Annotated in this window: 115 protein-coding genes (2 of these 115 only partly in view); 46 read left to right on the forward strand and 69 right to left on the reverse strand. The window is 58.1% G+C overall.

What is annotated here, in order from left to right; translation table 11 throughout:
- The 5 genes in view from NWV16_RS18590 to NWV16_RS18610 are tightly spaced (at most 59 nt apart) and all read left to right on the forward strand, a layout consistent with a single transcriptional unit that may run on beyond the window.
- Positions 1-390 carry the 3' end of a copper resistance system multicopper oxidase gene (locus tag NWV16_RS18590; RefSeq protein WP_260520248.1) on the forward strand. Its footprint begins 1,323 nt before the window's first position, so the window shows 390 of its 1,713 coding nt (coding positions 1,324-1,713); the start codon falls outside the window, past its left edge; the stop codon is at positions 388-390.
- A gap of 11 nt (positions 391-401) precedes the next feature.
- Positions 402-1,259 (forward strand): copper resistance protein B, encoded by an 858-nt coding sequence (locus tag NWV16_RS18595; protein WP_260520249.1) that lies wholly within the window; start codon positions 402-404, stop codon positions 1,257-1,259.
- A gap of 31 nt (positions 1,260-1,290) precedes the next feature.
- Entirely contained in the window at positions 1,291-1,665 is a 375-nt protein-coding gene (copC, locus tag NWV16_RS18600; RefSeq protein ID WP_260520250.1) for a copper homeostasis periplasmic binding protein CopC, read from the forward strand.
- Between the two features lie 3 nt (positions 1,666-1,668).
- Complete coding sequence (gene copD / locus NWV16_RS18605; protein ID WP_260520251.1) at positions 1,669-2,532, forward strand: copper homeostasis membrane protein CopD; 864 nt, start codon at positions 1,669-1,671, stop codon at positions 2,530-2,532.
- 59 nt (positions 2,533-2,591) lie between these two features.
- Complete coding sequence (locus NWV16_RS18610) at positions 2,592-3,377, forward strand: transporter substrate-binding domain-containing protein (RefSeq protein ID WP_260520252.1); 786 nt, start codon at positions 2,592-2,594, stop codon at positions 3,375-3,377.
- Between the two features lie 144 nt (positions 3,378-3,521).
- On the opposite strand, the gene NWV16_RS18615 is transcribed toward NWV16_RS18610, so the two are convergent.
- From NWV16_RS18615 to NWV16_RS18625, 3 genes are all read right to left on the reverse strand, one after another.
- Entirely contained in the window at positions 3,522-3,737 is a 216-nt protein-coding gene (locus tag NWV16_RS18615) for a hypothetical protein (protein WP_260520253.1), read from the reverse strand.
- A gap of 111 nt (positions 3,738-3,848) precedes the next feature.
- Positions 3,849-4,547, reverse strand: a complete 699-nt coding sequence (locus NWV16_RS18620) for a hypothetical protein (protein WP_260520254.1) — start codon at positions 4,545-4,547, stop codon at positions 3,849-3,851.
- A gap of 109 nt (positions 4,548-4,656) precedes the next feature.
- A complete protein-coding gene (locus NWV16_RS18625) occupies positions 4,657-5,019 on the reverse strand; it encodes a DUF6124 family protein (RefSeq protein ID WP_260520255.1) in 363 nt (120 codons plus the stop codon).
- A gap of 454 nt (positions 5,020-5,473) precedes the next feature.
- Here NWV16_RS18625 and NWV16_RS18630 point away from each other — a divergent pair, with 454 nt between their 5' ends.
- From NWV16_RS18630 to NWV16_RS18645, 4 genes are all read left to right on the forward strand, one after another.
- Positions 5,474-6,019, forward strand: a complete 546-nt coding sequence (locus NWV16_RS18630; RefSeq protein ID WP_260520256.1) for a PAAR domain-containing protein — start codon at positions 5,474-5,476, stop codon at positions 6,017-6,019.
- Positions 6,020-6,028: 9 nt separating this feature from the next.
- On the forward strand, positions 6,029-6,811 hold the full coding sequence (locus tag NWV16_RS18635) for a hypothetical protein (RefSeq protein WP_260520257.1): 783 nt from the start codon (positions 6,029-6,031) through the stop codon (positions 6,809-6,811).
- Positions 6,808-7,170 (forward strand): hypothetical protein, encoded by a 363-nt coding sequence (locus NWV16_RS18640; RefSeq protein ID WP_260520258.1) that lies wholly within the window; start codon positions 6,808-6,810, stop codon positions 7,168-7,170. Before NWV16_RS18635 ends, NWV16_RS18640 begins: the two co-directional genes overlap by 4 nt.
- A 160-nt stretch (positions 7,171-7,330) precedes the next feature.
- Positions 7,331-8,905 carry a hypothetical protein gene (locus tag NWV16_RS18645; RefSeq protein ID WP_260520259.1) on the forward strand — a complete coding sequence of 525 codons (1,575 nt, stop codon included), beginning with the start codon at positions 7,331-7,333 and terminating at the stop codon, positions 8,903-8,905.
- A 266-nt stretch (positions 8,906-9,171) separates the two neighbouring features.
- Here NWV16_RS18645 and NWV16_RS18650 read toward each other — a convergent pair whose 3' ends face one another.
- Both NWV16_RS18650 and NWV16_RS18655 read right to left on the reverse strand, forming a co-directional pair.
- Positions 9,172-10,107 carry a DUF1848 domain-containing protein gene (locus NWV16_RS18650; protein ID WP_260520260.1) on the reverse strand — a complete coding sequence of 312 codons (936 nt, stop codon included), beginning with the start codon at positions 10,105-10,107 and terminating at the stop codon, positions 9,172-9,174.
- The gene (locus NWV16_RS18655; RefSeq protein ID WP_260520261.1) at positions 10,104-10,967 is read right to left on the reverse strand and encodes a hypothetical protein; all 864 of its coding nucleotides are present in this window, start codon (positions 10,965-10,967) and stop codon (positions 10,104-10,106) included. Before NWV16_RS18655 ends, NWV16_RS18650 begins: the two co-directional genes overlap by 4 nt.
- A 1,014-nt stretch (positions 10,968-11,981) precedes the next feature.
- On the opposite strand from NWV16_RS18655, the gene NWV16_RS18660 reads away from it, so the two are divergent.
- The 4 genes from NWV16_RS18660 to NWV16_RS18680 all read left to right on the forward strand — a co-directional run bounded on the left by NWV16_RS18660 (position 11,982) and on the right by NWV16_RS18680 (position 17,373).
- Positions 11,982-12,197 (forward strand): hypothetical protein, encoded by a 216-nt coding sequence (locus NWV16_RS18660; RefSeq protein WP_260520262.1) that lies wholly within the window; start codon positions 11,982-11,984, stop codon positions 12,195-12,197.
- 129 nt (positions 12,198-12,326) lie between these two features.
- Positions 12,327-14,549, forward strand: a complete 2,223-nt coding sequence (locus NWV16_RS18665; RefSeq protein ID WP_260520263.1) for a hypothetical protein — start codon at positions 12,327-12,329, stop codon at positions 14,547-14,549.
- A 724-nt stretch (positions 14,550-15,273) separates the two neighbouring features.
- Positions 15,274-15,525, forward strand: a complete 252-nt coding sequence (locus tag NWV16_RS18670) for a hypothetical protein (protein ID WP_260520264.1) — start codon at positions 15,274-15,276, stop codon at positions 15,523-15,525.
- Positions 15,526-15,936: 411 nt separating this feature from the next.
- Entirely contained in the window at positions 15,937-17,373 is a 1,437-nt protein-coding gene (locus NWV16_RS18680; RefSeq protein WP_260520266.1) for a hypothetical protein, read from the forward strand.
- Positions 17,374-17,380: 7 nt separating this feature from the next.
- Here NWV16_RS18680 and NWV16_RS18685 read toward each other — a convergent pair whose 3' ends face one another.
- From NWV16_RS18685 to NWV16_RS18800, 24 genes are all read right to left on the reverse strand, one after another.
- Positions 17,381-18,358, reverse strand: coding sequence for a hemagglutinin repeat-containing protein (locus NWV16_RS18685; RefSeq protein WP_260520267.1), 978 nt, complete (start codon positions 18,356-18,358; stop codon positions 17,381-17,383).
- Entirely contained in the window at positions 18,331-19,035 is a 705-nt protein-coding gene (locus NWV16_RS18690; RefSeq protein WP_065257731.1) for a hypothetical protein, read from the reverse strand. The genes NWV16_RS18685 and NWV16_RS18690 overlap by 28 nt, the downstream gene beginning before the upstream one ends.
- A complete protein-coding gene (locus NWV16_RS18695) occupies positions 19,032-19,577 on the reverse strand; it encodes a DNA-binding protein (RefSeq protein WP_260520268.1) in 546 nt (181 codons plus the stop codon). The genes NWV16_RS18690 and NWV16_RS18695 overlap by 4 nt, the downstream gene beginning before the upstream one ends.
- Complete coding sequence (locus tag NWV16_RS18700) at positions 19,574-20,497, reverse strand: hypothetical protein (RefSeq protein WP_260523552.1); 924 nt, start codon at positions 20,495-20,497, stop codon at positions 19,574-19,576. The genes NWV16_RS18695 and NWV16_RS18700 overlap by 4 nt, the downstream gene beginning before the upstream one ends.
- Positions 20,494-21,201 (reverse strand): hypothetical protein, encoded by a 708-nt coding sequence (locus tag NWV16_RS18705; protein ID WP_260520269.1) that lies wholly within the window; start codon positions 21,199-21,201, stop codon positions 20,494-20,496. The genes NWV16_RS18700 and NWV16_RS18705 overlap by 4 nt, the downstream gene beginning before the upstream one ends.
- Positions 21,202-21,209: 8 nt before the next feature.
- Complete coding sequence (locus tag NWV16_RS18710; protein WP_260520270.1) at positions 21,210-22,889, reverse strand: phage tail protein; 1,680 nt, start codon at positions 22,887-22,889, stop codon at positions 21,210-21,212.
- A 9-nt stretch (positions 22,890-22,898) separates the two neighbouring features.
- On the reverse strand, positions 22,899-23,423 hold the full coding sequence (locus NWV16_RS18715) for a phage tail protein (protein ID WP_260520271.1): 525 nt from the start codon (positions 23,421-23,423) through the stop codon (positions 22,899-22,901).
- Positions 23,420-24,592, reverse strand: a complete 1,173-nt coding sequence (locus tag NWV16_RS18720) for a baseplate J/gp47 family protein (protein ID WP_260520272.1) — start codon at positions 24,590-24,592, stop codon at positions 23,420-23,422. The genes NWV16_RS18715 and NWV16_RS18720 overlap by 4 nt, the downstream gene beginning before the upstream one ends.
- Positions 24,589-24,906, reverse strand: a complete 318-nt coding sequence (locus NWV16_RS18725) for a DUF2590 family protein (protein WP_065257737.1) — start codon at positions 24,904-24,906, stop codon at positions 24,589-24,591. The genes NWV16_RS18720 and NWV16_RS18725 overlap by 4 nt, the downstream gene beginning before the upstream one ends.
- Positions 24,903-26,888 (reverse strand): phage tail tape measure protein, encoded by a 1,986-nt coding sequence (locus NWV16_RS18730; protein ID WP_260520273.1) that lies wholly within the window; start codon positions 26,886-26,888, stop codon positions 24,903-24,905. The genes NWV16_RS18725 and NWV16_RS18730 overlap by 4 nt, the downstream gene beginning before the upstream one ends.
- A gap of 5 nt (positions 26,889-26,893) precedes the next feature.
- Positions 26,894-27,034, reverse strand: a complete 141-nt coding sequence (locus tag NWV16_RS18735; protein ID WP_039013052.1) for a DUF6890 family protein — start codon at positions 27,032-27,034, stop codon at positions 26,894-26,896.
- A 23-nt stretch (positions 27,035-27,057) separates the two neighbouring features.
- Positions 27,058-27,348 carry a putative phage tail assembly chaperone gene (locus tag NWV16_RS18740; RefSeq protein WP_260520274.1) on the reverse strand — a complete coding sequence of 97 codons (291 nt, stop codon included), beginning with the start codon at positions 27,346-27,348 and terminating at the stop codon, positions 27,058-27,060.
- The gene (locus NWV16_RS18745) at positions 27,345-27,860 is read right to left on the reverse strand and encodes a lysis protein (RefSeq protein ID WP_260520275.1); all 516 of its coding nucleotides are present in this window, start codon (positions 27,858-27,860) and stop codon (positions 27,345-27,347) included. Before NWV16_RS18745 ends, NWV16_RS18740 begins: the two co-directional genes overlap by 4 nt.
- A complete protein-coding gene (locus NWV16_RS18750; protein ID WP_260520276.1) occupies positions 27,860-28,393 on the reverse strand; it encodes a lysozyme in 534 nt (177 codons plus the stop codon). Before NWV16_RS18750 ends, NWV16_RS18745 begins: the two co-directional genes overlap by 1 nt.
- Positions 28,390-28,686: a hypothetical protein gene (locus NWV16_RS18755; RefSeq protein ID WP_260520277.1), complete on the reverse strand. Its 297-nt coding sequence runs from the start codon at positions 28,684-28,686 to the stop codon at positions 28,390-28,392. Before NWV16_RS18755 ends, NWV16_RS18750 begins: the two co-directional genes overlap by 4 nt.
- Positions 28,683-28,895 (reverse strand): TraR/DksA C4-type zinc finger protein, encoded by a 213-nt coding sequence (locus tag NWV16_RS18760; RefSeq protein WP_102685930.1) that lies wholly within the window; start codon positions 28,893-28,895, stop codon positions 28,683-28,685. The genes NWV16_RS18755 and NWV16_RS18760 overlap by 4 nt, the downstream gene beginning before the upstream one ends.
- The gene (locus NWV16_RS18765) at positions 28,895-29,347 is read right to left on the reverse strand and encodes a phage protein (protein WP_065257744.1); all 453 of its coding nucleotides are present in this window, start codon (positions 29,345-29,347) and stop codon (positions 28,895-28,897) included. Before NWV16_RS18765 ends, NWV16_RS18760 begins: the two co-directional genes overlap by 1 nt.
- A gap of 6 nt (positions 29,348-29,353) precedes the next feature.
- On the reverse strand, positions 29,354-30,469 hold the full coding sequence (locus tag NWV16_RS18770; RefSeq protein ID WP_260520278.1) for a DUF2586 domain-containing protein: 1,116 nt from the start codon (positions 30,467-30,469) through the stop codon (positions 29,354-29,356).
- A gap of 11 nt (positions 30,470-30,480) precedes the next feature.
- Positions 30,481-31,164: a phage virion morphogenesis protein gene (locus NWV16_RS18775; protein ID WP_260520279.1), complete on the reverse strand. Its 684-nt coding sequence runs from the start codon at positions 31,162-31,164 to the stop codon at positions 30,481-30,483.
- Positions 31,151-31,603 carry a phage tail protein gene (locus NWV16_RS18780; protein ID WP_260520280.1) on the reverse strand — a complete coding sequence of 151 codons (453 nt, stop codon included), beginning with the start codon at positions 31,601-31,603 and terminating at the stop codon, positions 31,151-31,153. The genes NWV16_RS18775 and NWV16_RS18780 overlap by 14 nt, the downstream gene beginning before the upstream one ends.
- Positions 31,600-32,061, reverse strand: a complete 462-nt coding sequence (locus NWV16_RS18785; RefSeq protein WP_260520281.1) for a head completion/stabilization protein — start codon at positions 32,059-32,061, stop codon at positions 31,600-31,602. The genes NWV16_RS18780 and NWV16_RS18785 overlap by 4 nt, the downstream gene beginning before the upstream one ends.
- Before the next feature lie 98 nt (positions 32,062-32,159).
- On the reverse strand, positions 32,160-32,879 hold the full coding sequence (gpM, locus tag NWV16_RS18790) for a phage terminase small subunit (protein ID WP_260520282.1): 720 nt from the start codon (positions 32,877-32,879) through the stop codon (positions 32,160-32,162).
- Positions 32,876-33,895, reverse strand: a complete 1,020-nt coding sequence (locus NWV16_RS18795) for a phage major capsid protein, P2 family (RefSeq protein WP_260520283.1) — start codon at positions 33,893-33,895, stop codon at positions 32,876-32,878. Before NWV16_RS18795 ends, gpM begins: the two co-directional genes overlap by 4 nt.
- Positions 33,896-33,897: 2 nt before the next feature.
- On the reverse strand, positions 33,898-34,821 hold the full coding sequence (locus NWV16_RS18800) for a GPO family capsid scaffolding protein (RefSeq protein WP_260520284.1): 924 nt from the start codon (positions 34,819-34,821) through the stop codon (positions 33,898-33,900).
- 162 nt (positions 34,822-34,983) lie between these two features.
- On the opposite strand from NWV16_RS18800, the gene NWV16_RS18805 reads away from it, so the two are divergent.
- From NWV16_RS18805 to NWV16_RS18815, 3 genes are all read left to right on the forward strand, one after another.
- The gene (locus NWV16_RS18805) at positions 34,984-37,026 is read left to right on the forward strand and encodes a terminase large subunit domain-containing protein (protein WP_260520285.1); all 2,043 of its coding nucleotides are present in this window, start codon (positions 34,984-34,986) and stop codon (positions 37,024-37,026) included.
- Entirely contained in the window at positions 36,965-37,807 is an 843-nt protein-coding gene (locus tag NWV16_RS18810; protein ID WP_260520286.1) for a phage portal protein, read from the forward strand. The genes NWV16_RS18805 and NWV16_RS18810 overlap by 62 nt, the downstream gene beginning before the upstream one ends.
- Positions 37,808-37,882: 75 nt before the next feature.
- Positions 37,883-38,140: an ogr/Delta-like zinc finger family protein gene (locus NWV16_RS18815; RefSeq protein WP_041074615.1), complete on the forward strand. Its 258-nt coding sequence runs from the start codon at positions 37,883-37,885 to the stop codon at positions 38,138-38,140.
- Between the two features lie 55 nt (positions 38,141-38,195).
- Here NWV16_RS18815 and NWV16_RS18820 read toward each other — a convergent pair whose 3' ends face one another.
- On the reverse strand, positions 38,196-38,381 hold the full coding sequence (locus NWV16_RS18820; RefSeq protein ID WP_260520287.1) for a hypothetical protein: 186 nt from the start codon (positions 38,379-38,381) through the stop codon (positions 38,196-38,198).
- 101 nt (positions 38,382-38,482) lie between these two features.
- The gene (locus NWV16_RS18825) at positions 38,483-38,830 is read right to left on the reverse strand and encodes a helix-turn-helix domain-containing protein (RefSeq protein WP_173892726.1); all 348 of its coding nucleotides are present in this window, start codon (positions 38,828-38,830) and stop codon (positions 38,483-38,485) included.
- A gap of 92 nt (positions 38,831-38,922) precedes the next feature.
- Here NWV16_RS18825 and NWV16_RS18830 point away from each other — a divergent pair, with 92 nt between their 5' ends.
- The 8 genes from NWV16_RS18830 to NWV16_RS18865 all read left to right on the forward strand — a co-directional run bounded on the left by NWV16_RS18830 (position 38,923) and on the right by NWV16_RS18865 (position 44,037).
- Positions 38,923-39,123 carry a DNA-binding protein gene (locus tag NWV16_RS18830; protein WP_260520288.1) on the forward strand — a complete coding sequence of 67 codons (201 nt, stop codon included), beginning with the start codon at positions 38,923-38,925 and terminating at the stop codon, positions 39,121-39,123.
- 29 nt (positions 39,124-39,152) lie between these two features.
- Complete coding sequence (locus tag NWV16_RS18835; protein ID WP_260520289.1) at positions 39,153-39,626, forward strand: YmfL family putative regulatory protein; 474 nt, start codon at positions 39,153-39,155, stop codon at positions 39,624-39,626.
- Complete coding sequence (locus NWV16_RS18840; protein WP_260520290.1) at positions 39,623-39,988, forward strand: hypothetical protein; 366 nt, start codon at positions 39,623-39,625, stop codon at positions 39,986-39,988. The genes NWV16_RS18835 and NWV16_RS18840 overlap by 4 nt, the downstream gene beginning before the upstream one ends.
- A gap of 74 nt (positions 39,989-40,062) precedes the next feature.
- Positions 40,063-40,296 carry a hypothetical protein gene (locus tag NWV16_RS18845; protein WP_260520291.1) on the forward strand — a complete coding sequence of 78 codons (234 nt, stop codon included), beginning with the start codon at positions 40,063-40,065 and terminating at the stop codon, positions 40,294-40,296.
- Between the two features lie 2 nt (positions 40,297-40,298).
- Positions 40,299-43,094 carry a toprim domain-containing protein gene (locus NWV16_RS18850; RefSeq protein ID WP_260520292.1) on the forward strand — a complete coding sequence of 932 codons (2,796 nt, stop codon included), beginning with the start codon at positions 40,299-40,301 and terminating at the stop codon, positions 43,092-43,094.
- 16 nt (positions 43,095-43,110) lie between these two features.
- Positions 43,111-43,404, forward strand: coding sequence for a hypothetical protein (locus NWV16_RS18855; protein ID WP_260520293.1), 294 nt, complete (start codon positions 43,111-43,113; stop codon positions 43,402-43,404).
- Positions 43,405-43,468: 64 nt separating this feature from the next.
- Positions 43,469-43,765, forward strand: coding sequence for a hypothetical protein (locus tag NWV16_RS18860; protein WP_260520294.1), 297 nt, complete (start codon positions 43,469-43,471; stop codon positions 43,763-43,765).
- Entirely contained in the window at positions 43,762-44,037 is a 276-nt protein-coding gene (locus NWV16_RS18865; protein ID WP_260520295.1) for a pyocin activator PrtN family protein, read from the forward strand. The genes NWV16_RS18860 and NWV16_RS18865 overlap by 4 nt, the downstream gene beginning before the upstream one ends.
- Position 44,038: 1 nt before the next feature.
- On the opposite strand, the gene NWV16_RS18870 is transcribed toward NWV16_RS18865, so the two are convergent.
- Entirely contained in the window at positions 44,039-45,163 is a 1,125-nt protein-coding gene (locus NWV16_RS18870) for a site-specific integrase (protein WP_260520296.1), read from the reverse strand.
- 102 nt (positions 45,164-45,265) lie between these two features.
- Here NWV16_RS18870 and dusA point away from each other — a divergent pair, with 102 nt between their 5' ends.
- Complete coding sequence (dusA, locus tag NWV16_RS18875) at positions 45,266-46,276, forward strand: tRNA dihydrouridine(20/20a) synthase DusA (protein ID WP_260520297.1); 1,011 nt, start codon at positions 45,266-45,268, stop codon at positions 46,274-46,276.
- A 24-nt stretch (positions 46,277-46,300) separates the two neighbouring features.
- Here dusA and NWV16_RS18880 read toward each other — a convergent pair whose 3' ends face one another.
- Positions 46,301-47,131, reverse strand: a complete 831-nt coding sequence (locus tag NWV16_RS18880; RefSeq protein ID WP_260520298.1) for an undecaprenyl-diphosphate phosphatase — start codon at positions 47,129-47,131, stop codon at positions 46,301-46,303.
- Positions 47,132-47,635: 504 nt separating this feature from the next.
- Between NWV16_RS18880 and NWV16_RS18885 the strand changes: the two genes are divergently transcribed.
- The 3 genes from NWV16_RS18885 to NWV16_RS18895 all read left to right on the forward strand — a co-directional run bounded on the left by NWV16_RS18885 (position 47,636) and on the right by NWV16_RS18895 (position 51,086).
- Positions 47,636-48,376 carry a winged helix-turn-helix domain-containing protein gene (locus NWV16_RS18885; protein ID WP_260520299.1) on the forward strand — a complete coding sequence of 247 codons (741 nt, stop codon included), beginning with the start codon at positions 47,636-47,638 and terminating at the stop codon, positions 48,374-48,376.
- A 292-nt stretch (positions 48,377-48,668) separates the two neighbouring features.
- A complete protein-coding gene (locus NWV16_RS18890; protein ID WP_260520300.1) occupies positions 48,669-49,310 on the forward strand; it encodes a helix-turn-helix domain-containing protein in 642 nt (213 codons plus the stop codon).
- A gap of 381 nt (positions 49,311-49,691) precedes the next feature.
- Positions 49,692-51,086, forward strand: a complete 1,395-nt coding sequence (locus NWV16_RS18895) for an undecaprenyl-phosphate glucose phosphotransferase (RefSeq protein WP_260520301.1) — start codon at positions 49,692-49,694, stop codon at positions 51,084-51,086.
- A gap of 270 nt (positions 51,087-51,356) precedes the next feature.
- Here the strand turns inward: NWV16_RS18895 and NWV16_RS18900 are convergent, their stop codons facing one another.
- The 6 genes from NWV16_RS18900 to galE form a co-directional block, all read right to left on the reverse strand.
- Complete coding sequence (locus NWV16_RS18900; RefSeq protein WP_260520302.1) at positions 51,357-53,435, reverse strand: YjbH domain-containing protein; 2,079 nt, start codon at positions 53,433-53,435, stop codon at positions 51,357-51,359.
- Positions 53,432-54,196, reverse strand: a complete 765-nt coding sequence (locus NWV16_RS18905; protein WP_260520303.1) for a capsule biosynthesis GfcC family protein — start codon at positions 54,194-54,196, stop codon at positions 53,432-53,434. The genes NWV16_RS18900 and NWV16_RS18905 overlap by 4 nt, the downstream gene beginning before the upstream one ends.
- Entirely contained in the window at positions 54,193-54,858 is a 666-nt protein-coding gene (locus tag NWV16_RS18910; protein WP_065260741.1) for a YjbF family lipoprotein, read from the reverse strand. The genes NWV16_RS18905 and NWV16_RS18910 overlap by 4 nt, the downstream gene beginning before the upstream one ends.
- A gap of 9 nt (positions 54,859-54,867) precedes the next feature.
- Complete coding sequence (locus NWV16_RS18915; RefSeq protein WP_260520304.1) at positions 54,868-55,983, reverse strand: polysaccharide export protein; 1,116 nt, start codon at positions 55,981-55,983, stop codon at positions 54,868-54,870.
- A gap of 90 nt (positions 55,984-56,073) precedes the next feature.
- Positions 56,074-56,310, reverse strand: a complete 237-nt coding sequence (locus NWV16_RS18920; protein WP_003226528.1) for a hypothetical protein — start codon at positions 56,308-56,310, stop codon at positions 56,074-56,076.
- A gap of 228 nt (positions 56,311-56,538) precedes the next feature.
- Positions 56,539-57,555, reverse strand: coding sequence for a UDP-glucose 4-epimerase GalE (galE, locus tag NWV16_RS18925; protein WP_260520305.1), 1,017 nt, complete (start codon positions 57,553-57,555; stop codon positions 56,539-56,541).
- A 380-nt stretch (positions 57,556-57,935) separates the two neighbouring features.
- On the opposite strand from galE, the gene galU reads away from it, so the two are divergent.
- Together galU and NWV16_RS18935 are read left to right on the forward strand one after the other, a co-directional pair.
- Entirely contained in the window at positions 57,936-58,769 is an 834-nt protein-coding gene (galU, locus tag NWV16_RS18930) for a UTP--glucose-1-phosphate uridylyltransferase GalU (protein ID WP_260520306.1), read from the forward strand.
- Between the two features lie 31 nt (positions 58,770-58,800).
- Positions 58,801-59,211: a mannose-1-phosphate guanylyltransferase gene (locus tag NWV16_RS18935; RefSeq protein ID WP_260520307.1), complete on the forward strand. Its 411-nt coding sequence runs from the start codon at positions 58,801-58,803 to the stop codon at positions 59,209-59,211.
- Positions 59,212-59,215: 4 nt separating this feature from the next.
- Here NWV16_RS18935 and NWV16_RS18940 read toward each other — a convergent pair whose 3' ends face one another.
- The 8 genes from NWV16_RS18940 to NWV16_RS18975 are packed head-to-tail and all read right to left on the reverse strand — an operon-like array spanning position 59,216 to position 68,699.
- Positions 59,216-60,352 carry an SGNH/GDSL hydrolase family protein gene (locus tag NWV16_RS18940; protein ID WP_260520308.1) on the reverse strand — a complete coding sequence of 379 codons (1,137 nt, stop codon included), beginning with the start codon at positions 60,350-60,352 and terminating at the stop codon, positions 59,216-59,218.
- The gene (locus tag NWV16_RS18945) at positions 60,352-61,404 is read right to left on the reverse strand and encodes an acyltransferase family protein (protein ID WP_260520309.1); all 1,053 of its coding nucleotides are present in this window, start codon (positions 61,402-61,404) and stop codon (positions 60,352-60,354) included. The genes NWV16_RS18940 and NWV16_RS18945 overlap by 1 nt, the downstream gene beginning before the upstream one ends.
- 13 nt (positions 61,405-61,417) lie before the next feature.
- Entirely contained in the window at positions 61,418-62,521 is a 1,104-nt protein-coding gene (locus NWV16_RS18950; protein WP_065260734.1) for a hypothetical protein, read from the reverse strand.
- A complete protein-coding gene (locus tag NWV16_RS18955) occupies positions 62,512-63,744 on the reverse strand; it encodes a phosphoribosylaminoimidazole carboxylase (protein WP_260520310.1) in 1,233 nt (410 codons plus the stop codon). Before NWV16_RS18955 ends, NWV16_RS18950 begins: the two co-directional genes overlap by 10 nt.
- Positions 63,741-64,853 carry a polysaccharide pyruvyl transferase family protein gene (locus NWV16_RS18960; protein ID WP_260520311.1) on the reverse strand — a complete coding sequence of 371 codons (1,113 nt, stop codon included), beginning with the start codon at positions 64,851-64,853 and terminating at the stop codon, positions 63,741-63,743. Before NWV16_RS18960 ends, NWV16_RS18955 begins: the two co-directional genes overlap by 4 nt.
- 14 nt (positions 64,854-64,867) lie before the next feature.
- Positions 64,868-65,950: a glycosyltransferase gene (locus NWV16_RS18965; RefSeq protein ID WP_260520312.1), complete on the reverse strand. Its 1,083-nt coding sequence runs from the start codon at positions 65,948-65,950 to the stop codon at positions 64,868-64,870.
- Between the two features lie 41 nt (positions 65,951-65,991).
- Positions 65,992-68,220 (reverse strand): polysaccharide biosynthesis tyrosine autokinase, encoded by a 2,229-nt coding sequence (locus NWV16_RS18970; RefSeq protein WP_260520313.1) that lies wholly within the window; start codon positions 68,218-68,220, stop codon positions 65,992-65,994.
- 38 nt (positions 68,221-68,258) lie between these two features.
- Entirely contained in the window at positions 68,259-68,699 is a 441-nt protein-coding gene (locus NWV16_RS18975; protein ID WP_260520314.1) for a low molecular weight protein-tyrosine-phosphatase, read from the reverse strand.
- A 304-nt stretch (positions 68,700-69,003) separates the two neighbouring features.
- Between NWV16_RS18975 and NWV16_RS18980 the strand changes: the two genes are divergently transcribed.
- Positions 69,004-69,948, forward strand: a complete 945-nt coding sequence (locus NWV16_RS18980) for a glycosyl hydrolase family 5 (RefSeq protein WP_260520315.1) — start codon at positions 69,004-69,006, stop codon at positions 69,946-69,948.
- A 192-nt stretch (positions 69,949-70,140) separates the two neighbouring features.
- Positions 70,141-71,067 (forward strand): transaldolase, encoded by a 927-nt coding sequence (gene tal / locus NWV16_RS18985; protein WP_260520316.1) that lies wholly within the window; start codon positions 70,141-70,143, stop codon positions 71,065-71,067.
- Between the two features lie 72 nt (positions 71,068-71,139).
- On the opposite strand, the gene rssC is transcribed toward tal, so the two are convergent.
- The 3 genes from rssC to NWV16_RS19000 all read right to left on the reverse strand — a co-directional run bounded on the left by rssC (position 71,140) and on the right by NWV16_RS19000 (position 73,766).
- Positions 71,140-71,622: an anti-sigma factor antagonist RssC gene (gene rssC, locus NWV16_RS18990; protein ID WP_065260726.1), complete on the reverse strand. Its 483-nt coding sequence runs from the start codon at positions 71,620-71,622 to the stop codon at positions 71,140-71,142.
- Positions 71,622-72,803, reverse strand: coding sequence for a two-component system response regulator RssB (rssB, locus tag NWV16_RS18995; RefSeq protein WP_065260725.1), 1,182 nt, complete (start codon positions 72,801-72,803; stop codon positions 71,622-71,624). The genes rssC and rssB overlap by 1 nt, the downstream gene beginning before the upstream one ends.
- Positions 72,804-73,124: 321 nt before the next feature.
- On the reverse strand, positions 73,125-73,766 hold the full coding sequence (locus NWV16_RS19000; RefSeq protein WP_404820964.1) for a VacJ family lipoprotein: 642 nt from the start codon (positions 73,764-73,766) through the stop codon (positions 73,125-73,127).
- A gap of 234 nt (positions 73,767-74,000) precedes the next feature.
- Here NWV16_RS19000 and NWV16_RS19005 point away from each other — a divergent pair, with 234 nt between their 5' ends.
- Together NWV16_RS19005 and NWV16_RS19010 are read left to right on the forward strand one after the other, a co-directional pair.
- Complete coding sequence (locus NWV16_RS19005; RefSeq protein ID WP_260520317.1) at positions 74,001-74,621, forward strand: HAD family phosphatase; 621 nt, start codon at positions 74,001-74,003, stop codon at positions 74,619-74,621.
- 108 nt (positions 74,622-74,729) lie between these two features.
- The gene (locus NWV16_RS19010) at positions 74,730-74,993 is read left to right on the forward strand and encodes a DUF4404 family protein (RefSeq protein ID WP_065260722.1); all 264 of its coding nucleotides are present in this window, start codon (positions 74,730-74,732) and stop codon (positions 74,991-74,993) included.
- A gap of 63 nt (positions 74,994-75,056) precedes the next feature.
- Here NWV16_RS19010 and queF read toward each other — a convergent pair whose 3' ends face one another.
- Together queF and NWV16_RS19020 are read right to left on the reverse strand one after the other, a co-directional pair.
- Positions 75,057-75,887, reverse strand: a complete 831-nt coding sequence (queF, locus tag NWV16_RS19015) for an NADPH-dependent 7-cyano-7-deazaguanine reductase QueF (protein ID WP_260520318.1) — start codon at positions 75,885-75,887, stop codon at positions 75,057-75,059.
- Between the two features lie 61 nt (positions 75,888-75,948).
- Positions 75,949-76,482, reverse strand: coding sequence for a cupredoxin family protein (locus tag NWV16_RS19020; RefSeq protein ID WP_260520319.1), 534 nt, complete (start codon positions 76,480-76,482; stop codon positions 75,949-75,951).
- A gap of 155 nt (positions 76,483-76,637) precedes the next feature.
- On the opposite strand from NWV16_RS19020, the gene NWV16_RS19025 reads away from it, so the two are divergent.
- Positions 76,638-77,318, forward strand: coding sequence for a heavy metal response regulator transcription factor (locus NWV16_RS19025; RefSeq protein ID WP_260520320.1), 681 nt, complete (start codon positions 76,638-76,640; stop codon positions 77,316-77,318).
- A complete protein-coding gene (locus NWV16_RS19030) occupies positions 77,318-78,658 on the forward strand; it encodes a heavy metal sensor histidine kinase (protein WP_260520321.1) in 1,341 nt (446 codons plus the stop codon). Before NWV16_RS19025 ends, NWV16_RS19030 begins: the two co-directional genes overlap by 1 nt.
- Positions 78,659-78,688: 30 nt before the next feature.
- On the opposite strand, the gene NWV16_RS19035 is transcribed toward NWV16_RS19030, so the two are convergent.
- The 3 genes from NWV16_RS19035 to NWV16_RS19045 form a co-directional block, all read right to left on the reverse strand.
- Entirely contained in the window at positions 78,689-79,933 is a 1,245-nt protein-coding gene (locus NWV16_RS19035) for a lipoprotein-releasing ABC transporter permease subunit (protein WP_065260718.1), read from the reverse strand.
- Between the two features lie 64 nt (positions 79,934-79,997).
- Positions 79,998-80,681: a lipoprotein-releasing ABC transporter ATP-binding protein LolD gene (gene lolD / locus NWV16_RS19040; protein ID WP_176704481.1), complete on the reverse strand. Its 684-nt coding sequence runs from the start codon at positions 80,679-80,681 to the stop codon at positions 79,998-80,000.
- Between the two features lie 7 nt (positions 80,682-80,688).
- A complete protein-coding gene (locus tag NWV16_RS19045; protein ID WP_065260716.1) occupies positions 80,689-81,939 on the reverse strand; it encodes a lipoprotein-releasing ABC transporter permease subunit in 1,251 nt (416 codons plus the stop codon).
- Positions 81,940-82,033: 94 nt separating this feature from the next.
- Between NWV16_RS19045 and NWV16_RS19050 the strand changes: the two genes are divergently transcribed.
- Both NWV16_RS19050 and NWV16_RS19055 read left to right on the forward strand, forming a co-directional pair.
- Positions 82,034-82,615: a PilZ domain-containing protein gene (locus NWV16_RS19050; RefSeq protein WP_065260715.1), complete on the forward strand. Its 582-nt coding sequence runs from the start codon at positions 82,034-82,036 to the stop codon at positions 82,613-82,615.
- A 13-nt stretch (positions 82,616-82,628) separates the two neighbouring features.
- Entirely contained in the window at positions 82,629-83,351 is a 723-nt protein-coding gene (locus NWV16_RS19055) for a glycerophosphodiester phosphodiesterase family protein (RefSeq protein ID WP_260520322.1), read from the forward strand.
- A gap of 42 nt (positions 83,352-83,393) precedes the next feature.
- Here NWV16_RS19055 and sthA read toward each other — a convergent pair whose 3' ends face one another.
- Together sthA and NWV16_RS19065 are read right to left on the reverse strand one after the other, a co-directional pair.
- Positions 83,394-84,788, reverse strand: coding sequence for a Si-specific NAD(P)(+) transhydrogenase (gene sthA, locus NWV16_RS19060; RefSeq protein WP_065260713.1), 1,395 nt, complete (start codon positions 84,786-84,788; stop codon positions 83,394-83,396).
- A 201-nt stretch (positions 84,789-84,989) separates the two neighbouring features.
- Positions 84,990-86,036 carry an FAD:protein FMN transferase gene (locus NWV16_RS19065; RefSeq protein ID WP_260523553.1) on the reverse strand — a complete coding sequence of 349 codons (1,047 nt, stop codon included), beginning with the start codon at positions 86,034-86,036 and terminating at the stop codon, positions 84,990-84,992.
- Positions 86,037-86,110: 74 nt separating this feature from the next.
- Here NWV16_RS19065 and NWV16_RS19070 point away from each other — a divergent pair, with 74 nt between their 5' ends.
- Positions 86,111-87,403: an MFS transporter gene (locus tag NWV16_RS19070; RefSeq protein ID WP_260520323.1), complete on the forward strand. Its 1,293-nt coding sequence runs from the start codon at positions 86,111-86,113 to the stop codon at positions 87,401-87,403.
- Positions 87,404-87,467: 64 nt separating this feature from the next.
- Here NWV16_RS19070 and NWV16_RS19075 read toward each other — a convergent pair whose 3' ends face one another.
- Positions 87,468-88,931, reverse strand: coding sequence for a glyceraldehyde-3-phosphate dehydrogenase (locus NWV16_RS19075; RefSeq protein ID WP_260520324.1), 1,464 nt, complete (start codon positions 88,929-88,931; stop codon positions 87,468-87,470).
- Between the two features lie 354 nt (positions 88,932-89,285).
- On the opposite strand from NWV16_RS19075, the gene mfd reads away from it, so the two are divergent.
- From mfd to NWV16_RS19090, 3 genes are read left to right on the forward strand one after another with little or no spacing between them, the layout of a single operon-like run.
- Entirely contained in the window at positions 89,286-92,735 is a 3,450-nt protein-coding gene (gene mfd / locus NWV16_RS19080; protein ID WP_260520325.1) for a transcription-repair coupling factor, read from the forward strand.
- A gap of 10 nt (positions 92,736-92,745) precedes the next feature.
- Positions 92,746-93,327 carry a peptidoglycan binding protein CsiV gene (locus NWV16_RS19085; RefSeq protein WP_260520326.1) on the forward strand — a complete coding sequence of 194 codons (582 nt, stop codon included), beginning with the start codon at positions 92,746-92,748 and terminating at the stop codon, positions 93,325-93,327.
- An 11-nt stretch (positions 93,328-93,338) separates the two neighbouring features.
- Positions 93,339-96,029 carry a DEAD/DEAH box helicase gene (locus NWV16_RS19090; RefSeq protein ID WP_260520327.1) on the forward strand — a complete coding sequence of 897 codons (2,691 nt, stop codon included), beginning with the start codon at positions 93,339-93,341 and terminating at the stop codon, positions 96,027-96,029.
- Between the two features lie 114 nt (positions 96,030-96,143).
- Here NWV16_RS19090 and NWV16_RS19095 read toward each other — a convergent pair whose 3' ends face one another.
- The 3 genes from NWV16_RS19095 to NWV16_RS19105 all read right to left on the reverse strand — a co-directional run bounded on the left by NWV16_RS19095 (position 96,144) and on the right by NWV16_RS19105 (position 98,770).
- Positions 96,144-96,881: an S-methyl-5'-thioinosine phosphorylase gene (locus NWV16_RS19095; RefSeq protein ID WP_260520328.1), complete on the reverse strand. Its 738-nt coding sequence runs from the start codon at positions 96,879-96,881 to the stop codon at positions 96,144-96,146.
- Between the two features lie 12 nt (positions 96,882-96,893).
- Positions 96,894-97,904, reverse strand: a complete 1,011-nt coding sequence (nagZ, locus tag NWV16_RS19100) for a beta-N-acetylhexosaminidase (RefSeq protein ID WP_260520329.1) — start codon at positions 97,902-97,904, stop codon at positions 96,894-96,896.
- A gap of 158 nt (positions 97,905-98,062) precedes the next feature.
- Positions 98,063-98,770: a TetR/AcrR family transcriptional regulator gene (locus tag NWV16_RS19105; RefSeq protein WP_065260705.1), complete on the reverse strand. Its 708-nt coding sequence runs from the start codon at positions 98,768-98,770 to the stop codon at positions 98,063-98,065.
- Between the two features lie 230 nt (positions 98,771-99,000).
- Between NWV16_RS19105 and lexA the strand changes: the two genes are divergently transcribed.
- Together lexA and sulA are read left to right on the forward strand one after the other, a co-directional pair.
- A complete protein-coding gene (lexA, locus tag NWV16_RS19110; protein WP_065260704.1) occupies positions 99,001-99,609 on the forward strand; it encodes a transcriptional repressor LexA in 609 nt (202 codons plus the stop codon).
- 10 nt (positions 99,610-99,619) lie between these two features.
- A complete protein-coding gene (gene sulA / locus NWV16_RS19115) occupies positions 99,620-100,093 on the forward strand; it encodes an SOS-induced cell division inhibitor SulA (RefSeq protein WP_260520330.1) in 474 nt (157 codons plus the stop codon).
- 79 nt (positions 100,094-100,172) lie between these two features.
- Here sulA and NWV16_RS19120 read toward each other — a convergent pair whose 3' ends face one another.
- The 7 genes from NWV16_RS19120 to NWV16_RS19150 all read right to left on the reverse strand — a co-directional run bounded on the left by NWV16_RS19120 (position 100,173) and on the right by NWV16_RS19150 (position 108,617).
- Complete coding sequence (locus NWV16_RS19120; RefSeq protein WP_003226592.1) at positions 100,173-100,406, reverse strand: hypothetical protein; 234 nt, start codon at positions 100,404-100,406, stop codon at positions 100,173-100,175.
- Positions 100,407-100,512: 106 nt separating this feature from the next.
- The gene (locus tag NWV16_RS19125; RefSeq protein WP_260520331.1) at positions 100,513-101,037 is read right to left on the reverse strand and encodes a DUF6586 family protein; all 525 of its coding nucleotides are present in this window, start codon (positions 101,035-101,037) and stop codon (positions 100,513-100,515) included.
- Between the two features lie 169 nt (positions 101,038-101,206).
- Positions 101,207-103,837 carry a type I DNA topoisomerase gene (gene topA / locus NWV16_RS19130; RefSeq protein WP_260520332.1) on the reverse strand — a complete coding sequence of 877 codons (2,631 nt, stop codon included), beginning with the start codon at positions 103,835-103,837 and terminating at the stop codon, positions 101,207-101,209.
- A gap of 114 nt (positions 103,838-103,951) precedes the next feature.
- Entirely contained in the window at positions 103,952-104,188 is a 237-nt protein-coding gene (locus NWV16_RS19135; RefSeq protein ID WP_007953059.1) for a DUF1653 domain-containing protein, read from the reverse strand.
- A gap of 99 nt (positions 104,189-104,287) precedes the next feature.
- A complete protein-coding gene (fadA, locus tag NWV16_RS19140) occupies positions 104,288-105,463 on the reverse strand; it encodes an acetyl-CoA C-acyltransferase FadA (protein WP_065260699.1) in 1,176 nt (391 codons plus the stop codon).
- Positions 105,464-105,492: 29 nt separating this feature from the next.
- Positions 105,493-107,640 carry a fatty acid oxidation complex subunit alpha FadB gene (gene fadB, locus NWV16_RS19145; RefSeq protein ID WP_260520333.1) on the reverse strand — a complete coding sequence of 716 codons (2,148 nt, stop codon included), beginning with the start codon at positions 107,638-107,640 and terminating at the stop codon, positions 105,493-105,495.
- A gap of 539 nt (positions 107,641-108,179) precedes the next feature.
- Positions 108,180-108,617 (reverse strand): hypothetical protein, encoded by a 438-nt coding sequence (locus NWV16_RS19150; protein WP_260520334.1) that lies wholly within the window; start codon positions 108,615-108,617, stop codon positions 108,180-108,182.
- Positions 108,618-108,720: 103 nt separating this feature from the next.
- Between NWV16_RS19150 and NWV16_RS19155 the strand changes: the two genes are divergently transcribed.
- Positions 108,721-109,158, forward strand: a complete 438-nt coding sequence (locus NWV16_RS19155) for a universal stress protein (RefSeq protein ID WP_260520335.1) — start codon at positions 108,721-108,723, stop codon at positions 109,156-109,158.
- 68 nt (positions 109,159-109,226) lie between these two features.
- Here the strand turns inward: NWV16_RS19155 and NWV16_RS19160 are convergent, their stop codons facing one another.
- Complete coding sequence (locus NWV16_RS19160) at positions 109,227-111,149, reverse strand: ATP-binding cassette domain-containing protein (RefSeq protein ID WP_260520336.1); 1,923 nt, start codon at positions 111,147-111,149, stop codon at positions 109,227-109,229.
- A gap of 213 nt (positions 111,150-111,362) precedes the next feature.
- On the opposite strand from NWV16_RS19160, the gene NWV16_RS19165 reads away from it, so the two are divergent.
- Positions 111,363-112,992 carry the 5' portion of a transglycosylase SLT domain-containing protein gene (locus tag NWV16_RS19165; protein ID WP_260520337.1) on the forward strand. Its footprint extends 299 nt past the window's final position, so only the first 1,630 of its 1,929 coding nucleotides appear in the window; the start codon lies at positions 111,363-111,365; the stop codon falls past the right edge of the window.

Raw genomic sequence — 112,992 nt, forward strand, 5'->3', positions numbered from 1 at the left:
CGCAGCACCTTCGAAGACCCCGACGGCCGCGACCCGGACCGCACGATCGAACTGCACCTGACCGGCCACATGGAGAAATTCGCCTGGTCGTTCAACGGCATCAAGTTCTCCGACGCCGAGCCCCTGCGCCTGAAATACGGCGAGCGCATCCGCCTGATTCTGGTCAACGACACCATGATGACCCACCCCATCCACCTGCACGGCATGTGGAGCGATCTGGAAGACGAAAACGGTAATTTCCAGGTGCGCAAACACACCATCGACATGCCGCCCGGCACCCGCCGCACTTACCGCGTCACCGCCGATGCGCTCGGCCGTTGGGCCTATCACTGTCACCTGCTTTACCACATGGAGATGGGCATGTTCCGTGAAGTGCGGGTGGAAGAATGAGGACGCCGACCATGACTCGATTTGCCGCGTTTTCGTTGTCGCTCCTGTCGATGTCCCAGGCCTTCGCCGCCGGTGACATGCAGGGCATGGATCACAGCCAGATGGGCGATCTGCAAAGCATGGACGACGGCATGATGCAGCCCGCCGCGCCAACCGAAAGCCGCACGCCGATCCCGGCGCTGACCGACGCTGACCGTGCCGCCGTGTTCACCAGCCACGCCGGACATCAGATCCACGACAGCGCCCTTAACTCTTACTTTCTCGCCGACAAACTCGAATGGCAGAACGGCGACGACGCCAGCACCCTGGCCTGGGATGTGTCCGGCTGGATCGGTGGCGACATCGATCGCCTGTGGCTGCGCTCCGAGGGCGAACGCAGCAACGGCAAGACCGAAGAGGCGGAAATCCAGGCGCTGTGGGGCCATGCGATTTCGCCGTGGTGGGACGTGGTCAGCGGCGTGCGCCAGGACTTCAAACCCGGCGCCCCGCAAACCTGGGCCGCATTCGGTGTGCAGGGCATGGCGCTGTACAACTTCGAAGCCGAAGCCACGGCGTTCCTCGGCGAAAACGGCCAGAGCGCGGTACGGCTGGAGGGCGACTACGACATCCTGCTGACCAATCGCCTGATCCTGCAGCCGACCGCCGAACTCAATGTCTACGGAAAAAACGATCCGCAACGAGGCCTGGGTTCCGGCCTGTCGAACACCGAGGCCGGCTTGCGTCTGCGCTATGAAATCCGCCGTGAATTCGCGCCGTACATCGGCGTGACCTGGAATCGCACCTACGGCAACACCGCCGATTACGCACGGGAAGAAGGCGAGGATCGCAGCGAAGCGCGACTCGTTCTTGGCGTGCGGCTGTGGTTCTGAATCCCTTCAAAAAACAACATAGAGGTCTTGCATGCGCACACTGAAAATCTCCCTCGTTCTCGCCAGCGGTTTGTTCCTGAGTACCCTGGCACAGGCCCACCCGAAACTGCTGTCGTCGACCCCGGCCGAAGGCGCGGACGGCGCACCACCGGAGAAGATCGAACTGCACTTTTCCGAGAACCTGATGACCCAGTTCTCCGGCGCCAGACTGGTGATGACCGAAATGCCCGGCATGGCCCACTCGCCCATGCCCATGAAGGCCAAGGTCAGCGCCGGCAGCGATCCGAAAACCATGCTCGTCACCCCGCTCTCACCCCTGCCCGCCGGCACCTACCAAGTCGAATGGCGCGCGGTGTCGTCGGACACGCACCCGATCACCGGCAACGTCACGTTCAAAGTGAAATGATCGATGGCCGACCTGATCAACATCCTCCTGCGGATGGCGTTGTATGTGGATTTGCTGCTGTTGTTCGGGGTGGCGTTGTTCGGGTTGTACAACGTTGGCGCGATGCTGCGGTTTCGGCCGATGCTGCGCGGGATGGCGTTGATCGGGGCGGTGCTGTCCGTGACGGGACTGGTACTGATGACCCGTACCATGAGTGGCGAAACCGAACTCGCTGCGCTGTGGCCGCATCTGCAAATGATGCTGTTCGAGACCGATGTCGGGCTGGCGTGGGCGGTGCGGATGGTTGCGCTGGTGGTCGTGGTGACCTGGCCGGGGTTGTGGCTGGCGTCGATGGCCGGCGCACTCGCCCTCGCCTCTCTGGCCTGGAGCGGGCACGGTGCGATGGATGGCGCCTGGCACCTGCTCAGCGACATCCTGCACCTGCTCGCGGCGGGGGCGTGGATGGGCACCATGCTGGCGCTGGTGTTGATGTCGCGGCTCGACGCTCTGCTCAGTGAAGCGCGCATTCGTTCGCTGGCCGATACCGTCAAAGGTTTCGAAGGCGTGGGCGCGGCGATTGTGCTCATCCTCTCAGTGACCGGCGTGCTCAATTACCTGTTCATCGTCGGCCCGAAGCTGGGCGAAATCCTGCTCGGCACCTACGGGATACTGCTGGCCATCAAGGTCTTGCTGTTTGCAGGCATGCTGGTGCTGGCGGCACTGAACCGCTTTCACCTTGGCCCGTCGCTGGAACAATCGTTGCGCGACGGCCAGCATCAAGTCGCCGCCAACGCGCTGCGCCGAAGCGTGTCAGTGGAACTCGGGATGGCGCTGTTGATCGTGGCACTGGTGGCGTGGCTGGGAACGCTCGGGCCGGACGCGGGATGACACCCGGCAAACCCTTTCACTACACTGGCCCGCACTCCCACTGCACAAGCCCGATCACAATGACCATTCGAAAAAACACGATGATCTTCTGCGGTCTGCTGGCGCTGGCCGGCACCGCCCATGCGCAAGAACCCGCCTCACATTTGGACACCATCCAACAACAAGGCCAATTGCGCGTCTGCACCACCGGCGACTACAAGCCCTACACCTTCAAACGCGAAGACGGCGGTTTCGAAGGCATCGACATCGCCATGGCGCAATCGCTGGCCGACAGCCTCGGCGTCAAGGTCCAGTGGGTGCAGACCACCTGGAAAACCCTGATGCCCGACATGCAGGCCGGCAAATGCGACATCGGTATGGGCGGGATTTCGGTGACCCTGGAACGGCAGAAAAAGGCCTACTTCAGCAACACCCTCGACGTCGACGGCAAGATCCCGCTGGTGCGTTGCGCCGACCAGTCCAAGTACCAGACCGTCGAGCAGATCAACCAGCCGAACGTGCGCCTGGTCGAACCCGCCGGCGGCACCAACGAAGCCTTCGTCCACGCCTTCCTGCCCAAGGCGCAACTGGCCCTGCACGACAACGTGACGATCTTCCAGCAACTGCTCGACAACAAGGCCGACGTGATGATCACCGACGCTTCCGAGGCGCGGTATCAGCAGAAACAGAAACCCGGTTTATGCGCGGTCAACCCGGAGCAGTTCATGCAATACGGGGAAAAGGCCTACCTGCTGCCGCGTGATGACATGAGCTGGAAGCTGTATGTCGATCAGTGGCTGCACCTGAGCAAGGTCACCGGGAAGTATCAGAAGGTGATTGGCGAGTGGCTGGCGGGGCCGCAGTAAAAACGAGGCCTGCCAATAACACTGTGGTGAGGGAGCTTGCTCCCGCTGGACTGCGCAGCAGGCCCCCTGCTTACAAGGTAAAACAAGGGTCGCTGCGCGCCCGGCGGGAGCAAGCTCCCTCACCACAAGTTCAGTCTTGAACCATCAATCATCATGCAACATGCCGGAGCTGTACTGGTTGAGACTAGCACCGATACCGGTGCCGCCGAACTTCAGCGTATTGGCGCTGGCGCGGCCTTCCGGCGACTGGCAATCCGAGGAGAAACAACTGGTGGTGGTCAAGCCACCGGAGCCGGAACAGGCGCTTAGAACCGAGACAGTGGTGGCGATCAACAGCACTTTGACGACATTGGCACTCATGGCACGGCTCCCCTGGGATGAAACGATCTTATCGCTGCATCCTAGGCGCCCGCGCGCGCCGACAACATGAAACTTTCGCCATCGACAGCGCGGGTTCAGCGAAACCCGTGATTACTCGTTCAGATCCTTGACCAGGTAAGTGCCGGCAATCTGCGAGATACCGGTCAACGCCTCACGGACCAGCTCCGGCTCGGTTCGATAGCGCAGCGGCTCGTAACCATAGGTGTTGGCGCCGTTGAACGGAGTGATCGGCTCCTTGCGCTGCCAGATCAACTCATCGCCCCGCTTCAGGGCACCGTTCACGGCAATCGTCGGATACACCACACTGCTGAAACCTTGCGTCAGCGCAAAGCCCCAGGTAACCACCGTCAACTCGATCTGCGCATCGGCGGGCTCGTCATCGGCGACGATCTTGAAACGACCGCTGGCCGCCAGTTGATCCTCGAAGCCCTTCTTGACCAGTTTGCCGAGGTCGATATCGGCACTCGTCATGTTGTACTGAATCGCCTCGACCGTGGACATCGACGCCAGGTCCCCGGCCTTCAACCCCGCCGCAAACCCGGCCCCGCTGAGCGCCGCCGTACCCAGCTTCCCGGCATGGGACGCCATCCCGACACCCGCACCGACACCGGCCCCGATTGCAGCGCCCCAGGCCTGCTCGCGGCCCATGTAGGTCATTTCCTTGAAGCTCCAGGTCACCGGAAGGACTTTCACCGTGTGGATCTGGGTGCGGTATTCGGGTTTGAACTTCTGATTGGCACAGCCTGCGAGAAACAGGACGGCGAACATCACGACAACTAGTTTTTTCATGAACAACTCAAAGACGCGGAGTGGAATGGGCAAGTTGTCGTCAGCATTGAAGAATTCTGAAGAAACACGGCCCTCCCGTGGCGGCATTCGCCACGGAAGGTGCCCGCACTTACGACTTCGGCTCGACGTGATCCAGCGCCTGATTCACCGCCAGCCCCGCGACCATTACCACCTGCGCGATGCCCAGCGCCGTTCTGCGATGACCGGGTTCCAGGATCGCGGCGAAGTTGCTGAGCATTTCACTGGCGGAATCGAGGGACTCGCAGGCATTGGCCAACAGGGATTCGCTGGTGTAGGCCGGGTTGGCCAGGAACATGGGGTCGTGTTCGGTGTGACTGCCCATGACGCGTTGTTGCGGGGTGAGGTAATGGTCGAGGGCGCGTTCGGCGGCTTCGTTGAGTTTTTTGGAATCTGGGAATTGATAAGGTGAAACCGGATCGGTTTCGGGTGGGTTTGGGGTTGGTTTGATCATGGATGAAACTCCTAACACTCTTAGTGAAGGCTTCACCCTTTCGCTACCAAACGAAGGGTGGCGGCCATGAACAGGTTGGTAGGCCGGGTGTTAGGAGCCGGCGCGCCCGAAGACGCCCTGTACATGACCACCATGGACACCAATCGAAAGCACGACCGGAGACGGTGACGCTGTACATCTAACACTCGGGCTACCAAACCCGATCACTGGTTTTCAGTGACCCAGGAACGATAAAACCCGCGACCTAGACGCACAAGCCGGCGGATTCTGTCTTAGGTGTAGGGGGTGGCGCAAGGATGTGTAGGGCCAAAGTCGTGTCAGAGAGCGTCATTTAAACACTCTTGGATTTCTCTGTTTAGATTGGCGACATACGCCGAGCAAGTCGCCGTCAGACACCCGCCAAAGCAAGTCTGATACAGTCCGTCTCGGCTAATTCATTGACAGGGAGTCAATCATGGCAAAGCCCGCCGCACGCCTCACCGATCCCACCAGTTGCCCCATGCCCGGACACGGCCCCAAAGCCATCGCCTCCGGATCCCCCGACGTGTTCTTCGACGGACTTGCCGCCGCCCGAATGGGCGACACCTGCACCTGCGGCAGCGCACTGGCCTCGGCCGTATCCGGCACGGTATTCATCAACGGCAAAAATGCCGCGTTGGTCGGCACAGTAGGTTCACATGGAGACGTTGTGATCGGTGGATCGGGAACGGTGATTATCGGCGACTCACATACGCCTGCGCCGTTTACGCCACCGACGCCGATGATCATTCATCCTAGATGGATCAGCTTCACCATTCCCGGTTCTGAGTCTTATCTGGGCATGAACTGCATTGCACATTTCGAAGATGGTTCTACCCAATCCGGAAATTTTGATATCACCAACACTGTGAAATTTCTCAACATCCGTGGAAAAGTCTGCCAAAAGCTAGAGTTCGGCTCCCAAGAAGAATCAACGGCCGGCTCAATCTTCGATACGTTATTCAATGCATCATTGAAATAAGGATTTTTCATGACTGAGCCATTGCTCGTAACGGGAAGCTACGTTGTTCAGAAAGCACACGAACTCGAAAACTCGCCTTTGGATATAGCGATTGCAGGTATGGAAGGGGCCGCCACAAGATTTTCTTTAGATGCCATATCGGATGCAAAAGTACGCAGCAACTACATGAGCAACATTAAGCGCATGTCATTGGAAACAAAAGCCGAAGTCGCCGCAGGAAAGCTCAGCGCCCAAGAAGGCGCAGCGTTTTGCCAGGAAATGCGAAACAGAATCCTAGTGGAGCATCGAAAATTCACCTCGGCACAAGGTGTGGCCTTCGCCGAACGGAAGAAACGATTACCTCCGACGTTACAGGACACACTGGACAAGTACGCACTCAAAACGGCAAACGTCGAATACAACAAATTGACTCCAGAACAAAAGAGCAAAGTCTATTACGAAATTCTTGATTCAGCAGGCCGTGATAACGCCCCGGTAAGCAAGGGAACTCAAAAATTAAGAATAATGGGAAAGGTCGGTTTATTGGTAACTGCGACTTTCGCCGTATATGAAATCATGAACGCAGACAACAAAGTAAAGGAAACGGCCCGACAAGGCATTATCATCGGCGGCGGCGCCGCTGGCGGTGGACTGGCAGGCTTGGGCGTCTCCGCATTTTGCGGCCCTGGTGCCCTTGCTTGCGCTGTCGCAATTGTACTGGCAGGAAGTATTGTGGGAGGAATTGCTGGTAGCGCAGTAGCCGACACCTTTGATGAAGAACTGGAGGAATTTTCCAAATGGGAAGTTCTATGACAAAGCAACAAAGAGCGGATGTGCGCTGGGCGTTGTCCGATGCTTTTGTTGATAACGAGGTCGACTATGCTGCGATTGCACGAAGGACAAGAGAATTCGATCGAGATGAAGTAAAACGCATCCTATTCGAAGAGATTGCTCCTGTTTGCCACTCAAACCTTGAAAGTACGCTTCCCACTATCTGGCTCTGCTTTAACAGGGAAGAACTGGAAGGTGACATTGAAAAAATGTTAGAGACAAAAAAGAATAGCTGGCTCAAAGGGAAAAGCAATGCTTTTCTGGTGAAGTGGCTGAAGAGTAGATACGCATACATCTGGACAAACATAGAAAGCCAGTATCAAAACACCAATCGAGAATAAAATAGCGAACAATAGATGACTGATCAATTTATCACCTATATAGCATATAAATCCGCCCCCTTTAGCGGATACAATTAAACTGCAGCACCGTACAAATAAGCACAAATTCAATACAAAGACACTCGACATTATTTATGTGTTACATCGGAGACAGATGTCAATGCCGAAACTCTCCATAGCAGACAGCCTTAAGAAAGCTAAGGGCGCCGTGACTTTATTAAAACTTAAAGAGTGGAGCATTCAGAAAACTCGACTAGTGCTATGGCGCGCTCACTGGTTATTTCCCAATATCATTCCGCGTTTTTCAAAAACTGATACGGACTATTATCAAACTAGAGATATCCAAACCAACCTTGATTGTTCGCTCCCTGAGGGGGAGGAGCTGCGCATTCAGGTTGTGTGGGGTGCAGAAGTTTATGGACCATCCGAAACGGGCCACCTCTGCGAAATTCTATCGCGATGGGGATGGAGCGCTGGTGCTGGGGGAATTAAACGTGACAACGCGGCTGAATGGATCCATCGGCAGCGCTTATATGGATTAGGCGGGTGGTATAACGTAGGGATAGTTACAAACCGTAAAGACAGAGGCAAATACCTCCTGCCAACAAACGAGCTCGAAATTCCGGAGGACGTAAAATACTTGATGGTAGAAATCTTCCAGATTACACCAGCCTTAACTTGTGTAGTTATTGGTTTTGCACTTAAAGAGAAAGCATCCAGAGCTTACGAGACTGAATTAAACAAAAAGAGAGTGGGGCGTTATGAGCGAGCGTCTAGATGGAGTGTGATGAGAATATCGCCTCCAGAACTTAAAGGACGTGCTATCGACAGAGCCAGAGTTGAGGTTCGCAATTTCGCACAGTCTTGGTTTCGCTCGCAGCTACCCGGATATTTTTGCAAAACTGATATTCAACGCTTACCCACGGCAGAACTAATTACAACGCTAACCGAACCGCTATTTCCTAATGATAAAACAAGATTTAGCGCAGGTGAAAGCTGGAGAGAAACTATATCGCGCGCCTCAAAATATGATGTATGGGATGGCCCTGACGGCACCAGTTTCACAAGTGGCCCCGACGGACGCCAAGGCGATAAGTTTCATCTGATAGTATCAATGTGCAAATCTAAGATCACTGATGAAGCCATAGAACATAGGGGAGCACGATCTGATTCAGTATACATCTCCTACTGTGGAGAGCTAGTGACAGGAATAATTAGTAATTTTGCGAGCGTTGGCTTTTTAACGGAAGCTCTGAAGGATTTGAGGTTAAGTCGAGCGTCCTTGGAGATTCAAAAGGTAGGCAGGGGAAAAGGGCTAAAAGCACTGGAGAACATTCAGGCATTTTTTGATCGATCATTAGGTACACCTGCGATTGCAGCGGAACTTAAAAGCCGCTCGGATTTTTTGGGAAATTTCCAACACGACTGCACTAAATTTACTGCCCCAAATTGGCGGAAAGGTGGTACTGACCGCACAATAGCAGAAGAACTTTGTGGCCACACCAAAACTCTTTCAAATCAAGTCATCAGTGAAGAGCACTCTTTGCGAGAGCATTTCGAACAGCTCTCAAGCATTATCAGCGTTCGAGAAAGCATTAAGGCTCAACAAAGAATGGAAATTCTAACAATCAGCGCCTTAGTGGTCGCAATTATTTCCTTGGCGGCTGCTGCAATCCAAAATCAAGACAGCCTTAAATTTATCAAAGAACTATCAAATAGGGCATTCGGAATTTAATTTATATTTCTACACTTTGGATTATTTTTTAAGAATTAACACTATTCAGGACAGCCCTCCACCATCGAGCGTCCGTACTGACCGGCTCAGTCAATAAACAATGGTAAACAATGGGGACAGATTTATTTACCACCTAGAAATCCAAAAAAAATAAATCCTTCCACTTTTTCTAAAACAAGTAAATTCGCCTTTTTTGACTCTAGAAAAATGGAAACTTTACACACTCATCATAAGCCTGCCAGTTAAAACACTAATAAATTACATCATTAAAACAGTGATTGCTGAACCTCAAAAAGTAGCTTTTCATCAACCCCCTCAACACCTCCAATCAAGAATGGACTGTAAGGATCATGCTTTCTTTTATTAGCTACTACAAGATCTTTGCTGAATGTCGCGTAGCAATATGAACACTCATGAAGACACGTATTATACATACCTATATCGATGCTTTTGATACAGCCACAAGCCTCACGCTGTCCAGCATCTTTTTTTGCGCTCATGACAATGCCAAAAAGTTCCTCTATAAGCTTGTCGTCTATACATTTCCCATGAGGAACTCCAACTAAACTAGTATCCACATGCTCAGCACAACTCTGAATCGCCATACCATGTTGCAATGCAGCATCAGCCATATATTTTGCCAGATCCAACAAAAGCTCACCCTGCTGTACAATATCACTATAAATCAAACCATTTACTTGAGAAAGGTTCTTCTCCGTTTTTTTATAAAAATCTGAAAAACTTATAACTACCCGCTTGGTCTTTCCTTCGAGCAACTGGGCCAGTTTAAGAAAGAGCCTTTTATGTTCATCTATCGGAACCATATTGGATAGCAATATAGGATCATATCTCCAAACCACCTTATTGGCGCCTACCATATCGCTTAATTGAACAAACTGCCTTACTGCATCATAAGGCTTAGGCACCGCCTTTTCGAGATTTCGCGGATATCCAGTAATTGTGTACTGAAAATAATATTTCAATCCTCTATTATCAAAATCACTTAAGTACCTCATCAAGCGAGAAGCATTACGAGTCCAAAACACAATAACATCAACATCTTTCTCAAGAAGCGAGACTCTTGAAATTTGTTTTGCATTGAAAGGATTTCTCGCCAGAAGAAACCCTTCCCGTATTCTGTTCGCAAACCAATCAGCATAAAATGCTGGAATATCAGTTCGCCTACTCGCACTAATTATCATCCCCTTACATACTCCAAGAGCTGGTAGTCCATAAACTCATTGCTAAATATCGGACTTTTAATAACATTACACACACCACACTCATCCATCTCGCCAACATTAGGACACACTATACGCCCTTCATTTGGATAAACAAAATTTCGATTTATCGTGTTCAATGCTGCGTACGGAGCCTTTGTATAAGGATGCTCCTTAAAATACGTTTGCTCATGATCATTTAGACATTCAAAACCAACACCAACAAGCGCCTCGTGAATAACGTTAAAAAAATCCACATCTAGAGAACGCTGACCTTTAGTACAAACAAATGAATTCATAAAGTAGATTCGTTTTTTCGAAGTCCCAGCCAAGGACTGCGCCAAGCGCTCTAAAGCACCATCGCTACTTTCTGCAATATCCCTTATAGACTTTGGAAAAACAAAAACATCAAAGCTACTTATCTCCTCACTTTCTAAGGCATGAGCAAACCTCACATCAAAAGTGAAATTTTCTCCTGTATCAGGCATTAATCTTCGTGTAGACCAATGCACCCTATCAAAACCAACATAATCAAACTCAACACCTTTCATATTGTCATTGAGTGCATAATAGTCTGGACACAACCCACACCCCAATGACGCAACTGTAACGGACTTAACTTTCAGTTCATTTAGACGAGTGCACAACTCATCAGCTAAAGCGCAATATTCAAAATAGTACGCAGGAATAAACCTAAGCGCATAAAGCTTTTGATACGACAAGTACTTATAAGATTCGTTTACTGGGGCAAGCGTGGCAATTTTGCACCAGTTTTTTCCTTTCACAAATGATTCGTGGTACGACATCACCATTTCATCGATAAAATCGCGACTGACCTTCATAGATATCCTTTTCTAGGGCTTGTTGATATCACAAAGCTACTATCCGAGAGAAAAATAGTCCAGCCGTGCCGACAAGCAAAAATGCACCAATAAGGTTCGGTTGCCCGTCTATCACCACCAAACTAAATCAGCAAACACTCGCCCCTCCATGCCATTCAATCCAAGCAGTGAAGGAGCGGAGGGAATTATTTTTGATACTGATCGTTCAACTCCCTCAAGCGAGACCTCTCCTAGACGCCGTTCAGATACCCCCAAACCCGTCCCTCCCATTCCTGATAAACTCCCCCACCTCCCAGCCACACCGATTCCGTACCCCCAATGCCCCCAATCACCGCCACACCCGCTCCACTCTCCCGCCGTTTCTCCGTCGCGCCGATGATGGATCGGACTGACTCCGTTTTTACATCCCGCAAATAAAGGCCCAAACGCTTCACCACCATCCCGCGTACCACTTGCGTACCAGCTCTGTTCTTCTCCCTCCTTGTCCCATCCCCTCTGCCGACTGCGTTAGCAAATTTTAAGCAGCGGTTCTCGGCTCCAATCCTGGCACTGTCTATCGTCGGCTCAGGCGGGCTTCGTGAGAATTAAACCGCGTGCAAGGAAAGCCGGCCGATCCCCCCTTTCACGCCTTCCCCCGTTTTCAGGTTGACCCCTGGGAAAAAGGTAATTTTGGTAATTTTCTTTTTTATAGCCACGAATATCCAATAAAATCAGTAGGTTAGGTAGATATAGCAAAGGTAATAATAGGGTAATAGGGAGGTTAGAAAATTACCCTTAGTCGTAGTAATTTCACCCACCTACGAACCCCTTTAAAATCAGTCACTTGGTGAAATATTACCTCCAGCCTTACCAAATATTACCTTCAAAGGTAATATCTCAAAGCCACGGTCTATAAGGGCTGCAGCCAGTTTTTCGCACCGTCTTACCAAAATTACCTTTCTCCCAGCCTCGAACTGAAATTGGCCAGCACAGGTGCCCTGCTATGCTTCATGCTTTCCGAATGGAGTCGAATACATGGCCAGCGAATATTCCCTTTCCGTCGTCCTCGAAAAAATGTACGAAAACCAGCTTGGGCTTGAAGCCGCGTTGATGGAGTTGGTGCTATTGGTCGAGCAACAGGGATACAAGACCGTGGGGGAGAATGCCCGCGTGGCACTCGAGCGAATTGGGGAAAATGCGGGGTTTATCAATCAAGGCCTAGCACGATTGAGAAACCTTGAAAAGGACTAACTTGTGAACCGCCCGAGGTGAAGCCCTCATTCTGCATGTAGACGAACAGAGAAAAAATTTGAGCACAGCTCTATCTAGCTCTATAGAAACAAAAATGCACTTAGAGGCACTATGACGGCGTCGAGTAAAATGAGTAGGTTAAAACTGGCATATGCCCGGACTTCGCTACGGCTGGTTCATGCCAAAGGCACTCTGGTGAAATGGTCAGGACAGCATGGATTCAAATTACTTACTACAATTGCAGCTATAGCTTTTGGCACCACGCTAATTATGGTTCCAGCATTGCAACGCGCTTCTAACGGATTCTTCATAATTCCAGAAAACCTAGCTGCGCTCAAATCACTACTGGCGGGAACCAGCAGTGCGTTGATAGGTGCAACAGCTATCGCGTTTTCGTTGATTTTATTTGCAATGCAGGTAAACGTGGAGCGTATGCCCCACGGTCTCTTTAAACGTCTAAGCTCAGATTGGATATTACTCGGCAACTTCCTAACCTCGTTTCTGAGCGCACTCACAGTTGGATCACTTTCCCTAATCCCATCATCAGAACTAGCCACCTTAGCGATTACAATTACCATTTGGGCGATAGTGTTAATTCTCAGTCTTTTCATTCTCTCCTATCGCCGTGCCCTTTTGTTGATCAGTCCGATAGCTCAACTTTCCATCATGACAAAGCAAATAACAAAGGAGCTTACGCGTTGGGAAGGCAGAGCTGAAAAAGCACGTCTGCTTATACAGAATCTTCAGGTACATCCCGACGCCGCTGCGGACATTAATGAAATTCAATTCGACTCCGCGAAGGCTAGATTTTTTCAGATAAACGCTGGCTGGGATCGTAACGCGCGACAAGCTGTACAATATTCAATATCGTATGCTCAACGCTTTTCTGAAGTTGGTGATCATGAGGTCGCTGACAGCGCAATCAACGGTGTAATGCTGATAAACGCTACTTATTGTGGTGTGAAAAACAGGACTTTCATTGGAGACAATTTACTCATACAAACACCTGGATCGACCGATGGTTTTATAAACTCCACACTGGAGTGTTTTCGACAAATGATGCGTATGGCCCTCTCAAGGGGGGATGAGCAATTGGCTGAGAATACTCTTCGAGGTATTGCTTCTGTGCTCGGTGTTTACTTGGGCATTGACTACCCAGGAAGAAACACTTCAAAGAAGCATGCCGGGTTGGCCTCTGGCTATCTTGAGTCTGCTGTCGAATCCGTCATACCACACAACATGCCCGATGTGCTGATGGAAGGGCTAAGGCTCATGGGTAAATCCGCACAAGCAATGTTAACCTCTACGAGTTCGCCCGAAATTATTTCACTGGCAAATAAGATAGCTTTGATTTCTTATACCGGGATGGTCAAAGCTGATTTCAGACCTGTAACATTGACGGCTTTTGAGCAGCTTTCAACAATTACTTTTGAACTGCTTGTTAACGCCAAGGATGACATACGCTATCCTGTAGCCGAAATTCGATCTGCAATAAAAAGCGCAGCTTTAAATTTTCTTGAAGTCCCAAGCAATTCTTTGACATCAATTCATAGCAGTAACCTAGCACCCTATTATTCTAGCGCCAGCACAAACTCGCTCCGACACAAACTTGCTCATCTCATCAATGAACTTTTAAACTCTCCAGCTGATAACGAAAACGCCATCAGAATCATTGGAAATATTGAAATCTGGGCAGATCAAATCTACCTTTCGCACAAAGAACTTCTTTTGAAAGCCGTAAACAAAAGATCAGGACTCACATTTGACCTCCTGCACTGGGCTTCAGGAATATCTGAAATGTTGTTGGCCACTGCAAACTCGCCTGCTTGTGACGAGCACGAAAAAGAAAATCTTTGCAACCATGCGATTCGCCTTATATCGACTATTTCATGGTTACCTGACGACGTTGAATCTGTGCGATTTGCAGAAAACTCTTCTGTAACTGAGATAATCTTTGATGCAGCCTTAACGGGACTGAAGTGGAATAGTGAAGATTACTACACTTCAGCAGAGGACCTTCTTTTACAGTGGGCAATGAAAGGAGGACAGCACCAAAATGGTTGGGGAATTCTTACGCGCTCAATTCTCGGGCTATGCGGACTATCTTTAGATCAAAAACAAGGCAATGTAGATAGCCTTAAGCAAAAAATAAAAACGGCCTTGGCCAAGCCAAGTTCACCGCCATTAGATCTTCGTCAATCTTCGGCGCGAGAGTTACGACGAGAGGCTGGAGCATACCGTCACCGTGGAATGATATTCTCAAAAATAGATAATGTTTTAGCTCAGCGTGACCAAGCAGCTCTTTCAACGCTTCTATTAGAAATAGCAGCCTTATTGGATGGGAATGATTAACAATGAATACCATCTTGCGACCGCAACATTCCAAGCGAAGAGTTCACCTCAAAGCTCCTGATTTTCTAGACGTACCCGTATGTCTTTACAGTCAGCTTGTGCCAGAACCTCCATTAGGTCTATATGAGCTTTGAGTCGGTTGCAGCCATTTGAATCACCTCTAACCATTGAACACTTCTGTAATTTTACAAAACGCTCCGTAAGCCAGCTGAGCCGGGCTTTTGAGTAAACTCAATACGTGTCCTGAAAGGCGTTCAAAACTGTTTGGATGCGAGCCATTGAGAAAAGAAAAACTCAATGAAACTCACTTTTTCAGACGACGCCCCCTTGCAAATAAGGATTCTAGAGATCAGCTCCTAACTTAACCTGACCAGCCCGCTGCGCAACGCCGCTTCACTTTTTTGCAAATCATTTCAATCTGTGAAATTGCAAAGTGCCTCAGGCCTACCGTAGCGGGCTTGGGCAAGGCCTTGACTTGTATTACTGCAGCCTTTGCAAAAAAAATGGATGCGAAGCCCGCCGGCGGGAGGGGGATAAGTGATTTCTCGTCAGATTTTTTCTTCGTGCCAGAAGTTTTGCCGGGGCTGAACCGGCACCAAAGAAAACCACCATCCTAGGGCCGTGGGACTGCATCGTTTACCGCCAGTCGCGATCCGCTGCAGCAGGGAATCTCGACCGATATACTGTCTGTACATACAGTATTTATAGAAGCGCAGGTGATGCAATGGATCGAGATTTTGCGAGCAACATTGCCGATCAGGCATCGCTCATGGGCAACTGGCGAGGGCTGTTGCTGGATAAAGAAGCACTGCTGAGTAGGCCGGGCACGCATCACAAGGCACTGCTCAGGCAGGCCCACCAATTGCACCAGGAACATGTCATAGACGATGGCGAGTTATGCGACTTCCTGGAGCTGGCCGACGCCGCGCTGGCCTTCGCCATCGAATCGTTGCACGACATCAAGACAGACGAATAGAGGTCATCACATGCATATGCTGGTCACGCCGTTGCGCTTGCGCGGTGTTCCGCTCACACCGAAAGAGCGCCGTCAGTACACTGCGATCAGGTGCAACGTCATGGTCAATTCAACGATGTGTGACGTAATGGGTAGAGCGTCTAACCATGCACGCGCCGAGGTGGGCATGCCGCTAGACCCCGACCCGCTCCCCCCATTGGTTGACGCTTCGCTGGCAGGAATGTCGGTTACGGGTTTCGTTATCTCTGGCATCGAGATAATCGACGGGTGCGCTTATGCACAGTCATGGTGGTGTCGTTTGGGATGAAATATTACTGAACTGCATGGCCTTGGCTGTTACCTCTTCTGCTATATTTTTGAGCTAACCAATCAATACACGTAGAACGATAACGCGCCAAGGATAGTATTTTAATGTCAGAGTTTATATATAGATTCAGACCGGTAAACAGACTGCTCGGCGATGGCATAACTGCAGGAGAACTAGAGGATCAATATATATTTTTTGCATCCCCAGAACAGTTAAATGATCCACTTGAAGGTTATAGAGATGTGTTTTTTCAAGGCGATAAGATCGTTTGGAAAAATTTAATTAAGCACTATGCCAGATGTTTAACGTGGAGCACCCTAAGCTACGACAACAATGGCAACGACAAGCTTTCAGAAAATCCAATTGATGTTTTTTGTAATGCACGATCCGCAACTGACGAATTCAACAAGCTAGTCGAAGAAATCTGCGATCAATTGTTTTCTGAACCCGTAATCGCAGATTACGTTTCAAGTCTTTCAACCAGCAGGAAAGCTCGACGACCAGAGCTGCTTTCTTACATTCAGATTCTCCACTTTTATTTTCTCGATGTTGTCTTAGAATTTCTTCACAAATTAGAGTTAATTTCTTTTAGACCGATCATCCTAAACGGAAACCGTCCAGGAACACTAATCCTCATAAAGAAAACAACAGATTCAATCATCGCAAACAAAGACTCCACCGAAGAATTGGGATCACACTTTCAAAAGTCTCAGCGGAATTTAAGTGAAAAGCTTCTATTAGCTAGATATCTAAAAAGCGAACAAGTCCCAAAAAACTGGTTCTTCCTAATCTTTGAGTATCCAGAAGTTTTTTGTAGAGAAATTGAAAAACTTATGTATCCGCGCTGGTATACGGCCTGCTTTATGTCCTCGTGTTCAGATTCTTCTATCTGGGGAAGCTATGGAGGAAACCATCAGGACGTTTGCTTAAAGTTTAGAAAAGAATGGATTGAGGACAGACCCGCACTTTCGTTGACTTCGCCTTGCGGGGAAGATCATAACGGTATTATCTGGAGCCCCGTAAAACGCCCCTTCCACGAAGTATCCTACGATAAATCATTTGTTGAAATGGACTTCTTTAGATCGCTAGGCCACCTCCCTCACCCCGTACTAATGGAAACATGGTTTGTAGGTGATGGAAAAACACTAAGTGATTGCGCTAAGGAAATGTTTGAAAACGAAGAGAAATGGAGAGAGTCTTACTGGGAAAATTTTTATCACTCAGTGACAGTAAAACTGAAGGCGTGGGATAGGGAAAAGGAATCTCGACTAATTCTCATGTCATTCCTGCATGACTTAGATAACAGCGAAAGGAGAAAGTTACGCTACGACTTTAACTCACTCGAGGGAGTTATCTTCGGGATAAACACCCCCATGGAAAGCAAACTAAAAATCATTAGAAACTTACAGAAACTATGCGAAAAACATAAACGCAAAGAATTTAGCCTCTACCAGGCCCGTTACAACGAACATTCAAGAGACATTGTCTACGACAAACTTGAAACAATCAACATTGGTTATAGCGAGCCATCGATTGATTAAATAATAATTAAATAGTAATAGGTTTTAGCTTTGCCGAAAGCGCTAATGCTTGTGCAGCTTTCGAGGTGAACGCGGCTGCGTCCACTGGGCTTGGAGTTGGCCCCGGCACGTGAGTGTGTGTAGCCAGTTGTAGGTTCATCTGCTGTATTAGGTCGAGCATGTCGCAAACCACCTGAAACAAGTTGACACCTTGCGAACCGATCCAGTTTTTTGGCGCCTGCATCCGCTGACTGATGCTCACGACACTCTCGCGTAAGCCCTCGATCCGCTCCTGCAGATCCCCACCTACCGTGGCGTTGTACTTCTGACCCACGACCAAGTTGAGATCCCGTCCGGTCGCCAGATGCAGATCGCCCACCGCCGCTATGCTGGCCGATCCGCCCGACAGCAGCTTGAGCGCACCCAGCGCTTCGATCTTTTTCACACCACCCACCGTCTCGGTCGAGTGGTCGTCTACTTCCCGCGTGTGGCTCTGGAACTGCTCGCGGTTGTCCAAGGCTTCAACCTCGCGCTCGATTGCTTGATCCCGGATCTTGCCATCGGTCTGGCGTAACCAGTTGCCGTCCGCGTCGACGCGCTGCTGGGCGGTGCCGCTGTACTGCCACACCTGGTCACCCTTCGGCACCTTGGGCATGCTCAGGCCGTGCGGCAGGATCGACTGAATGTAGGGCTTGTTCGGCAGGCCGTAGGCAAAACACACCACGACGCGGGTGCCTTCCTCCGGAAAGGCGTAAATGCCCATGTCCTCGCCACCGGTGGGCAGTGGCAGCGGGACGCCGGTCAGCGGCGGCATTGCCGGATCTGGCTCGTCGTCGGCGCCCAGGACTTCAATATCCACGGCATAGCGCGGACGAAAGTCGTCACAGATCCCGGCATCCGCCGGAGCATCGGCCACGGCGGTGACGCGGGCGAAGCGCGGCAGGTGATACCCGCCGGTGAGTTCGGGAAATTGGCGCTCTACTGCGCGGCGGATTGCGTCTTCCATCGGATGGCCATCTGGTCATTGGCGAGTGCCACACTGGTGACACGTTCGCCGGCGTTGATCGTTGCACCCGGTCGCAGGCCAGGAAGGGCCGCGACCATTGCGCTCTGGTTGCCCTGGTAGCCGTCGAACAGCTCCGTGGGGATCTGCAGCGCCGCCCGGGCGCCGAAAAAACTGTCGGCCCAGCTGCCGGCGAACACTTCGCCGTTGCCCAGCTGATGCCAGGTGAAGTCGGGAATACTGAATACTCGGGCCAGGCTGTCCATGGCCTGGTATCCGGCAGCAAGGCTGTAGAAGTACGGTGCCTTCACGCCGGCGTACGGCCGATCGGGTACGCGAAAGCGCAGGCCTGTCTGCTCGCTGATGGCAGCCAGCACGGCGCGCAGATCGACGTGACGCAGGTTCAGCGGCAGCGGGTTGGCCAGCACAGCAGCCAGTTCACGGCAGAACAGCACCTGCTCTTTGGCATTGGCGGCGGTGCAACGCTCGACGTAGCCGATGAAGTGGCGCTGCAGCGTGCGGTCGTTGTAGCCGATATCCAGCGTCACCAAACCTTTCAGCGGCTCAGCAGACTGAACGGTGAAGTTCGCCCGCCCTGGACTGGTGGCGTCCAGCCGAACGTCTTCCTTGACCAGGCGAACAGGCGCACCATTGATCGACAGAACTTTGTGCAGTTTCACGTCTGCTCACTCCCCAGCCACTTGTCGACGCGGCCCAGCACCTTTTCAAAGCCGCTCAACTCCGGGTTGTCGCTCGAACCTGAGTTACTACCTCCCTCACCGACCGCGCTTCCCGGGGCGCCCTGGGCGTCGACCTTGTTGCCGGCACGCCGACCCTCGACCTTTTCGGGGTTCGACTCGCGCTCGCTCAGCGTGAACTGCACAAGCCAGGCTTTCAGGTTGTCGGCTTCCCGAGCGCTGACGCCTTCGGAAAACTCCACCTGGCGCACGCCGAACGCCTCGGCGGTGTCGTTCACGACGCGATAAAAATGCAGCTCGCCGCCGCTCGCCGTGGCTTCGGCCAGACGCATCAAGTCAGTCAACTGCACCCGATCAACAAAAGGGATCATCAGCGAGACGGCCAACGTTTTGGGCTTAAAACCCTTGTGCGCCTTGTCGGTGTTGCTGGTCTGCCCCGACATGTCACCGCTTTCGATACGCAGGTTGGCGGTGACCTTGAGGTTCTTCCCCTGGACTTTTTGCCCATCGAGCAACAGCGTCATAGGCCCACCAGCTCCCGTACAAAACTCAACCCCTTTTGCGTGCCCACCAGCAGCAGGCCGGCACATTGCACCCACTCATGCCCCGGTGCGTCGCCGCTCAGCAGCTCCTGGCGCAGCTCGCTGGAGTTGCCGGGGCCAATCAGGCGCGCCCGTATGCTGACGTCGGGGTTGCCCCCAGCCAGGAGGTTTTTCAGATCAGTCAATTGTTGATCCCGGCCTTGTTGCTGTGCCGCCTTGCGAGCGGCCAGCGCCGCCAGATCACCCAACGGCGAACTGTCGGCGGCGTAACCCTCCAACACGGCCAATTGGCCGGCCATCGATTGCTTGGCAGCCTTAACCACCGTGCAGCGCTCCAGGGGCAGTCCTTGCCAGCGCGGCAGCGGGCCGGCGCCGGGGATCTCCCACTTGTCGCTCTCAAGTTTCATCAGGTGCTGGGCGCGCCGCTCGGTTCGCACCAGGTCGCCGATTGGCAACAATGCGTTGAAGCGCGACAGGCCGCTGGCCAGCTGCTCCAGGCGCGTCCCCAGGAACAGAATCGACAGGGCATATTGCCGCCCGACCGGACGGCCCGCGTCGGTGGCGTCCTCCAGTTTTTTGGCCAGGTGTTCCAGCACGTTCGGCGCCGACAGGTAGCGCTGATAGCCCTTGCCCTGGCCAATGCCGCTCTGAAACGGCGTGACCACCAGGCACGACGGCACCTGGCCCAACTGTTCTGCCAGCGCAGTGCGTCCGGCTTCAATGGCGCCTTTCGCGGCATCACCGACCGGCCCCGGATTGGTGTTGGCCAAGCCGCTCAAACCGGCCAGCCGTTGCGCGGTGCTGGCCAGCTCGCCAGTGGCCAGATCCTTGGCGGCGGACAGCCCGCCCATCCACTGCGTGGCCTGCTCCGGCCAGCGCATCGTCACCGGTGACCAGGTCATTCTGGCGGTGTCCATTTGATGGCGTCCATCGCTTTGCTGTCTTGCTCGTTGAACGCTTTGGCCAGCGCTTGGCGCAAGTTTTCTGCGTGCAATTGCGCCGCCTGTTTGAAACGGAAAAGGTCTTGGCCAACATCGCGCAGTTGTTCGGTGGTGTGGGTTCTGAAAGCCTTGTGCTGCTCCATGTCGGTGCAGGCGATATCGGCGGGCAGACCCGAGAGAATGGAACCGGTCAAATTGATCTGATCGACCAGTGTGCTGTCGTAATGAAACGGCCAGCCCAACGCCTGAGAAACGAAGCCCGATTCGGTGTACAGGGCGCAGGCCTGGTGAATTTCCTGCTTTTTCTGCTCATGTAGCGCGGCCAGTATCGCGGCGGTGTCGTCGACCCAGTGGTCGTTTTTCCAGACTTGAAGCGGCTTTGGCTGCTTGAGCGTGTAACCGCTGGGCATTGGCGCGAAGCCATCGAGCGTCAACGGCTCCCCGGTCTTGATGTTGTACGCGGTCACGCCCTGGAAAAAATCCAGCAGCTGCCACTTTCCATCGATCCAGCACGCGGCCTTGTGCTCCGGTTCTTCCGGCGGCGGGATTTCCACACAGCCTGCAGGGATCAGAAAAACGTCGGGTTCCAGTTGGCAGGCCTCGGCCTCGGTCGTGCCGACGTAACGACCGAAAGAGTTGGTTTGATAGACGATTTTTCGGTTCATATGAGCGCTCAGTATTTGATGCAGACGAGAAATGCGACGTTGTCCGGACGGGATTCATTGCCCCCGTCTGCGCCGACCGTGACACCGTGGACGTGGTCGCCGGCGGCATAGATGTTCAGGCCGTGGGTGTGGACACCGTCACCATTGATGCCGACGGCGTGGGTGTGCGCAGCGTGGGAGCTGCCGAACTCTCGCCAGAAGGCTCCCCCGGAGCTGGAACCCATCACCGACCCGGCTTGGTTGCCGCCGACGTTGATGCCTTGGTTGCCCATCAGAATTTGGGTGTTTCCCTCGCCCGCGCCTGCTGTCCAGGCCGAGTGTCCGTGCCAGCCGGCGGCATCGATATGTCCGCCGTGACCATGTGCGCCGGCTCCGGAAGTCGACGCCGCGTGAGTGTGCGAGCGGTTTTGGTTGGCCTGTTCACTGCCCAACGCCCGGCCAGCATCCACAGTGCCGCCGTCGCTCCAGGCTCGAATGAACTTGCCGCGCATATCGCGCACGTTGAAGGTGTTCACGCCGTCCCCGGCGCCGTAGCGGGTGCCGATCACGGCGAAGAGCTTCGCGTAGGTAGTTCGCGAAATGGCGGCGCCGTTGCACTTCAACCATCCCGGCGGTGCGCTGGTCATATCGAATGCGGCGACCATCCCCGTCATCGAGTCCCCGACTTGTTGCTGCAGCTTGTTCAGCGCAGCGGTCGAAGCAATGATCTGGCTGCTGTTGGTGCCCGGGTCGTCGCTGATTGCGTTGGGAACATTGCTCAGTCCGACGTCTTCTTTCTTTGTGCCTCGGGCGCGCAGGCGCGGGTAGTCGCCGTTTCTGGCCGCAAGGTAAGTAATCAGCGAAGCGTCGATTGGCTCGACCACGCGCATATCCAGCGCAATGGAAGAGTTGGGGATCTCGGCGAGGGGAACGCAGTAATGGCCCACGCCGGCGCTGTCGGTGTAATCGGTACGATTGGCTCCGAACACGATGGTGTAGCTGGCCACAACGTCGTTGAATTCACGCTTCAGGGCGACATCAAGCCAGGCGACTGTGGGGTAACTCGGCGGTTCGATCTTCAACGGGGTTGACCGCACGACACGAATCCCCGCGATATAGGCGCCGCCTGGGTTCATCTGGAACGAGTCGTTAACCCAATCAATTTTGAAGCCGGCGCCAAAGAAGCACGCCCGGCCATAGACATCACCATTGATCTGCCGCTGACGTTCGTCGATGCCCGCCAGGCGCACAGTAAAGTCATGCTGCCAGGTGCTGGCATCGATCTTTACGCCGGTCAGCGCCTGGGCACCGTCGAAGGCCACCAGAAAGTTGCGGGTGACGTTGTTGCCGATCTGCAGCGGCGGGATGTTTTTGCGTTTCTGTTGCAACGGCACATAGGAAACCGCGAACAGCAGGCCGTCCGCGTCCTCAAGGCCGATCCAGTTGAAATCCCAGTCGCCAATATCCGAACCGATTTGGGCGCTGTACACGACCTGGTTGGGATTCACGAACCCCGCGTTTTCCTTGGGGATGTCGTGAACGTGGACGATCTGTCCCACCGGAGGTTTGCCGGCAGCGCGATCCACGGGCGCTTCGGTGGCCAGACCGGGCACGTTGGCGAAAATGAACTTCGTAATGACCAGGGGCTTTTTCTGGCTTTGTTTCAGGGCAATTTGGCCTTCTCCGGCCAACGTAATACTGGCGCTCACAATGCGCTCCTACAGGCTGGCGACCAGCGTCTGCTGGTCGTCGTTGAAGTCGATCAGGCCCACTTGCAGGCCCACAGGGGTGATGGTCACGAAGTCATAGCGCCGACACGTCCGACCGTATTGCTGGATCAACACGCGCAGCAGCTCCGGGTTCAGCGACAGTTGCGCGTTGCTGAACTTCAACAACACGACGTCCCAGTCCCGGTCGGGCTGGCGTTCCTCGATCTCCACGTAACCGACGCCCAGGCGCTCGAAAATGCGTTTCATGCCGGCGGTACTGCCGGCGTCGATCGAGTTGACGAAGGCGTATTTCACGCGCAACCGGAACAGGCTTTCCGGCTCGCCGGCGAAGCGTGTTACGTCACGCTGCCAAGCCCAAAGCTCAAGGATGCTCAGGTGGCACGTATCGGGATCGATCTGTGAATAGGGCCAGCGCAGCCACCCGGAGACGGTTTCCCACCAGGACTGTGCAGCGGCCAACAACTTGGCCAGCTCGGTGCCGCCCAGCCAGAAAGGTAATTTCAGCTTGGTCATTGCGCCGTCACCTTCAACTGGCCCAGGCGCGGAATGTTCAGACCGCTGATGATGTCCTGGCCGGGTAGAAAGCGCAGGGAAGCGACATCGGCGAACTGCTGGTGGAGTTCTTCACTCAGGCGGCTATAGCTGAATCGCGACTGTGGATAAGTCAGCGTCGGCTGGTAGTCGGTCGCGGTGCTTTCGCGAAACGCCGCCCGCACGAAAAGCTCGACCTCTTTCACCAGGGCGCTGATTCGCTCGGCGCTCAAGTTCGGCTTGGGCCAGAGCCACAGCGTCACTGTCGCCGGGACTTCGGGCATGACCATTGCCAGCAGATCGTCGCCATGGCCGTGGTTGCCCTGGTCGCGAATGTGCGCGTTGATTTGCTCCAGGTATGTCGCCGCCGGCACGCCGGCATCAAACAGAATGTAGGCATTGGCGCTGCCCGGCCCACGGGGTGCGCCATGTTCGAAGTACACGCCATCCGGACGCACGCCCGGGAAGGCGGAAATCATGGCACGATACACCGCGTCGGTGTGCCACTGGTTAACCGCCGAGAACTGGTTACGCACGCGCAGGCGCAACTGGTCGTTGGGTTCCGGATCTGCACCTGGTGAAGCCAGCCAACCGTCTTTGTTCACCACCTGGACAATGCCAGGGATCGGCACCGGCAGGATCGCGTAGTAACCCGGGGCCAGGTTAAAACCGCTGCCGGCCTCGATCGCCTCGACCGGAACGTCCAGTTGCAACTGGCCCTGCTGGAACGTCGCCGGCGCCGTGGTGACCAGTTGATAAACGTTGCTGTTGATCGCGGCAGACTGCACCACAATGCCCTTTTCCAGCTGCAGCACGCCGTCCGGAACAGCCCGGGTGAACAGCAGTTTCCCCTGGGCCTTGGTCGCACCTTTACGCTCAACGTTGACCGCCCATGCCAGCGTGTCCAGCCAAGCATCGACCGCTGTTTTCACAAAGAAGTTGGGCAGTACGGTCAGGCACAGGAAATCCAGCAGCCACAGTACCGGCTTGGTCACCAGCGCAGTCATCACCCGCCAGAACGGCGAATAGCTGCTGGTGTTGGCCACCTTGGCGCCCTGGGCCTCGACCTCTTTTTCCCACGCGGCCTTCAATCCCGCCTCGGTGGTCGGGATGCCGGCATCGGCGATCACCTTTTTAAAATCGACGCTCACAGGCTGACCTCAATCGATCCGAATTTGATGGTTTTGGCAGTGACCAGGTACACGCCCGGCGCCTGCTCCGTGATGCGCGCCGTCCCTGGCACCAGACGCACGTCGTCCTCCACCAGCAGCTCCATCTGCTGAATGCAGTCGCGTTGGCGCAGGCGATCGCGCTCGGCCACCAGCGTCACCAGCAGCCCGCTGTCGCGGATCATATGGGCGATGTCCTGGGCAATGCAGGCGCGGTCATCGACCAGCAGCGGCTGGTGCGACGGATCCAGCGCCAGGTCGTTGCCAACGATCAGCAGATCCACGTATTCGCTCATCCGCCCACCGCCATGGCGACCATGTTTTCCATCTCCAGCGGGGTCATCGGCTTACCGGTGTTGATGGTCACGTTCTCCACATGAGTTCCCTTGTTCTGGCTGCTGTTGTTGTTCTGGATGCTGGTCAGCAGGCCACCCGGCGGCACTGCAGACGGACGCGCCGGCGACAGGCTGGGGATTGCCGCGTTGATGGTCTGTTGGGCTTTCTGCGCAGCGTTGGCGGTGTCGGAGGCACTGGCAGCGGCGTCGACGCCTGGCACCTCGGGCAAACCGCCGAAGCGCGCTTCGATGTTCACGCCGGGGATGCTGTTCAGCAGCTCGATCACGCCGTTAACGGCCTTGGTGAAAATACCGACGATGCTGTCCCACGCGGCCTTGGCCATGCCTGACCATCCGCCCATTGAGTTGAACCAGTCGGACAGCTTCTGGAACGTCTCGGAAACGGCTTGAAACGCGGCGGTATTCATCAGGGCCGTCGTCCATTCGTCCCAGTAGTAGACGGCTGCAGCGATCGCGGCGACCAGGGCAACGATGCCGACCACGATCCACACCACCGGGTTGGCCAACAGTGCCGCGTTGACCAGCCAGATCGCGCCCTGCCAAAGCATCATGGCGCCGCGAATCAGCGCCAGGCCGGCGCTCAGCGTGTAGATCACGGCGACGTAAGCCAGGATGGCCAGCTTCTGCAGGATGAACACCGCGACGGTGCGCAGCCCCATCAGTTGGAAGACTTTCCAGACGGTCAGCATCCCCAGCCAGGTCATGCGCGCAATGCCCACCACCATGGTCAGGGCCGACATCGCGGCGACGATGCCCATGATCGACAGCGCAGTGATGCCGACCACGCGGGTGATGTTCGGAAACAGCTGCGACCAGCGCACCAGGGTTTTGCCGATGTCCACCATCTTGGTCATGAACGGCGACAGCACCGGGATCAGCACCTGGCCAAACACGGTTCGCATGACCTCGACCAGGGACGCCCATTGCTGCCAGGGATCAACCATCGCCCGGGCCATCTGCTCGGCGTTCTCCAGCCCGCGCACTTTGCCCAGTTGCTCGATGCCGTTGCGCAGCCGATCGGTGTCCTTGGCCAGCGCGCCGATCACCTGGGCACCTTCGCCGCCGAAGGCCTCCATCAGCTTGGCGCCGGCGGAGGCGCTGGTCAGGTCGCCGAACTTGCCCTGGAGCTTGTCCAGGATGGACATCATCGGCAGCACCTTGCCCTGCTGGTCGGTGAACTTCATCCCGAGCTTTTCCGAGGCGGCGCCGATGTTCTCGAAAAACGCCTTGTAGCGTCCGCCCGCGTCGCCGCCCTCCATGGTGCTGCTCAGCGTGCCGATCACCGCCATCTGTTCAGCCAGGTCGACGCCGGAAGTCGTGGCGATCGCCCCGGCTTCCTTGAAGGCGTCTTTCATGGCTGCGCCACTAGTGCGGAACAGCTGCACCGCCAGCGCCGTCTGGCCGCCGAGTTTTTCCACCCACGCGCCCTTCCCCATCGCATCGGCTTGGGACTTCTGCAGGTTGTAGAGCGTGCCGACGTATTCGCCCATGGTTTCGGCGTCGGTCTTGGTGGCCTTGGCCAGCAGGTTGCTGGTGTTGGTAAACGTCGCCAGCTGGTTGCCGGCAAGGCCCTTTATGGCGCCCTCAATGAGATACGCGGACGCCACAAAGTCCTTGGCGTTCTCGCCGTAGTTCACCGCGAACTCCAGCGATTTACTATTCAGCGCCGCCAGCGCGTCTTCGGCCACGCCCAGCGAGCGAACGTCGCCCAGAGCGCGGTTGACTTCCAGCGCCGGTTCCATGGATTCGCGGATGGCGACCACGCCTGCAGTCAGACCGCCCAAGCCCAGGCCGATCGTCTTAATGTGCTTCTCGCTTTGATCGGAAAGCTCGGCAAAGCCCATTTTCACCTTGCCCAGGGGCGCGGTGACTTTATCGGTCAGGCTCAGAATGAAAGCCAGGCTGGCGCTACGGTCTGCCAAAATCGTTACCCGTTCAGCGCAAGGGCAATGCCGTTAGCCACGGCAAACTCCATGCGTCTCCAGTGTTCGTCCTCCAGCCACTTGGCCGTGCCCATCGCCTCGGGCGTGGGTTCGGCACCAGGTAGCCAGCGGTTCGTCAGGGCCATCAGTTGGCCCAGTCCGTTTTCGCTCAGGCGCTCAGCGTGCTCGAGCGCTTTTTTACGATCACCTCAACGTTGGGCGCGTATTCCTCCAGCAGCGCACCGGCGAGCTGCATCACCATCACCGGGTTGGCCAGCAACGGTTTCAACACGGTTTTTTGATCCTGCAGCACGGTGTTCATCAGCAGGTTATTGCCCGGGGCGACCTTGTTGGTTTGGGTCAGCGCGTTGAAATACTTGGTCACATCCGCCGGCGTCAGGTTGAAGGTGAATTCGTTTTCGCCGACTTCCAGGGTGATTTCGGTGTTTTGTTGGCTCATGGGGTATCGCTCTTTTTGAGGTTGGAAAAAGTGGTGTCCTGGTGCGCGGGCGCTCGCTGGCACACGCCACGGACGTATTGCTGCAGTCCGACGATCATTTGCCGGCTTTGGGTGAGTTGATCTCGGAGGGTGAAATAATCCGGTCGAGCGTCTGCAGCGAGTTCGGCGCGTCCTGCATCAGCCACGCGGGCGGTGCCGGCGTTGGCGGACACAGATCCGGAGGCGGGACAGGTGGCGCTGACGTACAGCCGGCCAGTGCCATTGCCAACAGCGCCGCGCAGGCGTTCGTTCTCAGTGCGTGCATCAATCAATTCCTTGGTGTTTCGTTGGTCGATCGCGTCCCGCTCGGCGAGCATTTCGCCGCTGATGCGTGCCGCTTCGCGCAGGCCGCTGGCCTCCCATTTCACGCTGTCGCGCTCGCGCCTGGCTTCGTCGCGCTGGCCTTTGAGCGTGTCGAAACCGGTCCAGGCAACCAGGCACAACACGACCAGAAACAAGGCCTCGCGCAGCATTACAGACCCTCCGCACACAGGCGGGATTCGGCCAGCCGGCGGTTGTGCAGGCCCGGCACAAAGCGCTTCTGGCCCTTGGCATCAGTCACAAAGGCCCATACCGGCGTCTTGCCGTCCGGTGCCCATGCCAGGGCTTTGCAGCCTTCTGCAATGCGTCCGGCGTTGATAAGCGCGACCGCTCGACTGGCGCAGGTGCTGGTCACGCCGAAGTTGTGGCCGTGACTGGTCAGTGCGTCGAAGGTGTTTTGGCCCACGTTCGGGTTGGTGATGCACTCGGCCAACTGCAGCTGCGTTTTGCGGATCACCAGTTGCTCGACCTCGGCGCACTTGGCGGGCGACCAGTAGTCGCCGACCACGACCGGGTACGGGCTGGTAAACCGGGTGATGCCCTTGCACACCGTGGGCAGTTCGCCGGCGAGCTTGTCCGCGTAAACGGTGTTCTGGCCGTTGCCTTCCCAGGTGCCCAGAAAGATCACCAACGGGGTGCTGGCCAGCGCGATCACGCCGGCCATGATCCTGCCGCGCAGGCTCATGGGAACCACACTCGCAACAGTGCCGGCACCACCATCTGCAGGCCGGCGCCAACCAGCGTCAGGATGGTCAGCAAGCGCCCGACTTTGGAGCCGATCACGTTGACCGCCAGGGTCAACGCCTGCTGTCCCTTGTTCAGTTCCTTGAGCTGACCAGTCATGTTTTCGAATTGCTGCTCAAGCTTGGTCACGCGAGTCGGCACGGTGTCGTGACGACCTTCAAACTCGTTCATGCGGTGCTCGATCACGGCGATTTGCCGCTCCAGCGTTCCCAGACGCGAAGTTTCAGTGGTCATCGGCGTTTACTCTTCTCGACGTCCGTCTGGCACGGGACGCACCGGGTTATGCCACCGTGCGCCTGGCGCGCCGGCGGGATTGGTTTGTCGCAGTCCTGGCAATGGGTCAGGCTCGGCCCGACCGGCACGGGCTTGCTCAGTTGGGCCTTGATCGCCTGGTCACGTTGGCGTTGCTCCAGCTCCTGGGCACGGTCGAACCAGTCCACCATCAGCGCAGCCCCTCGGTTTCAGCAGCGGCCAGGTACGGAACGCCGTTGATGCGGATGAAATCCGGGCTGGTGACGTCGAACGGCACCTTGTGTTTGCTCTTCTCGCCGCCCTTGGGATCGATCGACAGCAGGCTGGAGACCTTCACCCGGCAACCGAATGCTTCCACGCGCATTTCTTCGTCCTCGCCGGCCTTGGCAAAGAACACCGCGTCAAAGGGTTTCAGCTCTCGGAAACTGCCCGCCGAGCGGGCGGCATCCACCAGCAAGTTGAAATTGGTGCTGTCCAGTTCCAGTTCGCCGGCGGCGGCGACGTCGCCGTCCACGTAGCCGTCCGGCACGCCACGGGTTTGGGCCACTGCCGAGTTGTCGGTGATGTCCAGGGTGCAGCTTTCAACGTGCAGCGCGATGTCGCCCAGGTTCACGTCAAAGTTCTTGCCGCCAATCTTTGCCATGGGGCGTTACTCCGTTTTGTCGGTGGAAAGATCCAAGGCGATGTTCGCGGTCAGGTCTTTCGGGCAGTTGAGGGGTTTGAGCTTGAAGTAGGCGACCACCTTGGTTTTGCTCAGCCAGGTCAGCACCAGGTCGCCGTCCTTTGGCGGCTCGATGTCGCCGGGGAATACCTGGCCAGCAAAGGTGATGGACTTGGCCATGGCGCGCAGCGGCGCCATCAACTGGTTGGTGTTGACGGCCATGCTGTTGGGCGTGTTGTTCAAGCGGCGATCGGCCACGCGCCGGATCAGCAGCGCCCGGATCAGGCGAGCGGCCTTGTCGGTGATACGCAGGTACTCCACGACCTGAAAGTCACTGCCGGGGGTGTCCAGCATGTTGCCGTCACCCCAATACACGCCCGGGTAGTCCGGATAGGTCTGCGACACCGAGTAGCGCGCTCGATCCAGCTCGCTGCGCACAGCCGACGGCAATGGGATTTTTTCGCCGTCAACTGGCACAGGGCCAAGGCCCAGCACGGGGCCAGTGGCGACACGCATCGGACTATCCGCAATGCTCACCGAGGCGTTAGCCAGGCGGCCGGCGAGAACGCCCAGGTCATTGCCGTGCAGTTGCGGAACGACCAGAACACGGGGTGCGGCCAGGTTGGCCAACAGCGTTTTTCGCTCGCCCATGTACTGCGCCCAGGTCTGGTCGGCAGTGACGCCAGGCGCGGACGCCATGACGAACACGCGGCGTCCATAGGTGTTGCTCAATGAGATTGCAGCGTCATGCATGGCCGAGATTTCCGCCGGCGCGGTCACCGGTTTGGTAATCACCACGGACTCGACGGAGTAGCCCTGTTGCTGGGCCTTCTCCAATGCATCGACCCAATTGCCCTCGGCGCCGATCGGAGCGGCAACGCATGCCCAACGCTGGCCACCGTTGAGACGGGCAGCGGTGATTTGGGTTTTCAGGTCGCTGGCCGGAACGCCCAGGGCGGCATCCAGGTCGCTGTCCGTGTTCAGCGGCAGGAACTGGCCGACGTTCTTGCCGGCGGGGCCGATGAAAAGAAAGTAACGCTCAATCTCGCTCACAGGCCCTTGGCCCAGGTTGAGATTGTCGACGGTGACTTGACCGAGTGCCATGCAGTGCCTCGTTAGCGGGGTGAATTTAGGATTTGTTGCAACACCTGGTTAATCAGCAAGTTGGTGTCGCGTTCGGTTTCGGCGCCGATGAACTGGCGTTTGGGCAGCGTGATTTCCCAGCTCTGCGCGCCCGACGACTCGCTGCGCTGGTCGTCCAGGATGCGGATCAACAGACCCGCCTTGGCGTAATTCACATGTTCTTGAATCCACGCTACGGACGGCCTGGTCAGGCTCCTTTTGCCGGCCTGGCGCACGCGGAAACCCAACCGACGCAAGCGCTTGGCTTGTTTCTCGGTGGCAGCCAGGCCGGGCGGGGTTTTGTTCCAGCGGCGCATCTGTGCGGCGGTGCGGCGTTCGCTGACACCGTTGTGTTGCTGGGCGGCGACCCATCGGGTCAGGGCGTTTTTCCAGCCCAGTTCCGCTTCGTCAGCGGTCACGCGGGTGACCACCATCAACTTGGCCAGGCCGGCTTCCATCTTCTTTTTGCCTTTGCCATCGCCCCGGCGCGGAGCGAACGGCGTGCCGTCCAGGTTCTGCTGGTCGCGCACACGCTTGCGGCTCATCGTCCGCACGCGCTTGGTCACCTGGTTCAGCAAACGCCGGCGCAACTGCGGCGGCAGGCTCAGCAACGCCAGTTGCTCGCGCACGCCCAAGCGTCCGCGCACGTCGAGTTCGAACGTGCTACGCCCCGCCATTGGTGGCCACCTCGCCGCGCTCAGCGATCCACAGGTCAAACGGGATGAACGCCCAGGACTTGCCGAAGGCTTGGATCTCGCCGTCCGGATCTTCGGAGAGGTACTGCGGCTCGACGAATTCCAGCGTGACTTCAACGTCGAACAGATCGTTGTCCAGCGGCTCCACGGCGAATTCCGGCGCTGGCAATTCGTGGCGGTCGCGATCGGCGTCGTGGGTCTCCAGCCAACTGCCCACCAGGGCCATCATGCGGGCCGGATTGGCGGCGAAACGCTCCAGGACAATCACGGCGCGATAGTGCATGTCGGCAAAGTGCATGCCGTCGACGTCGGGTTTCCAGATCAGCGACAGCTTGACCTGCTCCGTCCAGCTGTCGAGCTGTTCAGGCTCGACCAGGCGGCGTTCCAGCAGGTAGGCGGTCAACGCCTGTAGCTTGGTCATAGCAGTGTCGCCGTGATGCGGCCACGGCCCTGCAGGGCGCGCACAGCCTGCTGACTGAATGCGAGAAACGTGTCTTCACGCTCCGGCGCTTCCTTGCCGGTGTTCTCTGCGCTCTCGCGGCGGGTCACAGTGGCGAACTGCTGCAGGGCGCTGGCCTTGGCGCGGCAATACACGGCACGCTTGTACAGCTTGGCTTTGAATGCACGCTCAGGCAGCAGCATCGGATCGGCTGTTTCCACGGCGGTGATGCCTGCTGCCAGCCAACTGGACTTGAGCTTGGCCAGGTCGGTATTGACCTCGGCCATCGCGATAAACATGGCGTCGGTCAGCAGGTCGCCCAGGAACTCCGCCGGCAGGCGGTAGCCCTTCTGGAACTCGGCCACGGAGAGGTTCGGCCAGAAGCCGTCGTTCTCGATCGCCTTTTCCACGATGGTGGTGGGTTTCCCGGAAAAGCTCATTGCTGACCGCTCGAATTAGGGCGGGGAGACTGTTTTCCGTGGGGCTGGCCATGAATGGCAGACACACGTCCACAGTTCCCCGCTGGGGGGGTAGTCGGTTATTGGGCGCCGGTGACGGCGGGTGTTTGTTTGGCGATTGCCTTACGGCACTTCGCAATGCGTGTCTCGTTGCCGGCCTTGGCGTGCAACTCGGTAGATCGCTCCAGGTGCTTGAGCGCCGTTTCCCACTGCTCGGCCTCCATGGCGCGCATGCCGATCAACTTGTGGTACTTGCTCGGGATCTGTTCGGGCAGATCCCATTCACCGTCGACACGCGGCAGCAGGTCGGACAGGTACGGCTCCGGGCTGCGCTGGGCGTTGTATTCACGGAAAGCCCATTCGATCACCGCGTCCGCCACGAAGGTCTGCACGTTGCGCTTGAAGCGCTCCGGCATTTCCTGGCCCTGCTCGATCGCGAAGTCCGCCAGTTCCAGGCCGTCTTCAAACTGCTCGGTGTCGAACAGCCAGACCATCACCTGCACCAGGACGGGGTTCTGCATGACCAGGCCCGAATCCATGTAGCGCTGGATGAAGTCCTGATACTTGGGCAGCAACTCAGTTCGCTTAAGCGTTTGCTTGCTCGCCAAGTTCTTTAAATCGCTCAAGCGCTTCAGGTCTTCATTCAGCGAGGCTTCCATCAGCAGAAGGTGCTTTTTCGCGTTGGCCGGACTGCTCAGGGCTTCCGCCGGCGAATACGCCAGCGGTGCCGCTGCAGCAGCGATCACTGCAGCGGTTCCCTGAGCCAAAATGCGGCGCTTGTGGGCAAGGGCCAGGCTCACTTCACCAGCTCCACGTTCTCGGTCAGCGCGATTTTCTCCAGCTGCTCAATCACGTAGCCCTCGTTGCGGCTGTTGTAATCCTCGACGCGGGAACGCTTCGCGTTGTCCACGGTTTGCTTGCGCCAGCTGGAGTCCTGGAAGTAAATCGACAGGTTGTCCCAACTGGTGACCAGCACGCCGTTGACCGGGAAGAACGGAACGCTAAAGCTCGGCAGACCGCCGTAGGTGGCGATCACCTGGGCGTCCTCGATGCGCTCTTTCTCGGTCGGGGTGTCGCCCTGCTTGGCGTACAGCTTGGCTTTGTCAGAGGCCAACAGGTCGGAACCTATGATCGCCACCAGGTCGCCGCCGTCGCGCAGGCGTTCGTCCACCATTTGCTTGGTGTCGTGCACCAGGGCGTCGAGATTTGCGTAATCGCCGCTCGGCCCCATGGTGACCTTGCCAGGTGTCTTGCCTTCCTTGAGCACCTGCTGCGGTGCCTGCTCGCGCAGTTGCTGCAGCCAGCCTTTGTTCACGTCCTGCAACATCGGATAGGCGCCGATGTCGGTCTGCGCTGCCGCGTGGGTGCCGTGGAAACCGACCATGATGCGATCCAGGGCGATCTGTTTCTGCACGGCGGCGGAGTAGCGTTGATGGAAGTCAGGGAATTTGGCCCAGGCATCGATCTTCGCGTAAGGCAGGCCCACATCCGATTCGGTCGACGACAGTTCGTAGGTGCTGTTATCCAGCGCCGAAGCGTCCTTCGCCTCGCGGTCGGTGGTCTTGGTATTGGTGCGGCCAGTCACTGGGCCAGACACGCCAAGGAAGACCTTTTCGCCCTTGATCTCGGTCACCGGCAGGACGTTGATGCGTTGCAGGAAGTCCGACTTGGCGGTGATAGCCTCGTTCAGTTCCTGGGCAATCGACGGCTCAACGGAAAACATCTTGCTTGCCAGCTCGACACCGTAGGTCTCGGCGATAGCCAGCTGCATTTCTACGTACATCTTGGCGCCGTAGGCGCTCAGGGAACGAGCCATGGTCAGAGCACCCGCGCTTTGGACTTGTCAGTCGGGCCTGAATTGCGCGGCAACTGACGTCCGGTGGAGGTGTTCTGCAGCGCAGTGAACTGCTTCTGCAGGCTGGTCAGCGCTGCAAGCACTGCCTTGTTGCCGCCGCCGTTGCGCTTGAATTCACGCTGTTCCTCGGCAGTGGTGACGATCTCGTCGACAGCCGTGCTGACGTCATCGATCGGGGCTTGATCGGGTTCCGGCGCGTCTTCGGCTGCAGGCTCGATCACGGCCTGAATGCCGGCAGCGACGACCAGCAGCTGGGCCAGCAGGGCTTTCAAGGCCGTTGCGGTAGCTTCATCCATTGGGGGTTTGCTCTCGGTTGGGGTTTGCGGAGTGGTTTCGGTGGGCGTGTCTTCAATGCCGAAACGCTTGAACAGCCGGGTGAACATGGCGCCCAGGCGCCCGATCTCGCCCTGCCGCTCGGTTTCGCTCAAAGAGCCAAGTTCGTGGGAGGCGGCGTAATACGAATCGCGGCTGGTACGGCTGGAAAAGTAGAGTTCCTGAGTACCGACGCTGGCGGGTTCGTCAGTGACCGCGATGCCGGTCATATAGGCTTTGCCACGGCCCCGGAAATTCGGGCTGATCTCGATGCTGGTGAAGAGCTTTTCGCCGGCGTCGTTGAGGCGCAGCAACTTGTCGTTGGGCTTCAGCTGGGCCTCAAGGGCAACTTGGCCAGGCTCCAGGTCTTCCGCGTCCTCGATGAGGCGCACAGCGAACACAGTGCCGAACGAACCGAACCAACGATCGTGTTCACACCAGATAACGGCGGTGTACAGGTTTGGCGCGTACGTCTCGGCGATGTCGCGCAGTTCCTGGGGCAGGATCTCGCGGCCATCGACGGTCGGGCCGCTGGTGGCAACACGTTTCCAGTAGGAGACAAGGGAACGGGGCATGGTCGGTGACTGCGCTCAATCGTTGAATGAGCCGCCACGATAGGGAGCCGTTTTGCCCCAAACAAACGGTTGGTTTTCGGCGCTCTCCTATTTTCCGGATATAGGCGAATGCCGGGATTTAACCCCGCGTTTCCAGCGTTTTCGCCGCATAGACTGGGGCCCATGAACTACCCGACCGAAGTCAAAGAAGCCGCAAAACGCCTCTACCTCCGCCGCTGTTCGGTGAAGGAAATCCAGGCGCATTTGAAGCTGCCTAACATCCGCATCCTCTACTACTGGATTCGCCAAGGCGGCTGGGACGAGATGCTGACGGATGAAGAACCGTTGAGCGCCGTCAACCGGCGAATCACCCTGATTCTGGAGAAGATAGAACCGCTGACGAAAGCCGAACTGGACGAGCTGGAGCGGCTAACAAGCCTGCTTGAGCGACTGAAAAAGCTTGCGGCCAAACCTGCGCAGGCGGCGGCAACAGATCGTCCGGACGAACCTCGCGAACGTCAGCCTGGTCAACGCCGTGAGCGTGGCGAGAGCGGCGGCAAGAAGCGCGAAAAGAAGACAAAGAACGACATCAGCGGCCTGACCGAAGTGGACTTCCTGGATAAGTTCATCTCGAAAATGTACGGCTACCAGAAAGAACTGTTCGAGGCGAAACAGAATCCACTGACCCGACGTGTTCGGAACATCCTCAAAAGCCGTCAGGTCGGCCTGACCTACTACTTCGCTGGCGAGGCGTTCATGGACGCCGTGTTGAGCGGTGATAACCAGGTGTTTCTGTCCGCCAGCCGATCGCAGTCGGAAATTTTCCGAAGCTACATCATCCAGTTCGCCCAGCAGTGGTTCGGCATTGAGCTTACGGGCAACCCGATCACCCTGAGCAACGGCGCCGAGCTGCGCTTTCTCAGCACCAACAGCAGCACCGCCCAGGGGTATCACGGCCACGTCTATGTGGATGAATACTTCTGGATTCGCGACTTCGAAAAACTCAGCACCGTCGCCAGTGCTATGGGCACCCACAAGAAATGGCGCAAAACCTATTTCTCGACGCCCAGCGCGGTGTCGCACCAGGCGTACCCGTTCTGGTCGGGTGAAGAGTTTCGCAACAGCAAGCGCGGCAAAAAGGCCGGCGGCGTGTGGCCAAGCGAAGCGGCTTACACGCAGGGCGCGCTGTGCCCGGACGGCCAGTGGCGCAAGACGATCACCCTGGACGATGCGATCGCCGGCGGCTGCGATCTGTTCGACCTCGAGCAGCTGCAGTTGGAGTACGACGAAGACAAGTTCCAGCAGCTGTTCTACTGCAAGTTCATCGATAGCACGCAAAGCGCATTCAGTCTCAAGGATCTGGAGCGCTGCTACTCGGATCTGTCGTTGTGGGAGGACTACAACCCTGATCTGGATCGCCCGTTTGGCAACAGTCCGGTCTGGCTGGGCTACGACCCGAGCCGCACACGCGACGACGCCACCTGCGTGGTCATCGCGCCGCCGCTCGAACCCGGGGCGAAGTTCAGGATTCTGGAAAAACACAGTTGGCGGGGCCACTCGTTCACCTACCAGGCCGCGCAGGTCAAGAAGCTGACCGAGCGCTTTAACGTGCAGCACATCGGCATCGATATCACCGGCGTGGGTTACGGCGTGTTCGACCTGGTGCGCGACTTCTACGCCAAGGCAACACCGATTCATTACAGCCTGGAAGCGAAAAACGCCCTGGTGCTGAAAGCCCAGGACACGATCCAGGGCAGCCGCATCGAGTGGGACGCCGGTTGGACGGACATTGCCCAGGCATTCCTGACCATCAAGCGCGGCGCCACCAACAGCGGCCAGATCACCTACAGCGCATCCCGTACCGAAGCCACCGGTCACGCCGACATTGCCTGGGCGGTGATGCACGCCCTGTCCAACGAACCGTTGAACACCAACAAGCGGCGCCGTAGCCGCTACGTCACGAGTAACCAGAGCAGCCATGGCCAACCGCAAACGCAGAAAGCACCACGTAGCCCAACCACAGCAGCAACCGATGCGCTCGTTTACGTTCGGGGAGCCGGAACAAGTGCTGTCCGGCAACATCGGCGAGTACGTGGGCGTGTTTCCAAGCGACGACGGCAAAATCTACAAGCCGCCAGTATCGCGGGCCGGCCTGGCGAAGCTGTTGCGCGCCAACGCGCACCACGGAGCCATTCCGAAGTTCAAGCGCAACCTGCTGTTGCGTGAGTTCATCGCCTCGGCTGGCTGCAGCACTGAGGCGATGGGACGCGCCGGACTGGACTACATGGTGTTTGGCGAAGCGTACTTCTACAACGACACCAACGCATTCGGCCAGGTGCTGGAGCTGCAGCACCTGCCGGCGATCAACATGCGCGTAAAGGTCGACGGCGGCTACGTGATGCTGCTGCCGGACAACAAGGAAATGGAGTTCGAGGCGCACGAAATCTCCCACGTCCTGGACTACGACGTGGAACAGAACATTTACGGTATTCCGGACTACCTGGGGGGCTTGCAGGCGTTGCTGCTGAATGAGGCCGCCACCCTCTTCCGCCGGCGCTACTACAGCAACGGCGCGCATGCCGGTTACATCTTTTACACCAACGACCCGGATCTGACCGAAGAGGACGAAGACGAGCTGCGCGCCCAAATCAGCGCGAGCAAAGGCGTGGGCAACTTCCGCTCGATGTTCGTCAACATCCCCAACGGCAAAGAGAACGCGATCCAGATCATCCCGGTAGGCGACTTCCAGGCGAAAGACGAGCTGGAGAAGGTGAAGAACATCACCCGAAACGACGTCATCGCGGCCTGGCGGATGAACCCTGCATTGGCCGGCATCATCCCGGAGAACACCGGCGGATTCGGTGACATCGAGAAAATCGATCGCGTGTACACCAGCAACGAGATTCGACCGATTTGCCAGTTGTTCGATCAGCTTAATGACCGGTTACGCGAAGACAGGCGATTTAGCTGGAAACCTGCGCAAAATGCAGTGGATGCCACTTCATGAAATGCCTTTAGAAGCGAATGCCACTACAAATTGTGGCAATATGGTGGCGATCAGCTGCCCCTGGGGAGGGACACTATGAGAGTTGTATGCAAGTGCGGCCACAAGGGCCGAATTGCTTCACGGGAAGAGGTAACAACGGAATTCGTGAAGCTGTACTGCCAATGCCTGGACGCCAAGTGCGGGCACACGTGGGTGTCAAACCTCACGTTCTCACACACGCTCAGCCCTTCATCGCAGACCTTCGAACGAATGTTGATCGATCGGTTTCGCGAGTTGCCCAGGGCAAAGCAGCGGGAGCTTTTCGAGCAGTTGGGATCGCAGGCGGTGGCGTAACTGCAAATCGCCAACGCAGAAGCGTCGGCGATCGGGATCACTCAAGGAATGAGATTCAGCCCTCTACTGGCTCCTTTGGGTTTACGGCCAGTATCTCGGCAACTCGACGGACTTGCTGCTGCTCCACCTGGCTCAACCGTCGATAGAGATCGATCAAACGACGCTCGATATTTGTGAGTCCGGACGTATCGAACTCGGTTTTCTCGAACGTGGTGCGATCGTTCATCTTGCGATCCAACATGCTTACTACTCCATAAAGTGCATTGCTGAATCGACGTTATCGGGGCGGCAAACCGCATTGAAACAGAGGCGCGACTAATGAGTCAGGTGCATTGTTGCGAGTTACTTCCGCTGGCGAGCAGCATCGTCTGCCATGGCTTCGAGAAAGCGACGAATTGCTTTTTGATCCTCGTCAGAAATGTTTCTGAATTGGTGAATCAATTCTTCTTCCGCAGCGCTAAAAAGTTGGCCCAGTGGCGTCGATCGCCGACCGGTAAGCACGTAAGCCGCGTCAACACCACGCTCCTCAAGCGCAGTGACATAACGGAGATCGAGAGAATTTGCTCCCAACTCGTAGTTCTTCTGTGTGCCTCTGCTAACGCCTAGCAGCACACCAAAATCAGTTTGATTTAACCCCAAGCGCTCGCGCTCTTCCCTGAGGCGTTCACCCACTCGATCCGCTATGAGCATTTTTTTAGCCACCACCATTGACTTGATCATTTTTTTGACCAAGAATCACCACAGATAAACGCAAACAAACAGAAACGAACAAGGGGAGCACTATGCCCGCCACCGTTACGCACGAGCAAGCCCGGGCGGCGCTTGATCGAAAAGGCGTCAGCATTGCGGAATTCAGCCGCAGGCATGGGCTGAACAAAAATTTAGTCAGCGACCTGTTGAACGGTCGGATCAAAGGTCGCCGTGGGGAGGCACATCGAGCAGCCGTCCTACTCGGAATCAAAGACGGCGAAATTGAACAGTAGTGCCACGGTTCAACAGGGAAAAGTAGAAGATGAAAAGTCTGATCCTAGATACACGCAGGGAAGTTACCAGCGAGATTATTCGAACCTACGCCGGTGGCCGCGAGGCTGCAGCGAACCGTTTGGGAATGAAGCTCAAAAAGTTCGATAACCATGCCTACGAAAATGCTGGATGCTCGCCCCTCACTGACGCGCAGATATTCATGCTCGAACAGGAAAGCGGCACTTACCACCTGGCTAACTACGTCGCCTCAATGTACGGGGGTCGCTTTATCCCCGTTGCCGACCCGGAAACACTCGACAACGTCGAACTCTATGCCCGCTCTTTGCAAGTCGCAGCCAAACGCGGCTGCGTTGACCAGGCTATTGCTCAAGCACTTGAGGACGGATCAATCAGCGAAGAAGAAGCCGAACTGATTCTGGATGCCAACAACCTGCACTTGGCAGCCCGCCACGCCGAAGTATTGGCAGCGATCGCCCTCTACCGCGAAGGGAAAGCCCAATGAACAATCTGCCCGCAGTACAGGAATATCAGGACATGCTCAAAGCCGCAGCGCTGGTCTTCCTTGAGCGTCACCAATGCGAACACCTGAGCGACGACCAGCAGTTGCTGAAACGCGCAGTCCAACACCTGGTTGCCGACTTTGACGTGCTGACACCTACCGCGGAAAAAATGGTTCACCTGGCCTACAGCGATCTGTCTGCAGCCAGCGATCGGCAGCGTCTGGATGTTCTGACCAGCACGCCTACACACACCGTAATCACGGATACAGGCACCGGTGAGGTATGGGCCATCCCTGTCAGCCTGATTTATGAACGCATTCTGAACGCACCGGACAACGGGCGCTTCCGTATCACCACTCCGTAACACCCACCCCAAAAGATCCCGATTCCCCATTCCCGTGGGTTTGGGTGAGCTGCGCCCGAAATTGAGGTTTGACGATGGAAAACGCCCTGAACATCCACGCAAAACTGCCGCCGGAACAGGCTCAGGCACTCTTGGCCAACCTGCGCGAACAGTACCGTCTCAGCCTCAATGACCTTTGGTACGCAGACCAATACCGCTTTATCCCCGAAGGCCTGCGTCACGGTTCGATTCTCGCCAACTCCCCCGTGATGGCCGCTCAGAAACATCTGATCGGCGCCCTCTCCCACTGCCTTAAGAAAGTGAAGTAACCATGAAAGAGCAACTGCGCGTCGACGTGCTTAAGCGCCTGCAAAACGATTACGGACTTAAGCAACGGTCAGACGCCCATTACATGCGCGGCGGAACTTGCCCGAAGTGCCGGCAGAAAACGCTGTACACCCGCATTCAGGCTCCGTGGCTGGTGATATGTGGCAGACCCGAGAAATGCGCCCACACAATGCATGTGAAGGAGCTGTACGACGATCTGTTTGAGGACTGGAGCAAGCGCGCACCGATAACCGATCAAGATCCCAACGCCACCGCCCGTGCTTACCTGGAGTTCGCTCGGGGCTTCAACATTCAGTTGATCCAAGGCTGGTTCACGCAGGAAAGCTTCTATTCAGTCGAACACAACGCCGGCAGTGCGACTGTTCGCTTTGCGCTGGAGAAAGGCGGTTGGTGGGAGCGCCTGATCGACCGACCTAGCCGCTTCGGCAAGATGAAAGCGCGCTTCAAATCGAAGGACAGCTATCGCGGCGTCTGGTGGTGCCCGCCCTGCGTGGATCTGCTGGAAGCCAAAGAAATCTGGATTGTGGAAGGCATCTTCGATGCGATTGCCTTGGTGCATAACGATATCGCCGCCGTATCCGCCATGTCTTCGAATGCGTTTCCGGAGGAATCCCTACGGGCGCTCGTTCGTGATCGTGAGGGGAAGCTGCCGAAGCTGGTCTGGGCGCTGGACAACGAACCAGGTGCACATGCCTATACCAAACGCTGGGCCAAGCAGGCGCGAGCGCTGGGGTTCGTTTGTGAGGCCGCGCAGATCCCTCTCCGTGACGGACGGAAGACCGACTGGAACGACCTGCATCAACGCTGGGGCTTTATCGATGACGAAAGCGAACGCGCTGAACAAATTGCCGCTGACCTAAAACAGGTACGTCACCAGGGCGCGCTGCTGTTGGCAGAGAGTGCCGCCGAGAAAGCCTTGCTGATGTACGACTGGAACAAGCGCGGTGAATTTCACCTGGCCTTCGGTAGCCGCCTGTACTGGTTCAAGTTGGACATGGAGAAGTTCAACCGGGCGATGCAGGACATCGAGGACAGCGAGAACCACGACGACCAATTGCTCAACCAAGCACAGCAGCGCGAAAAAGCCCTGCAGCAATCGGGCAGCGTGGTCGAGATCGCAAACTGCTACCCACAGGCGCTGTACTTTCAACGCAACGAAGTCACCGACGAATCCTGGTACTACGTGCGCGTAGACTTCCCTCACGACTCAGAAAGCGTGAAAAACACCTTCACCAGCGGTCAGCTATCAGCCGCCAGCGAGTTCAAAAAACGTCTGCTCGGGATGGCTGCCGGTGCCATGTACACCGGGAGCGGCCAGCAGCTCGACAAGCTGATGAAGGATCAACTGTTCGGCATCAAAACCGTGTCCACGATCGACTACGTGGGCTACAGCAAGGAATACGGCTGCTACGTTTTTGGGGATCTCGCCATCAAGGATGGCACGATCTACAAAATCAACAGTGAAGACTATTTTGAGTTCGGGAAACTCCGGCTGAAATCACTGCAGAAAGGCGTGCCGATCAAGCTACAGCGCGACGGGAAGGACTTTAACGAGCAGTGGCTGCAGCTGCTGTGGACATGCTTCGGCGCCCAGGGTCTGGTCGCGCTGGTGTTCTTCTTCGGTTCGCTGTTCTGCGAGCAGATCCGGGCACGCTATCAGTCTTTCCCTTTTCTGGAGGCCACCGGCGAGGCCGGCGCCGGCAAAACCACCCTGCTCAACCTGCTGTGGAAACTGCTCGGGCGCGAAGGGTACGAAGGCTTCGACCCGATGAAATCGACGAAAGCCGGTCGTTCGCGATTGATGGGGCAAGTCGCAGGTATGCCGGTCGTATTCCTCGAAGCCGATCGGCACAGCGAGGATCGCTCTCACGCCAAAACCTTCGAATGGGACGAGCTAAAGGATTACTACGGCGGCGGCACCTTGGCCACAAAGGGGGTGAAGACTGCCGGCAACGAAACCTACGAACCACCGTTTCGCGGCACGATCGCCATCAGCCAGAACGCGGCAGTGGTCGCCCATGAGGCGATCATGACCCGGATCGTGAAGCTGCACTTCATCCGACCAACAGTGACGCCGCAAAGCCGCGCTGCAGCGGACAAGTTGAACGCCCTGGACGGCGACATGCTCAGCCACTTCCTGATTCGGGCCGTTGGTAAAGAGTCCGCCGTCCTCGAGCTTTTCGCCCAGCGCATGCCGGAACACGAAGCCAAGCTGCGCCGGCTGCATACCCACTGCTTTGACTGCTGCACGGAGTACTCCAGCGAGCAAGGCAACTGTCGCAGTTGCGGATCTGACCTGCGCGGATACATCCGCGTGGAGCGGATCAGCAAGAACCACGCGCAGTTGCTTTCGCTGCTCGATGCTCTGCGCCTGGTTCTGAAACTGGACGAACCCCAGGTTGCCGCCACCCAGCGCCAGATCGTGCGAATGGCCATCGAGCGCCAGGCCTCGATCAGCTCCGACCACCCGGCCGTTGCCGAATTCTGGGAAGTCTACGACTACCTCGAATCGCTCAATGACGACCCATTGGTCGATCACAGCAGCGACCCGAACGTGATTGCGATCAACCTCAACGAATTCAGCGAACGCGCCGCCGAACACAAACAGAAGCTGGCCGACGTAGCCACCCTGCGCGACCTGCTGAAAGAGTCACGCTCGCACAAGTTTCTTGAAGCAAATAAAGCGGTACACAGCGCAGTCCGCGCAGCGATGAACAGCAGAACACCCTTGGCGCCGGGCCGTCCCACGACGGTCAAGTGCTGGATCTTCAAAGCGTGAAAAGGAGGCTACACCGATGCAAATCCAAGTCTTTATGGGTAATGCCGGCGACGGCAACACGAACAAGCTGCAGGAGATCATCGATCGCCTGAACGCACTGGGGAAGAGCCAACCGGTGATTCAAGCCGAGGCTTATGGCGAGGACGGGCTGGTGCAGATTCTGGAAGTTCGTGCTGCAGGTGGCCAGCGCGAAATCCTGGTGGACTCGTGCAGCCCCCAGCAGATTTTGAGCGTACTGGAATGGCAATCCTGTACCGAGGAAGACCCGAATTACGCTGACCTGGTTATTCACCTGGCCCGTCGGGACTGACGGAATAGAAGCGATGTCGAGGAGTTGCAGCTCCCCGACATCAACCACCACTGAGGGCAACACCATGGAAGCACAGCACCAAAGCAGCAGTGATCCAAAGGCTAACACACTCAACAACAGTGACACGCACGCTCGGCATCTGATGGCTATCAGAATCGTAGGTACAGCTCTGTTTGACTATCGAGTCCGGAAAACTGAAGCAGCGCGGATCCGGCTTGAATGCCTTACCACTTTCGCCAAGGAGTTGGGCGACATCGATGCGGCAGAGTTCGCTGTTGTCGCTCAACTACTGGCAGGCAAATCAACAGCAGACCGCCCCCCAATTGATCGAACCTACTCACTCGAAGGTATCGCACTATGAAAACGCTATTTGTACTGATGGCCCAATACAATGGCCAAGTGGTAATTCCCCTGGATCGAGTGTGCCAGGATTATTTCACGCACCTGACAACGGATATGTTTCAACGCAAAGTGGGTGCAGGGCAGATAAAGCTCCCGATTACTCGCATGGAGTCGAGCCAGAAAAGTGCGAAAGGTGTTCATATTGCAGACCTGTCGGCCTACCTGGATGAACAGCGCGCTGCAGCAGTCAAAGAAAGTAATCAACTGAATAGCGCGCCGCGCAGCAGCTAATTCACCTCAACGTTTTGGCGCCCAGTTTTACGGGCGCCTGCAGGATGCGCTCGAACCATTCCCAAGTTGCATACACATCCCCTCGTCCGCGCAAGTGGGTATAACGGCGCATTGAGTTCCAGTCTCGATGGCCCGACACGCTCGCCACTCGTGGAATATCCCAATCCATTTCAAAAAGACGACTGACGCCTTCGTGGCGCAGATCGTGAAAGTGCAGATCTTCAATGCCCAGGATTTTGCAGGCCCTTGTCCAGGACGTCGACACGGATTCAGCGCTGTAAGGAAAGATCTCAGGCAACACTTTAGGCATGGTCTGAAGGATCTCCCATGCTTCTGGCGGCAATTGACACCAGACGTCGTTACCGATTTTTTGCCCAGGGTTCTTCATATCACGAACCAGAACCCGATAGCCTGCTTCATCCAAGTCTTCCCACCGGATCCGGGTAATCTCTTCTTGCCTACGCGTGGAGAACAACGCGAAGCCGGTCAACTTAAGCATGTTGATAGAAGTTGGACGACGGGTTTGAATACTCCGAAAGTGCGTCAGCAGTTTGTCGAGTTCTACCAGGGTGGGCCGGCGATCGCGCTCGCGGCTTTTCATGTTGTAACCGAGCTTTTTCAACACTCGGCGGGCGTCCGCCATTGCGTGCGGATCCACCTCATATCCCCAAGCGGGCCGAGCGATCGAGAGAACCGCGCCAAGGTGTGCAAGATCGTTGCCGGCGGTTTGAGGCTGAACGCCTCCGCCCTCCTTGCCCATGCGCCATAACGCATATTCGACCAGGTGCTGGCTGCTTACATCTCTGTCGTTCAACTTCCCCAGGTAGCATTCGCTGATCGCCTTCAACGTGCCGAGCTTCGTCTTCCCGAGAGGGCGCGCCTTGGTCATCTCGGCCAAGTACCGATCGATCATTTCCTTAATCGTCGCACCCGGACGGTTCGCCCGCTCGATCGCACCTGGTTCATCCAGTTCGGTTTCTCTTTTACGCACCCAAGCCTGTGCGGCCTGTTTTCGGGCGAAGGTCTGGCTCTCTTGGTAAACTTGCGCCCCATCGCGAAACAGGCGTATCTGTGCCGTGTAACTGGTGCTGCCGTCGGTGCGTTTCCGTGCTCTGATCGTGGCCATAGTCAACTGGTACAATTTGAAAGGTGGTTGGTACATTGTACCAACCGACCACAGAAAACGCCTATTTACCCCCTGAAAACGGCTTAAAACACGTAGAGCAAAATGGTACAGAATTCAGCTACATACCCAACAAACACCGGCTCTACGCTGTCTAGAAGGTTCTCCGTTGCGCCCATGATGGATTGGACTGACCGCCATTGCCGGTACTTCCTACGCATCCTGTCGAAAAACGCCCTGCTCTACACCGAAATGGTCACCACCGGCGCTCTGCTCAACGGCGATCACGAACGTTTCCTCCGTCACAACGAAGCCGAGCACCCGCTGGCGTTGCAGTTGGGCGGTAGTGTTCCGCTGGATCTGGCCGCTTGTGCGCGTATGGCGCAGGAGCATGGTTACGACGAGGTTAATCTGAATGTTGGCTGCCCGAGTGATCGGGTGCAGAACAATATGATCGGGGCGTGCCTGATGGGGCATCCGCAGTTGGTGGCGGATTGTGTGAAGGCGATGCGTGATGCGGTGTCGATTCCGGTGACGGTGAAGCATCGGATCGGGATCAATGGGCGGGACAGCTACGAAGAGCTGTGTGATTTCGTCGGCACGGTGCGGGATGCTGGGTGCACCAGTTTTACGGTGCATGCGCGGATTGCGATTCTGGAGGGGTTGTCGCCGAAGGAGAACCGGGACATTCCGCCCCTGCGTTATGACGTGGCGGCACGGTTGAAGGCGGATTTTCCGGAACTGGAGATCATTCTGAACGGCGGGATCAAGACGATGGAGGCCTGCCATGAGCATTTGCAGACCTTTGACGGTGTGATGCTGGGCCGCGAGGCTTATCACAATCCGTATCTGCTGGCTGAGGTGGATCAGCAGTTGTTCGGCAGTTCGGCGCCGGTGATCACCCGGGCCGAGGCGTTGGCGCAACTACGGCCTTATATTGCCGAGCATCTGGCGACTGGCGGGGCGATGCATCACATCACGCGCCATGTGCTGGGCCTGGGCACCGGGTTCCCGGGAGCGCGCAAGTTTCGGCAGTTATTGTCGGTGGATATTCACAAGGCCAAGGATCCGCTGGCGTTGCTGGATCAGGCGGCGGAGTTGCTGGCCGGGCGCTGAGGCCCGACCTGCGGCGGCGGGCTGTCAGGCCGCCGCCCCCGTCCAGTTCACCCACCCAAACACCCACGTCGCCAGAATCAGCAAACCAAACGCGATCCGGTACCAGGCGAACGCGGCGTAGCTGTGGTTCGCGATGAACTTGAGCAAGCCGCGTACGGCGATCATTGCGAAGATGAATGCGGTGACGAAACCCAGGGCGAAGACCGGCAGATCGCCGGCCTGAAACAGGTCGCGGTATTTGTAGCCGGAGTACACCGCCGCGCCGACCATGGTCGGCATGGCCAGGAAGAACGAGAACTCCGTGGCGGCCTTGCGCGACAGGCCGAACAGCAGGCCGCCAATGATGGTGGATCCGGAGCGCGAAGTGCCGGGAATCATCGCCAGGCACTGGACACAGCCGATCTTCAATGCGTCGGACCAGACCATGTCGTCGACATGCTCGACACTCACGACATGGTTCCGCTTTTCAGCCCACAACATCACGATACCGCCCACCACCAACGCGACCGCAACGGTAATCGGGTTAAACAGATAATGATGAATGGCATCGGCGAATAACACGCCGAGAATCACGGCCGGAAAAAATGCGATCAGCAAATTGACGGTGAAGCGTTGTGCATTGCGTTGGGTCGGCAGGCCTTTGACGATTTCGAAGATCTTCGGACGAAACTCCCAGACCACCGCCAGAATGGCGCCCAGTTGAATAATGATGTTGAACGCCATGGCACGTTCACCACCGAAGTCGAGCAAGTCGGCAACGATAATCTGGTGGCCCGTACTGGAAATGGGCAAGAACTCGGTGAGACCTTCTACCGCACCTAACACCAACACCTTGAACAAGGTCAGTAAATCCATCAATCCTCCGTCAGAACGCTCTTCATAAGCGCCCGGTCAACTGCAGTCAGGCATGGGTATCTGAAATAAAACAATGGGCAGATCAATACCATTGCCCGATTCGGTGACGGAGAATAGGTCTTATCAAAAGACACACTCAAGGCATGTTAATAATCGTCTGTCTGTGAACTTGTTCACGGTGTGGCCAAAATAACCTTCAGCCCTTAAAATGTGATCCACCTCACACTCCCCCGGCTCAGGCGATAATCCGTGCTGGCCATGGGACATAAAAACCGGTCGCCATAGTTACAAAATAGTGGCACCATTGCACATCGCCACCATCTAACGACGTTCGTTTCGTTAGTTCAGCACCCCGAGAAAATCAACTAAAAGCTTGAAAAGCTTAATTATTGTTAGAAAACTCGGGAGCCACGTCTAAAAATCGCGCGAATGTTACCAATTGTCAGTCACAGATGAGAACCGGTGCTTTAACATCCCGATGTCCGCACTTTTTCGAGTCAAGGCATGATGCTTACAGGGAACTTAGCGACTAGAAGCTCGCACCAAACAAACGACGCGCCAGGTGTTCTAGCCCTGGCGCGCACCCGTGCGGTGGCCGAACACTTCAGTGCGCTGATCGCCAGGCATGTGCAGACCGGTGTGGCGCTGGATGCCGACTCTTTCACTAGTTCATATCAGCCGAATGAATATCACGGCTTCTATCGAGCCATTTTCATCGTCATCGATACTCCGCAAGCCCTGGAAGATAATCTGGCGCTGGTGGAAAACCTGCGCTCCGGAAACTTGAAGCCGATCATTTGTGCGGTGATTACCGGTCGCGGCGCCCACAACAAGATCAAATACCATCTTGCCGGGGCAGACTTCTGCATCAAACTCAACGCCCTTTCCGACGAGGGTGGTGAGTTGCTGAGTGAATTCTTCAGCAGTGAAGAATGGTTGCGTGACATTGATCTGATACTGGACCCGACCCGTATCTGCCTCTCCGACACCAGCCGGAAACTGGACATTTCCTTTGCCGAGATGAAGATCCTGGAAGCGTTTTCGCAAACCAGCAATCACATTCTCAGCCATGACGAAATCGCCGGGATCATGGGGCTAAACACGCATTTCTACGACCCTCGCGCGCTGGAAAAATCCATCAGCCGCTTGCGTGGGAAAATCAAGGACGTGTACGGTACGAACGCCATACAGAGCATTCGCGGGTATGGCTACCGTCTGATGAGGGGGTTGATCTCGACCGCCTGAGTCAGGGAAATCACCATTTGCAGCATACGAGGGAACGTCTGATGCAACGCTACAACACTCCACGGTCTCACCGCTTTATTTGCAATATCCATCCAATAAAAAGCTGTCAATTGAATGAGCGCTGCAACACTTAAACATAACAATAAATCATTACTCTGAAAGCAGACCCAGTGGAACTTATCGCGGGCCATAATTGGGCCCAGACCCTGCCTGTCGATTATTCCGAGCGCGTTATAACTCGTCTGCCGATTACCTTTTTAGCCAAATTTGGTGCGTTATTCAGGAGAGAGACATGGAAACCAGTACAACCCTCCCAAGAAAATATTTTGTGGTCGTGACCAATAACTCTGCGTCTCAACGTGAACTCGAGAGCATTCTCTCCAGTGAGCGTTTCAATTCGTTCGGTACGTCTCAGGCACAAATGTTTGTTGAAGGTGTTGCTTCGCCCTCTTCCACTCCCACGCTCATGGAGTTCAATTACCCACGCGGCACAAGGAAAAGCGTCGCTCGCCGTATTGAACATGACACCCAGCGCATATTGGCCACGCTCGAATCCGAATGGCTGGCGGCACAATCCACACATTCCTTTCAGAACAACCCGGCAATCACCGAGGACGTCAATGACACGCCCCGACCGGTCACGGAAGCCTGGCATCTCGACAATGATCAAGGCGTACTTGTTCGAGAGGATATCCAGATCAGTCTCACCGGCCTTGAAACCGCACTGGTCAGAAAGATGCTGCACCATGAAGAACGCGTTGTCAGCCGCGACGATCTGATTCTCAGCATCGGCCGGGAACCGGAGCAATATCGGGGTCTGGAAATGTGCCTGAGTCGTCTTCAAGACAAATTCAAAAGTGCCAGCAACGGTGAGCGACTGTTTCGCGCCGTGCGTAATCGCGGTTATTGCCTGATCCAGGAAGTTGTCGCCTAAGCACAGTTTCCACATCCAGTGACCGAAGCAAGTGCAACAACAAAAATAAAAAAGCACTTTGCTTGTTGGAATCTCCTTATTCAGTAATGCCTCCCTCCTCACCCTTCCTACGATAGCAAACAGAGTATTGTTTGTTCACCCCTGCCTTTTGACCTTTTCTAACGTTCGACCATTTCCATCAATAATTGATTGGCACTATGCCATCTTGTTAGAACTCGTCAGACAGCATCTTCCCGCAATAACTTAGTCTATTCACTGACGACAGTTCGGCATTCCGATGTTGTTACCTCGAGACACCGGCACCTACAACAAAAAAGTCTGATTGACGACTCGGATTTCAACTGTCGAAACCTGAATGGAAGTCTTTTGGGGATATCGCATATGGATCTCACTCTACGTATCAACCGAAACACAGGCCTCAAGGGACTTACCTTCTGGGGCCAATGGGCATTGGCACAATGCTTTATTGTTTCACTGTTGTTCATATTGGCCGAACAGCACACCGGGACAGTCGAGTTCTATTACCGGATGTGCACCATGCTGGCGGTGTTGGCTTCGGTTCCGGCCTACACGTTCAGCGGTGCCTACCGTAAACGCGACAACTACCTGACCGGACTGGGACGGTTGCTGATGGGCTGGTCGATGACCATGGCCGGGCTGACCTTCATCGCGTTCATCTGCAAGGCCGATGAGCTGTTTTCGCGCCAAGTGATTCTTGACTGGGCGGTGTACGGTTTCCTCGGTCAGGCGCTGCTCTATGCGCCCCTGCACGCATTTTCGAAGTACTACCAGCGCTCACGCAAAAGCGAGCACAAGACCCTGATCGTCGGCACGGGCGAGTTGGCTCTGGGCCTGGCGAAGAAGCTCAGCGAACAGGAAAACCTGCCGCTGGTGGGGCTGGTCAGCAACGGCACCGTGCCTGCGCTGGACGCGGATGCACCACGGGTCGTCGGTGCCCAGGAAGACTTGCTGGAGCTGATCAAACGCCACGATATCCGCCGTCTGTACATCACGCTGTCGCTGTCCGAAGCAGCGAAGATCGAAGCCATGTACGGCGATCTGCTGGATGCCAACGTGGACGTGGTCTGGGTGCCGGATCTGAACAGCCTGACGCTGCTCAATCATTCGGTGAAAGTCGTGGACGGCCTGCCGGCGATCTACCTCAACGAAAGCCCGCTGACCAGCCGCCCGACCGCGGCCCTGAGCAAAAGCCTGATGGAGAAAAGCGTCGCGTTGCTGGCCATCATCCTGTTGAGCCCGGTGCTGTTGCTGATCGCGCTGGCAGTGAAGCTCAGTTCGCCCGGCCCGGTATTCTTCAAGCAGGATCGCCATGGCTGGAACGGCAAGGTGATTCAGGTCTGGAAGTTCCGCTCGATGCGCGTGCACGATGACCATGAAGTCAAACAGGCCAGCCGCAACGACTCGCGCATCACCGCCGTCGGACGGTTCATCCGTCGCACTTCGCTGGATGAGCTGCCGCAGCTGTTCAACGTATTGCAGGGGCACATGGCACTGGTTGGCCCGCGTCCGCACGCTGTTGCACACAACAACTATTACTCGGGCAAGATCCTCGCCTACATGGCCCGTCACCGAATCAAACCGGGTATCACCGGCCTGGCGCAAATCAGCGGTTGCCGTGGCGAGACCGACACCCTCGACAAGATGGAAAAGCGTGTGGAGATCGACCTCAAGTACATCAACAACTGGTCGCTGTGGCTGGACCTGAAGATTCTGGTGAAGACGCCGTTCACGCTGTTGTCGAAGGATATTTACTGAGACGCCGAGCTTGGCAAGGCAATACCGCAAGGGGACGAAAGTCCCCTTTTTTGTGGGCGGGATTTGGAGGCTGGCGGGAGGCTTGCACCTGCATCGGGTCGGTTGCAGTGATGTCGGCTGAACGGACGCCAATCGCGAGCAGGCTCGCTCCCACAGGGTTACGGGTAGTGTTGAAACTCCGGCATTACCCGATCATCGGTGACAACAGCATCCACCACAAACCAGAACGGGAGCCGAGGGCTCCCGTTCTGGCTTCCCGGTCTCCCGGGCTTACTCGGTAATCTTCCCGAAGTTGCGATAGAACATGTCGTCCTCGCGGCTGTCGGTCATGGAGTGCAGCTGGAAGCTGCGGTTGAGTCTCGCACCACCGTCACGGGTCAGCGGCGCCCAGACCAGGTTGGCCCGGCGCATGGTCGACATGCTCATCATCTCGTCGAATGGAATCGACAGATAGATGCCCTTGTCGAAACTACCTTCGCCGTATTCCGCACTGCCCGCCGTGGTGATGGTCGCCCAGGCCCCGAAGCGCACGCCGTTGGAAAACTCTCGCGAGATATCCAGCGTGCCGCCAAAGTCCCCTGCCAGGTAGCGCCCGATGCTGACTGCCGCAAGCGTTTCGTAAGGCAGGTCGGTGTAGCCGGTGATATGGCCGGTCAGCACCGAATAGTCGCGCAAGCCGAAGCCCTGATCGAATTCGCGCTGACGCACGTAGTTCAGGTCCGCGCCGATCGCCCAGCGCTCGCCGGTCGGACGGAACAGCACCTCGCCTCCGACCCCGGCAAACATCGACTCCAGATAACCGCCGTAGACCATGCCGTACAGATCCTTGTCCAGTTGTTCGGCGTGGCTGACCTGAAATAACGGCATGGTGGTGTCGGAGGTGGTCAGGTACTGGCGCAGATCCGTGCGCACACGCGGCAAGCCGCTGGGTGCATCGTATTTGAACTTGTCGAAGTTGTTCGCCAGGTTCTGGCTGAGCATGCCGCTCCACCAGGTGTTGCGGTTGAAGCGGAATTCGGCGTCGAGGTCGGCGCTGAATTGATAGAGCAAGCCGTCCGGGCCGCCGACGTTCTGTTTGAAGCCCAGGCCGGCGCCGTAACTGAAGTGCTGCAACGGCTGGGTGTAGAGCGTCTTCTCGTTGTGCGGCATCGCCGGATTGACCTCGGTGGTGCGGTGCAACGCCTGCAGCGGCTCCTCGTTGTTGATCACCTCGCGGAAGGTCTGGCGCGGCACGCTGGTTTCTTCCAGCGGCAGGTCGTAGCGCTTGTTCACCAGGGTGAACCAGTCGATGTCGTCGTTGACGCTGTTGTCCAGCACCCGGCTCGCACGCCCCACCGCCTTGGAGGAATGGAAGTAGCGCTGCTGCTCGCCATAAACGATCAACTCGGAATCACGCTGAGCGATGCGCTCGACCCGGTAACCGGCATTCTGTTGCAGGCGCTGCGAAACGTTGGCCCAATCGACCTGGTCCATCGATGTGGTCGGTGCCTTGGCCGGCAGTGGTTCCGGTGGCGGATCGAAGGTCTTGGCCGGCGCCTTGCGGCTGACGAAGTTGGTGTGGAACGTGACGCCGAACATCGCGGTGTTGCCCCGCTCCCATGCCGCGCTGACGTCGAGGGCGTCCGTCACCTTGAACACTGCGCCGAAGTTGATCGGTGAGTCCTGCTTGATCACGTTGTCCTTCGGTTCGTGCTTGTAGTCGTTGCCTTCGTATTCGAGCTTCAGGCTCAGGCGGTCCCAGGGCGTCTGGTAACTCACGCCGCCGAAGAACGAGGGCTGGCCGCGAAAGTACGAACCGGCGTTGACGTCCCCGGTGCCCTCAAGGGCCGGTCGGGACTTGAAGCGGTCGTCGAGATAACCGAACGGGTTGTCGATGTCGCCGCGATTGCCGATGTAACCCCAGGCAATACCGGCGCTGAAATCCAGGTTGTCGAAGCGCTTGTTGGCCACCAGGAATTCACTGGCGAACAAACCCGTACCACCGACGTCCCGAAAGCCCAAAGAAACGTCGGGGGCCCAATGGGTTTCCTCCCAGAGCCGGACTTTGACGTCGACCGCCTTGTCCTTGTAGCTCTGGTTGCCGCTCATCGACTCCGGGCCGTACGGGCGGTTGGTGATGGCGGTGTAGCGAAACGAACCTTCGAGCCAGTCCAGCGGCTGCAACGAAACGCTGTAGCGGCTGTAGGGCTCGGTGCGGTTGGCGTTGACGCTCAACTCGCCGGCCGGGGCCATGCGTGCGGTGGGCGTCTGCAACAGACCGGTGCCACCGAAGTCACCCTGGGTAATACGCGGCTCGGCATGGGCCAGGCCACACGGCAATAACAGTACAGCTGCAAAACGCAAATTCAACGAACCACCTCAGCCAACTGCGTGGCAATCAATTCGGCCAACTGCTGATTCAGTTCAGGGATGGGCGGATCCAGATCATCGTTTTTCAACGGCACCAGAATCTTGCTGCCGGCAACGGGAAACTGCCCGCTCTCACGGTTCCAGTGGGCAATGCCGACGCGCCGCGAAACGCCGTTGGGCTGGATCAGCCACAAATAATCGGCGTCGGCATCGTCTTCCAGCACATGGCAATCACTCAGGTATTCACGCGCTTCGAGCAGCGGTTGATAAGGCAACCGACACGGTTCGGCGACGGCCCCCAGTACCTCGACTTCATCGATGCGCGGCGGGTAGATCAGGCGATCACCATCGTCCAGACGAATGTTGCGGGCGAAGCCGACTTCCAGCGCCACCGGATCCAGATCGGCGATCTGGCGCCCGGTGACCGGCATCTTCTGTACGTCCTGCGCCACGCGCACGGCGAGTGCTTTGCGGCTGGGTCGATCGAACAGATCGGCCATGCGCTGCAAGATGTCCAGGTCGAACAGCACGCCGACCTTGAGCCGGGTCTGCTCTTCCAGCAGCGACTGACGCAGCAATACACCCGCCAGCCAGTAACCCTCGGCATTGGGCACCGCAACGCTGATCACATCGGTCAGGCGCCCACCCGGCGGCAAGTCCACCGGCCCGGGATTGGCGACATCACCGGTGACGGTGACGGCTGCCTGACTTGCACCGGCGAGCACCATCAAGCACACCGAAAGAACCCTCAGACGCTTCATGGCGCATGCCTGCGTTCAGGGGTCAGCTGCACGATCTTTACCCGCAGTTGCGAGGTCAGTTGCTGCTCGCTCTGCACAATAAAACCGTCCACCGGATCGACCCAGTAACGGTTGGTCGTCCGCAGACCGATGGCCGGGACGTCGATACGCTCATCGACACGCAGCACGGCATATTCCTTGTTGAGAATCTTCAGGGTTTCCATGGATTTGCGGGTGAAGCGGCTGTTGACGATCAGCCCGACTTCCTGGCCCTTGTAGAGATCGATCCAGCGCTGGCTGGTGTGGCCATCGGCAACGTTCTGCAGACCGTGCCTGAATGGCGAGGCATCGGACAGCCGCGTGCCGTCCAGATCACCCTCCACGCCCAGGCCGACGCTGCGCACCGCAAGACCGTCGCGCAGCAACAGCACTTGCTTGCCCGACGCGACCCAGAACTGCAGGTCCTCGCGCTCACGCACCAGTGCCAGCACCCCGGAACCGGACGGCGTGGTCAGTTTGATCTGGGGATAATTGACCTCGGCCACCTGAGCCGGCGTCACGTCGATATCATCCGGGCCGACCACGGCCGACTTGAGGTTGGTCACCGAAGCGACCATCAGCGGATTACAGCCACACAGCAACAAGGCCGCCATCAGGCAGACGCCAACTTTCAGGATGTTCACAGGCGGGCCTTATTTGCTGTTGTTGGTGAATTCGCTCCAGTTCTTCGCAGCGGAAGCGCCCGTGCCGACAATCGATGCCGACGGCACCAACTGGCTGATCAGACGGTTCCAGCGAGTCACGTTGGCAGGCCCTACATAAACGACGTCCTGGGGACGCACTTCGAAGTGCGTCGCGAGGACCATGGCGGTCGGCGATTCGGCCTCCAGTTGATAGATTTTCGCCGGCTCCACATCGAGGTTTTCCACTCCGCGAATGACGTACACGGCGTTGCCGTTGGCAGTGGTCTGGCTCAGGCCGCCGACCGAGCCGAGCACATCGGACAGGTTCATCGTCGCCGTCTTGAAGCTCAGGGCGCGCGGCTGATTGACCTCGCCCATCACGTAGATGCGCTTGTTGTCGTTGTACGGCAGATACAGCTTGTCGCCACCCTGGAGGTAGACGTTCTGCAACTCGGAATCCTGTTGATTGAGGGTATCCAGATTCAGCGGATAGACCCGCCCGTTACGCGTCAGCAACAGCCCGGACAAGTCGGCATTGTTGGTGTCGATGCCCGCCGAACCGAGGGCTTCGACCACGCTCAGCGGGTTGGTGGAAATCGCTTGCGGGCCAGCCTTGGCGACCGCGCCGGTGACCACGACTTTCTGGCTGGCAAAACGCAGCACGGCGACGTCCACTTGCGGCTCGGCGATAAAGGCCGACAGCCGTCGTTCGATATCGTCGCGCAATTGCTGGATGGTCCGGCCTGCGGCCTGGACTTCCTTGATATACGGGTAATACAGCGTGCCATCGGAGCGCACCAGACGGCCGTTGGCGTCGATCTGTTGCTGCGCACCCGACGGAGCGGTCAGCTCGGGGTGATCCCACACGGTGATGTAGAGCACGTCGTTATTGCCGATGCGGTATTCGGCCGGCGTCGCCAGCAGCTCCTGCGGCACCGACTCACGCTTCTGGGTGGCCCGGTTCATGGAGATCAGCTTGGGCGTGATCGGAATCAGCTCGACCCGGCTGCTTTCGCTGTCGCCCTGGCGGGTGATGCCAAAGGTACTCAGGTGCTGACCGGGGGAAAACATGCAACCTTGCAAAGCGAGACTTGCCAACATTAAAAGAGAAAACCTACGAGTCATAATGGCACTACGCTATTCAAGGGCGAATCCAAAAACAAAGTCACCCGACTTTCGTCGGGCGACCCTGTACTGCTCCAACAGATACTTCAGTTAGTTGTGCGTGCCGGTTGTACCCGTGGTACCAGTAGTACCCGTTGTACCGCCGTTGGCACTTCCACCACTGTTGGACGCCGCTACGGCACTGGCAACCATTGCAGTACTGGCAGCAGGCGCTGTAGAAGCCGCGACACTGCCCGATACATTGGTTACCGCTGTAAGCGGCGCTTCAGCTGCGGATGCCCAGTTGCTCAACATCGTCAACAAGGCAATCGCCATCACTTTTTTCATATCGACTCCTTTCTAACATTGCACCGGTACTGCGGGTGTTCCGTTAGAGGTGGTTGAGTTCAAGTCGCCAATAGCGCGAACAAGAGCCGTCGTTCTTTCACAGTCATACGCAACTGATAAAAGTCGTACGGCAGGTTTATATCTACGGACTTGCAAAAGGCATTGCCAGTGTAATTTCCCGACGATATCTAACAACCTGACCGAAAATAACATTGGACTAAAAGGCCATCATTCCAGATAGCCTTTGGGGTGATTCGATTGCCAGCGCCAGCTGTCGGTGACCATGTCCTGCAAGTTGCGGGTGGCTTTCCAGCCCAGTTCTTTTTGCGCTTTGGAAGCGTCCGCCCAACTTTCGGCGATGTCGCCCGAACGCCGTGGCATCACCCGATAAGGCACGGGTTTTCCGCACGCCTGCTCGAAGGCTCGCAGCACCTGCATCACGCTGTAGCCGTCACCGGTTCCGAGGTTCCAGGTGTGAATGCCGGTGCGCCCGGCGATGGCCTGCAACGCCTTCAGGTGCCCGTCCGCCAGGTCCACGACATGGATGTAGTCGCGTACGCCCGTGCCGTCGACCGTGGGGTAGTCGTCGCCGAAGATCGACAACTCTTCCAGGCTGCCGACCGCCACCTGGCTGATGTAAGGCACCAGATTATTGGGGATGCCGTTCGGGTCTTCACCCATGTGGCCGCTGTCATGGGCGCCGATCGGGTTGAAGTAGCGCAGCAGCGCGATGCTCCAGCGGGGCTCGGCCCGGGCCAGGTCACGCAGCACGTTTTCGACAATCAGCTTGGACTGGCCGTAGGGATTGGTCGGGATGCCGGTGGGGAAATCCTCGCGGATCGGCATCTGTTCAGGCTCGCCATACACCGTGGCCGAAGAGCTGAACACCAGACGGAACACCCCTGCCGCTGCCATCGCCTGACACAGCGTGATGCTGCCACTGACATTGGTTTCGTAATATTCGAGCGGCTTGCGCACGCTTTCACCCACGGCCTTGAGCCCGGCAAAATGCAGCACCGCGTCAATGGCATGTTGCTGGAATATCCGGTCCAGCAATGCTCGGTCGCACACATCTCCGCGAATCATCAACGCACTTTTGCCGCAAATGGCTTCTATCGCATGCAAGGCTCTGTCGCTGCTGTTGCAAAGATTATCCAGAACAACAACTTCATGACCTGCTTCAAGCAATGCGAGCGTGGTGTGCGAGCCGATATATCCGGCGCCACCGGTTACCAGAATCTTCATAGCGCGGTCCGTAGTGGGAAAAATGCCAACAACGTGTCAAGCCTTGTTTATTTGATATGTGTCTTGCTTCACACAAACAAGGCGACAACAATCCAGAACAAAAACAGTTCCATCACCGGCCAACAATATTTTAAAAGGCCAAACTGTATTGCCCGGTACTTATTAGCACTCCCGCTGTTTCACCACTATCGACAGATACCGACTAAAAATAACTGTTATTTACCAGATCGACATCTAATAACATTACCCCGTTATAAATCATACAGGCATTGTCACTCACAACCTGACTCAGGTATTAAAGTACAGCTTCAACAACTTGCAACTTTAACTAATTGCAATATCACCGTTGGCTGTAAGCCATGAATGTTCAGGAAACTTCTATGATTCGTAAATGCTTGTTCCCCGCTGCCGGCTATGGCACGCGTTTCTTGCCGGCGACCAAAGCCATGCCCAAGGAGATGCTGCCGATCGTCAACAAACCGTTGATCGAGTATGCCGTTGAAGAGGCACGGGATGCCGGTCTGCAGCACATGGCGATCGTCACCGGCCGGGGCAAGCGTGCGCTGGAAGACCACTTCGACATCAGCTACGAACTCGAACACCAGATTCGTGGCACCGACAAAGAGAAATTCCTCGCCGGTACTCGCGAACTGATCGATACCTGCACCTTCTCGTACACCCGTCAGGTGGAAATGAAAGGCCTGGGCCACGCGATTCTCAGCGGCCGTCCGCTGATCGGCGACGAACCCTTCGCCGTGGTCCTGGCCGACGACCTGTGCCTGAACCTGGAAGGTGACGGCGTGCTCACCCAGATGATCCAGCTTTACAAAAAATTCCGCTGCTCGATCGTGGCCATCCAGGAAGTCCCCCGCGACCAGACCCACAAGTACGGCGTGATCGCCGGCGAGGCGATTTCCGAGGGCATCTACCGGGTCAATCACATGGTGGAAAAACCGGCACCGCAGGACGCGCCGTCCAACCTGGCGATCATCGGTCGCTACATCCTGACACCCGATATCTTCGACCTGATCGCCGACACCGAGCCGGGCAAGGGCGGGGAAATCCAGATCACCGACGCGCTGATGAAACAGGCGCAGAACGGTTGCGTGCTGGCTTACAAATTCAAGGGTCTGCGCTTTGACTGCGGCGATGCCGAGGGTTACCTGCAGGCCACCAACTTCTGCTACGACAACGTCTACCTCAAGGGCCGCTGAAAGGCGCCCGCTTATCTGCGACGAGGCAATCATGAACATTGCACAACATTCGACAGGCATTGAACGTGAGGTGGACAACCTCGGGGTGATGAGCTGGTTGTCTCGTCATCAGCCGTTGCCCAGCGCCAACGAGTCCTGGCTCGGAACCATCCTGCTGGTGGAGCGGATCGGCATGTTTCCATCGTCCGGTGACATTCGCCGGCCGCTGCGAGATCCCTATCCTCTGCTCGCTCATCTGAAACGGATCTATGGAGAGCAGGCACTGGAGGTCGACGACCGCGATGGCCTGAAGGTGATTCTCAGCGACTGGCGATTCCGCGTGCGCATCTGCTGCAACGAACCGGCGATCATCATCAATGTGGAAACCCGTTGCGTGACGCAATTGATGCCGCACAAGACCGCGGAGCTTTTGAGTCACGTCGACGGCTTCGACAAGGGCTGAGCCCCTATTCAGAGGCGGCACCGCCGGAAATCCCGTCGTTGCCGCCCGTGATCATCCGATAGAAGTAATCGGCAATCACCTTCCCTCCCGTGGCCGGTACCGGATGAATCTTGTCCGGACCGATCATCGCCGCCGCATATCGTTTGACGTCCGTACCGAATGCGCACTGCAGATTGGCGTATCCCAGATGCTGCTCGCGGGCCCAGGGCTCCAGCACCTGCGCATACGCCGACATCGGCCAGGTGCTGGAGCGCGTGGTGTCCTGACGCATGATCAGGTTGACGCTCGCGGCCGGCTGAATCTCGCGAATCATCCCGACCAGGCCCTGAACGTTCTTCAGATATTGCTCGGGTTTCACCCCGAAACCCTGATCGTTGCCGCCGAGCATGATCAGGTAGATGTCCGCCGGAATCTTCGACACCACCGCTTTCCACTGGGCCTGCCACTGACCATCGGCATGATAGAAATCGCCGGAGGCCGCACCCGACGCCGCCAGTTTCGACACCCGCAAACCGGCCTGCTCGTTGCTCATCCACAGGCCGAACAGGGTTGGCGCACCCTTTACCACTTCCAGCCGGAAGGACCAGTCCGTCGCGGCGGAGGTACCTGACAACGGGACTTCCCGGACTCCCGCGCCGGAGAGGTTCAGCGGCTGCCAGTCAGACGAAGGCGACCAGCGATAGCGCAGTTCACTGGACTCGCCGTTGCCGAGGTACAGCAACTTTGCCTGAGTGACGGCGGTGTTTATCGCTTCGTTCGGATGCGCATCGATCTGCAGCCATGCACCGGGCCGTCCCGTTACCGTTCGACTGTCGGGACTGGCCTGGCCGAGGCCGGACACCTGCCAGTCGCCGCTGAAGTACTTTTCGCTGCTGCGGGTGTATTTGAAATGACTGCCGCCCAGGGCCGCGCCGTGGTTGAAACCGACGTAGCCGGGGCCGGCGAAACCGACCTCGCCGACCAATCGTTGCACCAGTTTGTTGAGGTAATAATCCTGCCCGGCGCTGTAGCTGTCGCCGATCACCGAGACCGACAGCACCTTCCCGGCCTTGCCTTCGCGCCACTGGGTAAAGCGCTGGCGAGCATCGCCGACTTCGACCACCGACGCCGCGACCGGCGCTGCATCATCCACTGCAACCATCAAGCGCTTCCTTTAGCCGAGACCTGTGCCGCAGAGAGGTCCGCCGCCGGTTTTTTCGCCGCTGCGCGTTCACCCAGAAACAACACCGACGTGAAGTTGAAGCGGCTGAAGATCGTCGACAGCAACACCGGCCCGAGCAACCCGCAGGCCACACCGCAGAACACCAGCACGCTTTCGTCCTGGATGCCCAGGCGCCCGAGCACCGAACGCGAGGTGGCGGCGAACAACACATGGAACAGGAAAATCGCGTAGGAGTAACCCCCGAGCCAGGTCAGCGCCTTCGAGCGCATGTCACTCGACAGCAGCGCGAAGCAGGACACGCAGCCGACCGTCAGGCCGATCAGGCTGCGGCGATCGATGATCAGCTCGCGATCCAGTGCCGCGATGTACAACAGCGTCAGCGAAATCAGCACGAACACCACAGGGCCGACGACTTTGAAGCGTTGCTTCAACGCACTGACGTTCTCCTGACCGATCATCCCCGCCACGAAAAACGGCAACAGATAGGTCGCACCGTTGATGCCGAATGCATCGAACTTGAACGGCGGCAGCAAAAACACCAGCGCCGAGAACCCGAACAACAGGTACAAGCGTGTCGCCGAGCGCAGCAGACCGCGCCACTCCAGCAGGCCGACAAACATGAAAATGATGAACACCGCCTGCAGGAACCAGAAGTGGTTCACCGGCACGTAGAACGACAACAACGCATCGATCACCCCGACTTCTTTGTTCACGCCGGGCCCCACCGCCTGCAACACCGAGAACGGCACGCCGACGCAAAACAGCGGCACGATCAGACGCCGGACCTTGCCGGTGAAGAACGCGGAAAAGTCGTTGCCGCGAATCTTGTAGATGGAATAGATGTAGCCCGAGATAAAGGTGAACAGCGGCATGCGCACGTACACCATGGAATCGGCGATCACCCGGAACGGCGAGCCGACATCGATCTTCAAACCGCCGCCCAGCGGGCCGATTACGTGGTAGAGCACCAGCAGCAGGCACGCGAGGCCGCGCAGGGTTTCGATCTCCAGGGACTTTTTCTTGCTCGACATAAAGCACCCGCCCTCAATTCAGAATTCTTGATTCGACCCGCGCCGGTTTGTTCGCCCGCAGCATCAAGCCCAGGCCCACGAACAACACCGGCACCACCATCGAGAAATGCCGGGCGAACGAACCGAAGTCCGGCTCGAACAAGCCTTGAACCAGCAGAAACGCCAAGGGAATCGCGATCAGTTCCTTGGGTTTGGTCTGGATCGGCGCCCCTTTGTAGTCGGTCGAGGTGATGACTTTGAACAACAGCACCGCGGTCATGATCATCAACGCCACGAAAATCACCTGACCCGGCCCGGACAGCAGAATCAGTTCCACCGGAAACGACAGGCGGAAAAAGATGATCATCGAGTCCAGTGCCTGGGAGACGAAATCACTACCGCTGAGCCATGAGACGATCAGCGACTTGGAACCCTCCTCGCCCGCCGTGCGCAGTTCGTTGTTGCTGGCGCGAATCGACGACACCGGAAAGCCCAGCGCCAGCTGGATCGCCATGGCCACCGCCAGGTAGAACAGGAACAACATCAGGAAGAAGGTCATGCGCGATACGTATTTCTTCATCATGCAGACACCGACCCAGGACAGCGAAAACAGGATCCAGTAGGGCCGGATCAGCACGCCGTAGATCGCCGCCGACAGGAAAAATCCGCCGCGATACTTGCGCGTCAGCGAGCTGAACAGAATGCTCAGCACCGCCACCGACACGATGATTTCCTTGGTCAGGTTCTCCAGGAAGAACGAACGCACCACGCCCCACAGACACAGGGTGCCGAAGATCGCCAGCGGCATGCGCCGGAACACCACGACCGGAATCGCCGTGAGGAAGAAATTGCAGAACATCCCGTAGGCCCAGGCGTTGGTCAGGTTGATCCCGGTGGGCCGCAGCAGGAACGCCGAACACTCGTAGGATGAGCGATCCGGCGAGAACGGGTTCCAGAAATTGCAGTTGTCGGCCCGGGCATAGGACGACCACAGGGTCATCGCATCCGGGCCGGGATCGCGCGGCACCAGCAGCGGCATGGCCACCGACAGAAACAGCCCGGTGAACAGAATCAGGAACGACAGCGAGGAATCGAGTCTCTTGCCGCGAAACTCGATGCACGGCAGTTTCAGGCCCATGACACGACAGCCTTTTTCATCCGTGTTGCGCGGGTCAGCAGCGCAATCACGCCGAGCTGCACAATGATCCCGAACACGTTGCCCCAGGCGGCGCCATAGATCGAATAATGCTTGATCAGCAGATAGCTGACCGGCACCGAAATCAGCAGACAGAGCGCCGAACTGGCAAGGGAAACACGGCTGTTTTTCGACGCGATCAACCCGCCCCAGACGATGTCGCCAATGGCGCGCAGGGCGAAGGAAAAGATCAGTACGGCGAGAATTCCGTTGTCCGGACGTGGCACCGGCGCACCGACCAGATCGAGCACGACGTTGAAGAACAGATAGATCAATACCGCCACACCGGCCGACACCACCAATGAACGCGCGACCCATTTGTTCACGAACAATTGCCTGACCGTGAACGGCTGCTGATCGGCCTGATAACGCTTGGCGAGCAGCGGAATGCCGACCACCGCCACCACCGCGTAGGACAACGCCTGCAAGGTGTTGGCCGCCGACCAGGCGTACACGTACTTGCCGAGGCTGGCGTAGGGCTCCAGATCGATGATCAGAAAGCGTTCGGCGTACTGACTCAAGGCGATCAGGCCGGTGCCCAGATAGAACGGCAAGCCGGCTTTCCACACGGTCGCCGTCGCCAACGTGCCCTCTTCCCGCCCGCGATGAACCTTCACCACAATCAGGTAACCGGCGACGATCACCAGCAGGTTGGCGATGACCCACAACCACAGCACGCTGGCGATCTCCGATACCTGCCCGAGCATCATCCCGCCCACCGCCAGCAGCGCCCAGAGTCCGGTCTTGATGAAGAACAACAGCGCCCCTGCCGTGGCTTTCTGCGCGGAGAACACGAACGAGTTGATCTCGAACGACAGGTGTTCGGTCAGCAGCACCAGGGTCACACAGGCGATCAATGCCACCGTCGCTTCGACTTGCTGGAACAGCGAATAGATCAGCACCGTCAACCCTGACAGCACCAGGCCGACCGTCAGATACAGCAGCAGAACCCGGTCGACCACGCGCCTGGAACTGCCGCCGACGCTGATCAGGCGATTGATCTCGGAGCTGAAACCGACACTGTAGAACTTCGAGGCGATCAACGATGCGGCGACCACCACGCCGTAGAAGCCCAGCGCCTCGTATCCCAGGTAACGAGTGATGGCGAGCACCAGCAGGAACTTGGCGCCCAGCGCTCCGCCCCGCAGCAACAGGCGAAATATCATCGAAAGACGCCCTTGATGATCTCGTCCATGGCCACGGTTTTCGCTTCGATTTCACGACAGGTAGCGGTCAGGCGTTTACCGAAATCCGAAAGCGCGTCCGGTGCGTAGACCGTGTCGATGATGGTGTCGACATTGATGTCGCCGCCGTTGATCACCCAGTCCTCGACGCCCATGTCCTGATAGGCGCCAAAGCCTTTGCGCTCGTAGCTGATGTGATACGCCGGCACGCCCGAGAGCAGTGATTCGATCGCGCCGTGCAGGCGTACGGAAATCACCAGGTCCGGCTGGTATTTGGCCAACGTCGCCTTCAGCGGCAACAAGTCTTCGGTGATCCCCAGTTCGCGATAAAACGCGCCGTCATCGTTACCGCGCACCGCGCTTTGTACCGCACACACGACGTTGCTTTTTTCCTTCAGGCGTTGCAGCAGCACTTTCAGGTTGGCCACATAGGCGAGCTGCTTTCCCTTGCTCCATGCCGGCGGCTTGCGCAGCACCACGCACACTGTGGCCGGCGTCGAGGCGCATTGGGTGAACTTGGGCTGTTGCAGGATCTTGCCGGCCAGCGCCTGCACCGCGAGGTCCGGCGCGCGGTAGACGTTTTCACAGGCATCGAACAGCTTCGAGGAGCGGTTGTCACGCACGAACACCGCGTCGGCGCTGGCGTAATGCTCGACGATCCTGTCGCTGTCGCCATGGAACGGGCCGATGCTTTGCGGCAGGTACACCGACGGGATCTTGCTGAGGATCGCGGTTTCCAGTTGCTTGGCGTGGCCCAGTTTCAACTTGATATGTTCGAAGGCGCTCTTGGAGCGCATGTAGCCGCCGCCGACGCCGACGATCAGGTCGGTTTTCTTCAGCAGATCCGCCAGTCCGGCGTAGGAGCGGTTGAGAAACATCGCCTGCTTGACCCGTCCCAGCCCCTTCGCGGCCATGACCGGCGCCTCGAAACGCGGGTGCGGCAAATAGCTGAAGGAATCCGGATCAGAGGCCACGACATTGATCGAGGTGTCCTCGCCAAAGTTGCGCTGCACCAGCGCGATGGCCAGATCCACCAGCAGGCCATCACCGGAATTGGAGGCACTGTAGCCATGCAAAATCGTTACGTTCATGAGCGATGTTCTACTTAATAAGAGGGAGCGGAATACAGGTCGTAGGTCTGGCGGATCATCAACGCGGCGCTGAAACGCTCGCGGACGATGCGCCGGCCTTCGATGCCGAGGGCCGACAACGCCGGCTTCTGGATCTGCTTCAAGCGATCGGCCAGCGCATGGTGGTCACCGCTGGGGAACACATAGCCGGATACGCCGTGGGTCACCACTTCCGGCAGCGACGTGCAGTCGCTGGCAATCACCGGCAAGCCCAGCGCCATGCCTTCAAGCGGCACCATGGCAAAGCCTTCCCAGCGACTCGGAACGATCAGCGCGTCGGCCTGTCGGTAGAGTGCGTTGACCTCGGTGGGCGTGACCCAGGGCAGGTATTCAACACCCTCCATCGGCGGACACTCGACTGTCGCCTCGTTGACCGCACTGCCCACCACCGTCAGCTTCAAGTCGTTGCGCTGCACCTTGGCATACGCCTTGAGCAACACGTCGAAGCCTTTCTGATAATCGAGCCGACCGACAAAGAGCAGGTGAATCGGTTTCGGGTCATCGGCCTTGCGCTCGTCATCCTTTGGATGAATGCCGTTGTAGATCAGCCGCATGCGCTTGCGCTCGATGCCGAACGCTGCGGCCTTGTCCAGCTCGTACTGGCTGACGCAGATGATCACGTCGGTGACTTTCTGCAGCACGCGCTCGATCCACGCGTAGGCTTTCTGCTTGATCGGCGAGCTTTCCATCAGGAACGAAAAGGCGTGCGGGCAGTAGACGATTTTCGGCCGGCGCCACGGTCGCAGAAGCACACACACGCAACGACCGATCACTCCGGAAAACGTGCTGTGCAGGTGCACGACATCGGGTTTTTCCTTGAGCATGACCTGGATCAGACGCCAGGCGAAACGCAGCAGCGACGGCACATTTCGCCCGCTTCGGGCGAACGTGCGGATCTGCTCTGGCGCGATGCCGTGCAGTTCCTGCTCCTGATCCTGCGGCACCAGATACACCAGCTCGTAGTTTGCCTGCGCGTCTTCCGGGGACGCGGAAATCGTGCGGATCACCGTCGCGACCCCACCTTTGATCGTTTCAGCCACATGCAGAATTTTTTTCACAACCCACCCACTTTGTTGCCGATAAGGACAGTCGCTGACACTCAGGATTTGTCGGACGCGTATTCGTAGTTGTAATAGCCGTAGCTACCGTTGCCGTAGTAACTGGCCGCACGCTTCTCGACGCCGTTGAACACCGCGCCTTTCAACTCGATACCGTTCTGGGCGAAGCGGCGAATGGTCAGTTCGATCTCTTTGGCCGGGTTAACCCCGAAGCGCGCAACGATCAGGCTGATGCCCGCCTCCCGGCCGACAATCGCCGCGTCCGTCACCGCCAGCAGCGGCGGCGTGTCGATGATCACCACGTCGTAGCGTTCGCTGAGCTGCGCCAACAGCTCGCGAAAATTGGCGTGCATCAACAGCTCGGACGGATTGGGGGGCACTTGGCCGCGGCTGATGAAATGCAGGTTGTCGACTTCAACTTTGTTGATCGCCTGATCGAGGGTGCAGCGCTTGACCAGCAAGTCCGACAGGCCGTTGGTGATCGGCGTGTTCAGTGTCTTGTGCAGATGCCCCTTGCGCATGTCGGCATCGATCAGCACCACCCGCTGACCGCTCTGGGCCATGACCGCCGCGAGGTTGGAGGACACGAACGTCTTGCCGACCTGCGGGCTCGGGCCGGAAATCATGATGCGGTTATTGGTCGAGTCCAGCGCCGCGAAATGCAGGCAGGTGCGCAGGCTGCGGATCGACTCGATGGACAGGTCCGTCGGATTGCGCAGGGCCAGCAGATACGCCGGGGTGTCCGCCGTGACTTTGGCGCGGACTTTCTTGGTGTCTTCTTCCTGTTGCAGGGCGCTGTAAGGGATCGATGCGTAGACCGGCAAGCCGAGCTGCTCGATGGCTTCCGGCCCTTCCAGGCCTTTGCTCAGCGACCTGCGCAGCAACACCAGAGCAACACCGACGAAAGCGCCGAGGAAAGTCGCGATCAGCACGATCAGGGCTTTTTTCGGTTTGACCGGGCTGGTCAGGTCGACGTCCGCCGCATCCACCAGACGCACGTTGCCTACGGCGCCGGCGCGGATGATGTCCAGCTCCTGGGACTTGTTCAGCAACTGGGTGTAGATCTGCGAAGCGACTTCGACGTCGCGGGTCAGGTTGAGCAGTTCCTGCTGCGTGGCCGGCAGGTCCCCGACTTTGCCTTCCAGCGACCGCTGTTGCTGGGTCAGCTCACCGATCTGGGTCAGCAGGGCACGATAGGCCGGATGCTGTTTGGTGAACTTGCGGTCCATCTCCGCCTGCTGCATTTTCAGCTCGGAAATCCGTGTTTCGAGTGCGACGGACTGGCCGAGCACCGACTGGGTTTCCAGGGAGATGTTCACGGTCTTGCCGCGAGTCTGGTAGGCATTGAGCGCATCGCTGGCCTTGGCCAGATCGCGCTTGACCTGAGGCAACTGGCTTTGCAGGAAGGCCAGGCTCTGCGCGGCTTCGGCCGAGGTGCGCCGTACGTTCTGATCCACGTAAAGCGAAGCGATCTTGTTGAGAATCCTCACCGCTTCAGCGGCATCGCTGCTGGCCAGGGCCAGGCGGATGATCCCCGACTCCTTGCCCTGTTCGGATATATCCAGCGCGTCCTGATAGCCTTGAATCGTCACGATCCGGGGGGAGCGCACCACCTCGAAACGGGTGCCCGGGTTGGCCTGCAAATGCGTGATCTGCCCTTCTACGCCATCCTGCGCGAAGGGTTCGCCGGCCACGCCTTCGATCAACAGGTTGTCGTTGTCGTCGAACAACTGGAAGTGCCGTTGTTCGCCGGTAATCAGGCTGAGTTTCTTGCCCAGCAGTTCCTTGGGCAGATCGAGCCGGGCGAACTCCAGACGTTCGCCGCCCCACGCGTAGCTGCTCAGACCGAAACGTGGCGGCGCGACGCTGAATTCGGACTCACCACGATAACGGCGAGCAAGAAAGCCGCCAATCAGCGGAAAAGTGTTGGGGGTCACGTCGATGTCCAGACGCAGGTCGTCGACGGTCTTGCCGATCACTGCGCGGGATTTGATGATGCCGATTTCGGTGACCGACGGCGACTGGCCGCCAAGCATGCTGTTGAGATCGGAAAAGCCGAGCATGTCGTTCTTTTTCGGCTCGACCTGCACCAGCGCATTGGCCAGATACACCGGGGTGGCCAAAATCGCATAGGCAACGCCGGTCATCATGAACGCGCCGGTGAATGCACCGATCAACCACTTCTGATCGATCAGGCTGCCGAATATGCCGAGAAGATCAATACTGTCTTGATCGTTTTCCCGGGTGCCGATTACTGACGGTAACTGCATAAGTCTTTCTTACCATTCACTGAACTGAAGAATATTCATCAACGCGCCAAGCGTTGCGCCCATGAGCTGACAGCATCTTCAATCAATGCGTGGGCATGAATAAAAGCGGCCTGCCCCTGACGATACGGATCCTCTATTTCTCGTTCGCTCTGCCACTTGCCAAGAAGGAACACTTTGCCCCTGGCGTGGGAGGCAATCTTCAGCACTTGATTCACATGTTGTTTTTCCATGACCAGAATCAAGTCCGATTCATTGACGATGTCCGAAGTAAGCTGTCGCGCCTTGAATCCATCGGCACTGAGCCCACGCTCTTCGATCACCCGGCGGGCCGTGGCTTCCATGGACTCACCGACCCGTGCCGCCAGGCCTGCGGAGCTCACCGTGATCGATGAGGGCGCCAGCGCTTTACGCAGCAACAGTTCTGCTGTCGGACTTCGGCAAATATTGCCGACGCAAACGACAAGGATCTTTTTGAACAAGGTTTACTTTCCCGTGTAATGTCAATCGGCCAACATTTCCCGTGAAATCAAAATGAATCCACCGGACTTTCCTGCACGCGGAAACAGTTTCGCCTGTTAGTACCGGTGCATTAAGTACCACGGGCCCCAAAAGTCACCCAACCAGAATTACCGGACTAAAAATAACTGTGATTTTCGGCGCCTCTTTCATGAAAAGTTTTCTGACAAAAAATAACATTCATGCACTTTCCAATGCCCTCGGCGTCGGAATAAGGGTAGCGAGATAACCATTGGCTAGATGTCATTTCTCATCAGGAGAGCAGACATGAAATCAGCACATCTCAAACGTCTCGGCGCCCTTTCCCTTGTATTAATCAGTGCAGCCGCTCAGGTAGAAGCCAGCGATCTGTTCCCCGCTCTACCCCACCGAACGGTCGGCATTCAGGTCAAGGTGCAGAATTTCTCCGCATCCGATGCCGCGCAGATCAAGGCAGCAGGTTTCAGCTTTGTGCGCCTGGGCGCGTGGAGCGACAGCCTCGGCAACAAGAGCTATCAGAAGCAGCTTGCCGATGCGTTCGCCGCCGCTGGCTCCGCCGGATTGCCGGTGTTGATGACAGTGCGCGCCATCAAACCGCTGTCGACCGACCCCGCCACCGCCGGCACCGCGTTTGCCAACGCGGTCACCAGCCTGGAACAGACCTACGGGTCTCAACTGGTCGCGATTGAAATCTGGAATGAACCGGATCTGAACACCTACTGGCCGACGGGCAATTTCAGCACCACGTTTGCCCCGTTCATGGGCGCGATGTGCAAGGCGCTGCAAGCCAATCCGACCAGCACACCCGTGATCGGCTTCGGCTTCGCCCGGCCGCCGAGCGCCGGTTCGGCGTCGACCGTGGCGCTGAACAACATTCTCGGCGCCTATCCCAAATGCCTGAATGCCATTTCCTACCACCCCTATGGCATGACGGCGACCCAGATAGCCAACGCACAAACCTTCATCCAACAGAACTTCCACCTGCCGGGCGTCATCAGCGAATGGGGCGTCTCGGCACTTGCTTCCAACGGTGGCCCCGACGGACAGGCCACCAAAATCGCGGCGTTCATCGCCGATGTGAAACGGCTGCAGATTCCGCTGACGTCGATCTACGAGTGGAAAAACAATGATTCGGGCAGCGATGACCGGGAGAAGAATTTCGGCTTGCAAACCGCCAGCGGGCAGCCGAAACCGGCACAAGCGGCGGCCAGGACGCAACTGGAATCCGAGTAGATTTCTCACTCGCCAGTCAGTTGCTTTGAACCTGTGTCCGGATTTGGCATCGTATCTATCGATAACGGGCCCCGCCCATTCAAACAGCCGTTTTCAGGTTGTTGCCTGCGGGGCTATCGATACATCCACATGCCCTTGAGTGGCTGTCAGCGCTCGGGTAATGTCGTCAGACCCATAGGACAGAGCACGCTCATGACTTCCAAGCTGGAACAACTCAAACAGTTCACCACCGTGGTTGCCGACACCGGCGACTTCGAAGCGATCGCCCGGGTCAAGCCGGTCGATGCCACCACCAACCCTTCCCTGCTCCTCAAAGCTGCAGCCATCCCGGCTTATGCCGAACTGCTGAACGCCAGCGTTGGCGACTGCAAGGGCGATGTCGGCCTGGCCAGCGACCGTTTCGGCGTCGCGGTGGGCAAGGAAATCCTCAAGGTGATCCCGGGCCGCATTTCCACCGAAGTGGATGCGCGCCTGTCGTTCGACAAGGACGCGATGCTCAAGCGTGCGCACCGTCTGATCGAGCTGTACGACAAGGCCGGCGTCGGTCGCGATCGCGTACTGATCAAGATCGCCTCCACCTGGGAAGGCATCCGTGCCGCTGAAGTGCTGGAGAAGGAAGGCATCCAGACCAACCTGACCCTGCTGTTCTCCTTCGCCCAGGCCGCCGCCTGCGCCGATGCCGGCGTGTTCCTGATTTCGCCGTTCGTGGGCCGCATCTACGACTGGTACAAGAAGGCCAACGGCAACGATTACACCGGTGCCGACGATCCGGGCGTGCAATCGGTGACGCGCATCTACAACTACTACAAGGCCAATGACTACAAGACCGTGGTCATGGGGGCGAGCTTCCGCAACCTGAGCCAGATCGAACAACTGGCCGGCTGCGACCGCCTGACCATCAGCCCGGACCTGATCGACAGACTGGCGGCAGACACCGGCAAGCTGGAACGCAAACTCGCTCCGGGCCACGCTGGTGAAGCGCGCCTGAGTCTCAACGAAGCGCAATTCCGCTGGTTGTCCAACGAAGACGCCATGGCCACCGAGAAACTGGCCGAAGGCATCCGTCAGTTTGCCCGTGACCAGGAAAAACTCGAGGCGTTGCTGCAAGCCAAGCTGTAATGGGCTGACAGCAAACGCAAAAAGGGCGAACCCTTACAGGTTCGCCCTTTTTTGTGCCTGATGGCTGGGGAATCAATGCCGTTCGAGGGCGTTCACCAGATCATGGAAGGCTTCACGGTTGGAGTCGTTCAGGCCCATGAGGATCTTGTGCGCTTCCAGCACCTTGACCCGCACCACCTCCTCCGACTGATCCTGATCCGGCAGGTCATCGAGACATTCCGGGCAAGGCACAGGATGGTTGACGATATTGAAGACCTGCTCGAAGCCCATCGATTGCAACAGACGAGTGATGTCATCGTGTGTCGTGACCACGGTCGGCAGCAGGCCGACCTTTTGCCGCGACAGGATCGACAGCTTGGCCAGCAGCCCCAGCGTGGTGCTGTCGATGCTGCGGGTTTCGGTCAGATCGATCACGATCGCGTTGAAATTCAGCGCGGTGAAGATCTTTTCAATAGTCGCATCCAACGCCGAACACAGGGTCAGGCGAACTTCACCGACGAACTTCAGGACGAAGGTGCCGTCCTGCTCGGCGAACTGGATTCTACCGGTACTCATTAAAGATTCCTGCTCAACACCAACAGGGCGATATCATCCGGCATCTCCCCTAGCGTGGCCAATCCAAAAACCTGCCGCAGTCCATCCAGGCTGCCGCCCGCCGACTTGACCCGCTGGGGCAAGGCAGCCTCTTTCTCTTTGAGTGTGGGTTCTGGCAAAAGATCCAGAATGCCATCAGACATCAGCGTCAGGCTGAATGCGGGTGGCAGCTCGAGCACATGGTCTTCGTAGGTGGCTTCATTGAACAGCCCCACGGGCAGACCGCGCCCCTCGAGATAGCGAACACTGTCAGGCGTGTACAACACAGGCAACGGCAGATGGCCGCCGATGCTATAGGTCAACAAACCGGTCTCCTCGTCGATGACTCCACCGACCATTGTGACGTGCTTGCCCAGCTTACAACTGATCAGCCCCCGGTTGATATGACCAAGGACTTCCGAAGGTTTGAATTCCGGCAGGGTGCCGTTGCGCTTGGACTCGAACAGCAAGCGCGTGGTCATGAACTTCAGCAGGACGGTGACGAACGCCGAAGAGGCGCCATGGCCTGAAACGTCCGCCAGATAGAACGCGACCCGGCGTTCGTCCACCCGGAAGTAGTCGACAAAATCACCCGACAGGTACAGCGACGGGATGATCTGGTGGGCGAATTTGAATTCGTCGATGGTCCACGGGCTTTCCGGCAGCATGTTCATCTGCACCTGGCGACCAGCGTTCTGGTCTTCCTGGAGCAGATTCAGACTGGCTTCGAGCTCGCGGTTGGCCTTCTCCAGCTTCTCGCGGTAACGCTGGTTTTCCAGCAGCAGACGCGCACGATCCAGGGCCCGGCGCACGGAGTGCTCGAGCACGGCCAGATCTTCGAGAGGCTTGATCAGGTAATCCGCCGCGCCCAGGCGCAGGGCCTCGACCGCGTCATTCATCACGCCGGCACCGGAGACCACGATCACCGGCGTCTGCGGGGACCGCTCGGTCACCTGACGGATGAGTTCGAGACCGCCCATCTGCGGCATGCGCAGATCGCAGATGACGAGATCGGGCTGGTCTTGCTCGAATACCTGAAGACCCTGCTGACCGTTACTGGCCTGCAAGACGCTGAAACCACTGTCTTCCAAATAGGCCGCGAGGCTCGCGCGCACTACTTCGTCATCATCGATTATCAGCAGCGTGGCACTGGTTTTTGGCATGTGGGCAAACGGCGCCAGAATTAGGTTGGCGTAGCAGGCGGGGCAACGGCCCGGCGCAGACTACTGGATTCGCTTTCTAGCCTCTCTGCTGCACCGCTTCGGAGCGTTGGCCCCGCACACGGATGCACCAGAGGTGCCCTTCTAAGGCGCAGACGGTACTCCCATCCTTCGAGCGTTTCAAGCATGCGCGATTCGTCGCCTGACGACTTTGTTTGTCAAATCACAGAGAGTTATAAGAACGTTCGAAACCGTAACTCAATGGAAGGATGCAGGGACAAAAAGGCGACCTTTCGGTCGCCTTCCGGGAGCTCAAAGGTCGAATCAGAAATCGTCTTCGACGTGACCGTCCTTGACCTTGAACTCGCGGTTCTGCAGGTAGGCGTTGCGGATGAAGGTGTATTTGTCGCCGCTGATCAGCTTCTCGCTGGACAACAGGCTGGCACGGGTATCGACGATGTTCAGGCCGTAAATCGTGTTACGTGCCGGAATGTCGTTCATATAGCGGTACGGCGCAGTGTAGGTATCAACGTATTTCGACGGTGCATCACGCAGGGTGCTCGGGCCCAGCAACGGCAGCATCACGTACGGACCGCTGCTCACTCCCCAGTAACCGAGGGTCTGGCCGAAGTCTTCGTCGCTGCGTTGCAGGCCCATCTTGGTGCCCACGTCGAAGAAGCCCAGCAGACCGAAAGTGGTGTTGAAGATCAGACGCGCGGTGTCGACACCGGCAGCAGCCGGTTTGGCCTGGAGAATGTTGTTGGCCAGGTTGGTGATGTCACCGACGTTGCGGAACATGTTGTGGATACCATCTTCCAGAAATTGCGGCGTTACATACTCATAGCCCTGCGCCAGAGGCTTCAGTGCGTAGGTATCGACGAAGTCGTTGAACTGAAAGATCGGACGGTTGACGCTTTCCCAAGGGTCTTCTTCCGTTGCCGCCTGGGCAACGAACGGAACCAGCATCACGCCGGCACATACACAAAGCTGAGCGAGAGGATTGCTCCAGCGCATAGAAAAACTCCTTGGATTGAACATACGCGGCATGCGGACCACGGTCATAAGGTGTTCAGTATAAGACGGAAACACTTGTTTAGGCATTTCCAACATCATCAGCGCTGCAGGACTCGTCGTAACGCCGTTGTCATCCAATTGTCACCGGTCTTGCTTAGCCTGACGTGTATTTCAAGGACGTTTTTCATGTCACAGGCCGAAGCAATACCCCATGCAGCACCCAACCTGACGGCCGTGCTGTTCGGGCTCAGCGGCTGCCTGGTGGACTTCGGCGCCCGCGCCCGCCATCCTGCCGGCGCCACGGCGGACCACGCCGAGACCACTCCCGGGGCTCTGGACAGCCTGCGCAGCCTGCAACGGCAACAGATTCCGTGCGCCTGGCTGGACGAACTCCCCTCTTCCCTCACCCGGGCGCTCTCAGTCTCGCTGCCGGACTGGGTCAAATCTTCGCAACATCCCGCAACAATCAACCCATGGCCGGCGCCTGATGCCTGCTGGCAGGCGTTGATGGCATTGAAGGTCACGCGCCTCGACGGTTGTGTGCTGGTCAGCGGAGAACCGCGCCTGCTGCAATCCGGCCTGAATGCCGGACTGTGGACGATCGGCCTGGCGTCCTGCGGTTCACTCTGCGGTCTGCCGCCACAAGCGTGGCAAGCGCTGAGCCAGAAGGAACGCGAGCAGCTACGTGGCAAGGCGACGGTGCAACTGTTTGGCCTGGGCGTGCATTCGGTGATTGATCATCTGGGCGAGCTCGACACTTGTCTCGCCGACATCAGCCAGCGCCGTCTCAAAGGCGAAAAGCCCTGACCGGGATCATGCAGGTTGCGGCAGAGTGGATTAGGCTTAAGGAGAGCCATAGACCTTTGGCGCATGGCTGCGGTCTATGCCAGTGCCTATCGATAAAAGGAAACAACCATGCCCGCTCAAGAACTGCAAAAACAGCTCAATGCCCTGCGCGAGCAACTGGATCAGAATCCGCCGCTGTCGGAAGCCGAGCGCGCAGACCTGCACGCACTGATGCAACAGATCGAACTGGAACTTGAACTGGAAACCAAAACCCAGGATTCCAATCTCGCCGACGGTGTGAACCTGGCCGTCGAACGCTTCGAACTCGAACACCCCACCATCGCCGGCACGCTGCGCAACATTGTGAACTCGCTGGTCAGCATGGGTATCTGAAACCCGCGAATGCAAAAAAGCCCTGCCATCACTGGCAGGGCTTTTTCATGTCCGCGTTGCGGGTTACTGACGAACCAGACGCCGATTCGGCAGCTGAACGCTTTCGGTGCTGCGGTACGGGTTGATATCCAGTCCGCCACGGCGCACATAACGTGCAAATACCGTGAGTTTCTCCGGTTTCAGCAGACGCTGCAGGTCAAGGAAAATCCGCTCCACGCACTGCTCGTGAAAATCCGAATGCTGGCGGAAGCTGACGATGTATTCCAGCAGACTGGCGTGATCCAGCGCCGCACCACGGTATTCCACCACCACGCTGCCCCAATCCGGCTGGCTGGTCACCGGGCAGTTGGATTTGAGCAGGTGACTGTGCACGCTCTCCTCCACCACCCGCGAATCGTCGCAGCGCAGCAGTTCGGGACGTGGGTGTTCGTAGTTGCTGACGCTGACTTCCAGATCGTCGATGCACACGCCCGGTAGCGCGACGACGCCTTCGGCTTCAACCTCTTTCAGGCTGCGAACCCGCACGCCCACCGGTTTGCCGGCAGCGGCGGACAAGTCCTTGACCAGCGTCGCTTCCAGGCTCGCTGTATCGGTGAACGGGGTCTGGTTCAGCGAGTTCAGGTACAGCTTGAACGACTTGGATTCGATGATGTTCGGCGAGTCCGCCGGAATGCTGAATTCGCCGATCGCCACCACCGGTTTACCCGACGGCAGCAACCACGACAGTTCGAAGCAGTTCCAGAAATCCACGCCTTTATACGGCAGGGTCTCGGCGGTCAGGCCCAGCTCGGCCCACTTCGCGGTGCGCGGAATCGGGAACAGCAGGGACGGTGTGTAAGTGGCGATGTATTCGCTGGACTTGCCCAGCGGCGAATGTTCGGCTGCGGGATGCATGGCGGAAACCTGACTGAAGAATCAGCGGATTCTATCAGCCTTTGCTTCCGCCTTTGAGTGCTTACTGACTGACAGTCAGTTTGCCGACCATTCCAGCCTGGTAATGCCCGGGAATGTTGCAGGCAAATTCCAGGCTGGTTGCCTTGCTGAAGGTCCAGGTCAACTCGGCGGTCTTGCCCGGTTCGACCAGCACGCTGTTGGGGTCGTCGTGTTTCATGCCGTGCCCCATCGCCCCATGATCCATGCCCGCCATATCGTGGGACATTTCTTTCATGCCGGTCGGCGTCAACATGCCGCTTTGCTGCATTTGCAGCATTTCCTGCTGGTGTCTGGCATGCATCGCGGCATCGCCGAGGTTGAATTCGTGCAGCAACTGGCCCTTGTTCACCAAAACAAAACGAATGGTCTCACCGGCCTTGATATCGATGGCCTTCGGATCGAACGACATGTCGCCCATCACCACTTCAATGCTGCGGGAGGCCTTGGCAGCAGGTGCCGGTTGGCCGAAGTCATACGTGCGCGCAGGATCGGCCCAGACGGATGAGCTCAACGCCAGCAAACAGGCGGCGACGGTCAGAGGGTTGCGCAAAAACATAGTCATACTCCAACAAGATAAGATTCAGCCTGTGGGAAACTTTAGTCGGCCCGGGCTGGCAGCGACCTGACAGGCAGATTACAACTTTGTCAGGTTGGCGCTCGTAACCAACTCCCACGGTATAACGCTCTCGTTCCTGAAAACCCGAGTCGCCCATGAAACTGCTGATCGTCGAAGACCAACCGAAAACCGGCCACTACCTGCGCCAGGGCCTGACCGAGGCCGGCTTCAACACCGAACTGGTGGCCGATGGCAACACCGGACAACAGTTGGCGTTGAGCGGCGACTACGCGCTGTTGATCCTTGACGTCATGCTGCCCGGGCGCAGTGGCTGGCAGATTCTGCAAGCGGTGCGCAGCGCCGGGCTGGAAACACCGATCCTGTTTCTGACCGCCAAGGACACCGTGGAAGACCGGGTTCACGGCCTCGAACTGGGCGCCGACGACTACCTGGTCAAGCCATTCGCGTTTTCCGAACTGCTGGCCCGGGTACGCAGCCTGTTGCGACGCGGCAGTGGCACGCCGCAGGAAACCTGCCTGCAACTGGCCGACCTGCGCCTTGATCTGATCCGCCGCCGGGTCGAACGCAGCGGCCAGCGCATCGACCTTACGGCGAAAGAGTTTGCCCTGCTGGAAATGCTCCTGCGCCGCCAGGGCGAAGTGCTGCCCAAATCCCTGATCGCTTCGCAGGTCTGGGACATGAACTTCGACAGCGACACCAATGTGATCGAAGTGGCGATCCGCCGCCTGCGTCTGAAGATCGATGACGACTTTTCTGAAAAACTCATCCATACCGTGCGCGGCATGGGTTACGTACTTGAAGAGCGTCCCGACTGATGCGCCGTCTGTCACTCGGCAGTCGGCTGGCGTTGCTGTTCGCTGCCTGCACCGCAACGGTTTCACTGGTAGCCGGCGTGGTGTTCAACCGCGCCAGCGAGGCGCACTTCATTGAACTCGATCAGCAATTGCTCGAAAGCAGGCTGATCAATATTCGTCAGGCCCTGTCGGGCAATGGCGACGCCGCACATGTCACCGATGAATTGAACCAACAGGGCGATGTCGCGCTGCGCATCAGCGGCCCCGAAGGACAGCGCTGGTTCGGCCGATCCCTCCAAATGTCGGCGGACCTGCCGCAGCAGCCCGGTCTGGCCACCATCAATGACAACGGCACGGACTATCGCCTGCTCAATGCCCCGCTGTTCCCGGAACGAGCCGACTCACCACAATTGACCTTGCTGCTGGACATCACCCACCACCAACACTTCCTGCAACGCATGCAACATCTGATCTGGCTGACCGTAGGCCTTTCGGCACTGGCCACCGCGTTGTTGGGCGCATGGGCGGCACGCAGCGGCCTGCGTCCATTACGGCGCATGAGTGCCGTGGCGCGGGGGATTTCTGCCCAATCGCTGAATGCCCGACTGCCGGAAGCGCAGATGCCTGCCGAACTCACGGAACTGGCCCACAGCTTCAACGCTATGCTCGGACGTCTCGATGACTCTTTTCAGCGACTTTCGGCGTTCTCTGCCGACATCGCCCATGAACTGCGCACCCCGCTGTCGAACCTGCTGACCCACACACAAGTCACCCTCACACGCCCTCGCCCACTCGAAGATTATCGCGAGGCCTTGCACAGCAACCTCGAAGAGCTGCAATGGATGGCGCAACTGGTCAACGACATGCTTTATCTGGCCAAAGCCGACCACGGATTGCTGGCGCCCAAGCGTGAACCGCTGGAACTGGCGAAAGAAGCCGATGCATTGCTGGAGTTTTTCGCCCCACTGGCCGAAGACGCTCAAGTCAGCCTGAGCCGCGACGGCGAGGGTCGGTTTCAAGGTGACCGCGCGATGCTGCGCCGGGCGCTGTCGAATCTGCTGGACAATGCATTGCGCTTTACCCCGGCCGCAGGCGATGTGCGCGTGCAGATAGCTGAGCAGGCGAAATCCTTGAGGGTGACCGTCGAGAACAGTGGCGAGGGGATTTCTTCGGAGTTGCTGCCGCGTTTGTTCGACCGTTTTTACCGGGCTGATCCGGCACGCCAGGAAGGCAGCAGCGAACATGCCGGGTTGGGGCTGGCGATCACTCAGTCGATCATCAGGGCCCATGGCGGGCAGATTCATTGCGAATCGGATCGGGGATGGACGCGGTTTGTGATTGAGTTGCCGAAAAACGATTGAGGCCGGCAATGCCGGCCTCAATGGGGGAACTTACGAATAACGCAACGCGTGCGCCGGCTCGATCTTCGCCGCTCGCCAGGCCGGGTAAACGGTGGCCAGGAAGCTGAGGATGAAGCCTGCCGAGCAGATCAGCAGCACGTCGCCACCCTGCAACTCCGAGGGCAGGTTGCTGACGAAATACACGTCGGAACTGAAGATGTGCTGACCGGTCACTCGCTCGACCCAACCCACCATCTCACTGACGTTCAGCGCGGCAATCACGCCCAGCACGCCACCAATGATGGTGCCGACGATACCGATCACCGTGCCCTGAACCATGAAGATCGCCATGATCTGCCGTGGCGTGGCGCCGATGGTGCGCAGGATCGCGATGTCCGCACCCTTGTCGTTCACCACCATGATCAGGGTGGCGATGATATTGAACGCCGCCACCGCGACGATCATCAGCAGCAACAGGCCGATCATGGTCTTTTCCATTTTCATCGCACTGAACAGGCTGCCCTGGGTGTGGGTCCAGTCGTCTGCCTTGAAGTCAGTGCCAAGGCCGGTGGCGATATCGGACGAGACCTTCGGTGCGGCGTACAGATCTTTCACTGCCAGACGCACGCTCTGCACCTGATTCGGCTCCCAGTGCTGCATGGTCGCGGCATCAGAAACGTGGATCAGTCCCATGGAACCGTCCAGTTCGGCGCCGACCTTGAAGATACCGACCACATTCAGACGCTGCATGCGCGGGGTGATGCCGCCCGGTGCGGTACTGACTTCCGGCACGATCAGGGTGATCTTGTCGCCGACGTTCAGACGGAAGCGTCGGGCCGTGATCTCGCCCAGCACCACACCGAACTCGCCCGGCTTCAAGGCATCGAGACGCCCCTGCACAATATGCTGCGCAACGATCGACACCTTGCCTTCCTGGGCCGGATCGACGCCGCTGATCTGGATCGGCTGCATCATGCCCTTGTAGGACAGCATGCCTTCCATCTCGGTGAACGGCACGGCGGCGGTCACTTCAGGGTTTTTCAAAGCGGCAGCGGCTACCGGCTGCCAGTCATCGATCGGCTTGACGCCGACGATGGTCGCGTGAGGCACCATGCCGAGAATGCGCGAACTCATTTCGCGCTGGAAACCGTTCATCACCGACAACACCACGATCATCGCCAGCACGCCGAGGGCGAGGCCGATCATCGAGGTCATCGAAATGAACGAAACAAAGCGATTGCGGCGCTTGGCGCGGGTATAGCGCGTGCCGATAAAGATCGATAACGGTCTGAACATTCGCTGGGGCACCGTATAAAAATAAAAGACCCGACGCCTTTTTCAGGCATCGGGTTTCAAGCCGTCAGATGGGGGTCAGACAACCATCCTGCAACTGCAGGACGCGGTCCATCTGGCGAGCCAGGTTCAAATCGTGAGTCACCACCAGGAACGCCGTGCGCATCGAAGTGCTGAGTTCCAGCATCAGATCCTGAATGCCCTCGGCGGTGTGGGAGTCGAGGTTGCCGGTCGGCTCGTCGAGCATCACCAGGCCTGGCTTGTTCACCAGCGCCCGGGCAATCGCCACGCGCTGGCGCTCGCCACCGGACAGCTCGGCCGGCTTATGTTCCAGGCGATGGCCCAGACCGACCCGCTCCAGCAACGCCGTGGCCCGCTGACGCGCCTCGGGGATTGCGGTCTTGCCGATCAGCAGCGGCATGCAGACGTTTTCCAGCGCGGTGAATTCCGGCAGCAGGTGGTGGAACTGATACACAAAACCGAGGGCACGGTTGCGCAACAGGCCACGCTTCTTCTCGCTCAGAGCCGAGAGCTCTTCACCGTCGAGCCAGACGCTGCCCTTGGTCGGGGTGTCGAGACCGCCCAGCAGGTTGAGCAAGGTACTTTTGCCCGAACCGGACTTGCCGACGATCGCCACCCGTTCACCCGGGTGCAACTCCAGTTGCAGACCGGCCAGCACTTGCACCGACTCCGGGCCTTCCTCATAGGATTTGCCCAGGTTGCGGCAGCTCAGGATTGCTTTATCACTCATGCCCGACTCACTCATAACGTAACGCCTCCGCCGGCTGGGTGCGCGCGGCACGCCAGGCTGGATACAGGGTGGCGAGGAAACTCAGGACCAATGCAGCGGCGCAGACCATGACCACGTCCTGGCTCTGCACCTGCGATGGCAGGTAATCGATGAAATACACATCGGCGTTGAGGAATTTATGCCCGATCACGCCTTCGAGTGCGGAAATGGCGGCGCTGACGTTGAGCGCAGCCAGGATGCCGACCACGGCACCGATAGCCGTCCCGACCACGCCGATCACCGTGCCCTGCACCATGAACGTGCGCATGATCGTGCCCGGCGTGGCGCCCAGCGTGCGCAGGATGGCGATATCGCCCTTCTTGTCGTTCACCACCATCACCAGCGTGGAAATGATGTTGAACGCAGCAACCGCGACGATCAGCAGCAACAGCAGGCCGATCATGGCTTTTTCCATGCGGATCGCCTGATACAGGTTGCCGTGGGTGCGGGTCCAGTCGCGGGCGTAGTAATGGTCTTCGCCAAGCCGCTGGGCGATGTTCCACGCTTCACGCGGCGCCTGGAACAAGTCATCGAACTTCAGGCGCAGACCCTGCACCTGATCAGGCTTCCAGCGATGCAGCTTCGCCAGGTCCTGCAGATTGGTGACGCCCAGATAACCGTCCAGCTCACCGGCGCCGACATGGAAGATGCCGACTACGGTGAAGCGCTTCATGCGCGGGAACATCCCGGCCGGGGTCACGCTGACCTCCGGGGCGACGAAGGTGATCTTGTCACCGACGCCCACGCCCAGCTTGGTCGCGGCCTTGTCACCAATCACGATGCCGAAGCTGCCCGGCGTCAGATCGTCGAGCCTGCCCTGCTTCATGAAGTTGTCGATGATCGAGACGTTGCGTTCCAGCGCCGGATCGATGGCGTTGAGCAACACCTTCGACACCTGGCCGTTGTTGGTCAACAGGCCCTGCATCTGGGTGAACGGCGCGACGGCCGCCACCTGCGGGTTCTGCTTGACCCTGGCGGCCAGGCTCGGCCAGTCGCTGATGGCTTCACCGGACTCGATGGTTGCGTGGGGCACCATGCCCAGCACGCGGGTGCGCATTTCATGATCGAAGCCGTTCATCACCGACAGCACCACGATCATCACGACCACGCCAAGGGCGAGCCCGATCATCGAAGTCAGGGAAATGAATGACACAAAATGATTGCGACGCTTTGCACGGGTGTAACGCGTGCCGATAAATACGAAGAGAGGTCTGAACATGTCGGGGCTTGTTCGGAGGGAAAAGGAACGTCCTTGTGGCGGGGGTCGATAACCAGCTTTACACTCAGACCACCGCCGCTACCATGGGTTCGCCATGTCGACATTAGATGAAGAAGATCGCCGCGAATACTACCGTATCGAGGACACGATCGCACTGGAAATTCGGCCCCTGTCCGCTGCAGAAGCCGCAGGCCAGGAAGTGTTGCAGGATGCTTCCCCGTTATTCAACGTGCTCAGTGAACTGCACCTGAGCGAATTCGAGTCGCAGCACCTGTTGCGCCAGATCAACGAGCGCGACCGTGCCATCGCGGCATTCCTGAAATCCCAGAACAAGCGCATCGATCTGCTCAGTCAGGTCATTGCGCTGACCGCGCTCGGGCAAATCGGCGAGCCGCAACCGGTGATCATTTCGGAGGGCGGTGTCGACTTTCAGAATCCGACGCCGATCCCTGCCGGCTCACGCCTGTCGGTCAAAATGGTGCTGATGCCACAGGCCCACGGCCTGCTGCTGCGCGCCCGGGTCACCCATTGCGACCGCAAGGGCGACGGCTACGACATCGGCACCGAATTCGAACACCTGACCGATGCCCAGCGCCAGTTGCTCGCCCGTTATATCTTGCAAAAGCAGGCCCAGGAACGACGCCTGGCCCGCGAACAGAACGAATCAGGCATTTAATTAAGGAAGAACCGTGACCCTTATCTACGGCCACCGCGGCGCCAAGGGCGAAGCACCGGAAAACACCCTGAGCAGCTTTCAGGAATGTCTCAAACACGGCGTGCGCCGTTGCGAACTGGATCTGCACCTGTCCAAGGACGGCGAACTGATGGTCATCCACGACCCGACCCTCAAGCGCACCACCGACCGTCGCGGCAAGGTGGTCGAGCACACCGCTGCCGAGCTGGTGACTTACGACGCCCGCAAGGGTGGCCCCGGCTGGATCAAGCCCTGCCCGATTCCGACCCTGGAAGAACTGTTCGAAAAGTGTGATTTCGATCACTGGCAGCTTGAGGTCAAAAGCGCTTCGCGCACCCGCGCTGCAACCACCGTTCTGGCCATTCGTGAAATGGCGGTCAGGCACGGACTGCTCGACAAGGTGACGATCACTTCAAGCTCTCGGGAAGTATTGAAGGCGGCGCTGGATCTGGTGCCGGACGTTTCGCGCGGACTGGTGGCCGAATACGCCTGGCTCGACCCGCTGAAGGTCGCGGCAAGTTATGGCTGCGAGATTCTGGCCTTGAACTGGACGCTGTGTACGCCGGAACGCCTGCAGAAGGCGCAGCGTCAGGGGCTGCATGTGTCGGTATGGACCGTCAACGAGCCTGCGCTGATGCGCAGACTCGCCGACTTCGGCGTTGACAGCCTGATTACAGACTTTCCCGGTTTGGCCACTGCCACCCTCGGGAATGGCTGAAATCGGTCTCCCCGGCCGGCTCAGGCCACCGGCCGGAGCCGCTCAAAAAAGCCGGTTGAGGCCGTCGTACGCGGCTACCCGATAGGCTTCGGCCATGGTCGGGTAGTTGAAGGTGGTATTGACGAAGTACTTCAGGGTATTGAGCTCACCCGGCTGGTTCATGATCGCCTGACCGATGTGCACGATCTCCGACGCCTGATAACCGAAGCAGTGAACGCCCAGCACCTGCAGGGTTTCACGGTGGAACAGGATCTTCAGCATCCCTTGCGGTTCACCGGCGATCTGCGCACGCGCCATGCTCTTGAAGAACGCCTTGCCCACTTCGTACGGCACCTTGGCCTGAGTCAGCTCCTGCTCGTTCTTGCCGATCGAGCTGATCTCCGGAATGGTGTAGATGCCGGTCGGCACGTCATTCACGAAACGCCAGCTGCCGTTGTCGACAATGCTGCCGGCCGCCGAACGGCCCTGGTCGTGGGCGGCACTGGCCAGGCTTGGCCAGCCGATCACGTCACCGGCGCCGTAGATGTTCTGCACGCAGGTGCGATAGTTCTCGTCGACTTCGATCTGGCCACGGCTGTTGACCTTGACGCCGATGTTTTCCAGCCCCAACTGATCGGTGTTTCCGGTGCGGCCGTTGCACCAGAGCAAGGCGTCGGCCTTGATCTTCTTGCCGGACTTCAGGTGCAGGATCACGCCGTTGTCCACGCCTTCGACGCGGTCATACTCTTCGTTATGACGCACGGTGATGTTGTTGTTGCTGAAGTGGTAGCTCAACGCCTGGGAGATTTCCGAGTCGAGGAAGCTCAGCAACTGGCCGCGGTTGTCCACCAGCTCGACCAGTACACCCAGACCGCTGAAGATCGAGGCGTATTCGCAACCGATCACGCCGGCGCCGTAAACGATCAGTTTACGCGGGGTGTGGCCGAGGCTAAGGATGGTGTCGCTATCGTAGATACGCGGGTGGTGGAAATCGATGTCCGCCGGGCGATAAGGACGCGAACCGGTGGCGATGATGATGTGCTTGGCCACCAGTTTTTCGACCACGCCGTTGGCGCAGACCACTTCGATGGTCTGCTCGTCGGCGAAGCTGCCGGTGCCGAAGAACACGTCGACGCGGTTACGGGCGTAGTAGCCGGTACGCGAAGCGACTTGCTTGGAGATGACTTTCTCGGCGCTTTTCAACACGTCCGGGAAGGAGAACCAGCGCGGTTCACCGATGGCCCGGAACATCGGATTGGTGTTGAACTGCATGATCTGCCGCACCGAGTGACGCAGGGCCTTGGACGGGATGGTGCCCAGGTGGGTGCAGTTACCGCCGACCTGGCGACGGCTGTCGACCATAGCCACCTTGCGCCCTGCTTTGGCGGCGTTCATTGCCGCGCCTTCTCCCGCCGGGCCGGAACCCAGCACCACCACGTCGTAGTTGTAGACAGCCATGCGTACTCCTCAGAACAGGCCGCGGTGCCAGCAGCACCGGCGGCTAAATCACGCCGGACGACGGCGCGAAGGAACAATTGGGGGCCAGTTGAAAACCCGGACACAGTCTATAGAAGCGTCAACGCCGCGCACATTAACCCTTGGTCGCGTCGTAGGCTACTTTTGCCTGCACTACAACGCCAGTTTTAGCATTGCTGCCGGTCAATTTTTTGCGCCTGCAAGCCTTTCGAACGCCCGACTGGTGCGAGTCACAAAACCTTTATCGGCACGAATCACGAAGAATGCACCAATGTCGTGTTTTTCGGCATAGTCCCAAGCCCTTTCAGGCCCGAGAATCAGCAACAGCGTCGATAGTCCGTCGGCCATCAAGGCCGAAGGATGCATGACCGTGACTGACGCCAGATCGTGTACGACGGGCGCTCCGGTGCGGGCATCGAAGGTGTGGGAATAACGCTTTGCGTCCTGTTGAAAATAGTTGCGGTAGTCGCCGGACGTGGAAAGCCCGTAGCCATCGACATTAATGACGCGCTCCGCTACTTGCTGATCGTCACGTGGCTCCTCCAGTGCAATGCGCCAGGACGAGCCGTCGAGCTTCCTGCCGGACGCCTTGAGCTCGCCCGTGGCTTCGGCCAGATAATCATGAATACCCATGGCATCGAGCCGAGCCGCAATGGTATCGACCGCGTAACCGGCGGCGATACTGTTGAAATCGACCTCGACCGCCGCGTCCTTGCACAACCGGTCACCATCGATACGCAAGTGCCGGTAACCCACCCGCTTCTGCACCTCGGCCAGCGCCGCAGCGCTCGGGACTTTCTCCTCACGCCCTTGCGGACCGAAGCCCCAGAGGTTGAGCAACGGTTCTACCGTCAGGTCGTAGGAACCTTCGCTCTGTTGCGACAGCTGTCCGCCCACCCGGACCAACTCAAGAATCGGTGCCGGCATGATCTGACAGCGACCGGCGGGCAATGCGTTGAAGCGCGAGATATCGGAGTCCGCGCGGTAGGTGGACATCTGCCGGTCGACATCGGCGAGGATCCTTTCCACTTCGACCCGGACGTCTTGGGGAGCGGGCAAGTTGATTCGTCGCACGTACTTGATCGAATACGTGCTGCCCATGGTCGGACCACCGAAGCTTTCCATGGAGTCGCCATTGCCGCATCCGGACAAGACACCGAGAACACTCACGAAAACCAGTATCCGTCCAGTTAACAATTCTTCATCTCCGAGCAAAATCGCGACGGCCATTATGGCCATAGAGCCCGCTCGCTCCCAAACGGATACAACGCCTTCACACAAAATCAACAAGTGAGTACCTGAACATGTCCTCCTCCACGGGCAAAGGCAAAGCGATTTTTCGCGTTGTCAGCGGCAACTTTCTCGAGATGTTCGACTTCATGGTCTACGGCTTTTACGCCACGGCCATTGCCAAGACCTTCTTCCCTACCGACAGCGCGTTCGCGTCCCTGATGCTCTCCCTTGCCACCTTCGGCGCAGGCTTCCTGATGCGTCCGCTGGGGGCGATTTTCCTCGGTGCCTACATTGACCGTCACGGCCGTCGCCAGGGCTTGATCATCACCCTCGCCCTGATGGCGGCCGGTACCGTACTGATCGCCTGCGTCCCGGGTTACGCCACCCTTGGCGTCGCCGCGCCGCTGATCGTATTGTTCGGTCGTTTGCTGCAAGGCTTTTCGGCTGGCGTGGAACTGGGCGGCGTGTCGGTGTATCTGGCAGAAATCTCTACGCCGGGGCGCAAGGGCTTCTTCGTCAGCTGGCAGTCCGCCAGCCAGCAAGCCGCCGTGGTATTCGCCGGCCTGCTCGGTGTCGGGCTCAACCACTGGCTGAGCCCGGACCAAATGGGCGAATGGGGCTGGCGCGTGCCTTTCCTGATTGGCTGCATGATTGTTCCGGTGATTTTCGTGATTCGCCGCTCCCTGGAGGAAACGCCGGAATTCCAGGCCCGCAAACACCGCCCTACCCTGCAGGAAATCGTCCGTTCGATCGGCCAGAACTTTGGCATCGTCCTCGCCGGCATGGCGCTGGTGGTGATGACTACCGTTTCGTTCTATCTGATCACCGCCTACACCCCGACTTTTGGCAAGGCAGAGTTGCACTTGTCAGACTTCGATGCATTGCTGGTAACCGTGTGCATCGGTCTGTCGAACTTCTTTTGGCTGCCGGTGATGGGCGCCGTATCTGACAAGATCGGCCGTAAACCCCTGCTGCTGGCGGCAACGACGCTGGCAATCCTGACCGCCTACCCGGCACTGTCGTGGCTGGTGGCGAATCCGAGCTTCAGCCACCTGTTGATCGTCGAGTTGTGGCTGTCGTTCCTGTACGGCTCGTACAACGGCGCGATGGTGGTGGCCCTGACCGAAATCATGCCGGTAGAAGTGCGTACGACGGGTTTCTCCCTGGCCTACAGCCTGGCCACCGCAACGTTTGGTGGTTTCACGCCAGCCGCCTGCACCTACCTGATCCATGTGCTGGACAACAAGGCTGCGCCGGGAATCTGGCTCAGCGGCGCAGCGGTGCTGGGCCTGATCGCGACCCTGGTGCTGTTCCGTGGCAACAGGCATGCATTGCGTACGGCGCAAACCGTCATCCCCCACTGACCTGAATCGCGCACAAACAAAAACGCCCCGACAATGTCGGGGCGTTTTCATTTGCGGCTAAGGCTTAGCGCGGGAACGCTGGCGGGTTTACGCCGGCCATGTCTTCCATCACGCGAACCACCTGGCAGCTGTAACCGAACTCGTTGTCGTACCAGACATACAGAACGACGCGGTTATCCTGAGTGATGGTTGCCTCGGCATCCACGACACCGGCGTGACGCGAGCCCACGAAGTCAGTGGAAACCACTTCCTGCGAACTGACGTAATCGATCTGCTTGTGCAGTTCCGAGTGCATGGCCATCTGACGCAGGTACTCGTTGATTTCGTCGCGAGTGGTGGCCTTTTCCAGGTTCAGGTTCAGGATGGCCATCGACACGTTCGGCGTAGGTACGCGAATCGCGTTGCCGGTCAGCTTGCCCTTGAGCACTGGCAGTGCCTTGGCAGCGGCAGTGGCGGCACCGGTCTCGGTGATCACCATGTTCAGCGGCGCGGCGCGGCCACGACGGCTGCCCTTGTGGAAGTTGTCGATCAGGTTCTGGTCGTTGGTGAACGAGTGAACGGTTTCGACGTGGCCATTGACGATGCCGTACTGGTCGTTGACGGCCTTGAGCACCGGTACGATGGCGTTGGTGGTGCAGGACGCCGCCGAGATGATCTTGTCGTCAGGCGTGATGTCGCCATGGTTGATGCCGTGAACGATGTTCTTCAGCGCGCCTTTGCCCGGCGCGGTCAGAATAACGCGGGCAGCGCCCGGGCAGGCCAGGTGCTGGCCCAGGCCGTCGGCATCACGCCATACACCGGTGTTGTCGACGATCAGCGCGTTCTCGATGCCGTACTGGGTGTAGTCGACTTCGGACGGGTTCTTGGCGTAGATCACCTGAATCAGGTTGCCGTTGGCGGTGATGGTGTTGTTTTCTTCATCGATGGTGATAGTGCCATCGAACGGGCCGTGTACCGAGTCACGACGCAGCAGGCTGGCACGTTTGACCAGATCGTTTTCAGAGCCCTTGCGAACAACGATGGCACGCAGACGCAAGCCGTCGCCGCCACCGGTTTTTTCGATCAGGATGCGCGCCAGCAGACGGCCGATACGACCGAAGCCGTACAGCACGACATCGGTGCCTTTACGCGCGGAGGCGTTTTGCTGGCCCACGACATCGGCCAACTCTTCGCGAACGAATTGTTCGGCCGTGCGGCCATTGCCTTCAGCGCGGAACTTGAACGCCAACTTGCCCAGATCCACCGAAGCCGCGCCGAGCTTGAGCTCGCTCATGGCCTTCAGCAGAGGGAATGTTTCGTGGACGGAGAGTTCGCTATCGTCGGAAGAACGATGGCGAGCAAAGCGATGAGCCTTGAGAATCGCGATGACAGACTGGTTGATCAGGCTGCGGCCATAGATCGAGCTCACCACGTTGTTATTGCGGTAGAGCTGACCGATAAGCGGAATCATCGCTTCTGCGAGTGCTTCACGGTCGATCCATTCACCAAGACACTGGTCGGGCTTCTGAGTCACGGGAACCTTCCACATGTAGGGGCAGAAAAAAGGGGCTACATTATGCCGCCGAGAACCTCTCGTAGCAATGCGCGCTTGTCGTGCAACCGGTAACAAAACGCCGTCCAAAAAAATAACGCCTCGCGCAAGCCCAGTAAAACCGGGGCCTGCAGCGCAGTCAGTTTTTCGACGACTGTTAGACGATGTCTGTAACCCTCCGTAACACCACTCGATTTCGGCACTACATAATCGTCAAAAAAGTGCCTGTTTTTATGGTTACCACTACATTTTCCGGAAACAGCGAAGATAGACGCAGTCTGCAACTGACAGGCGGCACCGGACGCCGCTACAATTACCGACTTTGTCGCAACGCCTGGAGCTCAACCTTCCGTGCCTGTTCTGCGTCTACCGCTTCTCCCTGCTGCGGCAGGTAAACAGCACTGGGGCAATCTGCCCGGTGCTGCACTGAGCCTGGCCATTGCCGAGGCTGCCAGCGCTGCCAAGCGCTTCACGTTGCTGCTGACCGCCGACAGCCAGAGTGCCGAACGGCTGGAGCAGGAACTGAGCTTCTTCGCCCCGGATTTACCGGTGCTGCACTTCCCCGATTGGGAAACCCTGCCCTACGACCTGTTTTCGCCGCATCAGGACATCATCTCCCAGCGCATCGCCAGCCTTTACAGACTGCCGGAGCTGGAACATGGCGTGCTGGTGGTGCCGATCACCACGGCCCTGCATCGTCTGGCACCGACCAGGTTCCTGCTCGGCAGCAGCCTGGTGCTGGATGTCGGCCAGAAACTCGACGTCGAACAGATGCGCACGCGGCTCGAAGCCAGCGGCTACCGCTACGTCGATACGGTGTACGAACACGGCGAGTTCACGGTACGCGGCGCACTGATCGACCTGTTTCCGATGGGCAGCAAACTGCCTTATCGCATCGATCTGTTCGACGACGAAATCGAAACCCTGCGCACCTTCGACCCGGAAACCCAGCGCTCCATCGACAAGGTCGATTCGGTCAAACTGCTGCCGGCCAAGGAATTTCCGCTGCAGAAAGAAGCGGTCACCCGTTTCAAGGCGCGTTTTCGCGAGCGCTTCGACGTCGATTTCCGCCGCTGCCCGATCTTTCAGGATCTGAGCAGCGGCATCACCCCGGCCGGCATCGAGTACTACTTGCCGCTGTTCTTCGAGGAAACCTCGACCCTGTTCGATTACCTGCCCCAGGACACTCAGGTGTTCTCGCTGCCAGGAATCGAGCAAGCGGCAGAAAACTTCTGGAACGACGTGCGCAATCGTTATGAAGAACGCCGTGTCGATCCGTCACGTCCGTTATTGCCACCCGCCGAGCTGTTTCTGCCGGTAGAGGATTGCTTCGCCCGCCTGAAGAACTGGCCGCGCGTGGTGGCCAGCCAGCAGGACGTGGAAACCGGTGTCGGCCGCGAACGCTTCCCCGCGCAGGCACTGCCGGATCTGGCGATCGAAGCCAAGGCCACGCAGCCGTTGGCCGCGCTATCCAGCTTTCTCGACCAGTTCCCGGGACGCGTGCTGTTCACTGCCGAGTCTGCTGGTCGTCGCGAAGTGCTGCTGGAGTTGCTGGATCGACTGAAGCTGCGACCGAAAACCGTCGATAGCTGGCCAGACTTCGTCGCGGGCAAGGATCGCCTGGCGATCACCATTGCACCGCTCGACGAAGGCCTGATGCTCGATGACCCGGCACTGGCACTGGTCGCAGAAAGCCCGCTGTTCGGCCAGCGCGTGATGCAGCGTCGTCGCCGCGAGAAACGCGCCGACGCCAACAACGATGCGGTGATCAAGAACCTCACCGAATTGCGCGAGGGCGCGCCGGTGGTCCATATCGACCACGGTGTCGGCCGCTATCTCGGCCTGACGATTCTGGAAATCGACAACCAGGCCGCGGAATTCCTCACCCTCGAATACGCCGAGAACGCCAAGCTCTATGTGCCGGTGGCCAACCTGCATCTCATTGCCCGCTACACCGGCAGCGACGATGCCCTGGCCCCGCTGCACCGACTCGGCTCGGAGACCTGGCAGAAAGCCAAACGCAAGGCTGCCGAACAGGTCCGCGACGTGGCCGCCGAACTGCTCGACATCTATGCCCGTCGCGCCGCTCGCGAAGGTTACGCATTCGCCGATCCGAAAGCCGATTATGCGACGTTCAGCGCCGGTTTCCCGTTCGAGGAAACTCCGGACCAGCAAGCCACCATCGAAGCCGTGCGCGAGGACATGCTTGCGCCGAAGCCGATGGACCGGCTGGTCTGCGGTGACGTGGGTTTCGGCAAGACCGAAGTGGCCATGCGCGCCGCGTTCATCGCCGTGCACGGCGGCAAGCAAGTGGCAATCCTGGTGCCGACCACCCTGCTCGCCCAGCAGCACTACAACAGTTTCCGCGACCGCTTCGCCGACTGGCCGGTGACCGTTGAAGTGATGAGCCGCTTCAAGTCGGCAAAAGAAGTGAACGCGGCAGTGGCCGAACTGGCCGAAGGCAAAATCGACATCGTCATCGGCACCCACAAGCTGCTGCAGGACGACGTCAAGATCAAGAACCTGGGTCTGGTGATCATCGACGAAGAACACCGTTTCGGTGTCCGCCAGAAGGAACAGCTCAAGGCCCTGCGCAGCGAAGTCGACATTCTGACCCTGACCGCCACCCCGATTCCGCGCACGCTGAACATGGCGGTGTCGGGCATGCGCGACCTGTCGATCATCGCCACGCCGCCGGCGCGACGCCTGTCGGTGCGCACCTTCGTCATGGAGCAGAACAAGAGCACGGTGAAGGAAGCCTTGCTGCGGGAACTGCTGCGCGGCGGTCAGGTTTACTACCTGCACAACGACGTGAAGACCATCGAGAAATGCGCCGCCGAACTGGCCGAACTGGTGCCGGAGGCGCGCATCGGCATCGGGCACGGGCAGATGCGCGAGCGCGAACTCGAACAGGTGATGAGCGACTTCTACCACAAGCGCTTCAACGTGCTGATCGCCTCGACCATCATCGAGACCGGCATCGACGTGCCGAGCGCCAACACCATCATCATCGAGCGCGCCGACAAGTTCGGTCTGGCGCAGTTGCACCAGTTGCGCGGTCGCGTCGGTCGCAGCCACCACCAGGCCTACGCCTACCTGCTGACCCCGCCACGCCAACAGATCTCCGGCGATGCGGAAAAACGCCTGGAGGCGATTGCCAACACGCAAGACCTCGGCGCGGGTTTCGTACTGGCCACCAACGACCTGGAAATCCGTGGCGCCGGCGAACTGCTGGGCGATGGCCAGAGCGGGCAGATTCAAGCCGTCGGCTTCACGCTGTACATGGAAATGCTCGAGCGCGCGGTGAAATCGATCCGCAAGGGCGAACAGCCAAACCTCGATCAACCGCTCGGTGGCGGCCCGGAAGTCAACCTGCGGGTGCCGGCGCTGATTCCGGAGGATTACCTGCCGGATGTGCATGCACGGTTGATCCTCTACAAACGCATCGCGTCGGCCACCGACGAGGAAGGCCTCAAAGACCTGCAAGTGGAGATGATCGACCGCTTCGGCCTGCTGCCGGAACCGACCAAGAATCTGGTGCGCATCACTGCATTGAAATTACAGGCCGAACAGCTGGGCATCAAGAAGGTCGATGGCGGCCCGCAGGGCGGCCGAATCGAGTTCGCCGCACAGACCCCGGTCGATCCGATGACCCTGATCAAGCTGATTCAGAGTCAGCCAAAACGCTACAAATTCGAAGGCGCCACGATGTTCAAGTTCCAGGTGCCGATGGAGCGCCCGGAAGAGCGCTTTAATACTGTGGAGGCGCTGTTCGAGCGCCTCCTCCCGAAAACTGCTTGAAGGACGCCGCATGCGCCTGTTTCGCTCACTGACTTTGCTGCTGACCCCGCTCTTGATGACGCTGGCGGCACCCTCGGCGCTTGCCGATGACCTCTATCAGGTTGAAATGATTCTGATACGCCAGAACGCCGTCCCCGCCATCATCAGCCGTGCCGCACCGGAAGACTGGGCCGCCGGCGCCAGACGCCTTGACGATGCCAGCCTGCGCACGCCCGCATTGGGTGAAGTTGCCACCAAACTCGCTGCCAGCGGCGAATACAGTGTGCTGATGCACAAGGCCTGGCAGCAGCCTCTGGGCGAGTCACCGACCAAAGTCGCGATCAGCGACGGCAAGGAACAGTTCGGCCAGTTTCCCATCGAGGGCACGCTCGAAATGAAACTCGGGCGTTTCACCGACGTCAACGCCGATTTCTGGGTCAACCAGATCGACGCCAACGGCATGGTCACCGCCAGCGAACGCCTGAAACAGGACAGCCACACCAAAAATGGCCAGCTCAACTATCTGGACAACGGCCACCTGGCCATGCTGATCAAGATCACTTCGCTGACGGCGCCAGCGCCTCGGGAAGCACCTGAATCCATTCCGGACTGATCGAAGTCCTCATGCCCCCACCTCTGAGCAAACCGCTGGCTTCCTCCTGGGTCAGCCGGTTCAAGGAACAAAGCCTGGAGCGTGGCCGCCGCTACGCTCTGGAAAACCGGGTGCGGATCGTGCAGGTCGGCGACGCGACGATTACCGCCAGTTGCGAAGGCTCTGGCGGCAACCTCTATCGTCAGACGATCCACATGCGCGAATCGGCCAAAGGCACCCTGCTGATGGTCGACGCCACTTGCACCTGCCCGGTTCACAGCAACTGCAAACACTGTGCAGCGGTATTGCTGCACGTGCAGGAAACCCTCGAATACCCTGCCGCCACCAAAGACGCCGAACTGCTGGAAAAACTCCAGGCCGTCCTGGAAAACCGCGGTCCCAAGGCGTCGCCACAAGTACTGGTCGACAATGTACAGCCGGTGCCGCGCCTGTGGCTGGCCAGCGTCGAGTTCAGCGCCTTCGAACCGCGCAATGGCAAGATGCAGCGCTATATCCAGCACCGTGCGGCACTGTCGTTCAGTTATCTGGACGAATACGTCAGCGGGCAGAAAAACAGCGACATTCTGATACGCCAGGAAGCTCAGACACTGCGGGTCAAACGCCACCCGGAGGTTGAGCAAAGCTACCGCGAACAACTGCGGATTCTCGGCTTTCGCATAGCCACAAGGCAGAGCAAGGCTCTACCGGAAAGCGCCGGCGAACTCTATGAAATGGTCAATGATAGCGCCTGGCTGACGTTTACGCTGAACGACCTGCCGAAGCTGCGCATCCAAGGCTGGGAACTGCTGGTAGACGATGAATTCGGCTTCGACCTGACTGCCGTGGACGACTGGTACGCCACCGTCGAGCAGACGCCAGAGCGCGACTGGTTTGATCTGGAGCTGGGTATCATCGTCAATGGCGAACGCTTGAGCCTTTTGCCGATCCTGCTCAACCTGATGCGCTCGCACACAGAAATCCTCAACCCCGAACGCCTCGCCCGGCGCCGGGACGATGAGCTGATTCTGGTGAACATCCCGCAACGCAACAGTGAGCACGGCCCCCTGCAGGTCGCCCTGCCGCTCGGCCGGTTGAAACCGGTGCTGGCGACGCTGGGTGAGTTCTATCTGCAAGAGCCGGGCGAAACCTCCCTGCGCCTGAGCAAGGCTGACGCCACCCGCCTCAATTCGCTGGAAGACATCCCCCTGCTGTGGGAGGGCGGAGAACAGATTCGCAGCTTCGCCCAACGCTTGCGCGATATCCGCGACTATAACGCCGAAGCGCCGCAGGGGCTGAACGCGACACTGCGCCCTTATCAGCTCGAAGGCTTGAGCTGGATGCAGTCGCTGCGGCAACTTGAAGTCGGCGGGATTCTTGCGGATGACATGGGTCTGGGTAAAACCCTACAGACCCTGGCGCACATTCTCAGCGAGAAAAACGCCGGGCGACTGGATCGACCCTGCATGGTAGTGATGCCCACCAGCCTGATCCCCAACTGGCTGGATGAAGCGGCACACTTCACACCACAGCTCAAAGTGGTAGCCCTGTACGGCGCCAGCCGCAAAAAGCATTTCGAACATCTGGCCGAGTACGACCTGATCCTCACGACCTACGCGCTGCTGCCCAAGGATGTCGAGCACCTGTCCCGGCAACCGCTGCACGTATTGGTGCTGGACGAGGCGCAGTACATCAAGAATCCGAACAGCAAAGCCGCCCAGGCCGCCCGCGAATTGAACGCCCGCCAGCGCCTGTGCCTGAGCGGAACCCCTCTGGAAAACCACCTGGGCGAGTTGTGGTCGCTGTTTCACTTTCTGCTGCCCGGCTGGCTCGGCGACGTCAAAAGCTTCAACGCCGATTACCGCGTGCCGATCGAAAAACGCGCCAGTGAGGTCAGACTTCAACACCTCAATGGCCGGATCAAACCGTTCCTGCTGCGGCGCACCAAGGAACAGGTCGCGACCGAGCTGCCGCCGAAGACCGAGATCATCCACTGGGTCGACCTCAACGAGGCCCAGCGCGATGTGTACGAAACCATGCGCCTGGCGATGGACAAGAAGGTGCGCGACGAGATCACCCGCAAAGGCGTGGCGCGCAGCCAGATCATCATTCTCGAAGCGCTGCTCAAGCTGCGGCAGGTCTGCTGCGACTTGCGCCTGGTCAACGATGCCACCCTGCCCGCCCGTGGCAGCACCTCGGGCAAGCTCGACAGCCTGATGGAAATGCTCGAAGAACTGTTCGAGGAAGGACGGCGGATTCTGCTGTTTTCCCAGTTCACTTCAATGCTGTCGCTGATTGAGGAGGAGCTGAAAAAACGCAATGTTGCCTATGCGCTGCTGACAGGACAGACCCGGGATCGGCGCACCCCCGTGAAGGAATTCCAGAGCGGCAAGCGTCAGATCTTTCTCATCAGCCTGAAGGCCGGTGGTGTTGGCCTGAACCTGACAGAAGCGGACACCGTCATTCACTACGATCCGTGGTGGAACCCGGCGACGGAAAACCAGGCTACCGACCGCGCCTATCGCATTGGCCAGGAAAAACCTGTGTTCGTCTACAAGATGATTGCGCGAGGAACGGTCGAGGAGAAGATTCAGCATCTGCAACGGGAAAAATCCGACCTGGCGGCTGGCGTGCTGGATGGCCGCAAAGCCGGAGACTGGCAACTGCAGAGTGATGATATCGAGGCGTTGTTCGCACCGTTGCCGGACAAGTTCGACAGGCGCTGAAATTTTTGTCGTTTACCAGATCGATTCGCGGGCAAGCCCGCTCCCACAGAGATAGCGCTTAACCTGTGGGAGCGGGCTTGCCCGCGAATGGCTCGACTCGGTTTTGAGCCGGACTCAGCCCTTCAACACCCGCGCCAGCGTCGACTTCACCTTGCCCATGCCGTCATGCAGCGCCTGCTCGATCTCGGCCATGGTGATCACTGCCGTAGTCTTGCCCGCCGCCGGATTCACCACCAGCGACAGGCAGGCGTAATCCAGATCCAGCTCACGGGCCAGCGCAGCTTCCGGCATACCGGTCATGCCGACGATGTCGCAACCGTCGCGCTCCAGACGCACGATCTCGGCCACCGTTTCCAGTCTCGGGCCCTGGGTGCAGGCGTAAACGCCTTGATCGCTGTACTCGCAACCTTCGGCGGCCAATGCGGCAATCAGTTGCTGACGCAGTGGCTCGCTGTAGGGGAAGCTGAAGTCGATGTGCGTGACGTGTTCCAGATCGTCGGCGAAATAGGTGTGTTCGCGCCCGCTGGTGTAGTCCACGATCTGATGCGGCACGCAGAAATGCCCGGTGCCCATCGCCGGATGAATCCCGCCCACGGCGTTGACCGCAATGACCGCTTCGGCCCCGGCCTGCTTCAACGCCCACAGATTGGCGCGGTAGTTGACCTTGTGCGGCGGGAAACGATGGGGATGGCCATGCCGGGCGAGGAACAGCACTTCCTTGCCGGCATATTCGCCAATCTGGACGTCAGCTGACGGCGCACCATAGGGGGTATCCACCGCCAGCGACTGACGAATGCTCAAGCCTTCCAGCTGGGTCAGGCCCGTGCCACCGATGATTGCGTAAACCGTCATAGTGAAAAATCCTTAATCGATCAATTGAGCGTCTTTGAGCGCACCGACAGCGGTCAGCCAGCGCGGATCCTGACGGTATTCTGTATTGGCGAACGCCTGACCACGCATGCGTGCGATACGTGGTGACGGCTTGACCTTCATCTTTTGCGCGGCACTCAGGGCCAGCTCGGCAGCAGCCCGATCGTTGCACACCAGACCCATGTCGCAACCGGCACTGAGCGCGGCTTCGATACGACTGGCAGCATCACCCACCACATGCGCGCCAGCCATCGACAGGTCGTCGCTGAAGATCACGCCGTCGAACTGCAACTCACCGCGCAGGATGTCCTGCAACCAGCGCCGGGAGAAACCGGCGGGCTGAGCATCGACTTGCGGATAAATCACATGGGCCGGCATGACGGCGGCCAGTTGCTTGCTGAGTCGGGCGAAGGGCACCAGATCGTTGGCACGAATCTCTTCGAGGCTGCGCTCGTCGTTGGGAATTGCGACGTGGGAATCGGCTTCCGCCCAGCCATGACCGGGAAAATGCTTGCCGGTGGCAGCCATACCGGCACTGTTCATGCCATTGATGAAAGCACCGGCGAGCCGTGCGGCGCGCTCAGGATCACCTTCAAAGGAACGGGTGCCGACGACAGCGCTGCGCTGATAATCCAGATCCAGCACCGGCGCGAAACTCAGGTCGAGCCCCACCGCCAATACTTCGGTGGCCATGATCCAGCCGCATTGTTCGGCCAGATATTCGGCATTCGGATTGTCAGCGATGGCGCGCATGGCCGGCAGGCGTACGAAGCCCTGACGCAGACGCTGGACGCGACCGCCTTCCTGATCAACCGCCAGCAAAAGATCCGGACGGATCGCGCGAATCGCTGCACTCAGCTCGCGCACCTGGCGTGGATGCTCGATGTTTCGGGCAAAAATGATCAGGCCGCCCACTTCGGGCTGGCGCAACAATTGGCGATCTTCGGCCGTCAGCCAGGTACCGGCGACATCCACCATCAACGAGCCTTGCAGGCCAGCAGTCATAGAAATTCCTTGAAAACGAAAAACCCGCTGCCCACGAAACCACCACCAGGGTCATTATCCGGCAGGACGGTGATTTCAATGAGAAACGGGTTCAGAACGAGAGTCGGCATGGGCGGCTAGCTTAGCGGATGTCCGCCGCCACGCCCACCCATGGACAGTCAAACCTTGGCAGGCGCCGGTACTGACTTGCTGCGCGGCCGCAACTGCGCCGTAGCCATGGCCGGATCGGTGACACCGGTTTCGGCACGCATGCCGGCCGCCAGGAACGGCACCATCAGGCGCATGACTTGCTCGATGGAGGTATTGACACCGAAATCGGTCTCGGCGATCGCACGCAACGCCTTGATACCCGACATGCTGAACGCCGCCGCACCCAGCATGAAATGCACGCGCCAGAACAGCTCGATAGGAGGAATGCGCGGTGCGGCCTCGTTCACCAGCAACATGTAGCGACGGAACACCTTGCCGTACATATCTTCCAGATAACGGCGCAGGTGTCCCTGGCTCTGGCTGAATGCCAGACCGAGCAAACGCATGAAAATCGACAGATCGTTGCCACTGCGAGGCTGTACCACCAGAGCCTGCTCGACAAGGATCTCCAGCAGCTCTTCCAGTGAAGGCTTGTTCTCTGGCTTGGCCTGACGCCGCTCCAGCTCTTTGTCGAGACTGATGCAGAACGGGCCGAGAAAGCGCGAGAAAACCGCCTGGATCAGCGCCTTTTTCGAGCCAAAATGATAATTCACCGCTGCCAGGTTGACCCCTGCCTTGCTGGTGATCAGACGCAACGAGGTTTCAGCGAAACCTTTTTCCGCGAACAGCTGTTCTGCAGCATCAAGAATGCGTTCAACGGTTTCCGACTGGGCCATGGCTACTCCGCCTGACAAACACTTGTTTGAAACATACGTTTCAGCCTATGCCTTGTCAAGCCTGCCGGTTCGTTTTGGGAATGGTCGGTCAGATATTTAACCACAACAAGGACGCCGCATTAATCGACGCCGTCACTGACCGTCCGGCGCCCTGGCAAAAAACGAGCATTGCCAAGATCGCTTCACTGTATATAATCCCAGTCACTGTATAAAAAGACAGAGCGATCATTATGCTTAAGCTGACGCCACGCCAAGCCGAGATTCTGGCTTTCATCAAACGTTGCCTCGAAGACAATGGCTATCCGCCGACCCGCGCGGAAATCGCTCAGGAACTGGGCTTCAAATCACCCAATGCGGCCGAAGAGCATCTCAAGGCGCTCGCCCGCAAAGGCGCGATCGAAATGACACCTGGCGCCTCTCGCGGCATTCGCATCCCCGGTCTCGAAGCCAAGGTCGACGAATCCACCCTGCCGATCATCGGCCGCGTGGCTGCCGGCGCACCGATTCTCGCCGAGCAACATATCGAAGAGTCCTGCAATATCAATCCGGCCTTCTTCCACCCTCGTGCTGATTATCTGCTGCGAGTCCACGGGATGAGCATGAAGGACATCGGCATTTTCGACGGCGACCTGCTGGCCGTTCACACGACCCGGGAAGCACGCAACGGCCAGATCGTCGTTGCCCGGATCGGCGACGAAGTGACGGTCAAGCGCTTCAAGCGCGATGGCAGCAAAGTCTGGCTGATCGCCGAAAATCCCGAGTTCGCTCCCATCGAAGTCAACCTGAAAGACCAGGAACTGGTGATCGAAGGCTTGAGTGTCGGCGTAATCCGCCGCTAAAGGAGGCTTTATGCAGTTCCCACACGCACCTCAGCAAACACAACTGCCGTTGTTCGAGGCGTTTCTGGCACAACCACTGGCCCCGATACTCAAGGATCCGGCGGAGCGCACATGGAATGTCGAACCTGAAGCGTACAGCGAACTTTCGCTGCGCGGTGCGACCGGGAACTGCCTGAACCTGCTTGCACCGATTCTTCGTGAATTGAGCGACGATCAGGACGCGCGCTGGCTGACCCTGATTGCACCACCCGCGAGCCTGACACAGGCCTGGCTACGAGAGGCAGGATTGAATCGCGAGCGCATCCTTTTATTGCAACCGCGCGGCACACAGAGCGCCATGCAGTTGGCTTGCGAGGCCCTGCGCCTTGGTCGAAGCCACACTGTAGTGACGTGGATGAATCCGCTTAACGCAGCCTCACGCCAACAACTGATCAGCGCCGCCCGCATCGGGGACGCTCAAAGCCTGAATATTCGATTGGGCTGACTGCATGCGCGCCATCTTAAGCGCGGGGCTTCTCAAGGGATAGAGAAGCCGAACCGAAGTGACAATCGACGGGCGGTGTTCAATGAAGAACTCGCGGCCCCTCTTCCTTATCAAATTCGCCTTCAACCATTCGACCGGCCATCTGCACGCCGACGCTCAGCATTGCTTTGGCAATCTCAACATGCTGTCCCTGCAGAAACGCCTTGGCATCCTCGGAAAAATCCAGCGTCACCAGGGAACCCTCGTCCTCGGCCCTGCGCAGTTCGATTCGGCCGTCTGGTAGCTCGACAATTTCTAGAAAGGACGTTGGCATATAGGTGTGTTCTCCGCGAAAGGCAGGGATTATATAGACATCATTCAAGATTCGCTCAGGATCTTGACCAGCAGCATGCATCTCGTCGCCGCCAACCAAGTCTCCATCAGCATTCGTTCAAGCCTTCACGGAAGCGGACAGCCAACCCCTTCAGGTGTTGTCGCCAGCTCTCCAGCTCTTGCCGGCTCAATTCTTCCGGCGCCTGCTCTTCATCCAGATTTACCGCCTGAATCAGCGGCTGGGTCACATCACCCTTCGGCTTGTGTGGCACCCGTGGTGGCTGAAACAGCGCCGAATGTGCCGCCAGCAATTTCGCCAGCCAGGTTTCCGGATTACGCGCCAACTCGATCATCTCGGCCAGTTCCGGAATTGCAATAGACTCAAGCACTTCGCTGGTCAACAGGGTTTCCGCTCGTGGTGCGTTAGCCTGTGGCAACCGATAGAACCCTGCAATCTCGTGACACAGCCCCAGTAACGCACCGTAGAGATGAAACAGCGCCGATTCGCGCCCGGCCTGTATCAGCGCCAGCGAATTCATTGTCCGCCCCTCTTCGGCCCTGGCCAGCGCCTCCAGCGACAATCCCGCGAAATAGATCTTCTGATTGGTACGGGTATAGAGCTCGTAAGCCATATCGGCACTCTCCGCGGCGAAATAAATGCTTCATACAAGTCGGACAGTGTCATGGATCAACCAATCCGACCGCAAGCATTAAACAAAAGGCCGCGTGAAAACCCGAGGGTTGCCATGCGGCCTTTTGCGCTGACGAAGCCGCTCAGGACTTCATCAGCTCAACATCAGCTCAAGCCTTCGCTTTTGCCGGACGCTTGTCTTCAACCGTCCATTTGCCACCGTCGAAGAAAGCCTTCCAGCCTGTCGGCTTGCCGTCGACTTCGGTCTGGACGTACTGTTCCTTGGTCTTGCGGCTGTAGCGGATTACCGCCGGCAAACCGTCCGGATCCTTCTGCGGCGCGTCGCACAGGAAGTGATACTTCGGATCAATCTCGTCCTTGTGGGGCAGAAGCTCGATGACCAGCGGTGCACGTGTCTCGCGATTCTTGGGGAACTGACTGGCCGCCAGGAACAGACCGGAAGCACCGTCACGCAAGATGTAGGTGTCGTTGACCTTTTCGCATTTCAGCTCGGGCATCTTCACCGGATCCATCTTCGGCGGCGCTGCATCGCCGCTTTTCAGCAGCTTGCGAGTATTCTTGCAGGTCGGGTTGGTGCAACCGAAGAACTTGCCGAAACGGCCGGTCTTGAGCTGCATCTCACTGCCGCACTTATCGCACTCCAGGCTCGGACCTTCATAGCCCTTGATGCGGTAGCTGCCTTCTTCGATCTCATAGCCGGCGCAATCCGGGTTGTTACCGCAAATGTGCAGCTTGCGCTTTTCGTCGAGCAGGTAAGCATCCATCGCCGTGCTGCAGATCGGGCAACGGTGCTTGCCACGCAGAACCAGAGATTCCGACTCCCCCTCATCGTCCGCAGCAATTTCATCACCCGGCACAAGATTGACGGTGGCCTTGCAACGCTCTTTCGGCGGCAGGCTGTAACCCGAGCAGCCGAGGAACACACCAGTGGATGCAGTACGAATCTGCATCGGACGACCGCAGGTGGTGCACGGAATATCGGTCATCACCGGCTGGTTGGCGCGCATGCCGGCTTCCGGGCTCTCAGCCACTTCAAGCTTTTTCTTGAAGTCGCCGTAGAACTCGTCCAGCACGTTTTTCCAGTCACGTTCACCCTGGGCCACATCGTCGAGGTTCTCTTCCATGCCGGCAGTAAAGCCATAGTCCATGAGGTTCGAGAAGCTTTCGGACAGGCGTTCGGTGACGATGTCGCCCATTTTTTCCGAATAGAAACGACGGTTGTGCAACGTCACATAGCCGCGGTCCTGAATGGTCGAAATGATCGCCGCATAGGTCGAAGGACGACCGATACCGCGCTTTTCCATTTCCTTGACGAGGCTGGCTTCCGAATAACGGGCCGGCGGTTTGGTGAAATGCTGAGTCGGATCAAGCTTGATCAGCTTCATCACATCGCCCTGGGCCATGTCCGGCAGGACATCGTCGTCGCCAGGCTTGGTGATTTGCGGCAGAACGCGAGTGTAGCCGTCGAACTTCAGAATTCGGCCCTTGGCACGCAGTTCGAAGTCGCCAGCGGCCACGCTGACAGTGGTCGACAGGTATTGCGCGGGCAGCATCTGGCACGCCAGGAACTGGCGCCAGATCAGCTCATAGAGGCGCTCAGCGTCACGCTCCATGCCCGACAGCTTGCTAGGCGTGGTATTGGCGTCGGAAGGACGAATCGCTTCGTGAGCCTCCTGCGCGCCTTCCTTGCTGCTGTAGACGTTCGGCGTTTCCGGCAGGTACTTTTTGCCGAATTCGTCTTCGATATAGGTACGCGCCATCGCTACGGCATCCGCCGAGAGATTGGTCGAGTCGGTACGCATATAAGTGATGTAGCCGGCTTCGTACAGACGCTGGGCCATCATCATGGTTTTCTTCACGCCAAAGCCCAGACGATTGCTCGCAGCCTGCTGAAGCGTGGACGTGATGAACGGTGCCGACGGCTTGCTGCTGGTCGGTTTGTCTTCGCGCTTGACGATGCTGTAGCTGGAGGACTTCAGCTTCTCCAGCGCCGCCATGGCCTGGGCCTCGTTGAGCGGCTTGAAAACCTCGCCTTTCTCACGCGCGACTTCGAAGCGCACGGTCGAGCCTTTTGCGGTGCCGAGGTCAGCGTGCACTTCCCAGTATTCTTCCGGGATGAAGGCGCGAATTTCACGTTCGCGCTCGACCACCAGCTTCACGGCCACCGATTGCACCCGACCGGCAGACAGACCGCGAGCAATCTTCGCCCACAACAGCGGCGAAACCATGTAACCCACGACGCGATCGAGGAAACGGCGGGCCTGCTGGGCGTTCACTCGATCGATATCGAGCTCACCAGGCTCCGAGAACGCTTCCTGAATCGCCTTCTTGGTGATCTCGTTGAACACCACGCGCTTGTAGCGGCTGTCATCACCACCAATGGCTTCGCGCAGGTGCCAGGCAATGGCTTCCCCCTCGCGATCCAAGTCGGTTGCGAGATAGATGGTGTCAGCATCCTTGGCGAGCCGGCGCAGCTCTTCGATGACTTTTTCCTTGCCCGGAAGGATCTCGTACTTGGCTTTCCAGCCGTGATCCGGATCGACTCCCATGCGCGAGACCAACTGCTTGCGCGCCTTCTCTTTCGGCGACAGTGCTGGCGCCTCACCAGCAGCTGCCTTGCCGCGCTTGGCGGACGGCTCTTTGCCGGCGCTAGCCGAACCGCTGGTGGGCAGGTCTCGGATATGGCCGATACTCGACTTCACCACGTATTGGTTGCCCAGATACTTGTTGATGGTCTTGGCCTTAGCCGGGGATTCCACAATGACCAGCGATTTGCCCATGGATCGGAAAATTCCTGAATTCTAGAAGTGAAAGGCGGTTGGCGCCTGACGCGGCACCGCTATATATAGTGGCTACAAGGTGAGGTCAAGCGCAGGGTTTTGCGCGCCCTCGCCTCACGGCTTCGAAAAAAGGCTTGGTTCGGCTTGCACCAAAGCAAAGCGTGGGACCTGCTCGCCGTCAACTTCGACGGACTCCAGGAACATGCTCAAGGGACGTACCCAGAAGCCATAATCACCATACAGGGCTTGGTAAAAGACCACCTCCTCTTCGGTCTCGGAATGCCGCGCAACACTGAATACGCGGTACTGCGGACCTTTGTAATGTTGGTAGAGCCCAGGTTGTATCGGCATGCTTCGGCCCTCACTCAAATTTTTTCAAAATAAATACAAAAATAAATCCGCAAAAACAAAAACCGGGGCACTTGGCCCCGGCTTCCATCGACGAGACGCTTAAACGCGTTCGAAGACGGTGGTGATGCCCTGGCCGAGGCCAACGCACATGGTCGCCACCCCGAAGGTGCCGCCATTCTGCTTCATCACGTTCAGCAAGGTGCCGGAAATACGGGCACCGGAGCAACCGAACGGGTGACCCAGGGCGATCGCGCCGCCGTGCAGGTTAACCTTCTCATTCATCTTGTCGAGCACTTTCAGGTCCTTCAGCACTGGCAGAGCCTGTGCCGCGAACGCTTCGTTGAGCTCGAAGAAGTCGATGTCGTTGATGGTCAGACCGGCACGCTTGAGCGCTTTCTGGGTCGACGGCACTGGACCATAACCCATGATTGCCGGATCCACACCCGCCACCGCCATCGAACGAATGACGGCCATTGGCTGGATACCCAGATCCTGCGCACGCTGTGCCGACATCACGATCATGCACGAAGCACCATCGGTGATCTGCGACGAAGTACCGGCAGTCACGGTACCACCCTTTGGATTGAATGCCGGCTTCAGAGCCGCCAGGCTTTCCAGGGTGGTTTCCGGACGAATGGTCTCGTCGTAGTCGAAGGTTTTCAGGAAACCGTTCTCGTCGTAGCCCTGCATCGGGATGATTTCATCCTTGAACTTGCCTTCCACGGTTGCCTTGTGGGCCAACTGATGGGAACGCACGCCAAAGGCGTCCTGCTGTTCGCGAGTGATGCCGTGCATTTTACCGAGCATTTCAGCGGTCAGGCCCATCATGCCCGAGGCTTTCGCCGCGTACAGGGACATGTGCGGGTTCGGATCGACACCGTGCATCATGCTCACGTGGCCCATATGCTCGACGCCACCCACCACGAAAACGTCACCGTTGCCGGTCATGATCGCTTGCGCAGCGGTGTGCAGTGCGCTCATCGACGAACCGCACAGACGGCTGACGGTCTGGCCGGCCGACGTGTGCGGGATCTGGGTCATCAGCGACGCCATGCGCGCGATGTTCCAGCCTTGCTCCAGGGTCTGGTTCACACAGCCCCAGATCACGTCCTCGACTTCGGCAGGATCGACCTTGGTGTTGCGCTCCAGCAGTTTGCTGATCAGGTGCGCCGACATGTCTTCGGCGCGGGTGTTGCGGTGCATGCCGCCCTTGGAGCGGCCCATCGGAGTACGACCGAAATCGACAATCACGACGTCTCTAGGATTCAAGCTCATAAGTTCACTCTCACTCTGGTTGGGGGCGCTTAACCGAAGAAGCTCTGGCCGTTCTTGGCCATTTCGCGCAGCTTCGCGGTCGGGTGGTACAGCGCGCCCAAATCAGCGTACTGGTCGGCCAGGGCAACGAACTCGGCGACACCGATCGAGTCGATGTAGCGCAGCGCACCGCCACGGAACGGAGGGAAACCAATGCCGTAGACCAGACCCATGTCGGCTTCGGCAGCGGTCTCGACGATACCGTCTTCCAGGCAGCGCACGGTTTCCAGGCACAGCGGGATCATCATCCAGTTGATGATGTCTTCGTCAGTGACTTCGCGTTGCTCGTAGACGATCGGCTTGAGCACTTCCAGTACCGACGGATCGGCGACTTTCTTCTGCTTGCCTTTCTTGTCGGCCTCGTAGGCATAGAAGCCCTTGCCGTTCTTCTGACCCAGACGCTTGGCTTCGTAAAGCACGTCAACGGCGGAACGACGGTCATCCTTCATGCGATCCGGGAAACCTTCAGCCATCACGTCACGACCGTGGTGGCCGGTGTCGATGCCGACCACGTCCATCAGGTATGCCGGGCCCATCGGCCAGCCGAATTTTTCCATGATCTTGTCGATACGGACGAAGTCCACACCGGCACTGACCAGTTTGGCGAAACCGCCGAAATACGGGAACAGTACGCGGTTGACCAGGAAGCCCGGGCAGTCGTTGACGACGATCGGGTTCTTGCCCATTTTCTTGGCGTAGGCAACGGTGGTGGCGATGGCCAGCTCGCTGGACTTCTCGCCACGGATCACTTCCACCAGCGGCATCATGTGCACCGGATTGAAAAAGTGCATGCCGACGAAGTTTTCCGGACGCTTGAGGGCCTTGGCCAGCAGGCTGATGGAAATGGTCGAGGTATTGGACGCGAGGATGGTGTCCTCTTTGACCTGATCTTCGACTTCCGCCAGAACGGCTTGCTTGACCTTCGGATTCTCGACCACGGCTTCAACGACCAGATCGACATGACCGAAATCGCCGTAGGACAGCGTCGGACGAATGCCATTGAGCACTTCAGCCATTTTCGCCGCGGTCATGCGGCCTTTATCAACGCGACCGACCAGCAGTTTGGCGGCTTCAGCCAGACCTTGCTCGATACCGTGCTCGTTGATGTCCTTCATCAGGATCGGCGTACCTTTGGAGGCCGACTGATAGGCGATACCGCCACCCATGATGCCGGCGCCCAGTACGGCAGCCTGCTTCACGTCCTTGGCGATTTCGTCATAGGCCTTGGCCTTTTTCTTCAGTTCCTGATCGTTCAGGAACAGGCCGATCAGGCTCTGCGCAGCAGAAGTCTTGGCCAGTTTCACGAAACCTGCAGCTTCGACTTCCAGCGCCTTGTCACGACCGAAGTTCGCGGCTTTCTGGATGGTCTTGATCGCTTCGACCGGGGCCGGATAGTTCGGACCCGCCTGGCCGGCCACGAAACCCTTGGCGGTTTCGAAAGCCATCATTTGTTCGATGGCGTTCAGCTTGAGTTTTTCCAGCTTCGGCTGACGCTTGGCCTTGTAGTCGAACTCGCCGGAAATGGCACGCTTGATCAGTTCGACGGAAGCCTCCAGCAGCTTCTCGGGAGCCACCACGGCATCTACGGCTCCGACCTTCAGCGCGTCTTCAGGACGGTTTTCCTTGCCGGCGGCAATCCACTCGATGGCGTTGTCGGCACCGATCAGGCGCGGCAGACGCACGGTACCGCCGAAGCCCGGGTAGATGCCCAGTTTGACTTCCGGCAGACCGATCTTGGCCTTGGTGGACATGACGCGGTAGTCCGCTGCCAGGCACATTTCCAGACCGCCACCCAGGGCGATGCCGTTGATCGCGGCCACGGTCGGAACGTTGAGGTCTTCGAAATCGCTGAAGATCTTGTTGGCTTCGAGATTGCCTGCAACCAGCTCGGCATCCGGCAGCTTGAAGTTGTCGACAAATTCAGTGATGTCGGCGCCGACGATGAACACGTCCTTGCCACTGCTGACGATCACGCCCTTGATCGAAGCATCTGCCTTGATGGTGTCCACAGCCTGACGCAGCTCGTTCAGGGTAAGACGGTTGAACTTGTTGACGGACTCACCCTTGAGGTCGAATTTCAATTCGACGATGCCACTTTCAAGAGCTTTAACCGTGATGGCTTTACCTTCGTAAATCATCAACTGATCTCCACGATATGGAAGCTGAACAGTACACGTCGGACGCAGGCAAATGGCTCGGCAGGACGTTTTTTCGTCAATGCTGACACCCATCCGCCCGGCACACCCGCCAACGCGATAGTCGGGATTCTGTAGGAGCAGTCTGCAATACAAACGCTCAATTCATACGCCCGTTTGATTTGGGTACGCCACCTTCACGGAATTTCCGACAATTGTCAATCGCCCTAAATGCGGGTTGAAAAGCGACTTTGCGGTCATTTCTGTAGGACGCAGCCCGGCCACACACGCTTGCATGTCAGGGCATTCATAAGATTAATAGTTAGAAAAGTCGCCCTAATTCGCTGCAAGCCTTGTTTAACAGGCTACGCTGGCGGGACCACGAAAGAAAATGGCTGCATGACTGCAGACCGGCTCGCCCGGTTCAACGTCAAAAAGAATGTCCGGCCTGCCTGGCCAATCCCGCCCGACGAATCATGTCAGGCTTTTTATTGCTCGTCTGCCAGACGTTTCACACCATTGCAGCACGAAACGTCTACGATTCATGCCAGTGCTTTCAGCGTAGCGTCGATTTGAAGCAAAACCGAAGCGTCACCCTTCTCGCCCCAATAAAGTGCAATCATCTGCTGGTCGGCCTCGACCTTGAAAACATTGCCTGGCAATTTTTCGAAATGACTTTGAAGAAGCGGGTCCTCACAGACTTCCTGCCACTGATTGACCCAGATCCCGGGGCTTTTCTGCCAGTAAGTCCAGCACGACGGCTGTTTGCCGCGCCGTGGCCGATGATATTGCGCACAGGGGTTTGGAGGTTCCTGGCTCAGCCAGTGCGGCCATTCCTGAGGGGCCAGCTGCATGGCCAACCCGATGCGCCGAGCCTCGGCGCGCAAGGCTATTCGGTCACTCTGCGCACGGGACGGGCGCAACCATGCCAGCGGACTCAACACCACCAGCAGGATTGACACCACCAGCCAGACCGTCATATCTCTACTCCCGAATCTTGATGAGCCCATCGTGTCACTTTGGAACCAATGCGCTCGAAACCAGCCATACTTAACAATATTGATCCCTCACGAGGAGCACCTCATGCCCTACCACTATATTCTGGTCGCCGTAGATCTGACCGAAGAGTGCGACCCTGTGATCCACCGCGCCCGAGAGCTGTCGGTGAGCAATGGCGCCAAGTTGTCGCTGGTGCATATCGTCGAACCGATGGCCATGGCTTTCGGCGGTGACGTACCCATGGATCTGTCACAACTGCAACAACAGCAATTCGATCAGGCCAAGGAACGCCTCGAGCGCCTGAAGCACAAATATTCCGAACTGGAAGGCTCCAATTGCCATCTGACCTACGGCCAGCCACGTCAGGAAATCCATCATTTCGCCAAGGAACAGGGATGCGACCTGATCGTGGTCGGCAGCCATGGCCGACATGGTCTGGCCCTGTTGCTGGGTTCGACTGCCAACGATGTCCTGCACGGCGCGCCTTGCGACGTGCTGGCGGTGCACCTGGTCAAACGCTGATTACAGGCAAAAGCTGAAAAGCCCGGCATCCATGACTGGAGCCGGGCTTTTTTCATGCCTGGAAACCATCAGGCATCCAGTTCGGCCCAGCGTTCCACCAGTGCATCCAGCTCGGCCTGCATCTGCTCCAGCGAAGCAATGACCCTGGCCGTCTCGGCCGGCGGACGCTGATAGAAACCGGCTTCGGCCATTTCAGCCTCCACGGCAGCGATCTGCTGCTCCTTGGCGTCGATCTCGCCCGGCAGCGCCTCCAGTTCGCGCTGAAGCTTGTAGCTCAGCTTCTTCTTCGCAGCCGGAGCCGCAGCAACCGGTGCGACAACCGGAGCCGGTTCGGCAGTGACCACCGCCGAGTTCAGGTCGGCCTTGCCGGATTTGCTTTCGGTGACGCCCAGAAGGCGCGGTGAACCGCCCTGACGGATCCAGTCCTGATAGCCGCCAACGTATTCGCGAACCTTGCCTTCACCTTCGAAGACCAGCGTGCTGGTGACCACGTTGTCGAGGAATGCCCGGTCGTGGCTGACCATCAGTACGGTGCCGTTGAAGGTCAGCAACACCTCTTCGAGCAGTTCGAGGGTTTCCACATCGAGGTCGTTGGTCGGTTCGTCGAGCACCAGCAGGTTGGCAGGTTTGCTGAACAGTTTGGCCAGCAGCAGGCGCGCTCGCTCACCACCGGACAAGGCCTTCACCGGCGTGCGGGCACGCTGCGGGCTGAACAGGAAGTCGCCAAGGTAACTCAGCACGTGGCGGCTCTGACCATTGATTTCGATGAAATCGCGACCTTCGGCGACGTTGTCGACCACGGTCTTTTCCAGATCCAGTTGATGGCGCAACTGGTCGAAGTAGGCCACATCGATCCTGGTGCCCTCTTCCACTTTGCCGCTGGTCGGCTGCAGTCCGTTGAGCATCAGTTTCAACAGTGTGGTCTTGCCCGTGCCGTTGGCACCGAGCAGGCCGATACGGTCGCCGCGCTGCAGCACCATGGAGAAATCGCGGATCAGGAACGGGCCACCCGGATGGGCGAAGCTCACGTTATCCAGCACCATCACCTGCTTGCCGGATTTCTCGGCCGATTCCAGCTGGATATTGGCCTTGCCGGTGCGTTCACGACGTTCACTGCGCTCGACACGCAGGGCCTTCAGCGCACGCACGCGGCCTTCGTTACGGGTGCGACGGGCCTTGATGCCCTGACGAATCCACACTTCTTCCTGAGCCAGGCGCTTGTCGAACAGTGCGTTGGCGGTCTCTTCGGCCGCCAGCTCGGCTTCTTTGTGGACCAGGAAACTGGCGTAGTCGCCGTTCCAGTCGATCAGACCACCGCGATCCAGCTCGAGGATGCGGGTGGCGAGGTTTTGCAGGAAAGAACGGTCGTGCGTGATGAACAGCACGGCGCCCTGGAAGTCTTTCAGCGCTTCTTCGAGCCAGGCAATCGCACCGATGTCCAGATGGTTGGTCGGTTCGTCGAGCAGCAGCAGATCCGGCTCCGACACCAGCGCCTGCGCCAGCAGCACGCGACGACGCCAGCCGCCGGACAATTCGGCGAGGGTCTTGTCGGCCGGCAGTTGCAGGCGGCTCAGGGTGCTGTCGACCAGGGTCTGCAAGCGCCAGCCGTCACGGGCTTCGAGATCGTGCTGGACGTGCATCAGCTTTTCCAGATCGGCGTCGGTGACGATGTTCTGGCTCAGGTGATGATATTCGGCAAGCAACGCGCCCACGCCGTCGAGGCCTTCGGCCACCACATCGAACACCGTCCGCTCGTCGGCCAGCGGCAATTCCTGCGGCAATTCACCGATCTTCAGGCCGGGGGCGCGCCACACGGCGCCGTCATCAGGCTTCTGGTCGCCCTTGACCAGTTTCATCATGCTGGACTTGCCAGTGCCGTTGCGGCCGATGATGCACACCCGCTCACCACGGGCGATCTGCCAGGACACCTTGTCCAACAACGGCATCGCGCCGAATGCAAGGGACACATCGCTGAATTTGAGCAGGGTCATGAGCTTCTCCAAAAACCGGGCGCGCATTCTACCTGAATCGAGGGCCGAACAGGCCGGCAATTTCGCCGCTGACGTACTCTGCACAACATTTGTTGCGAACTTGTGCCACAAGGCCGGCAAAGCTTTCGCCGTCTGCTGGCAAAAGGCTAAGCTACAGACAATTCAGTGCCGCCCACGCTGGCACTTGTCATGATTTCTCTGCCCGGATGTCTCATGCGCAGTCGCCTTCTCAGTGTTTTATCCTGTTTGCTACTCACCGCCGCTGCCGCTCAATCCGCCCAGGCGGTGGACCTGTCCACCCAGCGCCAGTATTACGATGAGGCCAAGCGCGCCCTGGCCAAGGGCGACTCCGGTCCGTATTTCCGTTACAGCCAGGCCCTCGCCGACTACCCGCTGGAGCCGTACCTGGCCTACGACGAGCTGACCGCTCGCCTGAAGACCGCCAGCAACGCGGAAATCGAAAAATTCCTCGCCGAACACGGTGACCTGCCCCAAGCCAACTGGATGAAGCTGCGCTGGTTGCGCTGGCTCGCCGACCGCGGTGACTGGGCGACCTTCGTCAAGTATTACGACCCTAAACTCAATTTCACCGAGCTGGACTGCCTGAACGCGCAGTACCAGATCAGCAGCGGTCACAAGGCCGAGGGTTACGCCAATGCCGACAAACTGTGGCTGACCGGCAAATCGCAACCCGCCGCGTGCGATGCGTTGTTCGGCATCTGGGCCGCCGACGGCCAGTTGACCGAACAGAAACGCTGGGAGCGCACCAAACTCGCCGCCCAGGCGCGCAACTATCCGCTGGCCAACAGCCTGGTCAACGGCCTGACCACGCTCGCCCCGCGTGGACGTCTGCTGGTGGATGTCGCGCAAAAACCTGAACTGCTCAACCAGCCATCGCGCTTCACCCCGGCCGATGAGCCAATGTCCGATATCGTGAGCCTCGGCCTGCGCCGCCTGGCCCGTCAGGATCCGGACAAGGCCATGGACCTGCTCGATGGGTACGCCAGCAGCATGCATTTCTCCCGGGATGAAAAAGTCGCGATCGCCCGGGAAATCGGTCTGACCCTGGCCCGTCGCTTTGACAGCCGTGCGCTGGACGTGATGACCAAATATGACCCGGAACTGCGCGACAACACGGTGTCCGAATGGCGCCTGCGCCTGTTGCTGCGTCTGGCGCGCTGGGACGATGCCTATCAGTTGACCCGCCGCCTGCCACAGGATCTGGCCACTACCAACCGCTGGCGCTACTGGCAGGCCCGCAGCCTGGAACTGGCTCAACCGCAAAACCCGGAAGCACAGACGCTGTACAGGAACCTCGCGCGGGAACGGGACTTCTACGGATTCCTCGCTGCCGACCGCTCCCAGCAACCCTATTCGCTGATGAACAAACCGCTGGTGCTCAGCCAGGCCATCATCAACAAGGTGCGCAACACGCCCGGTGTCCGCCGTGCGCTGGAATTTCACGCCCGCGGGCAGATCGTCGACGGACGTCGCGAGTGGTATCACGTCAGCCGTCATTTCAACCGCGACGAAATGGTCGCCCAGGCCAAACTCGCTTACGACCTGAAATGGTATTTCCCGGCGATCCGCACCATCAGTCAGGCGCAGTACTGGGATGACCTGGACATTCGCTTCCCGATGGCCCACCGCGACACGCTGGTGCGTGAAGCCAAGGTCCGTGGCCTGCACTCGAGCTGGGTGTTCGCCATCACCCGTCAGGAAAGCGCCTTCATGGACGACGCCCGTTCCGGCGTCGGTGCCAGTGGCCTGATGCAACTGATGCCCGGTACCGCCAAGGAAACCGCACGCAAATTCAGCATTCCGCTGGCCTCGCCGCAGCAAG

The sequence above is a fragment of the Pseudomonas sp. BW7P1 genome, assembly GCF_024981055.1.
GTDB classification, from domain to species: Bacteria; Pseudomonadota; Gammaproteobacteria; order Pseudomonadales; family Pseudomonadaceae; genus Aquipseudomonas; species Aquipseudomonas bananamidigenes.

Excerpts from the sequence above, each read along its gene's own strand:
- NWV16_RS18680 (WP_260520266.1), top strand. The coding sequence starts at position 15,937 with ATGTCAGAGTTTATATATAGATTCAGACCGGTAAACAGACTGCTCGGC.
- tal (WP_260520316.1), top strand. The coding sequence starts at position 70,141 with ATGACTTCCAAGCTGGAACAACTCAAACAGTTCACCACCGTGGTTGCC.
- NWV16_RS18815 (WP_041074615.1), top strand. The coding sequence starts at position 37,883 with ATGAGAGTTGTATGCAAGTGCGGCCACAAGGGCCGAATTGCTTCACGG.
- NWV16_RS18620 (WP_260520254.1), bottom strand. The coding sequence starts at position 4,547 with ATGAAAAAACTAGTTGTCGTGATGTTCGCCGTCCTGTTTCTCGCAGGC.
- NWV16_RS18960 (WP_260520311.1), bottom strand. The coding sequence starts at position 64,853 with ATGAACGTAACGATTTTGCATGGCTACAGTGCCTCCAATTCCGGTGAT.
- NWV16_RS19150 (WP_260520334.1), bottom strand. The coding sequence starts at position 108,617 with ATGACGGTCTGGCTGGTGGTGTCAATCCTGCTGGTGGTGTTGAGTCCG.
- NWV16_RS18760 (WP_102685930.1), bottom strand. The coding sequence starts at position 28,895 with ATGGTGGACTGGTTCGACCGTGCCCAGGAGCTGGAGCAACGCCAACGT.
- NWV16_RS18765 (WP_065257744.1), bottom strand. The coding sequence starts at position 29,347 with ATGGCAAAGATTGGCGGCAAGAACTTTGACGTGAACCTGGGCGACATC.
- NWV16_RS18715 (WP_260520271.1), bottom strand. The coding sequence starts at position 23,423 with ATGACCAAGCTGAAATTACCTTTCTGGCTGGGCGGCACCGAGCTGGCC.
- NWV16_RS18665 (WP_260520263.1), top strand. The coding sequence starts at position 12,327 with ATGAGTAGGTTAAAACTGGCATATGCCCGGACTTCGCTACGGCTGGTT.
- sthA (WP_065260713.1), bottom strand. The coding sequence starts at position 84,788 with ATGGCTGTCTACAACTACGACGTGGTGGTGCTGGGTTCCGGCCCGGCG.
- NWV16_RS18625 (WP_260520255.1), bottom strand. The coding sequence starts at position 5,019 with ATGATCAAACCAACCCCAAACCCACCCGAAACCGATCCGGTTTCACCT.
- NWV16_RS19010 (WP_065260722.1), top strand. The coding sequence starts at position 74,730 with ATGCCCGCTCAAGAACTGCAAAAACAGCTCAATGCCCTGCGCGAGCAA.
- NWV16_RS19075 (WP_260520324.1), bottom strand. The coding sequence starts at position 88,931 with ATGTGGAAGGTTCCCGTGACTCAGAAGCCCGACCAGTGTCTTGGTGAA.
- NWV16_RS18635 (WP_260520257.1), top strand. The coding sequence starts at position 6,029 with ATGACTGAGCCATTGCTCGTAACGGGAAGCTACGTTGTTCAGAAAGCA.
- NWV16_RS19085 (WP_260520326.1), top strand. The coding sequence starts at position 92,746 with ATGCGCCTGTTTCGCTCACTGACTTTGCTGCTGACCCCGCTCTTGATG.
- NWV16_RS18805 (WP_260520285.1), top strand. The coding sequence starts at position 34,984 with ATGAACTACCCGACCGAAGTCAAAGAAGCCGCAAAACGCCTCTACCTC.
- NWV16_RS18700 (WP_260523552.1), bottom strand. The coding sequence starts at position 20,497 with ATGACCTGGTCACCGGTGACGATGCGCTGGCCGGAGCAGGCCACGCAG.
- NWV16_RS18595 (WP_260520249.1), top strand. The coding sequence starts at position 402 with ATGACTCGATTTGCCGCGTTTTCGTTGTCGCTCCTGTCGATGTCCCAG.
- NWV16_RS18840 (WP_260520290.1), top strand. The coding sequence starts at position 39,623 with ATGAACAATCTGCCCGCAGTACAGGAATATCAGGACATGCTCAAAGCC.
- NWV16_RS18800 (WP_260520284.1), bottom strand. The coding sequence starts at position 34,821 with ATGCCCCGTTCCCTTGTCTCCTACTGGAAACGTGTTGCCACCAGCGGC.
- copC (WP_260520250.1), top strand. The coding sequence starts at position 1,291 with ATGCGCACACTGAAAATCTCCCTCGTTCTCGCCAGCGGTTTGTTCCTG.
- NWV16_RS19050 (WP_065260715.1), top strand. The coding sequence starts at position 82,034 with ATGTCGACATTAGATGAAGAAGATCGCCGCGAATACTACCGTATCGAG.
- NWV16_RS18845 (WP_260520291.1), top strand. The coding sequence starts at position 40,063 with ATGGAAAACGCCCTGAACATCCACGCAAAACTGCCGCCGGAACAGGCT.
- NWV16_RS18920 (WP_003226528.1), bottom strand. The coding sequence starts at position 56,310 with ATGAAAAAAGTGATGGCGATTGCCTTGTTGACGATGTTGAGCAACTGG.
- NWV16_RS18895 (WP_260520301.1), top strand. The coding sequence starts at position 49,692 with ATGGATCTCACTCTACGTATCAACCGAAACACAGGCCTCAAGGGACTT.
- galE (WP_260520305.1), bottom strand. The coding sequence starts at position 57,555 with ATGAAGATTCTGGTAACCGGTGGCGCCGGATATATCGGCTCGCACACC.
- NWV16_RS18685 (WP_260520267.1), bottom strand. The coding sequence starts at position 18,358 with ATGGAAGACGCAATCCGCCGCGCAGTAGAGCGCCAATTTCCCGAACTC.
- dusA (WP_260520297.1), top strand. The coding sequence starts at position 45,266 with ATGGTACAGAATTCAGCTACATACCCAACAAACACCGGCTCTACGCTG.
- NWV16_RS19070 (WP_260520323.1), top strand. The coding sequence starts at position 86,111 with ATGTCCTCCTCCACGGGCAAAGGCAAAGCGATTTTTCGCGTTGTCAGC.
- NWV16_RS18870 (WP_260520296.1), bottom strand. The coding sequence starts at position 45,163 with ATGGCCACGATCAGAGCACGGAAACGCACCGACGGCAGCACCAGTTAC.
- NWV16_RS19090 (WP_260520327.1), top strand. The coding sequence starts at position 93,339 with ATGCCCCCACCTCTGAGCAAACCGCTGGCTTCCTCCTGGGTCAGCCGG.
- NWV16_RS18745 (WP_260520275.1), bottom strand. The coding sequence starts at position 27,860 with ATGCTGCGCGAGGCCTTGTTTCTGGTCGTGTTGTGCCTGGTTGCCTGG.
- NWV16_RS19025 (WP_260520320.1), top strand. The coding sequence starts at position 76,638 with ATGAAACTGCTGATCGTCGAAGACCAACCGAAAACCGGCCACTACCTG.
- fadA (WP_065260699.1), bottom strand. The coding sequence starts at position 105,463 with ATGAGCTTGAATCCTAGAGACGTCGTGATTGTCGATTTCGGTCGTACT.
- copD (WP_260520251.1), top strand. The coding sequence starts at position 1,669 with ATGGCCGACCTGATCAACATCCTCCTGCGGATGGCGTTGTATGTGGAT.
- NWV16_RS19065 (WP_260523553.1), bottom strand. The coding sequence starts at position 86,036 with ATGGCCGTCGCGATTTTGCTCGGAGATGAAGAATTGTTAACTGGACGG.
- lexA (WP_065260704.1), top strand. The coding sequence starts at position 99,001 with ATGCTTAAGCTGACGCCACGCCAAGCCGAGATTCTGGCTTTCATCAAA.
- NWV16_RS18705 (WP_260520269.1), bottom strand. The coding sequence starts at position 21,201 with ATGAACCGAAAAATCGTCTATCAAACCAACTCTTTCGGTCGTTACGTC.
- NWV16_RS19135 (WP_007953059.1), bottom strand. The coding sequence starts at position 104,188 with ATGCCGATACAACCTGGGCTCTACCAACATTACAAAGGTCCGCAGTAC.
- NWV16_RS19095 (WP_260520328.1), bottom strand. The coding sequence starts at position 96,881 with ATGACGGTTTACGCAATCATCGGTGGCACGGGCCTGACCCAGCTGGAA.
- nagZ (WP_260520329.1), bottom strand. The coding sequence starts at position 97,904 with ATGACTGCTGGCCTGCAAGGCTCGTTGATGGTGGATGTCGCCGGTACC.
- NWV16_RS19005 (WP_260520317.1), top strand. The coding sequence starts at position 74,001 with ATGTCACAGGCCGAAGCAATACCCCATGCAGCACCCAACCTGACGGCC.
- NWV16_RS18650 (WP_260520260.1), bottom strand. The coding sequence starts at position 10,107 with ATGATAATTAGTGCGAGTAGGCGAACTGATATTCCAGCATTTTATGCT.
- NWV16_RS18880 (WP_260520298.1), bottom strand. The coding sequence starts at position 47,131 with ATGGATTTACTGACCTTGTTCAAGGTGTTGGTGTTAGGTGCGGTAGAA.
- NWV16_RS19120 (WP_003226592.1), bottom strand. The coding sequence starts at position 100,406 with ATGCCAACGTCCTTTCTAGAAATTGTCGAGCTACCAGACGGCCGAATC.
- NWV16_RS19105 (WP_065260705.1), bottom strand. The coding sequence starts at position 98,770 with ATGGCCCAGTCGGAAACCGTTGAACGCATTCTTGATGCTGCAGAACAG.
- NWV16_RS19035 (WP_065260718.1), bottom strand. The coding sequence starts at position 79,933 with ATGTTCAGACCGTTATCGATCTTTATCGGCACGCGCTATACCCGCGCC.
- NWV16_RS18640 (WP_260520258.1), top strand. The coding sequence starts at position 6,808 with ATGACAAAGCAACAAAGAGCGGATGTGCGCTGGGCGTTGTCCGATGCT.
- NWV16_RS18795 (WP_260520283.1), bottom strand. The coding sequence starts at position 33,895 with ATGGCTCGTTCCCTGAGCGCCTACGGCGCCAAGATGTACGTAGAAATG.
- galU (WP_260520306.1), top strand. The coding sequence starts at position 57,936 with ATGATTCGTAAATGCTTGTTCCCCGCTGCCGGCTATGGCACGCGTTTC.
- sulA (WP_260520330.1), top strand. The coding sequence starts at position 99,620 with ATGCAGTTCCCACACGCACCTCAGCAAACACAACTGCCGTTGTTCGAG.
- NWV16_RS18860 (WP_260520294.1), top strand. The coding sequence starts at position 43,469 with ATGGAAGCACAGCACCAAAGCAGCAGTGATCCAAAGGCTAACACACTC.
- NWV16_RS18820 (WP_260520287.1), bottom strand. The coding sequence starts at position 38,381 with ATGTTGGATCGCAAGATGAACGATCGCACCACGTTCGAGAAAACCGAG.
- NWV16_RS18610 (WP_260520252.1), top strand. The coding sequence starts at position 2,592 with ATGACCATTCGAAAAAACACGATGATCTTCTGCGGTCTGCTGGCGCTG.
- NWV16_RS18950 (WP_065260734.1), bottom strand. The coding sequence starts at position 62,521 with ATGGGCCTGAAACTGCCGTGCATCGAGTTTCGCGGCAAGAGACTCGAT.
- NWV16_RS18855 (WP_260520293.1), top strand. The coding sequence starts at position 43,111 with ATGCAAATCCAAGTCTTTATGGGTAATGCCGGCGACGGCAACACGAAC.
- NWV16_RS18970 (WP_260520313.1), bottom strand. The coding sequence starts at position 68,220 with ATGCAGTTACCGTCAGTAATCGGCACCCGGGAAAACGATCAAGACAGT.
- NWV16_RS18725 (WP_065257737.1), bottom strand. The coding sequence starts at position 24,906 with ATGAGCGAATACGTGGATCTGCTGATCGTTGGCAACGACCTGGCGCTG.
- NWV16_RS19000 (WP_404820964.1), bottom strand. The coding sequence starts at position 73,766 with ATGCTGGTTCCGTTCGTTGCCCAGGCGGCAACGGAAGAAGACCCTTGG.
- NWV16_RS18825 (WP_173892726.1), bottom strand. The coding sequence starts at position 38,830 with ATGCTCATAGCGGATCGAGTGGGTGAACGCCTCAGGGAAGAGCGCGAG.
- NWV16_RS19155 (WP_260520335.1), top strand. The coding sequence starts at position 108,721 with ATGCCCTACCACTATATTCTGGTCGCCGTAGATCTGACCGAAGAGTGC.
- NWV16_RS19045 (WP_065260716.1), bottom strand. The coding sequence starts at position 81,939 with ATGTTCAGACCTCTCTTCGTATTTATCGGCACGCGTTACACCCGTGCA.
- NWV16_RS18865 (WP_260520295.1), top strand. The coding sequence starts at position 43,762 with ATGAAAACGCTATTTGTACTGATGGCCCAATACAATGGCCAAGTGGTA.
- NWV16_RS19020 (WP_260520319.1), bottom strand. The coding sequence starts at position 76,482 with ATGTTTTTGCGCAACCCTCTGACCGTCGCCGCCTGTTTGCTGGCGTTG.
- NWV16_RS18740 (WP_260520274.1), bottom strand. The coding sequence starts at position 27,348 with ATGAGCCAACAAAACACCGAAATCACCCTGGAAGTCGGCGAAAACGAA.
- NWV16_RS18645 (WP_260520259.1), top strand. The coding sequence starts at position 7,331 with ATGCCGAAACTCTCCATAGCAGACAGCCTTAAGAAAGCTAAGGGCGCC.
- NWV16_RS18945 (WP_260520309.1), bottom strand. The coding sequence starts at position 61,404 with ATGTCGAGCAAGAAAAAGTCCCTGGAGATCGAAACCCTGCGCGGCCTC.
- NWV16_RS18890 (WP_260520300.1), top strand. The coding sequence starts at position 48,669 with ATGGAAACCAGTACAACCCTCCCAAGAAAATATTTTGTGGTCGTGACC.
- NWV16_RS18755 (WP_260520277.1), bottom strand. The coding sequence starts at position 28,686 with ATGACCACTGAAACTTCGCGTCTGGGAACGCTGGAGCGGCAAATCGCC.
- rssC (WP_065260726.1), bottom strand. The coding sequence starts at position 71,622 with ATGAGTACCGGTAGAATCCAGTTCGCCGAGCAGGACGGCACCTTCGTC.
- NWV16_RS18775 (WP_260520279.1), bottom strand. The coding sequence starts at position 31,164 with ATGGCGGGGCGTAGCACGTTCGAACTCGACGTGCGCGGACGCTTGGGC.
- NWV16_RS19160 (WP_260520336.1), bottom strand. The coding sequence starts at position 111,149 with ATGACCCTGCTCAAATTCAGCGATGTGTCCCTTGCATTCGGCGCGATG.
- NWV16_RS18935 (WP_260520307.1), top strand. The coding sequence starts at position 58,801 with ATGAACATTGCACAACATTCGACAGGCATTGAACGTGAGGTGGACAAC.
- topA (WP_260520332.1), bottom strand. The coding sequence starts at position 103,837 with ATGGGCAAATCGCTGGTCATTGTGGAATCCCCGGCTAAGGCCAAGACC.
- queF (WP_260520318.1), bottom strand. The coding sequence starts at position 75,887 with ATGCATCCCGCAGCCGAACATTCGCCGCTGGGCAAGTCCAGCGAATAC.
- NWV16_RS18940 (WP_260520308.1), bottom strand. The coding sequence starts at position 60,352 with ATGGTTGCAGTGGATGATGCAGCGCCGGTCGCGGCGTCGGTGGTCGAA.
- lolD (WP_176704481.1), bottom strand. The coding sequence starts at position 80,681 with ATGAGTGATAAAGCAATCCTGAGCTGCCGCAACCTGGGCAAATCCTAT.
- NWV16_RS18830 (WP_260520288.1), top strand. The coding sequence starts at position 38,923 with ATGCCCGCCACCGTTACGCACGAGCAAGCCCGGGCGGCGCTTGATCGA.
- NWV16_RS18655 (WP_260520261.1), bottom strand. The coding sequence starts at position 10,967 with ATGAAGGTCAGTCGCGATTTTATCGATGAAATGGTGATGTCGTACCAC.
- NWV16_RS18785 (WP_260520281.1), bottom strand. The coding sequence starts at position 32,061 with ATGAGCTTTTCCGGGAAACCCACCACCATCGTGGAAAAGGCGATCGAG.
- rssB (WP_065260725.1), bottom strand. The coding sequence starts at position 72,803 with ATGCCAAAAACCAGTGCCACGCTGCTGATAATCGATGATGACGAAGTA.
- NWV16_RS18980 (WP_260520315.1), top strand. The coding sequence starts at position 69,004 with ATGAAATCAGCACATCTCAAACGTCTCGGCGCCCTTTCCCTTGTATTA.
- NWV16_RS18615 (WP_260520253.1), bottom strand. The coding sequence starts at position 3,737 with ATGAGTGCCAATGTCGTCAAAGTGCTGTTGATCGCCACCACTGTCTCG.
- NWV16_RS18835 (WP_260520289.1), top strand. The coding sequence starts at position 39,153 with ATGAAAAGTCTGATCCTAGATACACGCAGGGAAGTTACCAGCGAGATT.
- NWV16_RS19125 (WP_260520331.1), bottom strand. The coding sequence starts at position 101,037 with ATGGCTTACGAGCTCTATACCCGTACCAATCAGAAGATCTATTTCGCG.
- NWV16_RS19030 (WP_260520321.1), top strand. The coding sequence starts at position 77,318 with ATGCGCCGTCTGTCACTCGGCAGTCGGCTGGCGTTGCTGTTCGCTGCC.
- NWV16_RS18770 (WP_260520278.1), bottom strand. The coding sequence starts at position 30,469 with ATGGCACTCGGTCAAGTCACCGTCGACAATCTCAACCTGGGCCAAGGG.
- NWV16_RS18750 (WP_260520276.1), bottom strand. The coding sequence starts at position 28,393 with ATGAGCCTGCGCGGCAGGATCATGGCCGGCGTGATCGCGCTGGCCAGC.
- NWV16_RS18850 (WP_260520292.1), top strand. The coding sequence starts at position 40,299 with ATGAAAGAGCAACTGCGCGTCGACGTGCTTAAGCGCCTGCAAAACGAT.
- NWV16_RS18955 (WP_260520310.1), bottom strand. The coding sequence starts at position 63,744 with ATGATATTTCGCCTGTTGCTGCGGGGCGGAGCGCTGGGCGCCAAGTTC.
- NWV16_RS18670 (WP_260520264.1), top strand. The coding sequence starts at position 15,274 with ATGGATCGAGATTTTGCGAGCAACATTGCCGATCAGGCATCGCTCATG.
- NWV16_RS18630 (WP_260520256.1), top strand. The coding sequence starts at position 5,474 with ATGGCAAAGCCCGCCGCACGCCTCACCGATCCCACCAGTTGCCCCATG.
- fadB (WP_260520333.1), bottom strand. The coding sequence starts at position 107,640 with ATGATTTACGAAGGTAAAGCCATCACGGTTAAAGCTCTTGAAAGTGGC.
- NWV16_RS18905 (WP_260520303.1), bottom strand. The coding sequence starts at position 54,196 with ATGAAGCGTCTGAGGGTTCTTTCGGTGTGCTTGATGGTGCTCGCCGGT.
- NWV16_RS18695 (WP_260520268.1), bottom strand. The coding sequence starts at position 19,577 with ATGACGCTGTTGCTCGATGGGCAAAAAGTCCAGGGGAAGAACCTCAAG.
- NWV16_RS18780 (WP_260520280.1), bottom strand. The coding sequence starts at position 31,603 with ATGACCAAGCTACAGGCGTTGACCGCCTACCTGCTGGAACGCCGCCTG.
- NWV16_RS18885 (WP_260520299.1), top strand. The coding sequence starts at position 47,636 with ATGATGCTTACAGGGAACTTAGCGACTAGAAGCTCGCACCAAACAAAC.
- NWV16_RS18915 (WP_260520304.1), bottom strand. The coding sequence starts at position 55,983 with ATGACTCGTAGGTTTTCTCTTTTAATGTTGGCAAGTCTCGCTTTGCAA.
- NWV16_RS18735 (WP_039013052.1), bottom strand. The coding sequence starts at position 27,034 with ATGGCCCTGACGAACCGCTGGCTACCTGGTGCCGAACCCACGCCCGAG.
- NWV16_RS18660 (WP_260520262.1), top strand. The coding sequence starts at position 11,982 with ATGGCCAGCGAATATTCCCTTTCCGTCGTCCTCGAAAAAATGTACGAA.